Below are 111,060 nucleotides of genomic sequence, written 5' to 3'. Positions count from 1 at the left end.
TCGGTGTAGGTGCTCTTGAGCTTGGACAGGCCGCGGTGCTCCAGGATCTTGGCCGGCAGCGGAAAGTCCTCGGCCAGTTTCTCGAGCACTTCTTCATCGGTGCTGGGCGCGCCGCTGGGCGTTTTCTTCACCACGGGCAGGCCCAGCTTGTTGAAGAAGATGTCGCCGATCTGCTTGGGGCTGCCCAGGTTGAAGGGCTGGCCGGCCAGGTTGTAGGCCTCCTGCTCCAGCGCCATGATGCGGGTGCCCAGCTCGTGGCTCTGCGCCGCCAGCGTGGGCGCGTCGATCAGCACGCCGTTGCGTTCGATGCGATAGAGCGTCTCACTGCTGTCCATCTCCAGCTGGTAGATGAAGCCCAACTGCGCGTTGGCCTGCAGCTGCGGCCACAGGCTGCGGTGCACGTCCAGCGTCAGATCCGAGTCTTCGCAGGCATATTCGGCCGCCTTGGCGATGTCCACCTGCGAAAAAGGAATCTGGTGCGCGCCCTTGCCGCACAGGTCTTCGTAGTCGATGCCGGTGCGGCCCAGGTGGCGCTCTGCCAGGCTGGTGAGGCCGTGCGGCTTGTGCACTTCGAGCACGTAGCTTTGCAGCATGGTGTCGTGTGCGTAGCCCTGCACCTCGATGCCGTGGTTGGCGAACACGTGGCGGTCGTACTTGATGTGCTGGCCCAGCTTCTTCTTGGCTGGGTCTTCCAGCCAGGGCTTGAGGCGCGCGAGCACTTCGTCGATCGGCAGCTGCACGGCCGCATCGGGATAGTTGTGCGCCAGCGGCACGTAGGCCGCCTCGCCGGGCGTCACGCTGAAGGAAATGCCGACGATCTGCGCGACCATTTCGTCCAGCGAGCTGGTTTCGGTGTCGATGGCGGTGAGTTCCGCCGCGTGCAGCTTGTCCAGCCACTTGTCGAACGCTTCCCAGGTCAGCACCGTGTCGTAGACCAGGTTGCTGGCCGGCGCGGCCGCGGCCATCGCGCTCGCATCGATGACACCCGCAGCGCCTTCCATGCCGGGTGGGCAAGGCACCTCGCCCACCAGCTCCGGCGGCGCTTCCTGCGCCTCCAGCGCCTTCACCAGGCTCTTGAAGCCGAAGCGGTCGTAGAACTTCTTGAGCGCATCGACCTGCTGCGGCCCGATGGCGATGCCGTCCAGCGCCGGCAACCCCTCGACGTGACCCGCAAGGTCGCAGTCGGTGCGGATGGTCACCAGGCGGCGCCCCTGCGGCAGCCAGTCCAGCGCCTTGCGCAGGTTCTCGCCGGCAGCGCCCTTGATCTCGGACGCACTGGCGATCAGCGCATCGAGCGAACCGTACTGCAGCAGCCACTTGGCCGCCGTCTTGGGCCCGACCTTCTCCACGCCGGGCACGTTGTCCACGCTGTCGCCCACCAGGGTCTGGTAGTCGACCATCAGGCTGGGCGGCACGCCGAACTCGGCCGTGACGCCCGCCACGTCGCGCTTCTTGCCGTTCATCGTGTCGATGATGGTGATGCGATCGGTCACCAGCTGGCTCAGGTCCTTGTCGCCGCTGGAGACGATGACCTGCATGCCCTGCTCGGCGCCCAGGCGCGCCAGCGTGCCGATGACGTCGTCCGCTTCCACGTCCGGCACATGGAGCACCGGCCAGCCCAAGAGGCGCACCACCTCGTGGATCGGCTCGATCTGGCTTCGCAGGTCGTCCGGCATGGGCGAGCGGTTGGCCTTGTACTGGGGATACCACTCGTCGCGGAAGGTCTTTCCGGGCGCATCAAATATGCAGGCGGCGTAGTCGGCCCGAACCTCCCGGCGCAGCGCCGTCATCATGTTGATCATTCCGCGAATGGCACCGGTCGCGGGGCTGGTGCTGTCGCCCGGCACCGCGCGAAGGTCGGGCATGGCATGGAAGGCGCGGTAGAGGTAGCTCGAACCGTCCACGAGCAGCAGGGTCTTGTTCTCGGTCATCCAGGCATTTTGCCTGCCGGCGCCAGGGCCGTTCGCGGGCGCAAAATGGGCAGCAGGCGGCTTTGGCGCCACCTACAATATCTGCATCATGGCCGCCTCACACTCCTCCTTCTTCCGCAGCGCGCTGCTGTCCATTGCATGCCTTGCCCTTGCCGGCATCGCACAGGCCCAGACCACCGCGCCCGACGCTGCCGCCCCGTCCGCAGCGCCGGCACCGGCCGACGGTCTGAGCCGGGCCGAGAAGCGGGAGGAAGGCCGCCGCAACCAGAAGATCGAGCGCATCCACGTGGACGACGGCGGCGCCAAGGTCGACGAGCTGCGCTATGGCGGGCAGACGCAAAGCATCACCGTCACGCCCAAGAACGCCAACATGCCCCAGTACGAGGTCGTGCCGAACAACAACAACAGCCGCACCGGCCAGCAAGGCGGAGGCGATGCCGGCAGCGGCACCGGCCCCACGCTGTGGAACGTGCTGAAGTTCTGAGCACCGCGTGGCAGTCTTCACCGAAGTCGGGCTGGACGAGGCCCGCGAGTTGATGACGCGCCTGGGCCTGGGTGAGCTGCAAGCGCTCAAGGGCATCGAAGGCGGCATCGAGAACACCAACTACTTCGCCACCACGGACCAGGGCGAGTTCGTGCTGACGCTGTTCGAGCGCCTTCGGGCCGACCAGCTCCCCTACTACCTGTGCCTCATGAAGCACTTGGCGGCCAAGGGCCTGCCGGTGCCGGAGCCCTTTGCCGACCCGGCCATCGCGCCGCCTGACGGCCATGCGCTCGAGATTCCGGCCAATGCGCCTTGCGAGTTCCTGCACACGGTGGCCGGCAAGCCCGCCGCGGTGGTGCATCGCCTGGCGGGCAAGAGCGAGCTGGACCCGGGCGCCGCGCACTGCGCCGAGCTGGGCCGGATGCTGGCCCGCATGCATGTGGCCGGGCGCGACTTTCCGCGCATCCAGCCCAACCTGCGCGGCCTGCACTGGTGGAATGAGACGGCCCCCGTGGTCATGCCCTACCTGGACGAATCGCAGGCGGCGCTGCTGGCCAGCGAACTCGCCTACCAGAACCACGTGGCCGAGTCGGCCGCCTATGCCGCCGTGCCCCGCGGACCGGTGCATGCCGACCTGTTCCGCGACAACGTGATGTTCGCCGTGCGTGAGGATGAAGCAGGCCACCCGCCGCACCTCTCGGGCGTGTTCGACTTCTACTTTGCCGGCACCGACAGCTGGCTCTTCGACCTGGCCGTGTGCCTGAACGACTGGGCCGTCGACCTGCCCACCGGCGTCGACCACCCCGAACGCGCCGCCGCGCTGCTGGAGGCCTACCAGTCGGTGCGCCCGCTCGGCGCGGCCGAGCGCCACCTGCTGCCGGCCATGCTGCGTGCGGCGGCGCTGCGCTTCTGGATCTCCCGCCTGTGGGACTTCCACCTGCCGCGCGAGGCATCGATGCTCAAGCCGCACGATCCGCGGCATTTCGAGCGCGTGCTGCGGCATCGGGCGCGCGCTCTGCAAACGGCCGACATCTATCCGCAAGAGCCTGCCGAGATGGCGGCCTGACATGAAGCTCAACATCGTCCCCGCCCGCAACGGCTCGCTCTGGGTGCGCCAGGGCCTGAAGACTTTCTTCAAGCAGCCGCTGGCCCTCATCTCGCTGTTCTTCTTCTTCATGGCGATGATCTCGATCGCCTCGCAGTTCCCGGTCATCGGCGGCACGCTGGCGCTGGTGCTGCTGCCGACCATGACGCTGGGCCTCATGGTGGCCAGCGCCAACATCGAGGCCGCGCCGGACATGCGCCCGCCCGCCGGCAGCGTGTTCATGGCCGCGCTGCGCGCCGTGCGCCAGGACCTGCGTCCGCTGCTGGTGCTGGGCGCCTTCTACGCGGTGGGCTTCCTGCTGGTGATGGCTGTGTCGGCCCTGGCCGACGGCGGCAAGTTCGCCGGCGTCTACCTGCTGGGCCGCCCGCTCACGCGCGAAGCGGCACAAGAAACCGACTTCCAGGTCGCGCTGTGGATCGCGATGGCGCTGTACCTGCCGCTTTCGCTGGCCTTCTGGCATGCGCCGGCGCTGATGCACTGGCACCGGGTGCCGCCTGCCAAGAGCATCTTCTTCAGCCTGGTGGCCTGCTTTCGCAACATCGGCGCGCTCACCATGTTCGGCATCGTATGGCTGGGCTTTTTCATCGGCGTCGGCATCGTGATCAGCCTGCTCACCGGGCTGATGATGGCCGTGGGCGCCATGGGCGGCGGCGACGCCGGATCGGCCATTGCCAGCGTGCTGATGGTGGGCGGTGCGCTGGTCATGGCCGCCATGTTCTTCTGCTCGATCTGGTTCAGCTTCCGCGACTCGTTCGCGGGCGACTGATCGCCCGAGCCGCTCGCCTCTCAGATCAGATCGGCGTGAGCTTGGCCACGCTCAGGGCGAGCCACTTGACTCCGTGGCGGGTGAACTTGACCTGGGCGCGGGCGTCGTCGCCGGTGCCTTCCAGGGCGAGCACGGTGCCTTCGCCGAACTTGTTGTGGAACACCTGCATGCCTGAACGCAGGCCGTGCGACGGCGCCGCCTTCTGCGGCGGCACGGGCGGGCTGGCGAAGGTGTCGCGGCTGGCGCCGCTACCGTAGCTGCTGCCGTAGCTCCCGCCGCCGCCCTGGCTGCGCGTGCTGCCGTAGCCGCCGCCGTAGCCGAAGGCGGAGGGCGTGAAGCCTTGGTTCTTGGGCGTGAGCCACTTGAGCGCCTCCTCGGGCAGCTCGTCGAAGAAGCGGCTCTTGACGTTGTAGCGGGTCTGGCCGTGCAGCATGCGCGTCTGCGAATGACTCAGGTACAGGCGCTTGCGGGCGCGGGTGATGGCCACATACATCAGGCGGCGCTCTTCCTCCAGGCTTTCGCGGTCGCTCATGGAGTTCTCGTGCGGGAAGATGCCGTCTTCCAGCCCGGTGATGAACACGCAGTCGAACTCCAGGCCCTTGGCAGCATGCACCGTCATGAGCTGCACGGCGTCCTGCCCGGCCTGGGCCTGGTTGTCGCCGGCTTCCAGCGAGGCATGGGTGAGGAAGGCTGCCAGCGGGCTCACCGTTTCGCCGGTGTCGGCGTCCGGTGGCGGCGGCAGGACGTCGTCCAGCACCGGGCGCGAGGTGTCGATGCCCTGGCTGGCCGGCGACTGGCGCAGCTCGTCCAGCGGCAGGGCCACGGCGTCACGGCCGAACCCTTCCTGCGTGACGAAGCTTTCGGCGGCATTCACCAGTTCCTCCAGGTTCTCCACCCTGTCGGCGCCTTCGCGGTCGGCCCGGTAGTGCTCCACCAGGCCGCTGTGCTGCAGCACCAGCTCGATGATCTCGCGCAGCGTGATGCCCTGCGTCTGCTCGCGCAGCACATCCAGCTTGGCGACGAAGGCCGACAGGTTGGCACCGGCCTTGCCGCTGAGGGTGCTGACGGCCGCATGCAGCGAGGTGCCTGCGGCACGCGCCGCATCCTGCAACTGCTCCAGCGTGCGCGCGCCGATGCCGCGCGGCGGGAAGTTGACCACCCGCAGGAAGCTCGTGTCGTCGTCCTTGTTTTCCAAGAGGCGCAGGTAGGCCAGCGCGTGCTTGATCTCGGCCCGCTCGAAGAAGCGCAGGCCGCCATACACGCGGTAGGGCACGCCGGCATTGAAGAGCGCGGTTTCCAGCACGCGGCTCTGGGCGTTGCTGCGGTAGAGCACCGCCATTTCCTTGCGCTCGAAATCGTCGCGCACCAGCTGGCGCATCTCTTCCACCACCCACTGCGCCTCGGCGAAATCGGTGGGCGCCTCGTACACGCGCACCGGCTCGCCGGGCCCCTGGTCGGTGCGCAGGTTCTTGCCCAGGCGCTGGCTGTTGTGGCTGATGAGCTGGTTGGCCGAATCGAGGATGTTGCTGAAGCTGCGGTAGTTCTGCTCCAGCTTGATCTGGTGCTCAACGCTGAACTCACGCACGAAATCGGCCATGTTGCCCACCCGCGCGCCGCGGAAGGCGTAGATGCTCTGGTCGTCGTCGCCCACCGCCAGCACGCTGTTGTCGCCGGGCACGAAGCGGCCTTCCACCGTGTGGCCGGCCAGCATCTTGATCCAGGCGTACTGCAGGCGGTTGGTGTCCTGGAATTCGTCGATCAGGATGTGGCGAAAGCGCCGCTGGTAGTGCTCGCGCACCGCGTCGTTGTCGCGCAGAAGCTCGTAGCTGCGCAGCATGAGTTCGCCGAAGTCGACCACGCCCTCGCGCTGGCATTGCTCTTCGTAGAGCTGGTAGATCTCGATCTTCTTGCGGTCGTCGCTGCTGCGCGCCTCGATGTCGCGCGGGCGCAGGCCGTCTTCCTTGGCGCCGGCGATGAACCACTGGGTCTGCTTGGCCGGAAAGCGCTCTTCGTCGACGTTGAACTGCTTCATCAGCCGCTTGATGGCCGAGAGCTGGTCTTGCGTATCGAGGATCTGGAAGGTGGACGGCAGGCCCGCCAGCTTCCAGTGCGCCCGCAGCAGGCGGTTGCACAGCCCGTGGAAGGTGCCGATCCACATGCCGCGCACGTTCACCGGCAGCAGGGCCGACAGGCGCGTCAGCATTTCCTTGGCCGCCTTGTTGGTGAAGGTGACGGCCAGGATGCCGCCGGGCGAGACCTGGCCGGTCTGCAAAAGCCACGCAATGCGCGTGGTCAACACGCGGGTCTTGCCGGAGCCTGCGCCGGCCAGGATCAGGGCATGCCCCTCGGGCAGCGTCACGGCGGCGCGCTGCTCGGCGTTCAGGTGCTGGAGCAGCGGGGATTGGGCGGCGGCCGCCTCGAAGTCAGTCAACATTGACCGATTGTAGAAAGCGCCGCGTATGGGCTCCATACGAATTCCCATGTCTGCGCCATCCTGGGCGATGGCGTAGAATCAGTCACCGGGCCCAAGTTTCTTGCGCCCGGTTTTTTGTGGCCGAAAACTCCCGAAACCCCTTCTGGAGCAGACACAAGAACCCGGCCGGACCAAGCGCTCATTCGTTCTTCAACGACTCCGGCCGCCGCCGGGCCGCCCCAAGGCGGCTCGGGCCTCCCCCTCGGGGGGTGGCGAAGCACACGCAGTGGCAAGCCGGGGGGCCATATTTTCTGGAGCCTGGTTCATGCAAATCTTCGACTACGACAACATCCTTCTTCTTCCGCGCAAGTGCCGCGTGGAAAGCCGTTCCGAGTGCGACGCCAGCGTCGAGCTGGGCGGCCGCAAGTTCCGCATCCCGGTCGTGCCGGCCAACATGAAGACGGTGGTGGACGAATCCATCTGCGTCTGGCTGGCCAAGAACGGCTACTTCTACGTGATGCACCGCTTCGACATCGACAACGTCAAGTTCGTGAAGGACATGCACGGCCAGGGCGTGTTCGCGTCGATCTCGCTGGGCGTGAAAAAGCCCGACTACGACACCGTCGACCGCCTGGCGGCGCAAGGCCTGGTGCCGGAGTTCATCACCATCGACATCGCCCACGGCCATGCCGACACGGTGAAGAACATGATCGGCTACCTCAAGCAGAAGCTGCCGAAGTCCTTCGTCATTGCCGGCAACGTGGGCACGCCCGAGGCCGTCATCGACCTGGAAAACTGGGGCGCCGATGCCACCAAGGTGGGCATCGGCCCGGGCAAGGTCTGCATCACCCGCCTGAAGACCGGCTTCGGCACCGGCGGCTGGCAGCTGTCGGCGCTCAAGTGGTGCGCCCGCGTGGCCACCAAGCCCATCATTGCCGACGGCGGCATCCGCGACCACGGCGACATCGCCAAGAGCATCCGCTTCGGGGCCTCGATGGTCATGATCGGCTCGCTGTTCGCAGGCCATGAAGAGTCGCCCGGCAAGACCGTGGAAGTGGACGGCCAGCTCTTCAAGGAGTACTACGGCTCGGCCAGCGACTTCAACAAGGGCGAATACAAGCACGTCGAGGGCAAGCGCATCCTCGAGCCGATCAAGGGCAAGCTGGCCGAAACCCTGGTGGAAATGGAGCAGGACGTGCAAAGCTCCATCAGCTACTCGGGTGGCAAGAAGCTGATGGACATCCGCAAGGTCAACTACGTCACCCTGGGCGGTGACAACGCCGGCGAACACCTGCTGATGTGATCGCGGGCGCCGCGCCTGCTCCTGTCGATCAGTCGCGGCGCTGCAGCAGTTCCACCGCCAGTTCGTGCACCCGGTGCGCCGGGTCCGCAAAGGCATCGACGATGCTGAAATGGTCGCGGCCCGGTGCCAGTTTGCACACCGGCACCGCGTCCGGGCCCCACGCCCGGGCGATGGCCTCGTTCTGGCGAATGAACTCGTCGCTCTCCAGCCCACCGGCAACGGCGTAGAGCGTACCCGCTGCGGGTGCAGGCCACATGGCGGGACTGGTTCGCCGTACCTCCTCGGGCGACAGCCGCAGCGATACCTGGAACGACGGCGTGAGGCGCATGGGCTCGAGTTCGAAAAGACCCGAAATGGCCAGCGCATGGCGCACCAGGTGCCGAGGCAGGTCGGGGGCCACCTGCTGCCAGCGGCACGCCAGCAGCATGGCGGCCAGGTGCCCGCCCGCCGAGTGCCCCGCCACCGTGATGCGGCGCGGATCGCCACCGTATGCGGCAATGTTGCGCCATGTCCACTCAAGCGCACGCGCCATCTGCAAGGCAATGTGCGAAATGCCGACGGGCGCAGCATCCGTGCCGGGGCACAGGGCGTAGTTGGGCACCACCACGCACGCCCCGCGCCGGGTGAAGGGCGGTGCAATGAAGGAGTGATCCCGCTTGTCCAGGGCGCGCCAATAGCCGCCATGGACGAAGACCAGCACCGGCGCGCCGTCGCCGCCGCCGCCGCCTTGCGCTGGGAAGATATCCAGCGTCTCGTTCACCCCGCTGCCATAAGGCACATCGATGCTGCAGGGCTGCGTGCGGCGCACCTCGGCCGAAGCTGCCGCCCAGCGCGCGAAATACTCGCCATGCTCCGGCACGCGTGCGCGGTTGTTGTACATGCGCTCCAGCCATTCGGGATCGTCAAGCGGCATCGGTCGAGGCTCCTGGTACGGGGTCGGAAGGCAGCGATCTTGACATGGCGCCGACATACGCCTGCGCCGTTTGGCGTTAGACTTGCTGTCTGATTGATTGCGATGTGGGGGGGTAGCTCAGCTGGGAGAGCGCCGCGTTCGCAATGCGGAGGTCGGGAGTTCGATCCTCCTCCTCTCCACCACAGGTTCAAGGGCTCGGAAAGTCTTCTTTCCGAGCCCTTTTCTTTTGCTGGATCCAAACCAGGCGCCATCGCTGCAAGGCTGGCCGACGCACTCGCCTTGACGAGACCGCCACTACTTCCCTTGCTGCGCAGACGCCGCCGGCCGCGCGGCGCGATCCGGAATGAAGTCGTACTGTCCGGACATGTCGCGCATCCGCGCGCTGATCATCTGAGGCGCGGCGAGCCGATCGACGGCACCCGAGCCGCTCCGGCTTGCCTGCTGTTGCGCTGCCGCATCCGGCGTAGCGCACGGCCGGTCGGAAAGAATGGTCTGGCCCTTCTCGTCCTTGCAGCGGTGGATCTGGGCGCTGGCGGCGAAACTTGCCACGGCCAGGGCGGTGACAAGCACAGAGCGGAAGATGCGCACGGAATGCATGGAATGACCTGTTCGTCTTGCGGAGTCGCAGGCATGGTAGGCCTGACAACCGAGTTCTTGGGCACAAGGAGTTGACTGTAAGTGGCACTTTTTGGCGGTTTCGCCACCTTTGCCACACTCGGTTTCTTGACGTGCGGGCAGAATGCGAACCTTCGATTAACACAGGGCGCAAACCGGCGCTTGTCGAACGCGATGGCGGCCCGATTTCTTCGATCAAACGCCGCGGTCTGAAGAAGTGCAAAAATATGCGCTATAATTTTTGGATTGCCTGAAAACAGCAATGCTTTCAGGGGCTCTTAGCTCAGTTGGTAGAGCAGCGGACTCTTAATCCGTAGGTCGAGTGTTCGAGTCACTCAGGGCCCACCAACATACAAGGCCAGTCTTCTTCGCGGAAGACTGGCCTTTTTCATTGCCTCTCCCGCGACCTGTCCACGCCGCTTGCAGCAATTTGCCGGCCGCATTCCTTCGGCTTAATCCAAGAGAACTCCCGTCAAGAGCAAACGTGGCGCGAAGTCGACACCTTCGGTAACGGCGCCATGACAGTGGGCCTTCGCCGCCTCTGGTGCGCTATCCTTTTGTAAGGTTGCGCGCAACCTCTACCTGTGTGGAGAGACGGTGCTCCTTTCCCAAGGCGGAATTGGCGGAGTAATGCCAAATGTTTCGCGATACAGCCCGGACCGGCGGTTTACGCCCCGGAATCGATCAGCGATGATCCAAGAATCATTTTGTGACGGTTTTTACGACCCCTTGAATGGCTGCTGCTGCAGAACCCCTCGCTAAGGACAACGCGCCCGTTGCATTGCCGGGGCTGGCGCGCGCGCTCATCTCGGCGGGCAAGCTGCAGGCCCGCACGGCCGAGGAAATCTACCAACGCTCGCAAAGCGCGCGCAGCAGTTTCATTGCCGAACTGACGGGAACAGGCGCCGTGTCGCCTGCCGACCTCGCTCATACGCTCTCGAGCGCCTTCGGTGCGCCCCTGCTCGACCTGGATGCGGTCGACCCGCAGCGCCTGCCCAAGGACCTGCTCGACCCCAAGATGTGCCAGGCCTACCGCATCGTGGTCCTGAGCAAGCGCAACAACCGCCTGATCGTGGCCACGGCCGACCCGTCGGACCAGCAGGCGGTCGAAAAGATCAAGTTCGCGTCGCAGATGGGCGTGGACTGGGTCATCGCGGAGTACGACAAGCTTTCGCGCATGATCGAGGCCGCAGCCGTGAGCGCGGCCGAGACCATCGACAGCATCGTCGGCGTCGAGTTCGAGTTCGACGAGACCTCCACCGAAACGCAGGAAAGCACCGACCAGGCCAGCGCCGAAGTCGAAGACGCGCCGGTGGTGCGCTTCCTGCACAAAATGCTGCTCGACGCCTTCAGCATGCGGGCGTCCGACATTCACTTCGAGCCCTACGAGCACAACTACCGGGTGCGCTTCCGGGTCGACGGCGAACTGCGCGAAGTGGCCACGCCGCCGGTGGTCATCAAGGAGAAGCTGGCCTCGCGCATCAAGGTGATCTCGCGGCTGGACATCTCCGAAAAGCGCATTCCGCAAGACGGCCGGATGAAGCTCAAGATCGGGCCGGAACGCGTCATCGATTTCCGGGTGAGCACCTTGCCGACGCTGTTCGGCGAGAAGATCGTGATCCGTATTCTCGACCCCAGCAGCGCACGCCTGGGCATCGACGCCCTCGGCTACGACGCCGTCGAGAAGGAACGGCTGCTGGCCGCCATCGGCCGCCCGTACGGCATGGTGCTGGTCACCGGCCCCACCGGCTCGGGCAAGACGGTGTCGCTCTACACCTGCCTGAACCTGCTCAACAAGCCGGGCGTGAACATCGCCACGGCGGAAGACCCGTCCGAAATCAACCTGCCCGGCGTCAACCAGGTCAACGTCAACGAGAAGGCGGGCCTGACCTTTGCGACCGCGCTGCGGGCCTTCCTGCGCCAGGATCCGGACATCATCATGGTGGGCGAAATCCGCGACCTGGAAACGGCGGACATCTCCATCAAGGCGGCGCAGACGGGCCACCTGGTGCTGTCGACGCTGCACACCAACGATGCGCCCACCACGCTTACGCGCATGCGCAACATGGGCATTGCGCCCTTCAACATCGCATCCAGCGTGATCCTGATCACGGCCCAGCGCCTGGCGCGCCGGCTCTGCACCGTGTGCCGCGAAGTGCACGACGTGCCGCGCCAGGCGCTGCTCGACGCCGGCTTCAAGCCGGCCGAAATCAATGGCACCTGGAAGCCGTATCGCGCGGTGGGCTGCTCGGCCTGCAACGGCGGCTACAAGGGCCGGGTGGGCATCTACCAGGTGATGCCGATCAGCGAAGAGATCCAGAAGATCATTCTGCGCGACGGCAGCGCGCTCGATATCGCCAAGCAGGCCGAGGCCGAAGGCGTGCGGACCCTGCGTCAATCGGGTTTGCAGAAAGTCATGCAGGGCCTGACATCGCTTGAAGAAGTGGTGGCAGTCACCAACGAATAACACGGCGCACCGGAGAAGAACTGATGGCCACCGCAGCAACGCCTCGCATCACGCACAAGGAATTCGTCTTCGAATGGGAAGGCAAGGACCGCAACGGCAAGACCGTTCGCGGCGAAGTCCGTGCCGCCGGCGAGAACCAGGTCATTGCCTCGCTGCGCCGCCAGGGCGTGCTGACGACCAAGATCAAGAAGAAGAAGATGAGCTCGGGCAAGGCGATCAAGCCCAAGGACATCGCCATCTTCACGCGCCAGCTGGCCACGATGATGAAGGCCGGCGTGCCGCTGCTGCAGGCCTTCGACATCGTCGGCCGCGGCAACGCCAACCCGAGCGTGTCCAAGCTGCTCAACGACATCCGCGCGGACGTCGAGACCGGCACCTCGCTGTCCTCGGCCTTCCGCAAGTTCCCGAAGTACTTCGACAGCCTCTACTGCAACCTGGTCGAGGCGGGTGAGGCGGCCGGTATCCTGGAAGAACTGCTCGACCGCCTGGCCACCTACATGGAGAAGACCGAGGCGATCAAGTCCAAGATCAAGTCGGCGCTGATGTATCCCACGTCGGTGATCGTGGTGGCCTTCGTGGTGGTGGCCATCATCATGATCTTCGTGATCCCGGCCTTCAAGCAGGTGTTCACCTCCTTCGGCGCCGACCTGCCCGCGCCCACCCTGTTCGTGATGGGCATGAGCGAGTTCTTCGTGTCCTACTGGTGGCTGATCTTCGGCGTGATCGGCGGCGGCCTGTACTTCTTCTTCCAGGCCTGGAAGCGCAATGAACGCGTGCAGCAGTTCATGGACCGCCTGCTGCTGAAGCTGCCGATCTTCGGCGAACTGGTGGAAAAGTCGTGCATCGCGCGCTGGACGCGCACCCTCTCCACCATGTTCGCGGCCGGCGTGCCGCTGGTCGAAGCGCTCGACTCCGTGGGCGGCGCCTCGGGCAATTCGGTCTACGCGCAAGCCACGACCAAGATCCAGCAGGAAGTCTCGACCGGCACCAGCCTGACGAGCGCCATGACCAACGCCAACATCTTCCCCTCGATGGTGCTGCAGATGACGGCCATCGGCGAAGAATCCGGCTCCATCGACCACATGCTGGGCAAGGCGGCCGAGTTCTACGAACAGGAAGTCGACGACATGGTGGCGGGCCTGTCCAGCCTCATGGAGCCGATCATCATCGTGTTCCTGGGCGTGATCATCGGCGGCATCGTGGTGTCGATGTACCTGCCCATCTTCAAGCTCGGCCAGGTCGTCTGATGCTGGTTTCGCAAGGGTTCGACGCCGCACTGGCCGGCGTCCTGGGTTTGCTCGTGGGCAGCTTTCTGAACGTGGTGGTCTACCGCACGCCGGTCATGATGTACCGGCAGTGGCTGAACGACGCGGTGGGCAACCTGGCCAAGGTCGAAGGAATTCCCTCGCTGTGGAGCCTCGTGTTCGGCCCCAAGGCCGACACGCCGCCGGCCCTGGAGGCGGCAGCGGACGAAGCCGCGAAGTCGCTGGATGCGCTGCCGCCCTTCAACCTGTCGCGGCCGGCCTCGCGCTGCGGGCATTGCGGCGCGCCGATCCGCTTCTATCAGAACGTGCCGGTGCTGAGCTACCTGTTCCTGCGCGGCCGCTGCGCCGCGTGCAAGGCACCGATCAGCGTGCGCTATCCCATCGTGGAACTGGTCACCGGCGCCCTTTTCGCGCTGTGTGCCTGGCGCTTCGGCCTGAGCCTGACGGGCGCGCTGTGGGCCGCCTTCGCGGCCCTGCTCATTTGCCAGTTCCTGATCGACCTGGACACCCAGTACCTGCCCGATTCGATCAACTACGTCCTGCTCTGGCTGGGGCTGATCGGGGCGGCGGCGGGGCTCACGGGCGTGTCGCTGCCATCGGCCGTCTGGGGCGCGGTGTTCGGCTACCTGGGCCTGTGGCTCATCTATCACGCCTATCGGCTGGCCACGGGCAAGGAAGGCATGGGCTATGGCGACTTCAAGCTGCTCGCGGCCATGGGAGCCTGGCTCGGCGCGGACTACCTGATCGCCATCGTGCTGGTGTCTTCGCTGGTGGGGGCGGTGCTCGGCTCGATCATGCTGGTGGCGGGCCGGCTGGCCCACAAGAACATTCCTATTGCCTTCGGTCCCTTCCTGGCCGGCGCGGGGCTCGTCTGCCTGGCGCTGGGGCCCGATACTGTGCGGCAATGGATCCCCTTCGCATTCCCCCTGGGCGCGCTGTCGCTCTGAGCCCTTGTCCATGCGACGCATCGGCCTGACCGGTGGCATCGGCAGCGGCAAGAGCACCGTGGCTGCCATGCTGGTGGCGCAAGGCGCCAGCCTGATCGACACCGACGGCATTGCGCGCGCCCTGGCCGCCCCGGGCGGCGCGGCCATGCCGGCCATTGCCGCCGCGTTCGGCCCCGAACTGGTCGCGCCCGACGGCGGTCTCGATCGGGCACGCATGCGTGAACTGGCCTTCGGCCACCCCGAGACCAAGCGCAAGCTCGAATCCATCCTGCACCCCCTGATCGGCCAGGAGTGCGAACGCCAGGCCCAGGCCGCCACCGGCGCACTGATCGTCTTCGACGTGCCGCTGCTGGTCGAATCCAAGCGCTGGCGCGCCATCGTCGAGCGGGTGCTGGTGGTCGATGCAAGCGAAGAGATTCAATTGCAACGAGTCGTGGCACGCTCCGCATGGACATCCGAGGCCGTGCGGGCCGTCATCGCCCAGCAGGCCAGCAGGCCATTGCGCCGCGCGGCTGCCGATGCGGTGATTTGCAACGAGAATCTGACGCTTGCGCAACTCGAGGACGAGGTGCGTGCCTTGTGGCGCCTGTGGGCCGGAAACGCCAGCGCTGCACCACTGTGAACTATGATGACCTCGACTGGAAACCGAGCCGCGTGATCCTTTACGAGTACCCCTTCAACGAGCGCATCCGGACCTACCTTCGTCTGGAGCACCTGTTCCGCCGCCTGGGCGAACTGGTGCCCGCCGATTCCCCGCTGTCGCACCACTACGCGCTGGTCACGATCTTCGAGATCATGGATGTGACTGCGCGCGCCGACCTCAAGTCCGACATCCTTCGCGATCTTGAGAAGCACAAGACCATCTTCGCGAGTTATCGCGGCAATCCGGCCATCTCGGAAAAGATGCTGGAGCAGGTCATCGGGCAGCTGGAGCGCAACTTCAACACGCTCAACGCCATTCACGGCAAGGCCGGACAGACCTTGACCGAGAGCGAATGGCTGATGAGCATCCGCAGCCGCGCCAACATTCCGGGCGGCACCTGCGAGTTCGATCTGCCGGCCTACTACGCCTGGCAGCACCGACCGGCCGCGGCGCGCCGCGCCGACGTCGAGAAATGGGCCGGCACGCTCGCGCCCATGGCCGAGGCGGTGTACCTGCTGCTCAAGCTGCTGCGCGACGCCGACGTGCCCTACAAGGTCATCGCCACCGGCGGCACCTACCAGCAGACGCTTCCGCAAGGGCGCAGCTTCCAGCTGCTGCGCCTGCGCATCGACCCGGCACTGGGCCTCATTCCGGAGATCAGCGGCAACCGCCTGATGGTGTCGGTGCGGCTGATGCGGCACGAGGCCGACGACCGGCTGCACCAGAGCACCGACGACGCGGCCTTCGAGCTGACGCTCTGCGCCTGAGACACACGCCATGACGGACGAAGGCAGCTTTGCCGCGCGCATCGTGAAATGCCCTGCCTGCGGGCAGGACAGCGTCTACGCCAGCAGCAACCCCTACCGGCCTTTCTGCAGCGCGCGCTGCAAGGGGATCGACCTGGGCGCCTGGGCCAGCGAGGAGTTCACCCTGCCGGCGGAAGCGCCGCCGGACGACGAGCCCTTCGGCGACCCGCGCCTGCAATAGCGCAGGGGCAGCGCGGCCTACGCGGCCAGGCCGCGCTCCTGGGCCATCCACTCAAGCACCGGCATGGCGCCGGGCAGCACCGGGCTCACGTCCAGCGGCAACTGCTGCCAGCACATGGCCTGGCCTTCGCGCATCTCGAATTCGCCAGTCCACTCGTGCACCTTGCACCAGTGCAGGCGCACCAGGGCATGCGGGTAGTCGTGCTCGGTGGTTTTCCAGACCTGGGCGCCACCGATGGTGATGCCCAGCTCTTCGTGCAGTTCGCGCCGCAGCGCTTCTTCCACGGTTTCTCCGGCCTCGATCTTGCCGCCCGGAAACTCCCAGTAGCCCGCGTAGGGCTTGCCTTCCGGCCGGGTGGACAGCAGCAATGCGCCGTCGGCACGAATCAGAATGCCGACCGCGACTTCGGTGTGCTTGCGCGGCTCGCTCATGACGCGGCACGCCCCGCGTAGTCGCGCGCAAACTGGAAGGCGACGCGGCCGCTGCGCGAACCGCGCTCCAGCGCCCACACGAGCGCCTCGGGCCGGGCCGCCTCGACGTCCTGGGCGCTGACGCCGAAGTGCGAGAGCCATTGCCCGACGATCGCCAGGTACTCCGCCTGGGTGAAGGGATAGAAGCTCACCCAGAGGCCGAAGCGCTCGGACAACGAGATCTTCTCCTCGATCACCTCGCCCGGATGCACCTCGCCGTCGTCCGTGTGGGTGTAGGTGAGGTTGTCCTTCATGTACTCCGGCAGCAGGTGGCGCCGGTTGCTGGTGGCGTAGATCAGCACGTTGGGCGTGGAGGCGGCCACCGAGCCGTCCAGGATCGACTTGAGCGCCTTGTAGCCGGCCTCGCCTTCATCGAAGCTGAGGTCGTCGCTGAAGATGATGAACTTCTCGGGGCGCTGCGACACCACCTCGATGATGTCCGGCAGGTCCACCAGTTCGGCCTTGTCCACTTCGATCAAACGCAGGCCCTGCGGCGCATAGGCGTGCAGGCAAGCGCGGATCAGCGACGACTTGCCGGTGCCGCGCGCGCCCGTCAGCAGCACGTTGTTGGCCGGCTTGCCCTGGACGAACTGGCGCGTGTTGCGCTCGATCTTTTCCTTCTGTTGGTCGATTTCCTTGAGGTCGTCCAGCGCCATGGTCGCCACGTGGCGCACCGGCTCCAGCGTGCCGTGGCCCGAGCTGCGGCGGCGGTAGCGCCAGGCGATGGACGCATTCCAGTCGGCCGGCGCGGCCAGCGGCTGCGGCAGGATCGATTCGATGCGGGAGATGAGCTGCTCGGCCCGTTCGATCAGGTGTTCGAATTTCTCGTTCATTGCGCTGGATCAGGAACGGTAATCAGCGTTGATGGAGACGTAGTCGTGGCTCAGGTCGCAGGTCCACACCGTGTCGGCGGCCTCGCCACGGCCCAGCACCACGCGCACCGTGATCTCGCTCTTCTTCATCACGCGCTGGCCGTCTTCTTCCTTATACGCAGGATTGCGGCCGCCCTTGACGGCCACATGCACATCGTCCAGGTACAGGTCGATGCCGGTCTGGTCGAGATCCTTGATGCCGGCATAGCCCACGGCCGCCAGGATGCGGCCCAGGTTCGGGTCGCTGGCGAAGAATGCCGTCTTGACCAGGGGCGAGTGGGCGATGGCGTAGGCCACCTGCCGGCACTCGGCGTCATTGCGGCCGCCTTCGACGCGCACGGTGATGAACTTGGTGGCGCCCTCGCCGTCCCGCACGATGGCCTGCGCCAGCTGCCGGGCCACGTCCTGCATGGCCTGGAGCAGTGCCTGCCCATCGGCCGACTCGAGCGAGGTGATGACGGGATTCGCCGCCTTCTGCGTGGCAATGACCACGAAGGAATCGTTGGTCGACGTATCGCCATCGATGGTCACGCGGTTGAACGATGCGTCAGCCAATTGCCTGGCCAGCGGCTGGACCAGCGCCGGGTCGATGCGCGCGTCGGTCGCCATGAAGCCCAGCATGGTCGCCATGTTGGGCCGGATCATGCCGGCGCCCTTGCTGATGCCGCTGATGGTGACCTCGGCACCGCCGATCTTCACCTTGGCGCTGAACGCCTTGGGAATCGTGTCGGTGGTCATGATGCCTTCGGCCGCACGCGCCCAGTTGTCGGGCCTGGCGTCGGCCAGGGCGGCGGGCAGGCCCGCTTCGATGCGGTCGATGGGCAGCGGCTCCATGATCACGCCGGTGGAGAACGGCAGCACCTCCTCGGGCGCGATCTCCAGCTTGCGGGCCAGGGCGATGCAGGTGGCGCGCGTGCGGGCCAGGCCGTCTTCGCCGGTGCCGGCATTGGCATTGCCGGTATTGATGACCATCGCGCGGATGCCGAAGTTCTTCTGCAGGTGCTCGCGGCAGACCTGCACCGGCGCGGCGCAGAAACGGTTCTGCGTGAACACGCCGCCCACGGCCGCGCCTTCGTCGACCAGCACCACGGTCAGGTCCTTGCGGTTGGCCTTGCGGATGCCGGCTTCGGCAACGCCGATTCGAACGCCCGGCACGGGGAAAAGTGCGGCCGGCTCGGGGGCGGAAAGGTTCACGGGCATCGTCTTACTCCTGGGGAACGTGCGCTGAGGATGATGTCAAGAAAAAAACGCCCGCGTCACCGGAAATCCATCCGGCTGGCGCGGGCGCGTCGGTTCGAAACGGGGGCTGATCTCCTCGAATCAGGTCAGCTTCCCGTGGCACTGCTTGTACTTCTTGCCGCTGCCGCAGGGGCACGGGTCGTTGCGGCCGACGCGCGCAAAGGCCATGGCGCCCGCGGACAGGCCGCCGGTGGCGGCGCGGCGAATGCTCTCTTCGTCCAGGCGGACCTCGGGCTCGCCGGTTTCGGTGGGCGCGGTGTAGGTCACGTTGCTGATGTTCTCGCCGCGCTCTTCCATGGCCTGGGCGGCTTCGTCGAGCTGCTCGCTGGACTGGATGCGCACCGTCATGAGCTGGCGCGTGACTTCGTTCTTCACCGAATCGAGCAGCTGGCCGAACAGCTCGAAGGCCTCGCGCTTGTATTCCTGCTTGGGCTGCTTCTGCGCATAGCCGCGCAGGTGAATGCCCTGGCGCAGATAGTCGAGCGAGGCCAGGTGCTCGCGCCAGTGGGTGTCGATGCTTTGCAGCAGCACCATGCGCTCGAACTGGACGAAGTTGTCCTGGCCGATGAGCTGGACCTTCGCATCGAAGGCCGCGTTGGCCGCAGCCACCACCTTCTCGACCACGTCTTCGTCCGAAACGCTGCTGGCGGCTTCCACTTCCTGCTTGAGCGCCAGATCGATGCCCCAGTCGTTGGCCAGCGTGCGCTGCAGGCCTTCCAGGTCCCACTGCTCCTCCACCGATTCGGGCGGCACGAACTGGCGCACCAGGTCGGTCATGCAGCCTTCGCGCAGCGCGGCGATCTGCGCCGACAGGTCGGCCGCGTCGAGGATGTCGTTGCGCTGCTGGTAGATCACCTTGCGCTGGTCGTTCGACACGTCGTCGTACTCGAGCAGCTGCTTGCGGATGTCGAAGTTGCGCGCCTCGACCTTGCGCTGGGCGCTTTCGATGCTGCGGGTGACAATGCCCGCCTCGATCGCCTCGCCGTCGGGCATCTTCAGGCGGTCCATGATCGCCTTGACGCGGTCGCCCGCGAAGATGCGCATGAGCGGATCGTCCAGGCTCAGGTAGAAGCGCGAGGAACCCTTGTCGCCCTGGCGGCCCGAGCGGCCACGCAGCTGGTTGTCGATGCGGCGCGACTCGTGGCGCTCGGTGGCGATGATGCGCAGGCCGCCCTGGGCGGTGACGAATTCATGCTCCTTGGCCCAGTCGGCGCGCAGGCGCTCGATCTCGGCACGCTTGGCACCTTCGTCCACCGTCTCGTCGTTCTCCAGCGACTCGATGATCTTTTCGACGTTGCCGCCCAGCACGATGTCGGTGCCGCGGCCTGCCATGTTGGTGGCAATGGTGATCATCTTCGGCCGGCCGGCCTGCGCCACGATGTCGGCCTCGCGCGCATGCTGCTTGGCATTGAGCACCTGGTGCGGCAGCCCGGCTTCGGTCAGCAGGCCCGAGATGATCTCGGAGTTCTCGATGGACGAGGTGCCCACCAGCACCGGCTGGCCGCGCTCGAAGCACTCGCGGATGTCGTCGATGGCCGCCTGGTACTTCTCGCGCGTGGTCTTGTAGACGCGGTCGAGCTGGTCGTCGCGCTTGTTGGGCCGGTTGGGGGGAATGAGGACGGTTTCCAGGCCGTAGATTTCCTGGAATTCGTAGGCCTCGGTATCGGCGGTGCCGGTCATGCCGGCCAGCTTGGCGTACAGGCGGAAATAGTTCTGGAAGGTGATGGAGGCCAGGGTCTGGTTCTCGGCCTGGATCTCCACGCCTTCCTTGGCTTCCACGGCCTGGTGCAGGCCGTCGCTCCAGCGGCGGCCGGTCATCAGGCGGCCGGTGAATTCGTCGACGATGATGACCTCGCCCTGCTGCACCACGTAGTGCTGGTCGCGGTGGTACAGGTGCTGGGCACGCAGCGCCGCGTTGAGGTGGTGCATCAGCGTGATGTTGGCCGGGTCGTACAGCGATGCGCCCTCGGGCAGCAGCTGGAACTGGGACAACAGCTGCTCGGCCTTCTCGTGGCCGTCTTCGGTGAGGAAGACCTGGTGGGTCTTCTCGTCGACCGTGAAGTCGCCCGGCTTGGTGATGCCTTCGCCCGTGCGCGGGTCGGCTTCGCCTTCCTGCTTGGTCAGGTGGGGCACCACCTTCTTCATGGCCAGGTACAGGTCGGTGTGGTCTTCGGCCTGGCCGCTGATGATGAGGGGCGTGCGCGCCTCGTCGATCAGGATGGAGTCCACCTCGTCGACGATGGCGTAGTTCAGGCCGCGCTGCACCCGGTCGCCGGTCTCGTAGACCATGTTGTCGCGCAGGTAGTCGAAACCGTACTCGTTGTTGGTGCCGTAGGTGATGTCGGCGGCGTAGGCCTGCTGCTTTTCCTCGCGCGGCATCTGCGGCAGGTTGATGCCCACCGACAGGCCCAGGTAGTTGTACAGGCGCCCCATCCACTGGGCGTCGCGGTTGGCCAGGTAGTCGTTCACCGTGACCACGTGCACGCCCTTGCCGGTGAGCGCATTCAGGTATACCGGCAGCGTGGCCGTCAGGGTCTTGCCCTCGCCCGTGCGCATTTCGGAAATCTTGCCGAAATGCAGCGCCATGCCGCCCAGCAGCTGAACGTCGAAGTGGCGCATCTTCATGATGCGCTTGGAGCCTTCGCGCACCGTGGCAAAGGCTTCGGGCAGCAGGTCGTCCAGCGACTCGCCCTTGGCGATGCGGTCCTTGAACTCCTGGGTCTTGGCTCTCAGCTCGTCCTCGCTCAGCTTCTCGAACTGCGCCTCGAGGTCATTGATGCGCGCCACCGTCTTGCGGTATTGCTTCAGGAGACGGTCGTTGCGACTGCCGAAAATCTGGGTCAGGAAGTTGGTGGCCATGAGTGGAGGTCGGTCCCGCACCTAGACTGTGCATGCGGGCACTTGGACCTGAATTCCTAAAATAGTCGATATCAACACTTGGGCCTGCTCAATTGGGTGCATCTTTGGCAAATGCAAGCCAAGCAAGCTGCCCAGGCCGCCGGAACGCCGGCAAACCATTGATTTTAGCCACCTTGTCTGTCTTCAATTCGACCGTGAACCGGCGCTTCAACCCCCTGACCGTGCTCCAAGCCACGGAGGCCTCGCCCACCCTGGCGGCCCTTGCCGAGCGCGCGCGCGACGCAGCCGAACGGTTGCGTGCCGTCGAGGACCTGATTCCCAGGGATCTGCGTGCGGGCGTGCAGGCCGGCCCCGCCGAAGGCGAGGAGTGGTGCCTGCTGGTGGGCAGCAATGCGGCAGCCGCCAAGCTGCGCCAGATGATTCCCATGCTGCTGGGACGGCTGCGCCTGCGCGGCTGGCACGTGAGCAGCCTGCGCATCAAGGTGCGCTCCCGCCGCTGACCTGGATGCTGCCGCTGCGGCCGAGGTCCCCCACTAGAATTTGCGGCACCTCTCGCCAACCGGAGATGCCGTGCCGACCTCCCCGCTGCTGCGCGCCGTTCTCGCAAGCGCGCTCGCGCTCCTGTTCAGCGCCTGTTCGTCTCTTCCCACCGACGTCGCGCGAACCGAATCCAAGGCGCTGAGCGACACGAGCGACACACGGCTGGGGCAAGGTGTGGGCGAACTGACCAAGGCGCACCCGGGCCAGTCGGGCATTCGGGCGCTTCCGGTGGCCAACGAGGCTTTCGCGGCCCGCATTCTTCTGGCGCGCGGTGCGCAGCGCAGCCTCGACCTGCAGTACTACATCTGGCACCGCGACACCACCGGCCAGCTGCTGTGGGAAGAAGTCTGGCGCGCCGCCGAACGCGGCGTGCGCGTGCGCGTTCTGATCGACGACGCCAACACCGGCGGCCAGGACGAGATGCTGGCCACGCTGGACGCACACCCCAACATCGAGCTGCGCCTGTTCAATCCGTTTGCCAATCGCAGCTTCCGGGCAGGGGACTTCATGCGCGACTTCACGCGGGTGAACCACCGCATGCATAACAAGTCCTTCACCGCCGACAACCAGGTGGCAATCGTGGGCGGCCGCAATATCGGCGACGAGTACTTCGGTGCCAACATGGAAGTGGGCTTCCAGGACCTGGACGTGATGACGGTGGGCCCGGTGGTGCGCGAGGTATCGCAGGAGTTCGATCTTTTCTGGAACAGCGCCTCGGCCTATCCCGGCGCCAGCCTGCTGCCCGCGGCCCCACCCGACGGCGTGGCGCAGCTGCAGGCTTCGTGGGAGGCCAATCGCAACCGCGACGAGGCCCGTGGATACATCGGGGAGACCAGCCGCACGCCGCTGGTCGCGCAGGTGATGCAGGGCCAGCTCGACTTCGAATGGACCCGCGCGCGCGTGCTGCACGACGACCCGGCCAAGGCCCTGCAGCCGGTCGACCGCAAGGACCTGCAGATGCTGCCGCACCTGGAGGCTGCGTTGGGCCGGCCCGACAAGGAACTGGATCTGGTCTCGCCCTACTTCGTGCCGGGCAAGGACGGCACCGCGGGCCTGTCCGCCTTGGCCAAGCGCGGGGTCAAGGTCCGGGTGCTGACCAATTCGCTCGCCGCCACCGACGTCGCACCGGTGCACGCGGGCTACGCCAAGTACCGCAAGGACCTGCTCGAGGCAGGCATCACGCTCTACGAGCTCAAGCCCGGCGCCGCCGTGCCGCCGCCCGACAAGGAAAGCCGGCCGCACGGCCTGCCCGGCAGCGGCTCCACCGGCGGCGGCTCGGCCGCCAGCCTGCATGCGAAGACCTTCGCGGCCGACCGCAAGCGGATCTTCGTGGGCTCGTTCAACCTGGACCCGCGCTCGGCCCAGCTCAATACCGAGATGGGCGTGGTCATCGACAGCCCGAAGCTGGCCGGCCAGTTGTCCAGCCAGCTGGACAGCGCCCTGCCCAACGCCGCGTACCAGGTCCGCCTGACGCCGCAGGGCGACCTGGAATGGATCGAGCGCGAGGCCGGTGGCCGAGAGACGACCTACACCAGCGAGCCGGGCACGGGAGGACTGCGCCGGCTGTGGGTGGACTTCCTGAAGATCCTGCCGATCGAATCGCTGCTCTGACGCAGCGGCAGCGCGCCCCGCCGGTCGTCAGATCGCCAGCGCCTCGGCGCCAGGCACATCGCCCGCCTGCGCGGGCCACAGCGCAAGCCCGCCTGCCAGGCTCCAGGCCTGCGCATGGCCGAGCCGGCGCAGCGCCCGCGCCGCCTGCGCACTGCGGTTGCCGCTGCGGCAGACAAAGACCAGCGGAGTTTCAGCCGGCAGCCGGGTCAATGCCGGCAGGGCGTTGATCAGGGTGGACAGCGGCACCGGCTGCGCGTCGAGCGCGCCGCCGGCCATGCCCATGCGCGACTCGAAGGGCTCGCGCACGTCGACCAGCATCGGCGCCGGCCCGGCAGACATTTGCGCCAGCAGTTCGGTCGACGGCAACTCCACCTGCTCGTCGAAGAGGCTGCATTCGGAGCGCGCACCGCAGGCCAGGGTCTGGTACTCGGTGGGTGCCAACGCCTGCTCGAGCGCGGCCTTTTCCATGGCAAAGGACTCGTCGCTCAATCGACCTTGCAAAACCGCGGCCAGCAGGGGCTGCGCCGCGCATTCGACGCTCAGCGTGGTGGCGAACCGGTTGTCGTAGTCGTGGGCAGGCAACAGCAGCGTGTGCGGCCCCACGGCCTGCTCGAGGGCGCGCAGCGACGCGCCGAACGCCGCAGGCGCGCTCTGCTCGAAGTCGCTTCGACCCAAGGCGCCGGGCATCACGGTGTCGCCGACAAAAGCCAGGCGCAGTTGCTGCAATCCGTCGTGCAGGAGATAGGCGGTCGAGTCCTGGGTGTGGCCCGGCACGGACATCCGCAAGAGGCGATGCCCGCCCAGGTCAAGGGCCTGGACGCCCCTCGGCCAGCCCAGGCCGTCGACGGCGTCGCACTTGCCCAAGGATGCGGGCAGCGCGTCGCGCAGCGCCTGGGCGGAAGAGGCATGGTCGCCATGGCTGTGCGTGTCCAGCACCGCGGCCAGTTCGAGCTGGCGGCAGTGGATCCATTGGGCCAGCCTGTCCGTCAGTTGCGGCAGCGGATCGATCACCACGCAGCGCCGGCTGCTTTCGTCCGCCACGATGTAGCAGCAGGCGCCGTCGACGACGAAGCGGGTGAGCAGCTCGACGGGCCCGTCGGCCCCCTGGACACCCTCGCTCTGGCAGGTGGCACGCAAGGCTTCGCCGCAGCTTTGCAGCCGGGCACAGGCTTCGTCGATGAGCCCGGCGCTGTCGGCCGCGCCGAAGGACAGGCGCACCGCCGATTCGGTCTGCCACGCGGGCAAGCCCATCGCCTCGAGCACGTAGCTGGGCTGCGCACGCGCCGCGCTGCAGGCGGAGCCGCCGCTCATGCGCAGGCCGGCAGCATCGAACAGGTCGAGCAGCATGCGGGCACTCATGCCGGGCACCGAGAAGTTCAGCGTCGTGGGCAGGCTGGATTCGAAGGGCGCGTTGAACACCACGCCGGGAAAGGCATCGCGCAAGGCGGCGGCGAGCCGGTCGCGCTGGGCCTGAAGGCGCTCGGGCGACGCGAACACGCCACCCGCCTCCAGCGCGGACAGCACCGCGCCCAGTGCCGCGATGCCGGCCATGTTCTCGGTGCCTGCGCGCAGTGCGCCCTCCTGCCCTCCCCCCATGAGCAGCGGCGTGAGCGGCGCGCCTTCGCGCACGTAGAGCATGCCGATGCCTTTGGGCGCATACAGCTTGTGGCCGGAGAACGGGGCGTAGTCGATGCGGCGCTCGGCCAGGTGCAGCGGCAGCTTGCCGAGCGCCTGCACGCCGTCGACCAGCCACAGCGCGCCGCTGCCTGCCAGCGCCGCGGCGATGCCGTCCAGGTCGCTGATGACGCCGGTTTCGTTGTTGGCCGCCATGGTGCACACCAGCCCCGCTTCAGGCGCGTGGCGGCTCAGCCAGGCCAGGTCGTGGCGCCCGTCGGCGCCCACCGGAATCGCCTCGATGTGCAATTGCAGGCCGAGCAGCGCGTTCCAGTGCCGAAGCGCTTCGGGCACGGCCTTGTGCTCGGTAGCGCCATAGAGCACGCGGGCGGGAATGGTTTCGCCGGCAATACGGCGCTGGCGCAACGCATGCAGCGCAGACAGCACGGCGGTCTGGATGCCTTCGGTGGCCCCGCTGGTGAACAGCAGTTGGCCGGTCGGTGCGCCCAGCACCCGGCGCGCCGCCGCGCGGACCTCGTCGAGCAGTGCGCGTGCCCTCAGGCCGCTGCCGTGGATGCTGCTCGGGTTGCCGAAGGTGTCGGCCATGACGGACAGCGCGGCCGCACGGGCCTGCGCAAGCACCGGGGTCGTGGCATTCGCGTCGAGATAGATTTCCATACGCGCAATTCTGCGGATGCAGTCGTGGAATCCGGGTGCTAAATTCGACCGGTTGCCACCAAGAATGAGCATCAGATTCCAATAATGACCAAACTATTGAAATTGGATTCCACGGACCGCAAGCTGCTCGCGCTTCTGCAGGAAGATGCCGGCCGCCAGGTGGCCGAGCTGGCCGAGGCGGTCGGCCTGTCCCAGACCCCGTGCTGGCGGCGCGTTCAGCGGCTGAGGGATGCCGGCGTCATCACCCGCAATGTGGCTCTGCTGGACCGCCACAAGGTCAATGTGGGGGTCACCGTGTTTGTTTCCGTGCGCACCAACACACACACGCAAGCCTGGTTCGACCAGTTTCGCGCGACGGTGGAGGCCATTCCGGAAGTCGTCGAGTTCTACCGGATGAGCGGCGACATCGACTACCTGCTGCGCGTCGTGGTGCCGGACATCGGCGCCTACGACAAGGTCTACAAGCGACTGATCGCCGGCACGCAGCTCTTCGACGTTTCTTCGAGCTTCGCCATGGAAGAGCTCAAGTTCACCACCGCCTTGCCGCTGTCGTACATCGATTGATTGAGCAGCCGCCAGGCCCGCCGCCGGCGGGTCAGCCGGGCACGTGCAGCAGCAGGCTCACCAGTTCGGCCTGCCGCGAAGTCGTGGTCTTCTGGAAGATGGCCTTGAGTTGCGTGCGCACCGTCGCCACGGACAGGCCTGCCACCTCCGCGTACTCCTGCAGCGTATCGCCGCGGCACAGGGCGACCGCGAGCGCCCCCTCGGCCCGGCTCAGGCCGTACATCTGGTTCAGCGCATTGGGAGACGGTGCGACGCCCAGGTTGCGCTGGCGTACCGTGACCAGCACGCTGGCCAGGTCGAGATTCCAGGCAGAAGCGCTGCGGTCGAGATCCAGCGGGGCGATGCTGACCATCAGCGCGCCGCCGGGCGCATGTTGCCCCACGAGCCGGCTGCATCCCGAGCGATGGTCCAGCGCATGCCGCACGGCGGCGCTCAGCGCCTCGTCGTCCCGCGGGTCGCATGCCATCAGCCTGGCGTGCCGCAGCCGGAGGATGGAAGCTTCGCGCAGGTGCGCCTCCGCCTTCTCGTTGGCATAGACCAGCTCGCCCAGTGAATTGAGGCCGAAGAGGGCCAGCCCTTGCGACTGCGCGACGTGTTCCCCAGCGGCGGCGGCCATCCGCAGCGCCCGCGTGTCGGCCCATAACTGGGAGGCCCGGCCGAAGTGAGCCACCAGGCGCTCGGCCTCCATCAGCGCATCCGCGGCAAAGGGCTGGTTGCCGACGTCGCGCATGAGCCCCAGCACGAAATCCTGGTTGCCGTCGGTCCAGACCCTGGCGCCAGCCACGTAGCGCGAACCCGCCGGGATGAGGAAATCCTGGAAGAACTCGTCCCGGCTGACCACATCGCTCGAGAAATGCTCATGGCAGGCCAGCACGCTGCCGATGGGCTGCGAATCCAGCAGCTTGCGGCGCGGGTCGATGGCGCCGTAGTAGGCCGCATAGTCTTCGATGCCGTCCGCCAGGCCGGCATGCGAATAGACGTTGAAGCGGGTCGTCATCCGCTGACGGTCCCAAGCCAGGAAATGGAAGGTGTCGGCGCCCACCCTCGCGGCAACCGCCGAGATGGCGCCATGCATCTCGCCCGGATAGAGCGCCGCACGGTAAAGCCCCGCCACGGCGTCTTCATGCACAGGGGACTTCGAATGCGGGGAACTCGTCATCTGATCTGATCCGCAATTAACTTTTAGACACAGTGGACCAAATCATTACTCGTCGGTCAACCGGATCGGTGACGGGCGCAGGCGTTGCGGGTGGTTTGCAGGGAGAATCTGCCCCGAAACCAGGAGCCATGCGATGCAAGAAGCTCAGCGCCTTCAGAAGCCTTGGCCGGCACTGGACTACGCCCAGTGGCGCGACACCTTGCAGACCTTGCACCTGTGGACGCAGATCGTCGGCAAGGTGCGGCTGACCCTGTCGCCCTGGCTCAATCACGGCTGGCAGGTTCCCCTGTACGTCACCGCACGCGGGCTCGGCACCACGGCCATCCATGCGGCCGGCGGCCTGCTCGAGATCGAGTTCGACTTCATCGATCACCGACTTGTGGTGCGCCATTCGCAAGGGCCGGACCGCGGCTTTGCCTTGGAGCCGATGTCCGTCGCCTCTTTCTACCGCCGGTTGATGAACGGACTGCAGGCGGCAGGCTTTGCGGTCGCCATCAACGTGGTGCCCAACGAAGTGCCGGACCCGATCCGCTTTCCCGATGACGAACTGCACGCCTCCTACGACGGCGATGCGGTGCATCGCTTCTGGCGGGCGCTGGTGCAGGTGGACCGCGTCTTCAGGATGTTTCGCACCAGCTTCCTCGGCAAGTGCAGCCCGGTGCATTTCTTCTGGGGCAGCTTCGACCTGGCCGTCACGCGCTTCTCGGGCCGGCCGGCGCCCTTGCACCCGGGCGGCTTCCCAGGCTTGCCGGATCCGGTCACGCGTGAAGCGTATTCGCACGAAGTCAGCAGCGCCGGTTTCTGGCCCGGCAGCGAGGCGCATCCCGAGGCGGCCTTCTTTTCGTACGCCTACCCGACACCGTCCGGATTCGCCCAGGCGGCCGTCCAACCGGGCCAGGCGTTCTGGAGCGAGACGTTCGGCGAGTGGATGCTGCCTTATGAGGCGGTCCGCACGGCGGCGGATCCTGATGCGGCCTTGCTGGCCTTCCTGAACACCACCTACCGGGCGGCCGCCGATCTGGCGGATTGGGATCGCGGCCTCGAATGCGGAATCGGCGCTGCCGGGAAGCCGCGATCAGTGCGCCACGGCTAGCGTTCGAACAAGGAAAAGGCCCGGCCAACGCTGGACGTTGCCGGGCCTTCGAATGGTGCCGCTTGTCGGAATCGAACTGACGACCTTCCGCTTACAAGGCGGGTGCTCTACCAACTGAGCTAAAGCGGCGTAGCCCGGCATTCTATCGGGGTCCCCCGCCGTTCCTCGGGGAGCCCCTCGTTGCTGCCGGTTGAGATGAATTGACTACTTGATACGCTTGAGCGAGGGACGGGCGCCCGCGCCCGAAGGCGGCTTGGGCGGCTCGTCGTCGCCGGCAGGCGACGAAGGCGATGCCGTTTCGGCCCCCAGTTCCACCTCGTCGCCTGTCACCAGGTGAACGATGCGGGACGCATCGGCTTCTGCCGTGCGCGCACCGGCGCCCTTGGCCGGCGAAGGACCCGCGGAAGGCACTGGCGCAGGCGCGTGCCCGGCGCCGCCGGCAGCCGACGGGGCTGGCGCCGGGAAGGCCATGCCCTGCCCGTTCTCGCGTGCGTAGATGGCAATCACCCGACCCACCGGCACGATGATCTCGCGCGCGGTGCCGGCAAAGCGGGCCTTGAACTCGATGAAGTCATTGCCCAGCTTGAGCGAGCTGGTGGCATCGAAGCTGATGTTCAGCACGATCTCGCCGTTCTTCACGTATTCGCGGGGCACCTGCACGCCCTCGTCGACCTGCACGGCGATGTACGGCGTGAAGCCGTTGTCGGTGCACCATTCGTACAAGGCCCGGATGAGGTACGGGCGGGTGGAAGAGGACTCGATCGCGCTGATCATTGGCTCGAAAGTGTGCTGAAAAGTTGCCTGCCGCAACTCTACAGCTTACTTGCGCATCACCTTTTCGGAGGGGGTCAATGCTTCGATGTAGGCAGGGCGTGAAAAAATGCGCTCGGCGTACTTCAGCAGCGGCGCGGCATTCTTGCTCAGGTCGATGCCGTAGTAGTCCAGGCGCCACAGCAGCGGCGCGATGGCCACGTCGAGCATCGAGAAGTTGTCGCCCAGCATGTACTTGTTCTTGAGGAACACGGGGGCCAGCTGCGTCAGGCGGTCGCGGATGTGCGAGCGGGCCTTTTCGAGCGCCTTCTCGTTGCCCTTGGTGGTGCGGTTCTCCAGGGTGGAGACATGCACGAACAGTTCCTTCTCGAAGTTGAGCAGGAACAGGCGAACGCGGGCGCGGTCCACCGGGTCGCCGGGCATCAGCTGCGGGTGCGGGAAGCGCTCGTCGATGTACTCGTTGATGATGTTCGACTCGTACAGGATGAGATCGCGCTCGACCAGGATCGGCACCTGGCCGTACGGGTTCATCACGCTGATGTCTTCGGGCTTGTTGTAGAGATCGACGTCGCGGATCTCGAAATCCATGCCCTTTTCAAACAGCACGAAGCGGCAGCGGTGGGAAAAGGGGCAGGTGGTTCCTGAATAAAGCACCATCATGGCGAGAGACTCCTAAAAATCAAAAAGAGTGGTTTGCCCCCAAGGGCAACCACTCTGCGGGACGAGGGGGCAAAGCCCGCCTCGATCAGCGTTGCTTGGAATTACTTGACGTCTTTCCAATAAGCGGCGTTCAAGCGCCACACGAAAACCAGTGCCAGCGACAGGAATAGCAAGACCCAGACGCCGACCCGGATGCGGGTGTTCTGCGCTGGCTCGGCCATCCACTGCATGTAGTTGACGAGGTCGCCCACGGCCTGGTCGAACTGCATCGGCGTCATGGTACCCGGGGTGACCTGCTCGAAGCCCGACACCACACGCACCTTGTGCCCGTGCTGTTCGATTTCCTTGTAGACCGGGCGGCGCTCGCCTTGCAGTTCCCAGAGGACGTTGGGCATGGCCACGCTCGGGAAGGCCAGATTATCCCATCCCGTGGCCTTGCTCTCGTCGCGGTAGAAAGTGCGCAGGTAGGTGTAGAGGTAATCGGCACCCGTGCCGCCATGGCCGGCGCGCGAGCGGGCCACCAGCGTGAGGTCGGGCGGCACCGTGCCGAACCAGTCCTTGGCTTGGCGGGGATTGATGTTGGCCTGCATGGTTTCGCCCACCTTGTCGGTGGTGAACAGCAGGTTGTCCTTGATCTGCTTTTCGGTGATGCCGATGTCCTGCAGGCGGTTGTAGCGCATGAAGGCGGCCGAATGGCAGTTGAGGCAGTAATTGACGAAAAGCTTGGCGCCGTTTTGCAGCGAGGCCATGTCGGTGGTCTTGTTGGGCGCCTTGTCCCAGGCGATGCCGCCCTCGGCGGCTTGGGCGCCCGCCGCGAAACCCAGGGCGGCAATCAGCGTGAGGATGATCTTTTTCATTCTTGTGTGCTCCCGCTCAATGCGCCGAATAGGTCACGCGGTCGGGTACCGGCTTGAATTCGCCAAGCCGGCTCCACCAGGGCATGAGCAGGAAGAAGCCGAAATAGAACAGGGTGCCGATCTGCGACACACGCTCGCCGGTGGGCGACGGCGGCTGCACACCCAGGTACGCCAGCACGATGAAATCGACGACGAACACGAAGTAGACCCACTTGTGCCAGCTCGGGCGATAGCGGATCGACTTCACCGGGCTGTGGTCCAGCCAGGGCAGGAAGAACAGGATGATGACCGCGCCGCCCATGACCACGACGCCCCAGAACTTGGCGTCGATGGACAGCATGGCGGCCGCCACCACGACCGCGGCGATCACGATCACGGCCTTGACCAGGCCGATGAGGCGCGTCTTCCACACGCCGAACACGGCGCCGGCCACCACGCAGGCGATCAGCGCATACATCATCTCGCTGGTGATGGCACGCAGCATCGAATAGAACGGCGTGAAGTACCACACCGGGGCGATGTGGTTGGGCGTCTTGAGCGAATCGGCCGGGATGAAGTTGTTGTACTCGAGGAAGTAGCCGCCGGCCTCGGGGGCGAAGAAGATCACCGCCGAGAACACCAGCAGGAACACCACCACGCCCAGGATGTCATGCACCGTGTAGTAGGGGTGGAAGGGGATACCGTCGAGCGGGCGGCCCTTGTCGTCGAGCTTGCTCTTGATTTCCACGCCGTCGGGGTTGTTGGAGCCAACTTCGTGCAGCGCGATCAGGTGCGCCACCACCAGGCCCAGCAGCACCAGCGGCACGGCGATGACGTGGAAGCTGAAGAAGCGGTTGAGCGTGGCGTCGCTCACCACGTAGTCGCCGCGGATCAGCAGGGCCAGGTCAGGACCGATGAAGGGAATGGCGGAGAACAGGTTCACGATCACCTGTGCGCCCCAGTACGACATCTGGCCCCAGGGCAGCAGGTAGCCCATGAAGGCTTCGGCCATCAGGCACAGGAAGATGGCGCAGCCGAAGATCCAGACCAGCTCGCGCGGCTTGCGGTAGCTGCCGTAGAGCAGCCCGCGGAACATGTGCAGGTACACCACCACGAAGAAGGCCGAGGCGCCCGTGGAGTGCATGTAGCGGATGAGCCATCCCCACGGGACGTCTCGCATGATGTACTCGACCGATGCGAAGGCCAGCGTCGCGTCGGGCTTGTAGTGCATCACCAGGAAGATGCCGGTGACGATCTGGATGACCAGGACCAGCAGCGCCAGCGAGCCGAAGATGTACCAGAAGTTGAAGTTCTTCGGCGCGTAGTAGTCCGCCATGTGCTCGTTGTAGAGCTTGGACAACGGGAAGCGGTTGTCCACCCAGTTGAGCAGTTTCTGGCTGGCGGCGGCGTTGGGGGAGATTTCCTTGAGTTCTGCCATGTTCTTTTCCTCAGGCGGCCTTCTTGTCATCGCCGATCAGAAGGCGCGTGTCGGAAAGATACATGTGGGGTGGGACCGGCAGGTTGTCGGGCGCGGGCTTGTTCTTGAAGACGCGGCCGGCCAGGTCGAAGGTCGAGCCGTGGCAGGGGCAGAGGAAGCCGCCCTCCCAGTTGTCGGGCAGCGACGGCTGCGGCCCGGTCTGGAACTTGTCGATGGGCGAGCAGCCCAGGTGGGTGCAGATGCCCACCACCACCAGCACGTCGGGCTTGATCGAGCGGTGCTCGTTCTGCGCGTATTTGGGGGTGAATTCGTCTGGATTGCGCTTGGACGCCGGGTCGGCCAGCTGGCCATCGAGCTTGGCAAGTTCTGCGATCTGCTGGGGCGTTCGCTTGAGGATCCACACCGGCTTGCCCCGCCATTCGACGGTGACCTTTTCGCCGGGCTTGAGCCCACTGATGTCCACCTCGACCGGGGCCCCCGCCGCCTTGGCCTTTTCTGAAGGTTCGAAGGTACTCACGAAGGGGACGGCAGTTGCCACGCCGCCCACCACTCCGGCACAGCCGGATGCGATCAACCAAGTCCTTTTGCTGCTGTCGACCCGGGGCTGGCCGACGGTGGTCTCACTCATTTATAGGGTCCTCAATCTTCTTCGTTGGGGTACTTGCAGGCTCAACGAATCATTGTAGCGGAGCGTAAATGGCGAACTCAACGCGAGCAGACCCGAGGTGCGCACCGTGTTGCGCCCAAGCCTCCTCCCTATACTTGGCGCCGTTTTCAACAACAAGCGCGCGGGGAATCAACATGAGCTTCATGAGCGAGTTTCGAGAGTTCGCAGTCAAGGGCAACGTCGTCGACCTGGCCGTCGGCGTGATCATCGGCGGCGCCTTTGGCAAGATCGTCGACTCCCTGGTGGCCGATGTGATCATGCCGATCGTGGGCCTGATCTTCGGCAAGCTGGACTTCTCGAACCTGTACATCGTGCTGGGCACCGTGCCCGCCGGCGTGGCGAACACGCTGGCCGATCTGAAGAAGGCGGGCGTGCCGGTGCTGGCCTACGGCAACTTCATCACCGTGGCGGTCAACTTCGTGATCCTGGCCTTCGTGATCTTCGTGATGGTCAAGCAGATCAACCGCCTGCGCAACACGGCGCCTCCGCCGCCTGCGGCCACGCCGGAAGACATCACGCTGCTGCGCGAGATCCGCGACAGCCTCAAGCGGTCCTGACGAGCGCGCGGGCGACCCGGATCGCCTCGACCAGGCTGGCGGCGTCGGCCCGACCGGTGCCGGCAAGGTCGAATGCGGTACCATGGTCGGGGCTGGTGCGCACCAGCGGCAGCCCGAGCGTGACGTTCACGCCTTTTTCCACGCCGAGGTACTTCACGGGGATCAGGCCCTGGTCGTGGTACATCGCAACCACGACATCGAATTCACCCTTGCGGGCGCGCATGAAGACCGTGTCCGGAGCGTAGGGGCCGCTGGCCACGATGCCCCCGGCTCGCGCGGTCTCGATGGCAGGCGCGATGACGAGCTGTTCTTCCGAGCCGAACAGGCCGCCCTCCCCCGCATGCGGATTGAGCCCCGCCACGGCAATGCGTGGCGCATGGCCCAGCGCCTTCGACAAGGCTTCGTGCGTGATGCGCAAGGTCTGCGCTACACCATCAAAGGTGACGGCTTCGATGGCGGCACGCAGGGACACATGGATGCTCACGAGCACGGTGCGCAACTCGTCATTGGCCAGCATCATGCGCACGGGCACTTCTGCCACCGTGCGTCCAAGATGCCGCGCAGCCTCGCTCTGCAGCAGCTCCGTGTGGCCGGGAAAATCGAAGCCGGCGGCCGACAGCGCCTCCTTGTGCAGGGGCGCGGTGACGATGGCCGCGACGTCGCCAGCCAGTGCGGCCCGTGCCGCCCAGGTCACCGCATCGCCCGCGGCGCGGCCCGCCGCGGCGCTCACCTGTCCAAGCACCACTTCGGGCACCGTGCCGACCACCTGCATGACGGGCACGCTGCCCGGCGGCGCAGACCAGGCCTCGGCCGGATCGTCGATCACCACCGTCGGCCATGCCGGCGCCCCCGGACGGGCCAGGATCGATGCGGCGCGCCGCATGCAGCCCACGTCGCCTGCGACGAAGGTGCCACGCACGAGTTCGGGCGCTTCGCGGAAGGCCTTCACCACGATCTCGGGGCCGATGCCGGCCGGATCGCCCATGGTGATGGCCAGCGGCGCCGGCGCTGCGGAAGCGGTGGTCACGCGGGATTGTCGATGTCGATGAATTCGTGCGCCAGGCCCAGCTGGGCCGCCACATGCGCTGCCACGGCCGGTGCGCCGTAGCGCTCGGTGGCATGGTGCCCGCAGGCGAGGAAGCTCACACCCATCTCGCGCGCGTAGTGCGCCTGCGGCTCCGAGATCTCGCCGGTGATGAAGGCATCGGCACCGGCCGCAATCGCCGCTTCGAAGTAGCCTTGCGCGCCGCCCGTGCACCAGGCCACGTTCTTGATGGGGCGCTGCCCTTCGACCAGGGTCACGGGGCGCTTGAGCACGCGCTCGACGTGAGCCGCGAGCTTCCTGCCATTGGCAAAGGTGGCGCCATCCTCGGGCGCCCCCAGGAAGCCGATTTCCTGGTCGCCGAAACGGCCCGCAGAGCCCGTGTGCGCCACCAGCCCCAGTTGCAGGCCCAACTGCGCGTTGTTGCCCAGCTCGGGGTGCGCATCCAGCGGCAGGTGATAGGCGAACAGGTTGACGTCGTCGCCCAGCAGCAGCCCCAGCCGCTGCCGCATCCAGCCGGTGACCCGGCCGTCCTGGCCGCGCCAGAACAGGCCATGGTGCACGAAGATCGCATCGGCGTCGGCGTGAATGGCCGCCTCGATCAAGGCGCGGCTCGCCGTTACGCCGGAGACGATCTTTCGCACCGCGGTACGGCCTTCGACTTGCAGGCCGTTGGGGCCGTAGTCCTTGAAGCGCTCGGGGGCGAGCAGCAGGTCGAAGGCATGGAGGAGTTCATGGCGCGTCGTGCTCATCGCATCATTTTCACCCCGCCCGCGCCGGCCTGCATCCCCTGCTCGCGCAGGACCCGGCGGCTGAGGGACAATCCGCAGCGTCAACATCCCCATCTCACATGAAGCGTTTCTGGTTGCTCTTTTCCCAGGCCGTCACGGTCGTCCTGGCCGGCTATTTCGTCGTGGCCACCCTGAAGCCGGAGTGGATACACCAGCGGTCCACCAGCCTGGGCGGCGTGGTCTCGGTGCTCGAGGCGCCCGTGGCCGCGCCGCAGCCGCCTGCCGCGGGCAGCCTGAGCGCCGCGGCCAAGCGCGCGGCGCCGGCGGTGGTGAGCATCAACACCAGCAAGGCCGCGCCGCGCCATCCGCGCAGCAACGACCCCTGGTTCCGCTTCTTCTTCGGCGACCAGGACGACCAGCCCCAGGTGGGCCTGGGCAGCGGCGTGATCGTCAGCCCCGAGGGCTACATCCTCACCAACAACCATGTGGTGGAAGGTGCCGACGAGATCGCCGTCACCCTCACCGACGGCCGCCAGGCCCAAGCCAAGGTGATCGGCACCGACCCCGACACCGACCTGGCCGTGCTCAAGATCGACCTGGACAAGCTGCCCGTCATCGTGCTGGGCAACTCCGACACGCTGCAGGTGGGCGACCAGGTGCTGGCCATCGGCAATCCGTTCGGGGTGGGGCAGACGGTCACCAGCGGCATCGTCTCGGCCCTGGGCCGCAACCAGCTGGGCATCAACACCTTCGAGAACTTCATCCAGACCGATGCGGCCATCAACCCCGGCAACTCCGGCGGCGCGCTGGTGGACGTTGGTGGCAACCTCGAAGGCATCAATACCGCGATCTACTCCCGCTCGGGCGGCAGCATGGGCATCGGATTCGCCATTCCGGTGTCCACCGCCAAGCATGTGCTGGAAGACATCGTGAAGGAAGGCAAGGTCACGCGCGGCTGGATCGGCGTGGAACCCAACGACCTCTCCCCCGAGTTGGCCGAGACCTTCGGCGTGAAGGCCAAGAGCGGCGTCATCATCACCGGCGTGCTCCAGAACGGTCCGGCCGCACGCGCCGGCATCCGGCCTGGCGATGTGATCACCAGCGTGGCCGAGAAGAAGATCGAGAACGTGCAGGAGCTGCTGACGGCAGTGGCAGGCCTCAAGCCCGGCAATGCCGCGCGCTTCTCGCTGCAGCGCGGCGGCGACCGGATGGAGCTCGACGTCACCCCGGGCCTGCGGCCCAGGACGCCGGTGCGGCGCGTCCCGGAAAGGGAATAGACAACCGGCCTTAGAGCCAGCCCCGCACCGCGGAACCGGCTTTGCCGGGCCGCAGGTGGGGTCCCCTCCTCGGGAGGTGGCGAACTACACGCAGCGAAGCGGAGTGAAAAGCCGGGAGGACTCAGTTCAAGCGGAATCCGCTTTTTCGGACGCTTCGCCCTCGGCCTCCGGCGACTTCGAGACCTTCACGAAGTACTGGGCCGCGATGATGCCGACCTCGTAGAGCAGGCACATCGGCACCGCCAGGGCGAGTTGCGAGATGACGTCGGGCGGTGTCAGCACGGCCGCGACCACGAAGGCACCCACCACGAAGTAGCCGCGGAAGCTGCGCAGCTTCTCGACCGTGACCATCTCGAAGCGCACCAGCAGCATCACCACGATGGGCACCTGGAAAGCCACCCCGAAGGCGATGTAGAGGGAAAGAATCGATTCCACGTAGGACGCGATGTCCGGCGTGGCCGCCACACTGGCCGGCGTGAAGCGCTGGATGAAGCCGAACATCTTGTCCAGCACGAAGAACTGAACGAAAGCGATGCCGCCGTAGGCCAGCAGGCTGCCGAAAATGATCAGCGGCAGGGCGAATTTCTTCTCGTGGCTGTACAGGCCGGGCGCCACGAACATCCACGCCTGGTACATGAGCCAGGGCAGCGCCAGCAGCACCGCCGCCATCAGCAGCACCTTGAGCGGCACGAAGAAGGGAGAGAACACGCCCACCGCGATCAGCTTGGCATCGGGCGGCATGTGGGCCTTGATGGGAACCGCGATCATGTCGATCAGCCCCGAGGGCCCCGGCCAGATGGCCAGCAGCGCACCGGCCACCGCCAGCCCGTAGATGCAGTACAGCAGGCGGTCGCGCAGCTCCATGAGGTGCGCGACGAAGGGCTGCTCGGTGCCGGCGAGTTCGTCTTCTTTGTTCTTGTCGGATTCAGCCATGGATCGTGGGTGGGCCGGTATCCGGCACGCGTTGGAACGCGAAAAAAGGCGCGACGTGGGCGCCTTGCTAATTGAACTTGTGCGGACGGTAGCGTGCCACCCGTGCCGCGCCGGAAAGCGCCTTGGTGCGCACGCCGTTGCGTGCCTTGTACCACTGGGGCGTGGCCCCCTGCTTCAAGCGCCAGTTCTTGCGCGGGTGCTTGTACTGGGGATAGTCGGGCGGGGTCTCGAGCGGCGTAAAGGGCAGGCTTTCGCCTTCCAGTTGCTGCTTGACCCCTTCGGCCTCGGTGCGGATGCTCTGCTCCACGTCGCGGGCAGCGCCCTCGACCGTGTCCTTCATCTTGCGCAGCTCGTCCAACTCCATCGACCGGTTGACCTCGGCCTTGACGTCGTTGACATAGCGCTGCGCCTTGCCCAGCAGGGTGCCGACGGTCCGCGCGACCCGAGGCAGCTTTTCCGGGCCGATGACGACCAGCGCCACGGCGCCGATCAGTGCCAGCTTGGAAATGCCGAGTTCGAGCACGTGAGCAGCAGCCGGATCAGGACTTCTGACGCGCTTCGACGTCGATGGTCGGCTTGTCGGCGGCGGTGGCCGAGGTCACCTGCGCAGGCGGGGCGGCCGGCGCGTCGGGCGCAGAGCCGTCCTTCATGCCGTCCTTGAAGCCCTTGACGGCGCCGCCCAGGTCGGAGCCCATGTTCTTGAGCTTCTTGGTGCCAAACACCATCACGACGATGAGCAGCACGATCAGCCAGTGCCAGATAGAAAACGAACCCATGGAAAGCTCCTGAAGAATTGCTGCAATTTTAGACGGCCGAAGATGTCATCCCCGTGCCCAAGGGCGGGGGCCGCCCATGACGTGAACATGGAGATGCTGCACTTCCTGGCCGCCTTCCGCACCGGTATTGACCACGACCCGGAATCCGCCTTCCGGGTAGGGACGGCAGCCATTCTCGAGCGCCAGCTGGGGCGCCAGTGTCATGATTTTTCCCATCAGCGCGGAATCCTCCGGCGTCAATTGGGCCATGGAAGGAATGTGGCGCTTGGGCACCAGCATGAAATGCACCGGCGCCCAGGGGGCGATGTCGTGAAAACCGAACAGTTCCTCGTCCTCGTAGACCTTCTTCGAGGGGATCTTGCCTTCGATGATCTTGCAGAAGATGCAGTTCGGGTCAGACGACATTCGTGGGCTCCATGGGTTGGCCGGCGTTCATGCGCACCATCCCCTTGACGATGCGGTAGAGAAACCAGAGCGAAATCAGCGCCCAGGCGATCCAGCCGGGCACATAAAGAAGCAGATAGAGCGGAATAGTTACCACATAGAGCACGCCCGCCCACAGCACCGAGCGGATGCGCCAGCTGAAATGCGAGGCCTGCCACGTGCCGGCCGCGTCGTCGCGCTTGACCAGATCCATGACCAACGCAATCAGCAGCAGGCCGATGGAAACGTAGGCGCCGGGCACCACCGCGGCCACCGCCACGACCAGATGCAGGATGTAGCTGACCCAGCCCCAGGTCTTGAGCGAATCGTCGGCCGGCGCGGGAACGATCTCGTTGGCCATAGTCTTTGCGGCTCCTTCTTCGCGGATCAGTCGTTCGAGGCTTCGCGCGCCTGCGCCTTGCGCAGCGCCTTTTCCTCGATGCCGCTGGTGCCTTCGCGGCGCTCCAGTTCGGCCACCACGTCGGCTGGCGAAAGCCCGTAGTGCGCCAGGGCGATCATGCTGTGAAACCACAGGTCTGCCACTTCGTTGACCACCTTCTGGCGCTCACCGCCATGGTCCGCGTCCTTGGCAGCCATGACCACCTCGGTGGCTTCTTCACCAATCTTTTTCAGGAACGCGTCGGGGCCCTTGTGCAGCAGGCGGGCGACGTAGCTCTTGTCGGGGTCGCCCCCGCGCGCCGGCAGGCGGCTTTCGATCACGGCGGCTAGGCGCGCCAGGGCGTCGGTACTCATCTTCTCTTGGAATTTACTTGTAGATGCTTTCCGGGTCTTTCAAGACCGGTTCGGTCACGACCCATTGGCCATTTTCATATTTGCTGAAGAAGCAGCTGTGACGCCCCGTGTGGCAGGCAATGCCCGGCTCGTGGCCCAGCTGGGTGATCTTGAGCAGCACCACGTCGTTGTCGCAATCGATGCGGATCTCGTGCACCGTCTGCACGTGGCCCGACTCTTCGCCCTTGAACCACAGCTTGCCGCGCGAGCGGCTGAAGTACACCGCGCGGCCCAGTTCGGCCGTCTTGGCCAGGGCCTCGCGGTTCATCCAGGCGAACATCATGACGTCGCCGCTGGACGCTTCCTGCGCGATCACCGGCACCAGGCCGTTCGCGTCCCATTTCACTTCATCGAGCCAAGTCATTGGCCCACCCCCAGTCTTCGCGCACTTCGTGTCGCTTCGCCAACCCCTTCGAGGGGGCCACACCAGCGGCCCGGCAAAGCCGGTTCCGCGGTGCTTCAGGCATTGAGTCGCTGTAGATCATCAACACATCATCGCCGAACAGGGATTCCGCGCGCCGCCATGCAGTCTTTGGCCTGGCCCACGGTGTACTCGCCGTAGTGGAAGATGCTGGCTGCCAGCACCGCATCGGCGCCGCCCTGCTGGACGCCGTCAGCCAGATGGTCGAGATTGCCCACGCCGCCCGAGGCGATGACCGGCACGCTGACGGCATCGCTCACGGCCCGGGTCAGCGCCAGGTCGAAGCCGCTCTTGGTGCCGTCGCGGTCCATGCTGGTGAGCAGGATCTCGCCGGCGCCGCGCCGCGCCATTTCGACGGCCCATTGCACGGCGTCCAGCCCGGTGTTCTTGCGCCCGCCATGGCTGTAGACGTCCCATCCCGGTCCGACCGGCTGGCCGTCGGCGCCAGCGCGCTGCTCGTCCTGCGGCGTGCGGCGCTTGGCGTCGATGGCCACCACGATGCACTGGGCACCGTACTTGGCCGACGCGTCGGAAATCACCTGCGGATCGGCGATGGCGGCGGAATTGAAGCTGGTCTTGTCCGCGCCCGCATTGAGCAGCCGCCGCACGTCGGCCACCGTGCGCACGCCGCCGCCCACGGTGAGTGGAATGAAGACCTGCGAAGCCACCGCTTCGATGATGGGCAGGATCAGATCGCGCCCGTCGCTGGTGGCGGTGATGTCCAGGAAGGTCAGTTCGTCGGCGCCCTGCGCGTTGTAGCGCGCGGCAATCTCGACGGGATCGCCCGCGTCGCGCAGTTCGACGAAGTTGACGCCCTTGACGACGCGGCCGCCCGTGACGTCCAGGCAAGGAATGATTCGCTTGGCAAGCATGATGAGGAAAGAAAGAAACTAGGCCAGAGTCAGCTCTTGCCAACCCTTCCATTGGGCGCCGCCCTGCAGTTGGACCGGTTCGTCGATCCGCGCGGCTTCCACGCACAGCATATGGCGGTAACCATCGTCCGGCATGTCGGCCAGCTTGGCACTCAATTGTGCGCCAGGGTTCCAGACCACGGTTTCGGTGCAGCTCGCGCTCTGTTTGATGGCCAGCGTCGCCCCGGGTTGCACCAGGCGCAGGCCCTGGGCCGGCGACGTGTAGACGCTGTCGAATTCGCCGTCGAAGCGCAAGGCAGGCGCCATCTCCACATGGCGGTCGTCACGCACCGCATCCCAGCGGTTGGCGCCCTGCAAGCCCTCCAGCCGCACGTCGGCGATCTCGTCGACGCGCAGGTAGGTATGCAAGGCCGCGGCAAAGTTCCAGGGCGCCGAGCCGGTGTTGTCGACGGTCAGGGTCACGCGCAGTGTGCGCGGCTGCAGCGCCACCCGCAATTCGGCCCGGAAGGCGTGGGGCCAGAACGCGCGCGTCGCGTCGCCGTCATGCAGCACCAGGGCCAGTTCGCCGGCTGGGGCGTCGCGCTCTTCCAGCTGCCACGGCATGTTGCGCACGAAGCCGTGCTTGGGCAGCGGGCCGCGCTGGTTGAACTGCGGAAAGCAGATGGGCACCCCGCCCCGGATGGCGCTGTGCCCATCCATCATGGCCTGCGGGCTGAGGTAGATTCGCTCGTCGCCGCCGCTGACCCAGGACAGCACTTGCGCGCCGTGCCGAGCCACCACGACGGCGTCGCCTTCGGGCAGTGCGAGTCGAAACGCCGGCAGGCCGCGAAATTCGAGGGTTTGGATGGACATCCCTCGATTCTAGGGAGGCGCCGGACCCGCAATGAATGCGGCCGAACCGTTCCCTCGGGGGTTCGAGCGGCATTGCGGCAGCCGGAAAAATCGCATGAAATGCGATGGCCGCCCGAGAAGGGCGGGCGCGGCAATCGAGAGAAAGAACCAACATTTCAGAGGGGCACATGAGAAAACTTCCACCTGCGCTGTGGATCCTGATCGCCATGGTGATCGGCGTCATCCTGGGACACATGGTCCACGCCAGCTTTCCCGACCCGAAGGCCGCCAGTCAGATTGCCGGCTACATCTCGCTGGTCTCCGACGTGTTCCTGCGCCTGATCAAGATGCTGATCGGGCCGCTGGTGTTCTCCACACTGGTGGTGGGCATCGCGCACATGGGCGACGCCGCTTCGGTGGGCCGGGTGTTCGGCAAGTCGCTGGCCTGGTTCATCACCGCCTCCCTGGTCTCGCTGGTCCTCGGCCTGGTCATGGCCAACCTGCTGCAGCCCGGCGCCAACCTGGGCCTGCCGCTGCCGGACATCGGCACCTCGGCCAACCTGGCCACTTCCAAGTTCACGGTCAAGGATTTCGTCACCCACCTGGTGCCCAAATCCTTCGCCGAGGCCATGGCCAACAACGAGATCCTGCAGATCGTGGTGTTCTCCATGTTCTTCGGCGTGGCGCTGGCCTCGCTGGGGGAGAAGGCCCGCACGCTGATCAACGCCATCGACGAGCTCTCGCACGCCATGCTCAAGATCACCGGCTACGTGATGAAGCTCGCCCCCCTGGCGGTGATGGCCGCCATGGCTGCCACCGTGGCTGTCAACGGCCTGGGCATCCTGCTCAAGTTCGCCGTGTTCATGGGCGACTTCTACATCAGCCTCTTCCTGCTGTGGGGCGTGCTGGTGCTCGCCGGCTTCCTGTTCCTGGGCCGGCGGGTGTTCAAGCTGCTGGTGCTGATCAAGGAGGCCTTCCTGCTGTCCTTCGCCACCGCCAGTTCGGAGGCGGCCTATCCCAAGATCCTCGATGCGCTGGACCGCTTCGGCGTCAAGCGCAAGATCTCCAGCTTCGTGATGCCCATGGGCTATTCGTTCAACCTGGATGGTTCGATGATGTATTGCACCTTTGCCGTGCTCTTCATCGCGCAGGCCTACGACATCCACCTGTCGCTGGGCACCCAGGTCACCATGCTGCTGATCCTGATGCTCACCTCCAAGGGCATGGCGGGCGTACCGCGGGCCTCGCTGGTGGTGATCGCGGCCACGCTGAACCACTTCAACATTCCCGAAGCCGGCCTGCTGCTGATCCTGGGCGTGGACACCTTCCTCGACATGGGGCGCTCGGCCACCAACGCCGTGGGCAACTCCATCGCCACCGCCGTGGTCGCCAAATGGGAGGGCGAACTGATGCCGGAAGCCGATGCGGACGCCAATGCGCGCCAGCTCGACAAGGAAGCCTCGGCATCGCTGGCGCATCCGGCGCAGGGCTGATTCCGAGGGGGAACGAATGAACGCACTGGCGCACTCATTCCGGTCCGCCTGGCTGGGCCGCGCGGCGAGTGCGCTGCTGGCCGCCGTCCTGCAAGCGGGCGTACCCACCGCCCATGCGCAGGACGCGACGCCGCCCACCGTCGCCTCCGCCCCGGTCGAACTGTCCGGCACGCTGGCCAAGGTGCGCGCCAGCGGCACCATCGCGCTGGGCTACCGGCAATCGTCGGTGCCCTTTTCCTTCCTGTCGCCGCGGCAGGAGCCCATCGGCTATTCGGTCGAGCTGTGCAAGGCGCTGGTGTCTTCCATCGAGGATGCCATCAACAGGAGCCTGGCCATACGCTGGGTGCCGGTGACGGCCGCCTCCCGCATCGACGCGGTGGAAGGCGGCCAGATCGACCTGGAGTGCGGCTCGACCACCAACAACCTCGAGCGCCAGAAGCGCGTGGCCTTCTCGCCGACCATCTTCGTCTCGGGCACCCGGCTGATGGTGAAGAAGGGCTCTCCCGTGGCGTCCTTCCGCGACCTCGCCGGCAGGAAGGTGGCGGTCACGGCCGGCACCACCAACGAGAAGGCGCTGCAGGACCTGGACCGCCGCTTCAAGCTCGGCATGCAGATCGTCGTGTCGCCCGAGCATGCACAGTCCTTCGACCTGGTGGCCCGCGGGCAGGCCGACGCCTTCGCCACCGATGATGTGCTGCTGTACGGCCTGATCGCGCAGCGCGGCGCCAAGGCGGACTACGTCGTGCTCGGGGATGACCTGTCGTACGACCCGTACGGCATCGTGTTCCGCAAGAACGATCCGCAGCTGGCCAAGGTGGTGCGCGATGCCTTCCAGATCCTGGCCGAGGACGGCGAGATGGAGCGGCAGTACAAGCGCTGGTTCCTGCGCAAGCTGCCCACCGGCCAGAGCATCGATCTGCCGATGAGCGCGCAGCTCGCCAGCATCATCGAGGCCATGGCGGTCAAGCCGGCCGATTAGGGCAGTTGGCCGCCGCCGGCGCGTTCGGGCCAGGGCTGCGTCAGGCCGCGAGTTCGTCGGCGCGCAGCTGCGCCGCCGCAAAGTCGAGGTCGCCGGTGTAGATGGCGCGGCCGCAGATCACGCCTTCGACGCCGTCTTCCTCGACGGCGCACAGCTTCTCGATATCGGCCATGCCGGCCAGGCCGCCCGAGGCGATGACCGGAATGGTCAGCGCCTGCGCCAGGCGCACCGTGGCGTCGATGTTGATGCCCGAAAGCATGCCATCGCGGCCGATGTCGGTGTAGATGATCGACTCGACACCGTAGTCCTCGAACTTCTTGCCCAGGTCGGCCACCTCGTGGCCGGTGAGCTTGCTCCAGCCGTCGGTGGCCACCTTGCCATCCTTGGCATCCAGGCCCACGATGATGTGGCCGCCGAAGGCGCTGCACGCGTCCTTCAGGAACCCGGGGTTCTTCACCGCGGCGGTGCCGATGATCACGTAGCGCAGGCCGTCGTCGATGTAGCGCTCGATGGTGTCCAGGTCGCGGATGCCGCCACCCAGCTGCACGGGAATGTCGTCACCCACTTCGCGCAGGATGGCCTTGATGGCCGCATGGTTCTGCGGCTTGCCGGCAAAGGCACCGTTCAAGTCGACCAGGTGCAGGCGACGCGCACCGGCGTCCACCCACTTGCGCGCCATGGCCGCCGGGTCTTCGGAGAAGATGGTGGATTGGTCCATGTCGCCCTGCTTGAGGCGAACGCAGCGGCCGTCTTTGAGATCGATTGCGGGAATCAGCAGCATGGCAGGCGAGGAAATAGCTCCCGGTCAGGGGCTCAAGGGTTCCAGTGGAGAAAGTTTCGATAGAGCTGCAACCCGAAGTCCGCACTTTTCTCTGGGTGGAACTGGGTCGCAAAAATGTTATCGCGTGCCACGGCAGCGGTAAAGCGATCACCGTATTCGGCTTCGCCCACACTGTGGCGCGAATCCGTCGGACGCGCATAGAAGCTGTGCACGAAGTAGAACCAGGCCTGGTCGGGCACCTTGTCCCACAGCGCATGCGGCTGGGCCTGGCGCACCTGGTTCCAGCCCATCTGCGGCACCTTGTAGCGGCTGCCGTCGGGCTGCGTGCGGCCTTCGAGCTCGAACTTCATGACCCGTCCGGGAATGAGGCCCAGCCCCGCGGTATCACCCTCCTCGCTGTGGCTGAGCAGCATCTGCATGCCCACGCACACGCCGAACAGCGGCTTGCTGGCGGCGGCTTCGAGCACGGATTCGAGCAGGCCCGACTCGCGCAACTCGCGCATGCAATCGGGGATGGCGCCCTGCCCCGGCAGCACGACACGGGTGCAGTCGCGCACCACCTGTGGATCGGAGGTCACGAAAACCTGGACGCCGACCTCGTCGGCCGCGTGCTGGACGGCCTGGGACACGGAGCGCAGGTTGCCCATGCCGTAATCGACGACCGCAACGGTATTAGCCATGCGTACTGCTGCTAGCGAAGCAAAAGATCAGAGGGAGCCCTTGGTGGAGGGAATGACGCCTGCGGAACGCGGATCGAGTTCCAGCGCGGCGCGCAGGGCGCGCGCAAAGGCCTTGAAAACGGTTTCGCACTGGTGATGCGCATTGACGCCCTTGAGGTTGTCGATGTGCAGCGTGACGAAGGCGTGGTTCACAAAGCCCTGGAAGAACTCGTAGGTGAGCTGGCTGTCGAAGGTTCCGATCATGCCACTGGTGAAGGGCACGTCCATCACCAGGCCCGGACGGCCCGAAAAATCGATGACGACACGCGACAGCGCCTCGTCCAGCGGCACGTAGGCATGTCCGTAGCGGCGGATGCCCTTCTTGTCGCCCACCGCCTTGGCCACGGCCTGGCCCAGGGTGATGCCGACGTCTTCCACCGTGTGGTGGCCGTCGATGTGCAGGTCGCCCTTGCAGTCGATGAACAGGTCGATCAGCCCGTGGCGGGCGATCTGGTCGAGCATGTGGTCGAAGAAGCCGATGCCGGTGGACAGCTGCGCCTTGCCGGTGCCGTCGAGGTTGACGCGTACCTTGATCCTGGTTTCGGCCGTGTTGCGCTCGACCTCGGCCGTGCGCGCGCCGGTGGCGATGCTGGTGACTGCTTCGGGAGCCGTGGGGGTGTTCATAGTGACTGTTCGAGGGCTGCCAGCATCTGCTTGTTCTCTTCGGCCGTTCCGACCGTGAGGCGCAGGCAGTTGGCCAGCAATGGGTGCATTTTAGAAATGTTCTTGACGAGCACGCCGCGCGCCTTCATACCCTCGAAGGCCTTGCCGGCATCGGGAACGCGCACCAGGATCATGTTGGCCTGGCTGGGCCAGCTCTTCACGCCCGGCAGGCGCGCCAGCGCCGTGAAGATCCAGTCGCGCTGTTCGCGGATCTGCCGCGCCTGCTCGGCGAAGACCTGCTCGTGCTCCAGCGCAAACAGCGCGCACTCGCAGTTGAGCACGCTGATGTTGTAAGGCGGGCGCAGCTTGTCCACCTCGGCAATGATCGCTGCCGGCCCCATGAGGTAGCCCAGCCGGGCGCCGGCCAGGCCGAACTTGCTGAGCGTGCGCATGAGCAGAACATGCCCGTGGCGCTCGATCCGGTCGATATAACTGCGCGAGGCAAAGGGCTGGTAGGCCTCGTCGATGACCACCAGGCCGCCCTGCACGCGCTGCGCCTGGATGACGCGCTCGATGACGGCGTCGTCCCACAGGTTGGCCGTGGGATTGTTCGGGTAGGCCAGGTACACGATGGCCGGGCGCTCCTTGGCGATGGCGGCCAGCATGGCGGCCTCGTCGAGCTCGAAGTCGGCCGTGAGCGGCACGCCGACGAACTTCAGGCCCTGCAGCTGTGCGCTCATGGCATACATCACGAAGCCGGGCACAGGCGCCAGGATGCTCGCATCCGGCAGGTCGCAGGCCATGGCCAGGAGCGAGATGAGCTCGTCCGAGCCGTTGCCCAGCATCAGCCCGAAGCCCTCGGGCAGGCCCGCGTACTTGGCCAGGGCGCGTTGCAGGTCCGCCACGCGCTCGCCCGGATAGCGGTTGATGGCGACCGCGCCCAGCCGCTTGCCCAGCTCGGCCTGCAGTTCGGGCGGCAGGCCGAAGGGGTTCTCCATGGCGTCGAGCTTGACCATGCCGCGCGAATCCTGGACGGCGTAGGCATGCATGCCCTGGACGTCGGCGCGGATGCGTTGCAAAGGGGAAGCGGCAATGTCGGCAGTCATGTGTTCGGGAATTTCAGTGGGTGCAGCGGTAGCTGCTTTGCAGCGCGGCCTTCACGACGAGCTGCACGGGCATGTCGGCCTCGTACTGGTCCGCGTTCCGGCTGAGCTCGGCCTGGTAGAGCGAGCGGGCCATGGAGGGCTCCAGGCGCCGGCCGTCGACGCAGAAGATCGGCTTGCGCCCATCGCGAACCGCCGTGTCGCTGGCCTCGCGCAGGCCCTCCATCACGCCCACCAGGTAGTAGTTGGCGTAGGTTTTGCCGTCCTTCTCGTTGGCCTCCAGGACGCGCATCTCGCGGATGCTCATGGCCTGCGCGGCGCCGGCCAATGCAACGAACGCGAGCGCCAGGAAGGCGCGTACCTGCAGGCGCATGGCTACTTGCCCAGCCGCATGCGGGCGGCTTCGGCGTGCGCCTGCAGGCCCTCGCCTTCGGCCAGCGTGACGGCGATGGGGCCCAGCACCTGCGCGCCGGCCTGGCTCACCTCGATCAGGCTGCTGCGCTTCTGGAAGTCGTACACCCCCAGCGGGCTGGAGAAGCGCGCCGTACCGCTGGTGGGCAGCACGTGGTTCGGGCCGGCGCAGTAGTCGCCCAGGCTCTCGCTGGTGAACGCGCCCAGGAAGATCGCGCCGGCGTGGCGCAGCAGCGGCTCCCAGCGGCCCGGCTCGCGGCTGCTCACTTCGAGGTGCTCGGGCGCGATGCGGTTGCTGATCTCGCAGGCCTCTTCCATGCTCTTCGTCTGGATCAGCGCGCCCCGGCCGTTGAGCGAGGCGGCGATGATTTCCGCGCGCGGCATGGTGGGCAGCAGGCGGTCGATCTCGGCCTGCACCTGGTCGATGTAGGCGGCGTCGGGGCACAGCAGGATGCTCTGCGCCAGTTCATCGTGCTCGGCCTGGCTGAACAGGTCCATGGCCACCCACTCGGGCGGCGTGCTGCCGTCAGCCAGCACCAGGATCTCGCTGGGGCCGGCGATCATGTCGATGCCCACGGTGCCGAATACGCGGCGCTTGGCGGCGGCCACGTAGGCGTTGCCGGGGCCGGTGATCTTGTCGACCGCGGGAATGGTCGCGGTGCCGTAGGCCAGCGCGGCCACGGCCTGGGCGCCGCCGACGGTGAAGGCGCGCGTGACGCCAGCCACGTAGGCGGCGGCCAGCACCAGCGGGTTCTTCTCGCCACCGGGCGTGGGCACCACCATGATGATCTCGCCGACGCCGGCCACATGGGCCGGAATGGCGTTCATCAGCACGCTGGACGGATAGGCCGCCTTGCCGCCGGGCACGTAGATGCCCACGCGGTCCAGCGGCGTGACCTTCTGGCCCAGCAGCGTTCCGTCTTCGTCGCGGTAGCTCCAGCTTTCGCCGCTGGCCTTCTTCTGCGCCTCGTGGTAGCTGCGGACGCGGCGCGCGGCCGATTCGAGCGCGCCGCGCTGCGCGGCAGGCAGCGAATCGAAGGCGGCCTTGAGTTCGGCCTTGGTGAGTTCAAGCTCGGCCAGGGACTTCGCGCTCAGCCGGTCGAATCGGGTGGTGTACTCGAGCACCGCCGCGTCGCCGCGCTGCTGCACGTCGGCCAGGATGTCGGCCACCGTCTCCTCGATGGCCGCGTCCGCGTCCGCAGACCAATGCAGCCGCGCCTTGAAATCAGCCTCGAAGCTGGCGGAGGTCGTGGTCAGTCGGACGGGGGCGGCGTTGGTGCTCATTGAATTGGAATAGCGGAAGCGAAGGCGTCGATGATGTGGCGGATGGGCTCGCGCTTGAGCTTGAGCGCCGCCTGGTTCACCACCAGGCGGGCACTGATGTCCATGATGCGCTCCACCTCCACCAAATGGTTGGCGCGCAGCGTGTTGCCGGTGGACACCAGGTCGACGATGGCGTCGGCCAGGCCCGTGAGCGGCGCCAGTTCCATGCTGCCGTAGAGCTTGATCAGGTCCACGTGCACGCCCTTGCTGGCGAAGAACTCGCGCGCCAGCCCCACGTACTTGGTCGCCACCTTGAGGCGGGCGCCCTGGCGCACCGCGTTGGCATAGTCGTAGTCGGCACGCACCGCCACGCTCAGGCGGCAGGCCGCGATCTTCAGGTCCAGCGGCTGGTACAGGCCCTGGTTGCCGTGCTCGAGCAGCACGTCCAGGCCGGTCACACCCAGGTCGGCCCCGCCGTACTGCACGTAGGTGGGCACATCGGAAGCACGCACCAGCACCACGCGCACGTCGGGACGAGTGGTGGCCAGGATGAGCTTGCGCGACTTCTCCGGATCTTCCGTGACCTCGATGCCGGCCGCGGCCAGCAGCGGCATGGTCTCTTCGAAGATGCGGCCCTTCGACAGCGCGAGGGTGATCACGATGCGCCCCCCGTCACACGTTCGATGTCGGCTCCGATGCCGCGCAGCTTGCTTTCCATGCGGTCATATCCGCGGTCCAGGTGGTAGATGCGATCGACCAGGGTCTCGCCCTCGGCCACCAGGCCGGCGATGACCAGGCTGGCCGAGGCACGCAGGTCGGTGGCCATCACGGTGGCGCCCGACAATTGCGTGACGCCCTCGATCACCGCCACCTTGCCGTCGGTCTGGATGTTGGCACCCAGGCGCATCATTTCGTTCACATGCATGAAGCGGTTCTCGAAGATGGTCTCGGTCACCTTCGAGGTGCCTTCGGCAATGACGTTGAGCGCCATGAACTGCGCCTGCATGTCGGTCGGAAAGCCAGGGTATTCCGTGGTGCGGAAGCTCTGGGCCTTCAGCCGGCCGCTGGCGCGCACGCGAATGCCTTCTTCCACGGCATCCACTTCGGCGCCGGCTTCGCGCAGTTTCTCGATCACGGCGTCCAGGTGGTCGGCGCGGCCATGGCGCAGCAGGACGTCGCCGCCGGTGGCGGCCACGGCGCACAGGAAGGTGCCCGCCTCGATGCGGTCGGCCACCACGCGGTGCTCGCAGCCCATCAGGCGATCCACGCCCTGGATGCGGATGCGGCTGGTGCCGTGGCCTTCGATCTTCGCGCCCATGGCGATGAGCATCTCGGCCAGGTCGGTGATCTCGGGCTCCTGGGCAGCGTTTTCGAGCACCGTTTCGCCGTCGGCCAGCGCGGCGGCCATCAGGAAGTTCTCGGTGCCGGTGACCGTGACCATGTCGGTGGTGATCCGCGCGCCGTGCAGCCGCTTGAGGCCGGCCTGCAGCCGGGCCACCATGTAGCCGTGCTCCACGCTGATCTCGGCGCCCATGGCCTGCAGGCCCTTGATGTGCTGGTCCACCGGACGCGAGCCGATGGCGCAGCCGCCGGGCAGCGACACCTTGGCATGGCCGAAGCGCGCAACGAGCGGGCCCAGCGCCAGCACCGAGGCGCGCATGGTCTTCACCAGCTCGTACGGTGCCTCGGGGTTCGTCAGGTCGCGCGCATCCAGGCGCACCGTGCCGTTGTCGTCACGCTCGGCGGTGACGCCCATGTTGCGCACCAGCTTGAGCATGGTGGCCACGTCCTGCAGGCGCGGCACGTTGTGCAGCACCACCGGCTGGTCGGTGAGCAGGGCCGCGCAAAGCTCGGGCAAGGCGGCGTTCTTGGCGCCGGAAACGGGAACTTCGCCGCGGAGCTGGCGCCCGCCGCGAATCAGCAATTTGTCCATCTGCAGTCCAGAAAGTGAGGGCTAGCGCGGTTGGTTGGCCCACTCGGCCGGGGTGAAGGTCTTCATCGACAGGGCATGCACCTCGTCGGTATGCATTTTCTCACCGAGCGTCTTGTAGACCCGCTGATGCCGGGCGATGGGGCGCTTGCCCTCGAATTCGGCCGAGACGATGGTGGCGTACCAATGCCGGCCGTCGCCTTCCAGCGCGATGTGCTCGCAGGCCAGGCCTGCGGCGATGATGGATTTGAGTTCGTCGGCGGTCATGGGGTTAGCCTCGGATTTTGTAGCCGATGCGCAGCAGGTGCACTGCGAGGGCGCTGACTGCGAGCCACGCTCCGCCCACGATGCCCAGGCTCAGCCACGGCGAGGCATCGCTCACGCCGAAGAAGCCGTAGCGGAAGCCGTCGATCATGTAGAAGAACGGATTGAGGTGGCTCACCTTCTGCCAGAACGGCGGCAGTGAATGAATGGAATAGAACACGCCCGACAGGAAGGTCATGGGCATGATCAGGAAGTTCTGGAACACCGCCATCTGGTCGAATTTTTCCGACCACAACCCAGCGATGAGCCCCAGGGTGCCCAGCATGGCCGCCCCCAGGAAGGCGAACACCAGCACCCACAGCGGCTGCGTGAAGCCGGGCACGGCAAAAAACAGGCACACGATGAACACGCCCACGCCCACGGCGATGCCGCGCACGATGGACGAACCCACGTAGGCGAAGAACCAGCCCCAGTGCGACAGCGGCGTGAGCAGCACGAACACCAGGTTGCCCATGATCTTGCTCTGGATGAGCGAGGACGAGCTGTTGGCAAAGGCGTTCTGCAGCACGCTCATCATCACCAGGCCGGGGATGAGGAAGGCCGTGTAGCTGACGCTGCCGTAGACCTTGACGTGGTCTTCCAGCACATGGCCGAAGACCATGAGGTAGAGCACCGCGGTGAGCACCGGCGCGCCCACGGTCTGGAAGCCCACCTTCCAGAAGCGCAAGACTTCCTTGTAGAGCAGCGCACGCCACCCTGTCGCGGTGATCATCATCGCGCCACCTCCAAGGGAGTTTGCTCGCCAGCCATCAGGTCGATGAACACATCTTCCAGGTCGGCCTTGCGCATCTCGACGTCTTCCACCGCCAGGCCGGCCTGCCGGATGGCTGCCAGCAGCTGCTCCACTTCATGCGCGTTCTGCGCCGGCAACTGGACGATGCGGCCGGTGATGCGGGCATTGCGGGCAATTTCCCACGGCAGCTGGCCGTCGGTCTTGAAGCGCAGCACATTGCTTGCTGCCGAGCGCAGCAGTTCGCTGGTGCGGTCCAGCGCGATGACGCGGCCCTGCTTGAGCATGGCGATGCGGTTGCACAATGCCTCGGCCTCTTCCAGGTAGTGGGTGGTGAGCAGCACGGTGCTGCCCTGCTTGTTGAGCTTGGCGACGAACTGCCACAGGGTCTGGCGCAATTCGACGTCGACCCCGGCCGTGGGCTCGTCCAGCACGATCACCGGCGGCTTGTGGACCAGGGCCTGGGCCACCAGCACGCGGCGCTTCATGCCGCCCGAGAGCTGGCGCATGTTGGCGCTGGCCTTGTCGGCCAGGCCCAGGCTGGTGAGCAGCTCGTCGATCCAGTCGTCGTTGTTGCGAATGCCGAAGTAGCCGGACTGGATGCGCAGCGCCTCGCGCACGTTGAAGAACGGGTCGAACACCAGCTCCTGCGGCACCACGCCCAGCTGCCGGCGGGCCTGCGCGAACTGGCCCTGCACATCGAAGCCATTGACCTGCACGGCACCCGAAGTGGGACGCGACAGGCCGGCCAGGATGCTGATCAGCGTGGTCTTGCCCGCGCCGTTGGGCCCCAGCAGGCCGAAGAATTCGCCCTCCTGGATGTCGAAGCTGACGTCGTTCAAGGCCCTCAGGCCCGTCTTGCCTTGGGCCCGCTGCTGGCGCGAGGGGGGATAGGTCTTGGAGACCGACTGGAAGGAGATGGCGGGCATGGGAGCCCGGGATTTTACCGGGGCAGGTATTTCCCTCGCCCGCGCCGGCCGCAGCGCACAGGCTTAGGGAGCCGCCGGGAGCAGCGCTGCCACGCCGTAGAGGGCCCCAAGCTCCCGCAGTCGGGCAGGCAGGCCCTTGACGGCGAAGCCGCGCCCGAGCGCCGTGGCTTCGCGCCGGCATTCGAGCAGCACCGCCAGCGCCGAGGAGTCGAATTGATCCAGCGCGCTGGCGTCCACCACCGTGGACGAGCCGTTGTGGCCGGCAATGCCTTCCTGCAGCATTCGCACGCAGGCGGGCGCCTCTTCGTGGGTCAACCGGGGCGGCAGGACCAGCATCATGGCCGCGCCGATCAGCTCTTGGTGCCGTTGGCCCCGGCCTTGCTGCGCGCTTCGAGGGTGGCGATCAGGCCGTCGATGCCCTTGGCGTTGATTTCCTGCGTGAACTGGCTGCGGTAGGTATCGACCAGCCAGATGCCCATCACGTTCAGGTTGTAGATCTTCCAGCCGCCAGCCTCGCCCGGCGTCTTTTCGAGGCGGTAGTCCAGCTGCACCGGCTCGCCGCTGCCGCGCACCTCCGTGCGCACCAGCACTTCCTTGTCATCGACGGAGCCGCGGAAGGGCTTGACCGTGACTTCCTGGTCGGTCACCTGGTCGAGGGCGCCGGCATAGGTGCGCACCAGCAGCATCTTGAAGCCGTCCTGCAGGCGCTTTTGCTGCTCGGGCGTGGCTTCGCGCCATTTCGGGCCGACCGCCGAGGCGGTCATGCGCTGGAAGTTGACGTTGGGCATGACCTTGGTGTCGACCAGTTGCATGATCTTCTGGATGTCACCGGCCTTGATCGACTTGTCGGTCTTGAGCGACTGCAGCATATCGACCGTCAGGCGCTTGACCAGCGCGTCGGGTGCCTCGTCCGCCGCACGCGCCAGCGGCGCCAGGCCAATGGCCGCGCCCACCAGCAACGCGCCGGCCATGAGCACGCGGGCAAAACCACGGCGTTGGAGAAGAGCGGTCGTTGACTGTTTGTTCATGATGTGAAAGTCCCTTATTCGAAGCATCGCACGATATTCCGGTGCCCATTGGGGTCGCGATCGTGCGTCAGGTTCCCGCGGCGCTGTAGGCGCAAGCCTTGCCGCTAGGGTTCGTCGGGCGGGTTGCCGTCGTAGACGTCGTTGCGCCGGCGCTGCAAATACACGTCGCGCGTGAGGGTGTAGCGGTCCAGCGCGGCGTCGCGCAGCAGGCGATCCACCGGCAGCAGCTGGGCCCGCGCATCGACCAGGCGCATGGCATACAGCGTGTTGCGCACGGGGATGTCGCCCACGTTCGAGATCAGGCCGCCGTAATAATCCACCGGCAGGGCTGCCGTGTCGCGCACCGTGGAAGGCCCGAGGATGGGCAGCACCAGATAGGGGCCGGGGCCGACGCCGTAGCGGCCCAGGGTCTGGCCGAAGTCTTCGCGGTGGCGCTCCAGCCCGGCTTCGGAAGCGACGTCCAGCAGGCCGCCCAAGCCGAAGAAGGTGTTGACGTTCACCCGCATGAAGGTCTGCGCACTGCGCTCGCCGCGCAGCTGCATCACGCTGTTGGCAAAGCTCCAGACGTCCACCAGGTTGTTGAAGAAGTTGGTGACGCCGGTGCGCACCAGCTGCGGCACCGCGGTTTCGTAGGCCACGGCCACCGGGCGCATGACGGCGTTGTCGACCGCGTCGTTGAACCGGGTGACACCGCGGTTCAAGGGCTCCAGCGGATCGACCGGGTTGGCCTGGGGCCCCGTGGCACAGCCGCCCAGGCAGGCGGCAGCGACTGCAGCGGCCACCAGCCGGCGCGCCCGGGTGCTGCGGGCACGGGTCGCCATCGAGCGAATCGAGATGAACGTCATTTCTTGTTGTTGCCCCCCGCAGGTTGGCTGCCTTCGGCGGCCTTGCTGTAGAGGAACTGGCTGATCAGGTTTTCCAGCACCACGGCGGACTGAGTGGCGCTGATGCGGTCGCCCGCCTGCAGATTCTTCTCGTCGGCACCGGCTTCGATGCCGATGTACTGCTCGCCGAGCAGGCCGCTGGTCAGGATCTTCAGGGAGCTGTCCTTGGGGAAACTGTAACGGCTTTGCAATGCCAGCGTTACATCCGCCTGAAAACTCTTGTCGTCGAAAGTGATGGATTCGACACGCCCGACCACCACGCCGGCACTCTTGACCGCCGTCTGGGGCTTCAGGCCGCCGATGTTGTCGAAGCGGGCGGTCACCTTGTAGGTGCTCTGGAAGCTCAGGTTGAGCAGGTTGGCCGACTGCAGCGCGAGAAACAACAAGGCCGCCGCGCCGATCAGCACGAACAAACCCACCCACACATCATTCTTCGAGCGTTGCATTTTCTCGATTCCCTTCAACTCATATGCTGAACATCATGGCTGTGAGCACGAAGTCCAGCCCCAGTACAGCGAGCGACGCCATGACCACCGTGCGCGTCGTGGCGCGCGAAACGCCTTCCGGCGTGGGCTGCGCCTCGTAACCCTGCAGCAGCGCAACGAAGGTGACGGTGAATCCGAACACCAGGCTCTTGATGACGCCATTGCCCACGTCCCGCCACACATCCACCCCGCCCTGCATCTGGCCCCAGAAGGCGCCGGAATCCACGCCCAGCATGACCACGCCGACCACGTAGCCGCCAATGACGCCGACGGCACTGAACACCGCCGCGAGCAAGGGCATGGTGATGACGCCCGCCCAGAAGCGCGGCGCGAGGATGCGCTGAACCGGATCGACCGCCATCATTTCCATGGCGCTCAATTGCTCGCCCGCCTTCATCAGGCCGATCTCGGCCGTGAGCGAGGTGCCGGCGCGGCCCGCGAACAGCAGGGCCGCGACAACCGGACCCAGTTCGCGCACGAGGCTCAGGGCCACCAGCAGCCCCAGCGCATCAGCCGATCCGTAGCGCTGCAGGGTGTAATAGCCCTGCAGGCCCAGTACGAAACCGACGAACAGGCCGGACACCGCGATGATCGCCAACGAATAGTTGCCCAGAAAATGGATCTGGTCGCGCACCAGCGCGAAGCGGCGCAGGCTGCTGCCGGCATGGGCCAGCAGCCGCACGAACAGCTGGGCGCCCCAGCCGATGTCTGCCAGCTTGGAGCGCACGGCAAAGCCGACGTCGGAAGGCCGCCACCAGCTCATTCGCGGCCTCCGCTGGCAGGACCGAAATCGTCCGCGACGCTGACGCCGGGGTAATGGAAATGCACCGGCCCCTCCGACAGCGCATTGACGAACTGATGCACCAGCGGATCGTCGCTCTGGCGCACCTGCGCCGGCGGCCCTTCGGCCGCCACCTTTCCATTGGCCAGGATCACCACATGGTCGGCAATGCCGAAGGTTTCCTCCAGGTCGTGCGAGACCACGATGCTCGTGAGGCCCAGGGAATCGTTCAGGCGGCGAATGAGTTGCGCCGCCGTGCCCAGCGAGATGGGATCGAGGCCGGCAAACGGTTCGTCGTACATCACCAGCTCCGGGTCGAGCGCAATGGCGCGGGCCAGCGCCACCCGGCGGGCCATGCCGCCGGACACTTCGCTGGGCATGAGGTCGCGCGCGCCGCGCAGGCCCACGGCCTCGAGCTTCATCAGCACGATGTCGCGCACCAGCGCCTCGGGCAACTGGGTGTGCTCGCGCAGCGGAAAGGCCACGTTGTCGAACACGCTCATGTCGGTGAACAGCGCACCAAACTGGAACAGCATGCCCATGCGCCTGCGCGCCTGGTAGAGCTGCGCCCGGTCGAGGCCGGCGACGTCCTGGCCGTCGAACAGCACGGATCCGCGCCTGGCGCGAAGCTGCCCGCCGATGAGGCGCAGGGTGGTGGTCTTGCCACCGCCCGAGGCGCCCATGATGGCCGTGACCTTGCCGCGCGGCACCCGGAAGGACACGCCGTCCAGGATGGCGCGCGACTCGTATCCGAAGACGAGATCGCGGAATTCGACGAGTGAGTGGGTGGTGGCCAGATCGGTCATCGTGCAAAAAAGAGAGCCGGGTCTCCCGACAAGGGAATCCCGGCTCTGCGGTCGCGCGATGATAAAGGATGGTGCTTCCGGGCACCTTCCTTCGCAACTCAGCGCGGCAGGTCGCTGTAGCCCATCAGGAATTCGTCCACGGCGCGCGCAGCCTGGCGGCCTTCGCGGATCGCCCAGACCACGAGCGACTGGCCGCGGCGCATGTCGCCGGCGGCAAAGACCTTCGGCACGTTGGTGGCATAGCCGCCGATGAAGTCGACCGATGCCTTGGCGTTGCCGCGGGCATCCTTCTCGACGCCGAAGGCTTCCAGCACCGGCGACACCGGGCTGACGAAGCCCATCGCCAGCAGCACGAGGTCGGCCTTGAGCACCTGCTCGCTGCCCGGCACCTCGATCATCTTGCCGTCCTTCCATTCGACGCGAACGGTCTTCAGGCCGGTGACCTTGCCCTTCTCGCCGATGAACTCCTTGGTCGAGATGGCGAATTCGCGCTCGCAGCCTTCTTCGTGGCTGGAGCTGGTGCGCAGCTTGATCGGCCAGTAGGGCCAGGTCAGCGGGCGGTTTTCCTCTTCGGGCGGCTGGGGCATCAGCTCGAACTGGGTCACGCTCACCGCGCCGTGGCGGTTGCTGGTGCCCACGCAGTCGGAACCGGTGTCGCCACCGCCGATCACGATGACGTGCTTGCCGTCCGCGCGGATCTGACCCTTGACCTTGTCACCGGCGTTGACGCGGTTCTGCTGCGGCAGGAACTCCATGGCGAAATGGATGCCGTCCAGGTCGCGGCCGGGCACGGGCAGGTCGCGCGACTGCTCGGCACCGCCGGTGAGCACCACCGCATCGAATTCCTTCTGCAACTGCTCGGGAGTGACGGTCTCCTTGGCCAGGTTGGTCACCTTGGAGCCCTTGCCCAGCGCATCCTTGGCAGCGCCCACCATGACGCCGGTGCGGAACACCACGCCTTCGGCCTTCATCTGCTCCACGCGGCGGTCGATGTGCGACTTCTCCATCTTGAAGTCGGGGATGCCGTAGCGCAGCAGGCCGCCGATGCGGTCGTTCTTCTCGAACAGGGTCACGTCGTGGCCCACGCGTGCCAGTTGCTGGGCCGCCGCCATGCCGGCCGGGCCGGAGCCCACCACGGCGACCTTCTTGCCGGTCTTGTGCTTGGCCACGCGCGGCGCGACCCAGCCTTCGTCCCAGGCGCGGTCGATGATGGCGTGCTCCAGCGACTTGATGCCCACCGCGTCGTCGTTCACGTTGAGCACGCAGGCTGCCTCGCAGGGCGCGGGGCAGATGCGGCCGGTGAACTCCGGGAAGTTGTTGGTGGAGTCGAGCACGGCGAAGGCGCTCTGCCAGTCGCTGCGATAGACCAGGTCGTTGAAGTCCGGAATGATGTTGTTGACCGGGCAGCCGCTGTTGCAGAACGGCGTGCCGCAGTCCATGCAGCGCGCGCCCTGGATCTTGGCCTGCGCGGCATCGAGGCCGACGACGAATTCCTTGTAGTGCTTGACGCGCTCGTCCACGGGCTTGTAGCCCTCTTCGATGCGCTCATGCTCCATGAAGCCGGTGATCTTTCCCATCGTGAGTCCTTGTATTTCTGCTATGTGCTTCTCGCCGCCTGCGCTCAGACCTTGGCCGGCGCGCGGGTGGCGTGCGGCTCCAGGCCCGCGTGGGCGTTGTTGCCGGCGCTGCTGGCCTCGACTTCGCGGTCGTGCATCTCGGACAGGGCACGCTTGTACTCGTTGGGGAACACCTTCACGAAGCGCGTGCGCGCGGTGGCCCAGTGGTCCAGCAGGTCGCGGGCGCGCTTGCTGCCGGTCCAGCGGTGGTGGTCTTCCAGCAGCTTGCGCAGCAGGGCTTCGTCGGTCTGGCCGCCGTGCCACAGGCCGCGCTTGACGCTGGCCGTCTGCTCGGCCGACGTGAGCACCTTGTCCAGCGACACCATGGCCATGTTGCAGCGGGACGCGAACTCGCCGTCCTCGTCGTAGACGAAGGCCACGCCGCCGCTCATGCCGGCGGCGAAGTTGCGGCCGGTCTTGCCCAGCACCGCAACGGTACCGCCGGTCATGTATTCGCAGCCGTGGTCGCCGGTGCCTTCCACCACCGCGGTGGCACCCGACAGGCGCACCGCGAAGCGCTCGCCCGCCACGCCGCACAGGAAGGCTTCACCCGTGGTGGCACCGTACAGCGCGGTGTTGCCCACGATGATGTTCTTGGCCGCTTCGCCGCGGAAGTCCAGGCTGGGGCGAACCACCACGCGGCCGCCCGACAGGCCCTTGCCGGTGTAGTCGTTCGCGTCGCCGATCAGGTACAGCGTGATGCCGCGCTGCAGGAAGGCGCCGAAGGACTGGCCGCCCGTGCCTTCCAGCTGGATGCGGATGGAATCGTCCGGCAGACCCTGCGGATGCACCTTGGTCAGCGCGCCCGAGAGCATGGCGCCCACCGAGCGGTTGACGTTGCGCGCCACCTCGATGAACTGCACCTTCTCGCCCTTGTCGATGGCGGGGCGCGACTTCTCGATGAGCCGCACGTCCAGGCTCTTTTCCAGGCCGTGGTCCTGCGAGTCGACATGGAAGCGCGGCACGTCGGCCGGCACCTGCGGCTGGGCGAACAGGCGGCTGAAGTCCAGGCCGCGCGCCTTCCAGTGTTCGATGCCCTTGCGCATGTCCAGCAGGTCGGAGCGGCCGATCAGGTCGTCGAACTTGCGCACGCCCAGCTGGGCCATGATCTGGCGCACTTCTTCCGCCACGAAGAAGAAGTAATTCACCACGTGCTCGGGCTTGCCCGAGAACTTCTTGCGCAGCACCGGGTCCTGCGTGGCCACGCCCACCGGGCAGGTGTTCAGGTGGCACTTGCGCATCATGATGCAGCCCTCGACCACCAGCGGCGCGGTGGCGAAGCCGAATTCGTCGGCGCCCAGCAGCGCGCCGATGGCAACGTCGCGGCCGGTCTTCATCTGACCGTCGGCCTGCACGCGGATGCGGCCGCGCAGGCGGTTGAGCACCAGCGTCTGCTGCGTCTCGGCCAGGCCGATTTCCCATGGGCTGCCGGCATGCTTGATCGACGACCAGGGCGATGCGCCCGTGCCGCCGTCATGGCCTGCGATCACCACGTGGTCGCTCTTGCACTTGGCCACGCCCGCGGCGATGGTGCCCACGCCCACTTCGCTCACCAGCTTCACGCTGATGGACGAATGCGGCGCCACGTTCTTCAGGTCGTGGATCAGCTGCGCCAGGTCCTCGATCGAGTAGATGTCGTGGTGCGGCGGCGGGCTGATGAGGCCCACGCCCGGCACCGAGTAGCGCAGGAATCCGATGTAGTTGGACACCTTGCCGCCCGGCAGCTGGCCGCCCTCGCCCGGCTTGGCGCCCTGAGCCATCTTGATCTGGATCTGGTCGGCCGAGGCCAGGTACTCGGCCGTGACGCCGAAGCGGCCCGACGCCACCTGCTTGATGCGCGAGCGCAGCGAGTCGCCGTCCTTCAGCGGCAGGTCGACCTCGACGTTCTCGGCGCCGATCACGCTCTTGAGCGTGTCGCCCTGCTTGATCGGGATGCCCTTGAGCTCGTTGCGGTAGCGCATCGGGTCTTCGCCGCCCTCGCCCGTGTTGCTCTTGCCGCCGATGCGGTTCATGGCAATGGCCAGCGTCGAGTGCGCCTCGGTGCTGATGGAACCCAGCGACATGGCGCCGGTGGCGAAGCGCTTCACGATCTCGGCTGCCGGCTCGACCTCGTCCACCGGGATGGCCTTGGTCGGGTCGAACTTGAACTCGAACAGGCCGCGCAGCGTGAGGTGGCGGCGGCTCTGGTCGTTGATGATCTGCGCGTACTCCTTGTACGTGCTGAAGTTGTTGGCGCGCGTGCTGTGCTGCAGCTTGGCGATGGCGTCGGGCGTCCACATGTGCTCTTCGCCGCGGGTGCGCCAGGCGTATTCGCCGCCGGCGTCCAGCATATTCGACAGCACCGGGTCGTCGCCGAAGGCGGCCTTGTGCATGCGGATGGCTTCCTGCGCGATCTCGAACACGCCGATGCCTTCCACGCGGCTGGCGGTGCCGGTGAAGTACTTGGCCACCGTTTCGCTGTTCAGGCCGATGGCCTCGAACAGCTGGGCGCCGCAGTAGCTCATGTAGGTGGACACGCCCATCTTCGACATGATCTTGGACAGGCCCTTGCCGATCGCCTTCACGTAGTTGTAGATGGCCTTGTCGGCGGAGAGGTCGCCGGGCAGGTCCTCGTGCATGGCGGCCAGGGTTTCCATGGCCAGGTAGGGATGCACGGCTTCGGCGCCGTAGCCGGCCAGCACGCCGAAGTGGTGCACTTCGCGTGCCGAGCCGGTTTCCACCACCAGGCCGGCCGTCGTGCGCAGGCCTTCGCGCACCAGGAACTGGTGCACCGCAGACAGCGCCAGCAGCGCCGGAATGGCCACCTGCGTGGCGCTCACCCCGCGGTCGCTCACCACCAGGATGTTGTGGCCGCCCTTGATGGCGTCCACCGCCTCGGCGCACAGCGAGGCCAGCTTGGCTTCCACGCCTTCGTCACCCCATGCCAGCGGATAGGTGATGTCGAGCGTGTAGCTCTTGAACTTGCCCTGCGTGTACTTGCCGATGTCGCGGATCTTGGCCATGTCGGCGAAGTCCAGGATCGGCTGGCTCAGCTCGAGCCGCATCGGCGGGTTGACCTGGTTGATGTCCAGCAGGTTGGGCTTGGGGCCCACGAAGGACACCAGCGACATCACGATCGCTTCGCGGATCGGGTCGATCGGCGGGTTGGTCACCTGCGCGAACAGCTGCTTGAAGTAGTTGAACAGCGGCTTGTTCTTGCTGGAGAGCACGGCCAGCGGGCTGTCGTTGCCCATCGAGCCGATGCCTTCCTCGCCGGCCTGCGCCATCGGGCTCATCAGGAACTTGATGTCTTCCTGGGTGTAGCCGAAGGCCTGCTGCAGGTCGAGCAGCTTGACATCCGACTGGGGCGCCGGGGCGGCTTCGCCCTGTACGCTGTCGAGCTTGATGCGCAGGTTCTCGATCCACTGCTTGTAGGGCTTGCTGTTGGCCAGCGTCGCCTTGACTTCCTCGTCGTCGATCATGCGGCCCTGTTCCAGGTCGATGAGGAACATCTTGCCGGGCTGCAGGCGCCACTTGCGCACGATCTTCTGCTCTGGCACGGGCAGCACGCCCGATTCGGAGGCCATGATGACCAGGTCGTCGTCGGTCACGCAGTAGCGCGAGGGGCGCAGGCCGTTGCGGTCCAGCGTGGCGCCGATCTGGCGGCCGTCGGTGAACACGATCGAGGCCGGGCCGTCCCAGGGCTCGAGCATGGCGGCGTGGTATTCATAGAACGCGCGGCGGCGCGGATCCATGGTGGCGTGCTGCTCCCAGGGCTCCGGAATCATCATCATCACGGCCTGGCTGATGGGGTAGCCGGCCATCGTCAGCAGCTCGAGGCAGTTGTCGAAGGTGGCGGTGTCGGACTGGCCGGCGAAGCTGATCGGGTACAGCTTGGCCAGGTCGGCGCCCAGCACCGGCGAGCTCATCACGCCTTCGCGCGCCTTCATCCAGTTGTAGTTGCCCTTGACCGTGTTGATTTCGCCGTTGTGGGCGACGTAGCGGTACGGGTGGGCCAGCGGCCACTCGGGGAAGGTGTTGGTCGAGAAGCGCTGGTGCACCAGGCCCAGCGCCGAGACGCAGCGCTTGTCCTGCAGGTCGAGGTAGTAGGTGCCGACCTGGTCGGCCAGCAGCAGACCCTTGTAGACCACCGTGCGGCTCGACATCGAGGGAACGTAGTATTCCTTGCTGTGCTTGAGCTTCAGGCGCTGGATGTTGGCGCTGGCGGTCTTGCGGATGACGTAGAGCTTGCGCTCCAGCGCGTCCTGCACGATCACGTCGGTGCCGCGGCCGATGAAGACCTGGCGCAGGATCGGCTCCTTCTCGCGCACCGTGGGCGACATGGGCATGTCGCGGTTCACCGGCACGTCGCGCCAGCCCAGCAGCACCTGGCCCTCGGCCTTGATCGCGCGCTCCATTTCCTGCTCGCAGGCCAGGCGCGAGGCGTGTTCCTTGGGCAGGAAGATCATGCCCACGCCGTATTCGCCCAGCGGCGGCAGCGCGACGCCCTGCTTGGCCATTTCGTCTCGGTAGAGCGCGTCGGGCAGCTGGATCAGGATGCCGGCGCCGTCGCCCATCAGCTTGTCGGCACCCACGGCGCCGCGATGGTCGAGGTTTTCAAGGATCTTGAGCGCCTGCTGGACGATGTTGTGGCTCTTCTCGCCCTTGATGTGGGCGACGAAGCCGACGCCGCAGGCGTCATGCTCGTCCGCGGCCGAATAGAGGCCGTGTTCTTGAAGGTGTTGGATTTCGGCAGCCGTCGTCATGGCGCACTCCTTGAGGGACAGTTTTTTCGCAGGGATCGCAAGGATATTGCGTTGCACAAACAATGCCAAATACTTTATTAGGGGTCAGATTCCATTTAATTTTTGACTTCTCTTGTCGGAAATTAATTGGGGACACATTAAATGGAGGCGCATCAAGCCCTTTCGACCAGCGCCAGAATGCGCACCAACGCTAGGGGTTTTCGGCCCGCGGGCGACGGCCGGGACGGCCCTTGACCAGGCGCCTGTCCGTGCTCGCCTGCAACGCCTGGACAAAGTCCGCGTCGCCGGCGGCCCAGCCGCGCAAGGTGGAGTCGGTCAGCAGTTGGACGTCGGCCTGCGCGACGCCGGCCCGCACCAGGTCGGAATAGGCCGCTTCGCGCGCGAAGGGCGTGTTGCCCAGCGACCAGTACAGCGCGTGGGGCGTGATGATCCTGTCGGAGCGCAGCCCCGCGTAGTGGCCGTGGCTGGACCACGGGAAATCGCGCGCATCGGCCACCATGCCGGCACGCACCGGGTTCAGGTCGATGTAGGCCATGCAGGCTAGGAAGTACCGGTCCGTCTGGATCAGCGTGGACCGGTAGCGCCCCTCCCACAGCGTGCCGCTGCGGCCATGCCGGTCGTTGAAGTAGCGCACGTACCGGCGCCCCACCGCCTGCATCCACTGCGGAAGGCCGGTGTCCGTGCTCGGCGTGGCGAGCAGGTGGAAGTGGTTGTCCATCAGCACATAGGCGTGCAGCGCCACCTGCAGGCGGGCCGCATGCTCGCCGATGAGCGACAGCAGCATCTCCCGGTCCTGCCGGTCGACGAAGATGTCCTGCCGGTTGTTGCCACGCTGGATCACGTGGTGGGGCTGGCCCGGCAAGGTCAGGCGCGGAAGACGTGCCATGGCGGTGCGGCGTGTGACGCTCAGGCGAGCTTGAAGCGGGTTTCCAGCAGCGGTTCGAGCCCGAACTCGGCCAGCAGTTCGCGCAGCCGCGTGGCTGCGCTGGCTTTGCGGTGGCCGGTGTGGCGGGCGATGATGAGCTCGTTCTTCATGCTGTGCTCCCAGCCGACCAGCTCGGTCACGGTCACCTGGTAGCCGTGCGCCTCCAGGTACAGGCAGCGCAGCACGTTGGTGAGCTGGCTGCCGATTTCCCTCGTGTGCAGCGGGTGGCGCCACAGTTCGGCCAGCGGCGTGCGCGACAGCGACAGGGCCTTGCTCTGGCGCAGGCAGGCCGCCACCTCGGCCTGGCAGCAGGGCACCAGCACCATGAAGCGCGCCTTCTTCGCCAGGCCGAAGGCGATGGCGTCGTCCGTGGCGGTGTCGCAGGCATGCAGCGCGGTCACCACGTCGATGCGCTCGGGCAGCGCCGTGGCGGTGGTCGCCTCGGCCACGCTGAGGTTCAGGAAACTCATGCGCTCGAAACCCAGCCGCGCCGCCAGCTCGCGCGAGCGCGCCACCAGTTCCGGCCGGGTCTCGATGCCGAACACATGCCCCTGGCCGGCGCGCTGCCGGAAGAACAGGTCGAAGATGATGAAGCCGAGATAGGACTTGCCCGCACCGTGGTCGGCCAGGCTGGCATGGGCGCCCTGCTCGGGCAGTTCCAGCAGCAGCTTCTCGATGAACTGGAACAGGTGGTAGACCTGCTTGAGCTTGCGGCGCGAATCCTGGTTGAGCCGCCCTTCGCGCGTGAGGATGTGCAGTTCCTTGAGCAGTTCCACCGACTGCCCGGGCCGCAATTCCTGCAGCACCTCGGCCTGCGACTTTTCCGCCTTGGAAAGCTTGGAGGCTTGGTTCATGCCGATGCTCCGCCGGGCCCGACCTTCAGCGCCGCCCAGCCTTCGGGGCCGAGGCGCTCCAGCGTCGCGATATTGCGCTCGAAGATGTCGGCCGCATCCGGAAAGGCGTCCACCGCCCGGCTCACGCTGTCTTCGCGCAGCAGGTGCAGGATCGGATAGGGCGAGCGGTTGGTCGCGTTGCCGATGTCGCCCTCCTCGCTGCCGGCGAACTGGAAGCGAGGATGGAAGCTGGCCAGCTGCAGCGTGCCCTCGAAACCGGCGCGCGCCATGCGCCGCTCGGCGTGGCCGACGAAATCGTTGAAGTCCAGGAAGTCCGCAAGGGCATGCGGCGCGACCAGCAGCGTGGTGTCTCGCACCGCCGCGTCGTGCGCCACCAGCTGGGCCGCCTCGAACAGCAAGGCATCGAGCAAGCCGGCGTCGTCGGCCAGGTGGTAGACCGCGTAGTGGATCTGTCCCTTGGCATGCACCGCCTTCGCAAAGGGGCAGAGGTTGAGGCCGATCACGGCACGCTCGAGCCAGTGCCGCACATCGGCCAGCACCTGTGCTTCATCCGCGATGCCGTGGGCCATGGATGGGTTGTCGCTGTCGATCATGAGGAACTCGAAGTCCGGGCGCCTGAAGAAGGGGAAACATGAAGATGAAGATACGCCAGCCGCATGGCCGCCAGCATGCCGACCAGCGAGCAAGCGACCGTGGCGACCCAGGTCCACTGCCAGCCGCCGGCGCGCATCGCCAGCCAGGCCACGGCCGGCGGCGCGAAGAATTGTCCCAGCGAGGAAGCTTGCTGCATCAGGCCCACCGTGGTCGATACGGTCGACGAGGACGGCGCCAGCCGCACCGCGAGCATGAACAGTGTGGCCGGCACCATGCCCCCGCCCAGTGAAAACAGGCACACGCAAGCGTAGCGCACCGACGCCGGCAAAGACCACGCGTCGGCGCCATGGCCCCATTGCGCGAAGGCCGCCACGCTGCCCAGCAGCATGACGGCATAGCCCCAGCGCAAGAGGCGCCCCGGCCTCACGCCGGCCTGCAACAGGCGGCCACCCGCCAGGTTGCCCACGATGTTGGTGGCGGCCGCTGCCGAGCTGAGCACGCCCGTCCACCCGGCCGCGATGCCGGCATCCGCATAGATGGCGGGCAGGAAGCCGATCACGGCCATCCACTGCGCCGAATAGACGGCGAATGCCAGGGCCAGCAGGCGCGGGCCGGGTGCACCCAGCGTCAGCGACAGGCGGCCGCGCCAATCGGGCGCACCTCGCTGGCCGCTCGGCCGGCGGGCATCGGCAGGCACGATGAACCAGACCCAGGCTGCCGCCGCAGCAGAGATGGCCGACATCAGCCACCACCACCCGGACCACTCGAACTGCGCGATGAATGGCGGGCCGGCGAGCAGCGCCAGGGCCACGCCCAGCGGCATGTACGCGCCCCACAGGCCCATGGCTGCCTCCTCCGCGGACGGTGGCGCCAGGGTGCGGATCAGGCCCGGACCCGGCATCACGGCCAGCAGGAAACCCACGCCTTCCAGCGCCCGAAAGACCAGGAGCAGCGCCAGCGCGTGCGCCCCGGGCTGAACCAGCGCCCCGGCGGCCCCGGCGAGCGTGACCAGCGCCAGGCCGGCCAGCATGCTCCTGCGCAGCCCGAGCGTGTCGGCCATCAGCCCGACGGCCAGACCCAGCGTCATGCCCGCCACCTGCACCAGCGAAAGAAGGAAGCCCGCTTCGACCAAACCGACGCCCAGGGCATCGCGCAGGGCGGGTATTGCAGGCGCGAGCTTGCCCAGGTGCAACGCGGCGCTGACGCCTGCGGCCATCACCGCGAAGGCGGCCACCGGCACCCGTTCGCGGGCCTGCGAAGCCACGGCGGGATTCAGACGGTCCATGTACGTCCGGTGAGGCGTTCGTGCTCGCGCATCGCGAAGCGGTCCGTCATGCCGGCAATGTAGTCGGCCACCGCGCGGGGCGTGTCTTCCTGCCGCGCGTAGTCCGGCGGCATTTCGTCCGGCTGCGAAAGATAGGCGGCAAACAGCTCGCGCACCACCTGCTGCGCCTGCGTGGTCGTTTGCACCACCCGGGCATGGCGGTAGAGGTTGGCGAAGAGAAAGCGCTTGAGCTCGCTCGATTGCGACCGCATCTGCGGGCTGAAATGCACCAGCCGCTGGCAATGCCGCACGGCGTCGGCATCGGACGGTGCCGCTTCGTCGAGCGCGGCGCGGGTGGCGTCGATGACGTCGTAGACCTGGCTGCTGAGCATGCGGCGGATGGTTTCGTAGAGCAGCCGCCGGCCGGCCAGATCCGGATATTCCGCAACCGCTTCATGGCGGAAACGCTCGAACAGTTCCACCTGCCTCAACTGGTCGATGTCGATCAGGCCGGAGCGCACGCCGTCGTCGATGTCGTGTGCGTTGTAGGCGATCTCGTCGGCCAGGTTGCACAACTGCGCTTCCAGGCTCGGCTGCGTGTTCTCGATGAAGCGGTGCGCCACGCCGCCCGGCTCCGCCGCCTCGATGCGTTCGGCGTTGGCGCGCGAGCAGTGCTTGAGGATGCCTTCGCGCGTCTCGAAGCTGAGGTTGAGCCCGTCGTACTGCGGATAGCGGTGCTCCAGCCGGTCGACCACCCGCAAGCTCTGCAGGTTGTGTTCGAAGCCGCCGTGCCCGGCCATGCAGGCGTTCAGCGTGTCCTGGCCCGCGTGGCCGAAAGGCGTGTGGCCGAGGTCATGGGCCAGCGCAATGGCCTCGACCAGGTCTTCGTTCAACCCGAGCGAACGTGACACGGACCGGCCGAGCTGGGCCACTTCCAGCGAATGCGTCATGCGGGTGCGGAACAGGTCGCCCTCGTGGTTCAGGAAGACCTGGGTCTTGTAGACCAGCCTGCGAAAGGCGGTGGAATGGACGATGCGGTCGCGATCGCGCTGGAAGTCGTCGCGGGTTGGCGCCGGCGGCTCCGGATGGCGCCTGCCGCGCGATGCGGCGGCGTGGCTGGCATAGCGGGCCAGCGTCATTGGGAGCCTGCCCGGATCATTCAGGCCGGCCCGCAGCAAGCGGCCAGCACGTCGCGCACCATGGCATCGGGCGCGCCGCGCACCACCGCCGAGCCTGGCTTGTCCAGCACCACGAAGCGGATCTCGCCGGCCTCCGACTTCTTGTCGACGCGCATGAGTTCCAGGTAGCGCTCAGCCCCCAGGGCCGGGCCGCGCACCGGCAGGCCGGCAGCCTCCACGAGGCGCGTCAGGCGTTCAACGAAAGCGGCATCCACGCCGCCCAGGCGCTGCGACAGATGTGCCGCCATCACCATGCCGCAACCCACCGCCTCGCCGTGCAGCCACTCGCCATAGCCCAGGCCCGACTCGATCGCGTGGCCGAAGGTGTGGCCGAAGTTGAGGATGGCCCGCAGGCCGGACTCGCGCTCGTCCTGGCCCACGACAAGCGCCTTGATCTCGCAGCTGCGGCGCACCGCGTGCGCCAGGGCCGCCGGCTCCCGGGCCGTCAGCGCCTGCAGGTTCTGCTCGATCCAGTCGAGAAAATCCATGTCGTAGATCGGCCCGTACTTGATCACTTCCGCCAGCCCTGCGCTGAGTTCGCGCGGCGGCAGGGTCGTGAGGGTTGCCAGGTCGCACAGCACGCGGTGCGGCTGGTAGAAGGCCCCGATCATGTTCTTGCCCAGCGGGTGGTTGATGGCCGTCTTGCCACCCACGGAAGAATCCACCTGCGCCAGCAGCGTCGTCGGCACCTGCACGAAGGGCACGCCGCGCATATAGCTCGCCGCGGCGAAACCGGTCATGTCGCCCACCACGCCGCCGCCCAGGGCGTACAGAACCGTCTTGCGGTCGCAGCCGTGGCCCAGCAGCGCGTCGAAGACCAGGTTGAGCGTCTGCCAGTTCTTGTGCGCCTCGCCGTCGGGCAGTTCCAGCACATGCACCTGCTCGTGGCGGCCGGCCAGCGCCTCGCGCAGCGCCTTTGCGTAAAGGGGCGCGACGGTGGTGTTGGTGACGATCAGGGCCTGCGCGGCGCGGGGCAATGCGTCCAGCGACTGCGGGTCTTGCAGCAGGCCGCTGCCGATCAGGATGGAATAGCTTCTGTCGCCGAGTTCGATCTCGACACGCTCGTGGGGGGCTGGCACTGGCATAGAGCCCCCGAGTTTAGGCGCTCACCCGGCGCCACGCCGGCCGGGCGCGGTCAACCCTGCTCGTCGGACGACGGGGGAACGGCGATTCCGGCCAGTTCCAACTGCATGACGATCAGGTTGACCAGCATGGCGACCGTGGGGCGCCCGGTCTCGACGATGTCGTGCGCGGTTTCGCGGTAGAGCGGGTCGCGCGCCGCATGCAGTTCGCGCAGGCGCCCGAGCGGATCCTGCACCTGAAGCAAGGGGCGCTTCACGTCATGGCGCAGGCGCCGGAAGAGGTCTTCGGGCGAGGAGCGCAGGTAGATCACATGGAAACCGCGCCGCAGCTGATGCCGGTTGGCCTCGCGCAGGACCGAGCCACCCCCGGTGGACAGCACGCCGTGCGGCGACTGCGCCAGCTCGGCGATGGTCGCCTGCTCCAGGTCCCGGAAGCTCGCCTCGCCTTCGCGCTCGAAATATTCCCGGATGGAGCAGCCGATGCGCTCCTCGATGAGCGTATCGGTGTCCACAAAAGGCCACTGCAGTCGCTGCGACAAGCGTCGCCCGACTGCAGATTTCCCCGATCCGGGGAGGCCGATCAGCGCTACCGCCACGCAGGGGTAGGCACACGCCAGGCGCGCCTCAGCGCGCGGCGTTGCGGTCGGTAATCATCTTCGGGGTGATAAAGACGAGCATTTCGGTCTTGTTGAATGTGCGATTGCGCGTCCGGAACAATGCCCCCACATAGGGCACTTCACCCAGAACCGGGATCCGCGATTCGTCATTCTGTTCGGTGAGCTCGAAGATACCACCGATGACGACCGTGCCGCCGTTCTCCACCAGCACTTCGGTCTGCACGTGCTTGGTGTTGATGGCGAAGCCGGCCAGGGTCTGCTGGCCCACCGTGTCCTTGTTCACGTCCAGGGTCAGGATGATGTTGCCTTCGGGCGTGATCTGCGGCGTGACCTCGAGCTTGAGGTTGGCCTTGCGGAAGGCGATGGAGGTCGCGCCGCTGGACGTCGCCACCTGGTAGGGCAGCTCGGTGCCCTGCTCGATCAGCGCCTTGGTCTGGTCGGCCGTCACCACACGCGGGCTGGACACCACCTTGCCCTTGCCGTCGGCTTCCAGGGCGGAGATTTCCAGGTTCAACAGGCGCGAGAAGCTGGAGTTGAACAGCGAGATCGCGAAGGTGCCGGGCGTGTTGCCGGTGCCGCTCGGGCTGATGGCCGGCAGGCTGACGAAGTTGGAGTTGCTTGCGGTGAAGGTGGCGCTGCCGTTCGAGATGGTGGGCTGCACACCGATCGAATTGTTGTTGTTCACGATGCCGCCGCCCAGGCGCACACCCAGCGACTTGCCGAAGGTGTCCGAGGCCTCGACGATGCGCGCCTCGATCAGCACCTGGCGCACCGGCACGTCCAGCTTCTGGATCAGCTCGGCCACGTCGGCCAGGCGGGACGGAATGTCGGAGACGAACAGCTGGTTGGTACGCGTCTCGGCAATCACGCTGCCGCGCGGGCTCAGGATGCGGGTGTTGTTGCTGCCCGAGCCGCCGCCACCGCCGCCGCCCGCCAGGCCCTGGCCAGTCAGGCCCTGGGCGATGACCGCCGCCTTGGTGTAGTTGAGCTGGAAGGACTGCGTGCGCAGCGGCTCCAGGTTGGCGATGGCTGCCTGGGCTTCGAACTCGCGCTTTTCCTTGGCGTCGATCTCGTCCTTGGGCGCGATCCACAGCACGCTGCCGTTCTTGCGCATGCCCAGGTTCTTGGCCTGCATGATGATGTCCAGCGCCTGGTCCCAGGGCACGTCCTTCAGGCGCAGGGTCAGGGCACCGCTCACCGAGTCGGAGGTCACGATGTTGAAGTTGGTGAAATCGGCGATCACCTGAAGCAGCGAGCGGATCTCGATGTTCTGGAAGTTCAGCGACAGCTTCTCGCCGCTGTAGCCCACGCCCTGCGTCAGCTTGGTCGGATCGACCTTGCGCGGACGCACTTCCACCACGAACTGGTTGTCGCTCTGGTAGGCGCTGTGTTCCCACTCGCCCTTGGGCTCGATCACCATGCGCACGCGGTCGCCCTGCTGCTGGGTGGTGATGGTCTGCACGGGCGTTCCGAAGTCGGCCACGTCCAGGCGGCGGCGCAGGCCTTCGGGCAGGGTGGTCTTGGTGAACTCGACGATCAGGTTCTTGCCCTGGGGACGGATGTCCACGCCCACCTGGTTGTTGGCCAGGTCGACGATCACGCGGCCGGTCTTGTCCGAGCCCAGGCGGAAGTCGATGTCGCGCAGCGGCAGCGAATCGCGGTTGCGGTTCTCGGCAAACTGGGAGGTGGTGGTCTGAACCTGCGCCACGCCGGCCACCTGGCCGAGCGACACCAGCACCGACTTGCCCTGCAATTCGGCCTTGTAGGTGGTCGCATCCCTCAGGTTGAGCACCAGCCGGGTGCGATCACCGGCCTGCACGACGTTGACCGAGCGCAGGTTGCCCTGGTTGATGTCGACGGTGTTGCGGCCGATGCCGTTGCTCACGCCGGGAAAGTCCAGCGCGATGCGCGCCGGCGACTGGATGGCGAAGCCGTTTGGCACGGCGGCCAGCGGCTGGGTCAGGTCGATGCGAACAAGCTCCGTCCCCCCTTGCACCGAACTGGTCACCGATTCGATGGCGTTCTGTGCATAGGCCGCGCAGGTGGCGCCGAGCACGAGGACCGAGGCGCCGATGGCACGCAGCCACGTCGCCATCGCGTTTTTTCTTTGCTTCATTTCTTCGACCTCTCTTGCAACACCAGCGTCGCCGGGCGTTCGATCCATTCACCGGCGGCGTCCTGCACGATTTCACGCAAGCCGAGTTCGGTTTCGGTGATCCGGGTGATCTTTCCGTAGTTCTGTCCGAGGTAGTTGCCCACCTTGACCTGATAGAGCAGCTTGTCCACGCTGATCAGCGCCACCGGCTGGCCGTTGCGGCTCAGGCTGCCGACCATGGCCATGGCATCCAGCGGATAGGCCTCCAGGGCTTCCTTGCGGCGGGTGAGCTCGGGCGCGATCAGCCCGGACATGGCCGGCTGGTTGGTGTCGCGGCGCAGCGCCTGGGTCAGCTTCTGGCTGTTGAAGGGCTCGAAGGCGGCGCCTTCGGTGTAGGCCTGCGGCACGAACTTCTTCGGCTCGGCGATGGGCGGAACGTTGGGGCGCACCTGGGCGCGCTGCTCGTTCATCCACTGCTGGAGTTCTTCGTGCTCGGAGCCGGAGCAGCCGGCCAGCGCCAGAGCCGACAGGCCGAGGCAAGCGGTGGTGCGGGCGAAGCGCATCATTTCTTCGCCCCCTTCTGCGTGGCCGCGCGCTTCTGGGCTGCCTGCTCTTCAGGGTCCAGGTAGCGGAAGGTCTTGGCCGTGGCGTCCATGGTGAGCGCGCCATCCTTGGACGGCACGATCGCCAGGTTGTTGAGCGTCACGATGCGCGAGAGGTTGGCAATGTCGGCAGCGAAGGAGCCCATGTCGTGGTAGCGGCCGGTCACGCGCACGGCGATGGGCAACTCGGCGTAGTAGTCCTTCACCGACACCTGGCCGGGGCGGAACAGTTCGAACTGCAGGCTGCGTCCGAGGCCCGCCTGGTTGATGTCGGAAAGCAGGGCGTCCATTTCCGCCTTGCTGGGCAGCTGCTTTTCCAGCAGGAGCACGTACTGCTGCACCTGCTCGCGCTGCTTCTTGAGCAGATCGAGATTGGCGGCCTGCGCCACCTTCTTCTTGTAGTCCTCGCGCAGCGCGACTTCCTTGGCGCGCGCGGCATCGAGCTCATCGTTCGAGTTGGTGAGCCAGACGAACCACAGCGCCACCAGTACTGCCACCACGATGAGCAGGAACAGGGCGTAGCGCGGCAGCGGCGGCCAGACGGAGGGGTCGTTCGTGTTGAGCCCGCGGAACTGGTCCGCCCAGCGGCGCACGGACGCGCCGACATCGACTCTTTGCGTGGAGCGTTTTTTTGCCATACGCCTTATCCCTTCGCTGCCTGGGCCGGCGCCTTGCCGCCCGGCGCATCCTGCGCTGGCTTGTTCGCGTCCGTCGGCCGCTTCAGGCCGATGCGCATCGTGAAGTTGGCCACCCGGCGCTGGTCGCGCTGGCTCAAGGCCACCGTGGCTGCGGTGATCTCGACCAGTTCGGGCTTGACCAGCCACGGGCTGCTGTTGCCGAGGTTGCGCAGCAGCTCGGACACCCGTTCGTTCGACTGCGCCATGCCTTGCAGGGTCACCGTCTGGTTGTCCTGCTTCATGGTCGTGAGGTACACGCCGTCAGGCAACTGACGCACCAGCTCGTTCATCAGGTGGACCGGCATGTTGCGGTCGCCCTGCAGGTCTTCCACCGCCTGCTGGCGCGCACGCAGCGCGGCAATTTCGGCCTGCAGGGTGGAGATCTCGCGAATCTCCGCCTCGAGCTTGGTGATTTCGGTCTGCAGGAACTGATTGCGCGAATTCTGGTTGGAGATCTGCGCCTCGAACCACACATAGGCGGCGCCGGCAAGGAGGCCGCCGACGAGCGCCGAGGCACCGAGCGCCGCATAGAAATTCTCACGGCGGCGCTTGCGCGCCGCCTCCCGGTGCGGGAGCAGGTTGATGAGGATCACTGCTGGAACCTCCGCATGGCCAGCCCGCACGAGGTGAGGTACGACGGCGCCTCGCGGCGCACCTTCTTCTCACGGATGCCGCCAGCCATTTCCATGCCTTCGAAGGGATTGATCAACGAGCAGGCGAAGGACGTCTGGCGCGTGACGGCGCTCGTCAGGCCGGGCAAGGAGGCCGAGCCGCCCGCCAGCAGCACGTAGTCGACCCGGTTGTAGGGCGTGCTGGTGAAGAAGAACTGGAGCGCGCGGGCAATCTCCTGGGCGATGCTGGCCACGAAAGGCTTGAGCACGCCGGTGCCGTAGTCGTCCGGCAGGTCGCCACTGCGCTTCTTGGTCTCGGCTTCCTCGGCGGAAAAACCGTACTGGCGCACGATCAGCTGCGTAAGCTGCGCGCCGCCGAAGGCCTGGTCGCGCTCGTAGATCAGCTCGTCGTTGCGCAGCACCTGCATGCTGGTCGTGGCGGCGCCCACTTCGAACAGGGCGACCACCGCATCCTGGCCCTGGCCCGGCAACTGCTCGATCAGGCGCGAGGCCGCCAGGCGCGAGGCGAACGATTCCACGTCCAGGATCATGGCCTTGAGGCCTGCTGCTTCCGCCAGGCCCTGGCGGTCCTGCACCTTTTCCTTGCGCGAGGCGGCAATCAGCACTTCGACGTCGCCGGTGGCGTTGTTGGCCGGCCCCATCACGCAGAAGTCCAGGCTCACTTCGTCGAGCGAGAAGGGAATGTACTGATTGGCCTCGGATTCGACCTGGATCTCCAGCTCCGGCTCGCTCAGGCCGCCCGGCAGGATGATCTTCTTGGTGATCACCGCCGAGGGCGGCAGCGCCAGGGCGGCGTGCTTGGTGCGCGTGCCGCTCTTGCGAACGACGCGGCGCACCGCTTCGGCGACCTCGTCGAACTTCTCGACGTTGCCGTCGGTGATCCAGCCGCGCTCCAGCGGCTCGATCGCACAACGCTCGAGCACCAACTTGCCCGACGCGTCGCGCCCGAGTTCGACCAGCTTCACGCTGGACGAACTGACGTCAAGTCCGAGCAGGGGCGCGGATTGACGGCGAAACAGCGAACCAAATGCAGCCAAGTTCGATCCCGGTAAGTTGTAACGATTCGAAAAATATGCGTAAAAATTCCGGCTTCGGCAGATGCTAGTGCAAGCTCCGCACCGCACCAAGCGACAAGGTACGCGCCGGGCAACATTCGTTGTCAAAAGTCGACGTAAAAGTGCGCTGATGCAACTTAGGTCACAATTTGGAGTACTTGGGTCTTAAGCGCCTCTGCGAGGCCTTTGGCGGGGGTCGCGTTTTTATAATGGGCATTGACTTCGCCCGACCTCATGCCCGATAAGAATCGCCCGTCCGGGCGCACCAAGTCTTCCCCTCCCCCTCCTTCGCAACGCCCCTGGTGGCTGACGTGGGCCCTGCGCATTTTGCTGTGGGGCACAGGGCTGGTAGCCGCTGCCGCGCTGTCGGTGCTTTTTGTCATTGCAGTTGCCCTGGCTGTGGCCTATCCGAATCTGCCCGACATTTCGGAGCTGTCGGAATACCGGCCCAAATTGCCTCTGAGGGTATTCTCATCGGAGGGTGTGCTGATCGGAGAATTTGGCGAAGAGCGCCGAAATCTCACGCCCATCGGCACCATTCCCAAGGTCATGAAAGACGCCGTGCTGGCGGCCGAAGACGCCCGCTTCTACGAACACGGCGGCGTCGACTACAAAGGGGTGATGCGGGCGGCCATCGCCAACATGAACCGCGTCAAGAGCCAGGGCGCCTCGACCATCTCGATGCAGGTCGCGCGCAACGTCTACCTGAGTTCCGAGAAAACCTTCACCCGCAAGATCTACGAGATCCTGCTCACCTTCAAGCTCGAGCACCTGCTGACCAAGGACCAGATCCTCGAGATCTATCTCAACCAGATCTACCTGGGCAACCGCGCTTATGGCTTCGCCGCTGCTTCCGAAGCCTATTTCGGCAAGCCGCTGCAGGAAATCACCATCGCCCAGGCCGCCATGCTGGCCGGCCTGCCGAAGGCGCCCGGCGCGAACAACCCGGTCAACAACCCCAGCCGCGCACGCGCGCGCCAGCTGTATGTGATCGATCGCATGGTCGACGCCGGCTTCATCACCGAGCAGCAGGCCGACGAGGCCCGCAAGGAACAGCTGAACCTGCGGGACGGCTCCAACCCCGACCGGCTGCATGCCGAGTACGTGGCCGAAACCGTTCGCCAGCTGATGTTCGCGCAGTACGGCGAAGCCACCTACACCCGGGGCTTGAACGTCTACACCTCGCTCGTCGCCGCCGACCAGTCGGCGGCCTACAAGGCGCTGCGCAAGGGCATCATGGACTACGAGCGCAAGCAGTACTACCGCGGCCCCGAGAAGTTCGTCACCCTGCCGGGCGACCCGGCCGAACTGGACGATGCCGTGGACGACGCGCTGGCCAACCACCCCGACAACGGCGACGTGCTGGCCGCCGTGGTGCTCAAGGCCTCGGCCAAGGAAGTGCAGGCCGTGCGGGCCAACGGCGAGACCATCGTGGTCACCGGCGAAGGCCTGAAGCCGGCGCAGACCGGCCTGTCCGACAAGGCACAACCCAACATCAAGATCCGCCGCGGCGCGGTGATCCGGGTGGCGCGCACACCCAAGGACAGCTGGGAAATCACCCAGCTGCCCGAAGTCGAGGGCGCCTTCGTGGCCATGGACCCGCGCGACGGCGCAGTCAAGGCCATGGTGGGCGGTTTCGATTTCGACAAGAACAAGTTCAACCACGTCACGCAAGCCTGGCGCCAGCCGGGCTCCAGCTTCAAGCCGTTCATCTACTCCGGCGCGCTCGAAAAGGGCTTTACCCCCGCCACGGTGATCAATGACGGACCTCTGTTCTTCGACGCAGGCACCACCGGCGGCCAGCCATGGGAACCCAAGAACTACGGCGGCGGCTTCGACGGCCCCATGCCCATGCGCAAGGCCCTGGCCAAGTCGAAGAACATGGTGTCGATCCGGATCCTCCAGTCCATCGGCACGCACTACGCCCAAGACTGGATCACACGCTTCGGATTCGACCGCGAGAAGCATGCACCCTACCTGCCGATGGCCCTGGGCTCGGGCTCGGTCACGCCGATGCAGATGGCGGTGGGCTATTCGGTGTTCGCCAACGGCGGCTATCGCGTCAACCCCTACCTGATCACGCGGGTGACCGACCACAAGGGCAAGGTCCTGGTCGACAAGCAGCCGCCGCTGCCCAACGAGACCATGCGCGCCATCTCGGCCCGCAACGCCTTCATCATGGACAGCCTGCTGCAGGAAGTCGCGCGTTCCGGCACCGCGGCCAACGCGCAGCGCACGCTCAAGCGGCCCGACCTGTACGGCAAGACCGGCACCACCAACGACTCGCTCGACGCCTGGTTCGCCGGCTTTCAGCCGACCATGACCGCCATCGCCTGGATGGGCTACGACACGCCGCGCAGCCTGGGCGACAAGGAAACCGGCGGCGGCCTGAGCCTGCCGATCTGGATCAACTTCATGCAGACCGCCCTCAAGGGCGTGCCGGTGGCCGAGGTCACACCGCCTTCCAGCGGCGTGGTGAATGTGGGCGGCGAGTGGTACTTCGACGACTATGCGCCGGGCCGCGGCGTGGCTTCGCTGGGCGTGGAAGCGGCTCCAGTAACAAGCTCCGAGCCGTCTGCAACGAGTGGCGGCACGGAAGCGCCGCAGCCGCATCCCGAAGAACGCAACCGGATCCTGGACCTGTTCAGGAACTGAGGATGGCGGCCCGCGCGGCAGGCCTTGACCGCCGCGCCTTCATCATTAGCCGCTACGCGGCGAAGCGCAAGGCCAGCCCGGCCTGGGCCGTGGCCTCGCGGGAGAGCTGCTCGTAGAACTCGGCGCCGGTCTTGGTGTCCCGCCAGGCGCTTCCGTCATGCCGGTAGTGGTAGCCACCCGAGCGCGCCGCGAGCCAGATCTCCTGCAGCGGCTTTTGCAGGTTGATGATCAGCTGGCTGCCGTTGCGGAACGTGATGGTGATCATGCCGCCCACGCGCTGGTTGTCGATGTCCGCATCGGTCTCGTCGTTGATGCGGTCGCACCCGCGCTCGATGGCGGCCAGAAGGGCCTCCGCGCGGTCCATGTACTCGGGGTCGGTCATACAATTTCTTGATGTTGAAAGCCAGCCAAATTCTAGTGAGCGCCATTGGCCTTGCCATGTTCGGGGTCGGCCTCGCGGGCTGCGGGCAGCGCGGGCCTCTGTACCTGCCCACCGATCCGGCGGCGGCCAACCGGGCCACCCTGCCCCAGGTGCTGCTGCCCGGCACTTCGCGCGGCAGTCAAGGCACCGCGCAGCCGCCGGCCCAGGGCGACAAGCCCGCCGGCGAAACGAACGAACAGAACAACAACCCGCCCAACACCAATAGCACCCGATGAGCCAGAACCAACTCCCGCTGCCCGGCCAGCCGCACATTGCCCGCAACGGCGAAACACTCATGGTCGAGCAGATGTCCCTCGAAGCGCTGGCGCGCGAGCACGGCACGCCGCTTTTCGTCTACTCGAAGCAATGGATGCTCGATGCGCTGGCCGCCTACCAGCGCGGCTTCGAAGGCCGCGACGCCCTCATCTGCTATGCCATGAAGGCCAACTCGTCGCTGGGCATCCTGCGGGTCTTCGCGCAGGCGGGCTGCGGCTTCGACATCGTTTCGGGCGGCGAACTCGCGCGGGTCCTGGCCGTGGGTGCCGACCCGGCAAAGATCATCTTCTCCGGTGTCGGCAAGACGCGGGCCGAGATGCGCCAGGCGCTCGCCGCCGGCATCGGCTGCTTCAACGTCGAGAGCGAAGAAGAACTCGATGTGCTGAGCGAGGTGGCTGCGGCCGCAGGCCAGCGCGCGCCGGTCAGCATCCGCATCAATCCCAACGTCGACCCCAAGACGCATCCGTACATTTCGACCGGCCTCAAGGGCAACAAGTTCGGCATTGCGCACGACCGCGCGGTGCAGGCCTATCGCCATGCTGCGTCGCTGCCGGGACTGCGGGTGGTGGGCATCGATTGCCACATCGGTTCCCAGATCACCGAGGCATCGCCCTACATGGACGCGCTGGAGCGCGTGCTGGACCTGGTGCAGGCCATCGAAGCGGCCGGCGTTGCGCTGCATCACATCGACTTCGGCGGCGGCCTGGGCATCGACTACAACGGCGACACCCCGCCGAACGCTGACCAACTGTGGCGCCAGTTGTTCGCGCGCATCGACGCACGCGGCTTCGGCCATCGCAAGTTCATCATCGAACCCGGCCGTTCGCTCGTGGGCAACGCAGGCGTGTGCGTGACCGAGGTGCTCTACACCAAGCCCGGCGAAGCGAAGAACTTCTGCATCGTCGATGCGGCCATGAACGACCTGCCCCGCCCAGCCATGTACCAGGCCTTCCACCGCATCGAGCCCGTGTCCGCGCGCGGTCATGGGCAGGCCAAGGACTATGACGTGGTGGGCCCGGTCTGCGAAAGCGGCGACTGGATCGGACGCGACCGCCTGCTGGACGTGCGCGCCGGCGACCTGCTGGCCGTGCTTTCGGCCGGGGCCTACTGCATGAGCATGGCCAGCAACTACAACACCCGCAACCGCGCCGCCGAAGTACTGGTCAGCGGCAACCGCGCCACGCTGATCCGCCGACGCGAGACGATCGAAGACCAGCTGCGCAACGAACTGGCTGGCGAATAAACCCCTGCCCCGCTATTTCGAGAGCTGGGCTCGTGCCGGTGCGGACGCCGGCCGCGCGGGCACGCGGGGCTTGCGCCATGCATTCCAGGCACGCCATCCGAGCAGCACCGCGATGATGGCCGCGTACACAACGGGTTCGCCGAAGTTGTTCTTGCCCGCGCGCATCCAGAAGAAGTGCAGCAGGCCCAGCCCGGCAATGACATAGACCAGCCGGTGCAGCATCTGCCAGCGCTTGGCGCCCAGGGCCTTGATGGCCCGGTTGAATGATGTGGCCGCCAGCGGCGTGAGCAGCACGAATGCGGAAAAGCCCACCAGGATGAACGGCCGCTTGGCGATGTCCTTGGCGATGTCCGCAAAATCCAGCCCCATGTCGAAGAAGCCGTAGCTCAGCAGGTGCAGGCAGACATAGAAGTACGCGAACAGGCCGAGCATGCGCCGAAAGCGCGCCAGCGCCGGTGTCTTCGTCATCACGCGCAGCGGCGTCACCGCGAGCACGATGCAGATGAAGCGCAAGGTCCAGTCGCCGGACGAGCGGATGAGGTACTCGGCCGGATTGGCGCCCAGGCTGTCGGTGAAGGCCCCCAAGGCCAGCCAGGCAAACGGCAGCAGCGCCAGCAGGAAGACCACCGGCTTGGCGGCCTTGTTCAGGAGCAAGACGTTCATGGAAACCGTACCCGCGCGCGCTCAGTAGAACTTCTTCAGGTTCATGCCCGCGTAGAGCTGGCCGACCTGCGCCTCGTAGCCGTTGAACATGAGCGTCTTGGTGCGCTTGGCGAACAGGCCGCTGCCGTCGCCGATGCGCCGCTCGGTGGCCTGGCTCCAGCGCGGATGGTCCACCTCGGGATTGACGTTGGAATAGAAGCCGTACTCGTTGGCGGCCGCCTTGTTCCAGGCCGTGCCCGGCTCCTTTTCCACGAAGCGGATCTTCACGATCGACTTGGCCGACTTGAAGCCGTACTTCCAGGGCACGACGATGCGCACCGGCGCGCCGTTCTGGTTGGGCAGCACCTCGCCGTACATGCCGAAGGCCAGCAAGGTGAGCGGATGCATGGCTTCGTCCATGCGCAGCCCCTCGGTGTAGGGCCAGTCGAGGATGCGCGAGCCCACGTAGGGCATGGTCTTCGGGTCGGCCAGCGTGACGAACTCGACGTACTTGGCATTGCCCTGCGGCTCGACCTTCTTGATGAGTTCGGCCAGCGAATAGCCCACCCACGGAATCACCATCGACCAGCCTTCGACGCAGCGCAGGCGGTAGATGCGCTCTTCCTGCGCGCTGAGCTTGAGCAGGTCCTCGATGCCGTACTTGCCCGGCTTCTTGACCAGGCCCTCGACCTCGACAGTCCAGGGGCGCGTCTTGAGCGTGTGCGCGTTCTTCACCGGGTCGCCCTTGTCGGTGCCGAACTCGTAGAAGTTGTTGTAGCTCGTCGCGTCCTTGTAGTCGGTGAGCTTTTCCATGGTGTTCGCGCCGGCCACGGAAGAGGCGGCACCGGGCAGCGCAGCGAGCTTTCCCGGCGCCTGAACGCCCGCCAGCGCCTCGCGGCCGGCCCAGCTCGCCAGTGCGGCACCGGCCACGCCGGTGGCCATCAGCTTGAGAAGATCGCGCCGTCCTTCGTAGGCGCTGCGCGGCGTGATCTCGCTGGAGCGCGGATGGACGAAACCCTTGTCGGTGGAATGAATCAGCATCGGTCGCCTTTTCCTGTTGTTGTCCTCAATTTCGGGCCATTCCCGGTTTTGGTTACCCGAGGGCGCAAATGTTCAACAGAAAAGAGGCGAAGGTGCCTACAAGGTGCCGTAACTATGCAGCCCGCTGAGGAACATGTTCACACCCAGGAAGGCAAAGGTGGTCACGGCCAGCCCCGCCAGCGCCCACCAGGCGGCCACCGTGCCGCGCAGGCCCTTGACCAGCCGCATGTGCAGCCAGGCCGCGTAGTTGAGCCACACGATGAGGGCCCAGGTCTCCTTCGGGTCCCAGCTCCAGTAGCCGCCCCAGGCATCGGCCGCCCACAGCGCACCCAGCACCGTGGCGATGGTGAAGAAGGCAAAGCCCACGGCAATGGCCTTGTACATCACGTCATCCAGCACCTGCGGCGCCGGCAGGCGCTGCGCAATGCGCTTGCGCCCGAGCAGGATGCCCGCCGCGATCAGCGCCGAGATGGCCGCATAGACCACCCAGTAGCTGCCGCCCGCCTCCTGCGCACGCTGGCGGAACGCCACCGGCACGAAGCACAGCGCCACGCCCAGCAGCCAGATCGGCGTGAGCTTGTACCAGCGGCTTTCCGCCGCCTGCTGCTTGATGAGGTAGGCGAAGGCCACCATGGCCGCCAGCGCGAAGGTGCCGTAGCCGATGAAGTTGGCCGGCACATGCAGCTTCATCCACCAGCTTTGCAGCGCCGGCACCAGCGGCTGGATCTGGTGGGCGTCGCGCACCAGCGTGTACCAGAGCAGGAAGCCCACGGCCGCGCTCACCACCAGCATCACAAAGGCGCCCAGCGCGCGCGTGCCGTAGTGCGATTCGTAGTACAGGTAGAAGACGGTGGTGATCCAGCAGAACAGCACGAAGACTTCGTACAGGTTGCTCACCGGGATGTGTCCGATGTCCGGCCCCAGCAGGTGGCTTTCGTACCAGCGCACCATGGTGCCGATGAGCGCCAGGCCCACCGCAGTCCAGGCGATGCGCGAGCCGATGGCCTCGAGCGCATCGGATTGCGTGCCGCCGAAGAAGCCCAGCCAGTAGAACACCGTGCTCATGAAGATGAGCACGCTCATCCACAGGATGGCCGACTGGCTCGACAGGAAGTACTTCAGCCAGAACACGCTGTCGGCACGCGCCAGGTCGCCCTGGTAGGAAACGATGCCCAGCAGTGAGGCCGCCGCCACCACCAGCCCCAGCACCGCCAGCGGCCGCCAGAACCAGCCGAGCCAGATGGCCGCCGGCATCGCCGCCACCAGGATCACCTTCTCGTAGATGTCCATCGCCCCGGCATAGCGGGCGAAGGCGAACAGGCCGCCAGCCACCACCAGCAGTGCGAACACCCAGTCGAAGGCGTTGCGGCGCGACAGCCAGCTGTCGTTGAGGGTCAGGGTCGTGGTGGTGGTGGTCGTCGTCATGGCGACTACTCCTTGTGAGTGGGCAGCAGCTTGCCGCGCAGCTGCTCGAATTCGCGGTCGGCGTCCAGGGTCTTGCGGTTGGTCGACATCGCCATGGTGGCGCTGGTCGCGCCCGTGCCGCCCGGCTGCGCGGCGGCCGGCGCCAGCCAGACCCAGAGCCTGCGCTCGCGCACATAGAGCATGGCAAAAATGCCGATGATCAGCAACAGGCAGCCCAGATAGACGATGTTCTTGCCAGGGGCTCGCGCCACCTGGAACACGCTGGCCTGCACCTGGTTGAAATCGGTCAGCATCATGGCCAGCGGAGCCGGATAGAAATAGGCGTCGCTGATCGCCAGCACCGCCTGCGTGAGATAGGCCTGGCTCTTCTCGTCGGCCGGCAGTGGCGCCAGCCCCGCCTGCGCGCGGCTGAGGTTGAGCACCTCGAACAGCACGTCGTTGAGGATGCGCACCAGCACGCTGCCCGCGCGCTCGCGCTCGCCCTCGGGCACGTTGGTCTCCATGAACTCCGCGATGGCCTGCCAGCCGCCGCGACTGGTGGCGTCCTGCCGTGCCCGCTCACTGCCGGCGAACAGCGCCAGCGCACGTGTTGCCGAAGCGCGCAGCTGCTCAGCCAGCTCCGGCCGCTTGCTGTCGGCCACGCGGGCGATGTATTGGTCCACCGCCTTGCGGCGCAGCGCGTCATCGGCCAATGCGGCGCGCATGCGCACAAAGCCGTCCATCGACCCCTGGTCGTCTGCCGGCACGCGCAGGTAGCGGAACGGCTCGCTCGGCTGCTCGCGCACGCCCAGCAGGAACACCGGCTGGCCGTCGCCGGTGTCGACCGGCACCATGTAGTTCTGGAACTCGCGCGCCTGGCCGGCCGCATCGCGCAGCTTGTAGCCGATGCTCGGGCCGATGTTGCGCAGCTCCTTTTCCTGGCTGCTCTTGTGGGCCGCGCCCAGCCGGGACTCGAGCTGCTGGCGCAGGTCGACCTTGCGCACGTCGACCGCGCTGCCGCCCTGCGGCGAGCCGAAGTTCTCGACGTTGATGACGCGCAGCGCGGTGAACTCGAGCGTGAGCGCGTCGCTGCCGTTGGTGATGCGCGCGCTGGAGCCGATCGTGCCCTCGATCTCGAATGGCTTGGCCGCCGCGCCCATGGGCACCGCCTTGAGCTTCACGCTGGAGCCGCCGTCGTCGAAGCTGGACTGGTAGATTTCCACGCCCTTGTAGCTGGCCGGGTGATTCACCTCGATCCGCGCCGGCACCTGCTCGCCGGTTGCTCGATCGTGCAACACCACTTCGCTGGCAAAGAGCTTGGGCATGCCGGTGGAGTAGTAGTCGACGATGAACTTCTTGAGCTCGATGGCAAAGGGCAGATCCTGCAGCAGCACGCCGTCGGACTGGTTGAGAATGGCCACGCTGGAACTCTGCCCCTCGGGCACCAGGATGTTGCCGCGGAAGGTCGGGTTGGCGGGCGAGAGCCGATGCTGCGGCGGCACATCCGCAATCAAGCCGCCGCCCTGGTACACGCTCTTGCCGTTGAACCAGGTCTGCGCGCGCACCACCAGGTCGCCGTCGAGCAGGCCGCCCAGGCACACCAGCACGATGGCGCTGTGCGCTGCGAGGTAGCCCAGCTTGTGCGCGCCGCCGGCACGCGCGGCCACCATCCAGCCCACGGCACAACCTTCGGTGCCTTCAGGCAGCTCGCGCCGTTGCAGCTTGACCTTCCAGCCGCCGCCGGCCAGCAGCTTGCCGATGCGCTGGGCGGCGGCCTCGGGCGCCTCGGATTCCAGCACGGCTTCGGCCCGCTGCCCGAAGGCGCGCAGGCTGCCCGCGCGAATGTCTTCCTTCACCGTGCGCAGCTCGCGCACGATGTGGGGCACGTTGCGCACGATGCAAAGCACCGTGCTCACCACCAGGAACAGCAGGATCAGCAGGAACCACCAGGCGCTGTACACGCTGCCCAGCTGCGCGGCCCGGAACACCTGCGACCAGAAGGGGCCGAACTGGTTGACGTAGTTGGCCGTCGGCTCGCCCTGCTTGAGCACGGTGCCGATGATCGAGGCGATGCAGATGACCGTCAGCAGCGCAATCGCGAAGCGCATCGAGGACAGCAGCTCCACCGCCACGCGCCAGGCGTGGGGGCCGCGATGGACGCGGAGGCCGTGAGTGGAGACCGACATGGCGCGAGGACCGAGGATGAAAGGAACTAGGAAAAGAAAAGGCGGGCCATCCCTGTCGGATCGGCCCGCCTTCTTGGGTTTGTTGTGTGGCGGTTGGTTCACCCGGCATGCGCGCGCCGTGCGCGCATGCATGCAAGCGATATCAGCGCAGGCCGGCGATGTAGTCGGCCACGGCCTTGATCTCGCGGTCGTTGAGCTTGGCGGCCACGCCGTTCATCACCGGGTTGTTCAGGCGCTGGCCGTCGCGGAAGGCCACCATCTGGGCGGTGGTGTAGTCGGCGTGCTGGCCCTGCAGGCGCGGGTACTGGGCGGGCATGCCGGCGCCGTTGGGGCTGTGGCAGCCGGCGCAGGCGGGCACCTGGCGGTCGGCCACGCCGCCGCGGAAGATCTTCTCGCCCAGGGCGACCGTGTCCTTGTCCTTCGCGAAGCCGGGCTTGATCTTCTTGGATCCCACGAAGTAGGCCACGTTGCGCATGTCTTCGTCGCTCAGGGCCGAGGCGAAGGGCTTCATGATCGCGCTCTTGCGCTTGCCCGACTTGAAGTCCTGCAGCTGCTTGAGGATGTACTCGGGATGCTGCTGCGCCAGCTTGGGATTGGCCGCGATGGAGGAGTTGCCGTCGGCGCTGTGGCACGACGCGCAACTCTGGCTGTTGGCCGGCGTCGCGTTCAGGATCGCTTCCCCCTTCGCCAGGTCCGGCTTGGCCAGCTTCGGTGCCGCCGCTGCACCGTCGGCAGGAGCCGGCGCGTCGGAAGCAAAGCTTGCATTGACACTGACGAAAGCGGCGCCTGCCAGGATGGCTGCGCGCAGAAAGTGAAACGACGACTTCATATCGAGGGGTTGGTTTTAGGGCGCAAAACCTTGCGATTCTACAATGGCACTCCCCTAACGATAGCTCAGTAATGACCCCCCCTTCCCGCCCACCGGCCCCGCATGCCAAGGCCAAGGACGACGCAACTGCACAACGCGAGCGGGTGGCCCTGGGCTGGCTGCACACCGCGCATTTCGTGACCAGCGCGCCGCAACTGGAACACCTGCCCGACCTGGGCCTGCCCGAGATCGCCTTCGTCGGCCGCTCCAATGCCGGCAAGTCCACCGCCATCAACACGCTCACCCAGCAAAAGCGCCTGGCCTTCGCCTCCAAGACGCCGGGCCGCACGCAGCACATCAACCTGTTCGGCGTGGGCAAGCAGAACCTCGACGACGCCGTGCTGGCCGACCTCCCCGGCTACGGCTATGCGGCCGTGCCGCGCGAGGCCAAGCTGCGCTGGCAGCGGGTGATGGGCAACTACCTCATGACCCGCCCGAGCCTGCGCGGCGTGGTGCTGATGTGCGATCCGCGCCACGGCATGACCGAGCTCGACGAGATCCTGCTGGACGTGATCCGTCCGCGCGTGGAGCAGGGCCTGAAGTTCCTGGTGCTGCTGACCAAGGCCGACAAGCTCACCCGTTCGGAAGGCGCCAAGGTGCTGTCCATCACGCGACTGCAGGCCGGCGGCGGCGAAGTCAAACTGTTCTCCGCGCCCAATCGCCAGGGCGTGGGCGAGGCCGCCGAGCTGCTCTGGCGCTGGGTGCACCCCGAGGAAGACCCGCAACCCGCGGCTTCAGGAGATCCTGCGGCCGCGTCCTGAACGAGAGACGTCGAGGCCCGCATGATCCAGACCTTCCAGCGCACCCTGCCGCACGGCATCACCCTCAGTTGCCGCGCCGCCGGGCAAGCCGGAAGGCCGCTGATGCTCTTTCTGCACGGCTTTCCGGAAGGCGCATTCATCTGGGACCCGCTTCTGGAGTACTTCGCGCAGCCCGAACATGGCGGCTACCGCTGCGTGGCGCCCAACCTGCGCGGCTTCGAGCAGTCCAGCGCGCCGCCCGAGGTGGATGCGTACCGGGCCCACCTGCTCATCAAGGACATCCTCGAGCTGGCCGCGCTCGAATCACCTAACGGCCGCATCGACACGCTGGTGGCGCATGACTGGGGCGGCGCCTTCGGCTGGGGCCTGGCCAACGCGCAGCCGGCGAAGCTCGATCGCCTGGTCATCATCAACTCGCCCCACCCCGGCACCTTCCTGCGCGAGCTGCGGGACAACCCGGCGCAGCGCGACGCCAGCGCCTACATGACCTTCCTGGCGCGGCCCGATGCCGAACGGCTGCTGGCCGAGAACGACTACCAGCGCCTGTGGCCCTTCTTTGCCGCGCCGCCCGGCGTGCGCCCGTGGCTGACGGAGGCGGTGAAGGCGCAATACCGCGGAGTGTGGGACGCGGGCCTGACCGGCGCCTGCAACCTCTACCGCGTGACGCCCCTCAAGCCCGCAGCGCCGGGCGAGGCGCCACGCACCTTCCCCGATTTGCCGCGCGAGCGCCTGACCGTGGACGTGCCCACGCTGGTGCTCTGGGCCATGGACGACGTGGCGCTGCTGCCGGGCCTGATCGAAGGCCTGGAAGACTACGTGCCGAAGCTGCAGCTCAAGAAGATGCCGGGCGCCACGCACTGGATCGTGCATGAGCAGCCCGAGACAGTGATGCGCGAGATCGAGGCCTTCGCGCGGCCGGCCGCCCGCGCTCAATAGACGGGCGGTTCGCCTTCGGGCCGCGTCTTGAAGCGGCGGTGCACCCAGTAGTACTGCGAGGGCATCGTGCGGATGTAGCCCTCCAGCATCTTGTTCATGTGCGTGGTGTCGGCCACGATGTCGCCGGTCGGGAAGCCGGTCCAGCGCGGCAGCAGTTCGACCTCGTAGCCCCCAGGTGTGATGCGGGTGAGCACCGGCATCACGATGGCGCGGCCCAGCTGCGAGAAGCGCGACAGCGAAGGCACCGTGGCCGCCTGCACCCCGAAGAAGGGCACGAAGATCGACTGGCTCGGGCCGAAGTCCATGTCGGGCAGCAGGTACAGCACCTCTCCCCTGCGCAGCCGGTGCAGCACGGGCTTGACGCCGTCGGTGCGCTCCAGTGCCGTGACGCTGCCGAAGCGCGTGCGGCCCGCGCGCGCCCAGTCGTCGATCATGGGATTGCGCTGGGTGGTGTAGATGGTCATCGACGGCCGCGCCATGTGCATGGTGAGCGTGGTGGCGCCCGCGTCCAGCCCGTAGAAATGCGGTGCAAAGAGAATGATGGCCTGCTCGCCGTTGGCCAGTTCGTCCAGGTCTTCCTTGGCGCCGCGCAGCGTCAGGCGGCTTTCCACCACCTTCCGCGGCGCATGCCAGAGCCAGCTGCGGTCCAGCCACGACTGGGCCACGTAGACGAAGGTCTGGCGCGAGATGCGCTGGCGCTCTTCCTCGGACAGTTCCGGAAAGCACACGCGCAGATTGGCGTCGACCACGTGGCGCCGCGGCCGGGCCAGCGCATGCAGCACATGGCCGAGCCCCGCGCCGACGCCGCGCAGCACCGGCAGCGGCAGGTGCGCAATGGCCTTCATGACGCCGATGGCCAGGCGCGCCGACAGGCTCATTGGCCCACCTCCATCTCGGCGCGCGGCTCCTTGTAGCGCGCGTAATCCCAGACGTACTGCCCGGGCAGCGCGCGGATGAGCTTCTCGATGCCCCGGTTCATGGCGGCCGCCGCTTCCTCCGGCGTGGCCTTCGGGTCGTTCAGCGCGGTGTCGTTCATGGCCTCGAAACGGATCGCGTAGCCCTTGCCGGGCGGCAGGCGCTCGCACGAGGCCAGGAAGACCCGGGCGCCGGTCTGCTGTGCCAGGCGCGGCAGCAGGGTCATGGTGTAGGCCCGCCGCCCCAGGAAGGGCGCCCACACGCCCTGCCCCAGCGGCGGCACCTGGTCAGGCAGGATGCCGGTGTAGCCGCCCGACTTCAGGGCGCGCATCAGGCCGCGCACGCCGGCCGTGTTGGTGGGCAGCATCTTGAGCCCGCGCCGGTTCTCGCGCGAGGCGGCCACCAGCTCCGACATCCAGGCCTTGCGCGCGGGACGGTACAGCGCGGTCATCGGGCCATGGGCGTCGACGAAGCGCTCGCCGATGGCCTGGCCCAGCAGTTCCCAGCTGCCGATGTGCGGGGTGATGAAGATCACGCCCTTCTTGCTGGCCAGCGCGGCTTCGACTTCTTCCGTGCCGCTCCAGCTCACCACATGGGGCAGCACGCTCACGCCGGCCGGCCGGCCCCACAGAAACGGCAATTCGGCCAGGGCAGCACCCGCGGCTGCAATGGCCGGCCGATATTGCGCCGGGGTAATTCCGGCCGATTCGGCATTGGCCTTGAAGCGGCTGCGATAGCCCGAGGACCCCCACCACACCAGCCATCCCAGCGGCGTACCGAGCCGATGCATCAGCGAAAGCGGCACGCGGGCGAGCAGGCGAAACAGGGTGATCATCCAAAAACAACTGGGGACGCAAATAAACCGGATGCGCGCGCTGCTTATTGTGAAAAGGCAAGAGCATCTCCAGCGCGGCTCTTATAGAATGTAAATTGTCGCCGAGTTATGGAACTACTTGCAGGGCGACGTTAAACACCACTGCTAAAGCGTTCGCCAGAACTCCCCCAGGGTCGGCAACGCGCCAATCCAGCTTCTAGCAAAGACGGAGTTTCAGCACATGGCGAACGATTTTCTCTTCACTTCCGAATCTGTTTCCGAAGGCCATCCGGACAAGGTCGCGGACCAGATCTCCGATGCCATCCTCGACGCGATCTTCCAGCAGGACCCGCGCTCGCGCGTGGCCGCCGAGACGCTGACCAACACGGGCCTGGTGGTGCTGGCCGGCGAGATCACCACCAACGCGCACGTCGACTACATCCAGGTGGCTCGCGACACCATCAAGCGCATCGGCTACGACAACACCGACTACGGCATCGACTACAAGGGCTGCGCCGTCATGGTCTGCTACGACAAGCAGTCCAACGACATCGCCCAGGGCGTGGACCACGCGTCGGACGACCACCTCAACACCGGCGCCGGCGACCAGGGCCTGATGTTCGGCTATGCCTGCGACGAGACGCCCGAGCTGATGCCCGCACCCATCTACTACGCGCACCGCCTGGTCGAGCGCCAGGCGCAGCTGCGCAAGGACGGCCGCCTGCCCTTCCTGCGCCCCGACGCCAAGAGCCAGGTGACCATGCGCTATGTGGACGGCAAGCCGCACAGCATCGACACGGTGGTGCTCTCCACCCAGCACAGCCCCGACCAGAGCGAGTCGCCCACCAAGATGAAGGCCAGCTTCAACGAAGCCATCATCGAGGAGATCATCAAGCCGGTGCTGCCCAAGGAGTGGCTCAAGGACACCAAGTACCTGATCAACCCCACCGGCCGCTTCGTCATCGGCGGCCCGCAGGGTGACTGCGGCCTGACGGGCCGCAAGATCATCGTCGACACCTACGGCGGCGCCTGCCCGCACGGTGGTGGCGCCTTCTCGGGCAAGGACCCGTCGAAGGTGGACCGCTCGGCCGCCTATGCCGCCCGCTACGTGGCCAAGAACATCGTGGCCGCAGGCCTGGCGCGCCAGTGCCAGATCCAGGTGGCCTACGCCATCGGCGTGGCACGTCCGATGAACGTCACGGTCTACACCGAAGGCACCGGCGTCATTCCCGACAGCCAGATCGCCGAACTGGTGCAGTCGCACTTCGACCTGCGTCCGAAGGGCATCATCCAGATGCTGGACCTGCTGCGCCCGATCTACAGCAAGACCGCGGCGTACGGCCACTTCGGCCGCGAAGAGCCGGAGTTCAGCTGGGAGAAGACCGACAAGGCGGCTGCGCTGCGCGCGGCTGCGGGCCTGAAGGGCTGACGCACGCGAAGGTCTGTTTTTTTCCTGCAGACCCGCTTCTCAAAGGCGCCCTGCGGGGCGCCTTTTTCATTGTGGTTCCCCGCAAACGGCGAAGGGGACGCTTCAGCGGCCGAGCAGCCGCCTCACTTCCTCATCCCCGGTCTGGTCGAAGTCCCGATACCAAAGGCCCACCGCATGGAACGATTCGGGCACCAGCGGACATATCACCTCGTCGGCCAACGCACCAACCGACGCCAGCGCCTCGCGTGATGCCACCGGCACCGCCACCCCGATGCGCGACGGCGCCTGCATGCGCACCGCCTGCACCGCAGCAGACATGGTGGCACCCGTGGCCAGGCCATCGTCCACCAGCAGCACGGGGCGCCCCTGCAAGGACGGCGCCGGGCGGTTGCCGCGGTAGCTGTGCTCGCGCCGCTGCAGTTCCGCCTGCTCGCGCTGCACGATCTCCTCGAGTACCGACGGCGTGACGGGCCAGTCGCCCGGCTCGGCGCGCACCCGCACGCCGCCGCTGGCGATGGCCCCCATGGCGTATTCCTCCTGGCCCGGATGGCCCAGCTTGCGAACCACCAGCACGTCCAGTGGTGCGCCCAGAAACCGGGCCACCTCCGCCGCCACCGGCACGCCCCCGCGCGGCAGTGCCAGCACGATCAGGTCCTGCCGGCCGCGCCATGCCGACAGCGCCTGTGCCAGGCGCTGGCCTGCCTGCTGCCGGTTGTCGTATCGCATGTGAAGCTGGCTCCGCCGGCGCGGCAGCAGGAAGCGGGCCGCGCCGGAATCAGAAACGATACGCCGCGCCCAGCCCTGCTGTCCAGTTGCGGCCAGGCGCCGGCTCGATATAGCGGCCGTTGCCCTCGTTCACGATGACCGAGCCGATGTACTGCTTGTCGAACAGGTTGTCGATGCGGGCAAAAGCGTTGAATTCCCAGCGCTCCCACTTGAGCAAATAGCCGGCGTACAGCGCCGCGACCGCGTAGCCGGGCGCGCTGACGGTGTTCATGTCGTTGGCCTGGATGCGGGCCACGGCCCGCGTCTCGACACCGGCGCGCCAGCCCTCCGGCGGCACATAGCCGAATGATGCGAAGAAGGCCTGCGGCGCCACGCCGGGTATCTCGTTGCCGGCCGGCACGGTGTTGGCGCCGGTGCAGGGCAGCGGCGCGCAGAACGCGTCGCTGTAGCGCGCACGCAGCCAGGTGTAGGCCAGCTGGGTGCGCCAGTGGCCCGCGGTTTCCTGCTGCCAGGCCAGCTCGAAGCCGTCGCGCTTGGTGCTGGGTGCGTTGCGGAACGTGGAGCGTCCGCCCATGCTGGTGTTGGTGACGATCTCGTCGCTGGTGCGCGTGTGGAACACCGCGGCCGTGAGCAGGCCGCCGGCCAGCCTGGCCTTGGCACCGAACTCCACGCTGTCGTTCACCGAAGGCTGCAGCGCAAAGTTCAGGCCGCTGCCGCCGCCCGGGCGATACGACAGCTCGTTCAGGGTCGGCGTCTCGTAGCCGCGGCCCCAGGTGCCGTAGAAGGACAGATCCCGCGTGGGCGAATAGCGCAAGGCGACCACCGGCAGGGCGCGGCTGTAGTCCGCGGCCCCACTGTCGTCGCCGTTGCCGGGGCGGATGTACTGGTCGCGCGAATCGAAGTCCACCGTGCTGTAGCGAAGGCCGGCCTCCAGGCTCCACTGGTCGGCGATCTGCCACTGGCCCTGCACGTACGGATCGAGGTTGTGCACCTTGTTGATTTCGTCGCGCCGCAGGTTCCCCCGCACGCCGAGGGTCGGGTTGGCCACGGTGCCGGTGTAGTTCTCGTAGCCGCGGCGATGCTCGTCCAGCGTGTCGTAGGCCAGGCCCGTGGACAGCTCGAAGGGTCGGCCGGCCAGCAGGCCGCGCGTGGTCCAGCGCGCGTCGAGGCCGGCGTAGTCGCGGTGCAGGTCGATCACGCCGCCGGCGCTCGACGGCGGCACTTGCACCGCGGGTGGAATCGCCTGGTACTGCACGGTGCTGCGCTCGCCGTCGTACACCAAGAGGCGCAGGTCGTTGCTGGCGTCCAGGCGCTTCTCGTAGATGAGCCCGGCCTGCATCTGGTCGACCGACTTGCGCGTGTTGAACTGCGTGGCAATGGGGGCGCTGCGCGGGTCCTGCGCGTACTGCGCGGGCGTCAGGCCCAGCGGGTCGTCGGCGCGGATGCGCACGCCGTTCATCACCACCGTGAGCTTGCTGTCGTCGCCCAGCGCAATGCCCAGCTTGCCGTTCACGATGTTGCGCTGCGCCGCGCTGTGTTCGCGATAACCGTCGGTTTCAAAATGGCTGCCGCTGAGAAGGTAGTCCACCGATCCGCTCGCGCCGCTCACCTGCGCGCTTTCGCGCCAGGTGCCGTAGCTGCCTGCGGCAATGCCGAAGCCCAGGCGCGGCGGGCCTTCGCCATCCTGCGTGAAGACCTGGATCACGCCGCCCGACGAATTGCCGTACAGCGCAGAGAAAGGCCCGCGCAGCACCTCCACCCGGTCGGTGGAGCCGATGTCGATGTTGGAAGTCTGCCCCTGCCCGTCAGGCATCGTTGCCGGCACGCCGTCCACGTAGATGCGCACGCCGCGCACGCCGAAGGTGGAGCGCGCGCCGAAGCCGCGGATGGACAGCTGCAGGTCCTGCGCGTAGTTCTGCCGGTTCTGGATCTGCAGGCCCGGCACGCTGCCCATGGCCTCGGACAGGTTGACTGCGAGGTTCGAGTTGCGCAGCTGATCGCCGTACACCACGTCGACCGATGCGGGCACCGCCAGCGGAGGCGCCGCGCCTCGCGGCAGTGTCACGGTCAGGGGAGGCAGGCTCGGGGTGGGGGCTTCATCGCCGGTGTCCTGCGCCACCGCGGCGGGCGACGCGGTCAGACAGGGCAGACAGACCAGGAATGCGAGCTGGGACTTCATTGGCGGCGATTCTGGCGCGCGGCGTCATGGCCGTGCCTCGCCGCAAACCCTAGTGCGCCGCGCCGCGCGTTCCTTGGACGGTGCCCGCAGTCACGCGGGGCGAGCACCGAAGGGCCGTACCTGTGCGGGGTCTGGCGGCAGGAATGGAACCGGAATGGGGATGGGGTCGTGGTCCGGTCGCGGAATGGGGATGGGCATGGCGCACTCCTTGTTTCTTGTGCTTGTCGAGTGCCACTGTGCGCGCCTGCCGGTGTGACCGCAGTCGTCCACTGCGCCGTATGGCATTGCACCGGAGGCCCGCACGGATGCCGGAGTGCGCCGACGGCCAATGCCGATGGATGGCGGGCCCGATGTCCTACAGCCATCGGCTTCGCATCTGGGAGGCGGGCGTCACTGCTTCGATTCGTGCGGCGGCACGAGCGAATCGATCGAGATGTCGATCGAACTGGCGCCCACGTGAACAGGGCCGGCCTTCCCGATCAGGTCACCCGGCTGGGAGACGGCGTTGCCGCTGGCGGAGACGCGAGCCTCAAGCGTCACGCTTTGCTGGCTCGACAGGCGGTGCCCGGCGCTCATGGCCAGGCTGTCGTCCAATGTGAAGGCCAAGGGCAGGTCGCGCACCTGGCGGCGCAGCACCGCCAGCGGCATGCGCGAGCCGTCGACGGGGCGCGCGTAGATGAAGACGGTTTCGTCCGGCGCCGGCTTTCGGGGCGCCTTTCCCGACATCACGACACGCCCCGATACGCTCGCGCCGGTGGCGGCCTTCGCTGACAGCGGTGTCTCGCCGCGGGCTTCGGCCAGGTTTGCCGCGATGCGCGCCGCGGTCTGCGACTGCGGCGGCAGCAGGCGATAGAGATGCTCCCAGTGCGCCACGGCCTGCGCCTTGTCGCCCCGCTCCATGGCGACGCTGGCCGCCAGCGCCAGGGCCTTGGGCTGCTCGGGGTCGAGCGCCAGCGCGCGCTCGATCTGCGCCTGCGCGGGGCCCTGCAGGCTGCCGCCGTTGACGCTGGCCAGCACATCGGCATAGTCGGCGCGCAGCGCGGCCTCGTCGGGCACCAGCTCCACCGCCTTGGCATAGGCCGCGGCCGCATCGGCAGGCCGCTCCATCGCCGCGTAGGAGCGGCCGAGCATGTACCAGCCCTCGGCATCGTCGGGCTGCATGCGCAGGCGCTGCGCGAGCTGGTTGACCAGGCCCTCCACCTGGGCGTTGCTCAACTCGTGCCCCATGCCATCCTGGGCCATGGGCCCCACGTCGCCAGAACGCCAGAGGGCCACGGGGTTGCCCAACTGCAGGTACAAGAGGATGGCCGCGCTCGGTATGGCGGCCAGCAGGAGCGAGGCCAGTGCGGGAGATCGCCCCGCGCCCGCGTCCTGCTGCGGTGCATTGGCATCGCCTGAGGGCGAAGCGGCACCATCATCCAGCAGGCGGCGGCCCAGTTCATCCTGCGCGGCATGGCGCAGGCTCGCGTCGAGTGTCCCGCGGCGCAGGTCGCCGTCCAGCTCATGCAGCTGGTCACGATAGACCTCGCCGGGCGGCACGGCATCGGCATCGCGCACCGGCGGCGCGGCGCGCAACAAGGGCTGCAACAGCACCGCCATGCACAACACCACCAACAAGGCAGCGACCAGCCAGAACATCGTCACGGCGCCGGCTCCTTGCCCTCGGCCTGGAGCATCGCCTCCAGCCGCAGGCGTTCGTCAGCCTGCAGGCCGGGCTCCGGCGCGCGGGCATGGCGGCGGCGCATGCCCATCAGCACGCCGACCACAATGACCAGCAGCAGCGCGGGGCCGAACCAGAGCAGCCATGTCAGCGGCTTGAGCGGCGGCTTGTACAGCACGAAGTCGCCGTAGCGCTGCGCGATCCAGTCCTTCACCGCCTGCTCGTCGGCGCCGCCGGCCAGTTGCTGGCGAATCTGGCGGCGCAGGTCGACCGCGAGTTCGGCATTGGAGTCGGCCAGCGTCTGGTTCTGGCACACGACGCAGCGCAACTGCTGCGACAAGGCATGCGCGCGCGCATCGAGTTCCGCATCGCTGGCCGGCGCCGCAGCGGCAAACGAAGCGGCCCACAGCAGCAGTGCGGCCGAAACAAGCCTAGTGCCGCGCATCGACCCGCTCCATTTCCAGTTGGCGCATGAGCGGCAGCACGCGCTTCTCGAGCGCCTCGGCCGTCAACGGGCCAGCCTGCCGAAAGCGCACGATGCCTTCGCCGTCGATCACGAAGGTCTCGGGCACGCCGTACACGCCGAAGTCGATGCCGGTGCGCCCGTCCGGGTCGACCAGCGTCGCGCTGTACGGATTGCCCAGGCGCTGCAGCCAGGCACGCGCGGCCTCGGGCTTGTCCTTGTAGTTGAGCCCCACGACCGGCACCCTGGTCTGCCTGGCAAGGTCCATGATCAGCGGATGCTCGAGCTGGCAGGGGCCGCACCATGAAGCCCAGACGTTGAGCAGCCAGACCTTGCCGCGCAAGTCGCTCGCGCGCACCGTCCGGCCGTCGGCTTCGAGCACAGGCAACTCGAAGGCCGGCGCAGGTTTGCCGACAAGGGCGGAGGGCAGCTCGCGCGGGTCGCGCCGCAGCCCCGCCATCAGCGCCAGACCGATGGCGATGAAAACGGCAAACGGCAGCAGGAAGCGCGTCATGCCCGCAGCTCCTCCTGCGCCACGCCGGCCGAAGGAAGGCGCGCCGCCTTCGACCCGGCAGCGCGGCGGCGAAGGCGATAGCGCCGGTCGCTGGCCGCGAGCAAACCGCCCAGCGCCATCAGGATGCAGCCGGCCCAGATCCAGTCGACAAAGGGCTTGACGTGAAGGCGCAGCGCCCAGCGGTCTTCGCCCAGCGATTCGCCGAGCGCCACGTACAGGTCGCGCGTGAAGCCGCTGTCGATCGCCGCCTCGGTGGTCGGCATCTGCTGGCTGCGGTACATGCGCCGCTCCGGATGCAGCGTGGCCAGCGGGCGCCCGTCACGGCTGGCAACGAGCGTGCCGCGCAGGGCGTCGTAGTTGGGCCCGCCTTCGGACACCACGCCTTCGAAGCGGAAGTCGTAGCCGCCGACTTCCACGCTCTGGCCGGGCTTCATCGGAAGCTCGCGCATGGATTCCTGGCTGCCCGAGAGCGTCGCCCCGGCAATGAACACACCCACGCCGATGTGGGCCCCCAGCATGCCCAGGTACGAAGCGGGCAACTGGCGCAGGGCTTTCCAACGATCGGGCGCATGGCGCAACTGGACGGCCAGGCTGGCGCCCGCGCTGGCCACGCACCAGAAGGACAGCACCAGCCCCAGGCCGACGAGTGCCGACGGATGCCGCAGCACGGCCAGCAGCGCCAGGCCCAGCGCCAGGCTGCCGGCCAGGGACCAGCGCAGCCGTTGCGCGAGCTCGGGCAACGGCTGGTCGCGCCAGCGGGCCAGCGGCGCGGCGCCCATGAGGAAGACGGCAGGCGCCATCAGCGGCACGAAGACCTGTTCGAAATAGGCCGGCCCCACGGAGATCTTTCCGAGCTCCAGCACGTCGACCAGGAGCGGATACAGCGTGCCCAGCAGCACGGTGGCGACCGCCACCGCCAGCAGAACGTTGTTGGCCAGCAGGAAAGTCTCGCGCGAGACGGCGGCAAAGCCGACGCGCCGCGCGAGCTGCGGCGCTCGCACGGCGAACAGCAGCAGGGCCCCGCCGGTCGTCAGCGCCAGCAGCACCAGGATGAAGGTGCCGCGCAGCGGATCGACCGCGAAGGCATGCACCGAGGTCAGCACGCCAGAGCGCACGAGGAAAGTGCCCAGCAGGCTCAGCGAGAAGGTGAACAGCGCCAGCAGCACCGTCCACGCGCGAAAGGCGCCGCGCTTTTCCGTCACGGCCAGCGAATGCATGAGCGCGGTGCCCGCCAGCCAGGGCATGAAGGAGGCGTTCTCCACCGGGTCCCAGAACCACCAGCCGCCCCAGCCCAGCTCGTAGTAGGCCCAGGCGCTGCCTAGCATGATGCCCAGCGTGAGGAAGCACCAGGCGGCAATAGTCCAGGGCCGCGACCAGCGGGCCCATGCTGCATCGAGCCGGCCCGCCAGCAGGGCCGCCACCGCGAAGGAAAAGCTCACCGAGAAGCCCACGTAGCCCATGTAGAGCATGGGTGGGTGAAACACCATGCCAGGGTCCTGGAGCAGCGGATTGAGGTCGCGCCCTTCCATGGCCGGCGGCAGCAGCCGGGTGAAGGGGTTCGACGCAAACAACAGGAAGGCGAGGAAGCCCACGCTGACGATGCCCATGACCGCCAGCACCCGGGCCACCTCCACGCTCGGCAGTTGCCGGCTGAACACCGACACGGCCGCCGACCAAAGCGCCAGCATCAGCGTCCACAGGAGCATCGAACCCTCGTGCGATCCCCACACCGCAGCCATCCGATAAGGCAGCGGCAGGGCGCTGTTGGAATTGGTGGCGACGTAGCGCACGCTGAAGTCGTTATCGACAAAGCACCACGTCAGTGCCGCAAAGGCCAGAAGCACCAGCACGCATTGCAGCCGCGCGGCGGGCTTGGCAACGGCCATCCAGCGCGGCCGGCCTGCCGCGGCGCCCGCCAGCGGCAGCACGGCCTGCACGGCCGCAACCAGCAAGGCGAGGATCAGGCTGAAGTGGCCCAATTCGGCGTTCATCGCGGATCGGCCCCCGCGCCCATCTGCCGGCGCACCTGCTCGGCCTTGTGCAGCGCATCGGCCGCCTCGGGCGGCATGTAGTTCTCGTCGTGCTTGGCCAGTACCTCGGTGGCGACGAAGGTGCCGTCCTCCTGCAGCTTGCCTCGGGCCACCACGCCCTTGCCTTCGCGGAACAGGTCGGGCAGCAGGCCGCGATAGACCACCGGGACAGTGCGCGCCGAATCGGTGACCACGAAGCGGATCGTCATGCCGTCGCCCTCGCGGCGCACCGAGTTGGGCTCCACCAGGCCGCCCAGGCGGAAGCTGCGCGCCACGGGCGCTTCCCTGGCCGCGACCTGGCTCGGGCTGAAGAAGAACACTAGGTTGGAGTTGAAGGCGTTCAGCACCAGCGCCACGGCTGCGCCGCCGCATAGCAGCGCAGCCAGCAGGATGGCAAGACGGCGTTGGCGGCGGGTCATGGGTGCGACTCCCGCGCCTTGCGCGCACGGCGGCGAAGCAGCACCAGCTCCGCACCGATCAACGCGATGGCCGAGGCGAAGGCCGCAGCCACGAAGCTCGCATGGCCGCCGGCGAAGATGTCGGACAGCAGCTTCATGCGCGGCCCTCCACGACTGCGCCGGCCAGGCCGCGCTCGCGCAGGATGCAGCGCACCCGCACCAAGGCCACGGCAATGGCATACATCCAGCAGGCCAGCGCCATCAGCAGCATGCCGGCCAGCATCGTATGGGCCATCGACGGCGCCGCCGTGAGGCTCACCGACGCGCCCTGGTGCAGCGTGTTCCACCAGCGCACCGAGAAATAGATGACCGGCAGGTTCACCGTGCCCACCAGCGCCAGCACGGCGCAGGCGCGCTCGGCCCGCCGCGGCTCGTCGATGGCCGACTCCAGCGCGATGAAGCCCAGGTACAGGAAAAGCAGCAGCAGCTCGGAGGTCAGGCGCGCATCCCACACCCACCAGGTACCCCAGGTCGGCTCCCCCCAAAGGGCGCCGCTGACGAGCGCTATGGCAGTGAACATCGCGCCGGTGGGTGCCAGCGCCGAAGCCATCATGGACGACAGCCGCGTGCGCAGCACCAGCGCCAGCGCGCAGTACATCGCCATCACCAGGTAGATGAACATCGACATCCAGGCGGCGGGCACATGGATGAAGATGATGCGGTAGACCTCGCCCTGCTGGGCATCGGCGGGCGCCACGAAGAACCCGACCCAGAGGCCCGCGAGTGCGAAAAGCGCCGCGGCCGCGAAGAACCACGGCGCCATGCGGCCTGCCAGCGGATAGAAGCGCACCGGCGACGCATAGGCCAGCCAGCGCGACGCTTGGCGCCGCGCCGGCGCCGCGGCCAGCGTGTGTGGCGGTGGAAAGGCTCGGCTCATTCTTGGATCATTCCATCGCGATTCGGAGGCTGGCCGCGGTGGCCAGCGGGCAGAGAAAAAGCGCCAGCGCCAGGCAGGCACCCAGCAGCGACAGTTGCGGCAGCACGCTCATGCCCGCATCCGCCGCGGCCGCGGCGCCGACGCCGAAGATCAGCACCGGCGTGCACAAGGGCAGCACCAGGATGCACAGCAGCACGGCACCGCCGCGCACCCCCAGCGTCAGCGCCGCGCCCACCGCCCCGACCAGGCTGAGCACCGGCGTGCCGATGAGCAGCGACACGGCCAGCAGCAGCGCCGGCGCCGCCGGCAGGCTGTACTGCTGGGCCAGCAGCGGCGTGAGCAGCAGCAGGGGCAGGCCGCTCGTGAGCCAGTGCGCGCAGGTCTTGGCCAGCGCGAGCAGCGCCAGCGGGTGCGGCGAGAGCAGCAGTTGCTCCAGGCTGCCGTCCGCATGCTCCTGCACGAACAGGCGCGACAGCGACAGCATCGATGCGAGCAGCGCCGCCACCCACAGGATGCCGGGCGCCAGGGTGCGCAGTTGCTGCGGCTCGGGGCCGAGGGCCAAGGGAAACAGGCTGCAGACAATGATGAAGAACAGCAGACTCGACAGGGCACTGCCGCGGCGCCGCCAGGCCAAGGACAGGTCGTGCAGCACGATGGCGAGGAAGGCGCGGGCCATGCTTGTCACCCCTGCAGCTGCAGTGTCTGCGAAGCACCCGGCAGCAGCTCGTGCGTGGCCACCACCGCCATGCCGCCTTGGCGCAGATGGTCGGCCAGCTGCGCGAAGAAGCGCTCGCCCGAGGCGGCATCGAGCGAGCTCACCGGCTCGTCCAGCAGCCACAGCGTGCGGCGCAGGAGCGCGAGCCGCGCCAGAGCCACGCGGCGCCGCTGGCCTTGCGAAAGCGTGCGCACCGGCGCCCGGGACGCTGGGTCCAGTCCCATTGCGCGCAAGGCATCGGTCACGCGCGCCGGCGAATCGTCGACCCCGGCCATCCTCGCGGCAAAGCGCAGGTTTTCCGCTGCGCTGAGATCGGCGTCGATGCCATTGGCGTGGCCCAGGTAGGCCACGGCCTGGAGAAACTCCGGCTCGCCGCTGCGCACCGGCTCGCCGCCCCAGCACAGCTCACCCTCATCCGCAGGGAGCAGCCCGCCCAGCACGCGCAACAGGCTGGTCTTGCCGCTGCCGTTGGCGCCCAGCACCTGGAGCAACTGCCCCGCATGCAGCTCGAATCCGACGCCTTCGAACACGCGCCGACCGCCGCGCGAAAAGCTCAACCCCTGGGCACGAAGTGCCGTGTCTGCGGTTGCTGCGCCAGCACTGGCAGGACCCACGCGCTACTGCTCCTTTGCCTTGGCCACGTCGGGCAGGTGGTGGGCGATGCCCTTGTGGCAGTCGATGCAGGTCTTTTCCTTGTTGGCCAGGTAGGTCGAGTGCATCTCGGCCGCGCGCGGGCTTTGCCGGGTGAAGTCCATGGAGCCGTAGTCGTGGCAGTTGCGGCACTCGAGCGAATCGTTGGCCTTGAAGCGCGCCCACTCGTGCTGCGCCAGCTCCAGCCGCTTGTCGAGGAACTTCTCGCGCGTGCTGATGGTGCCGAAGATCTTGCCCCACACCTCCTTCGACGCCTGCATCTTGCGGGCGATCTTGGTGGTCCAGTTGTGCGGAACGTGGCAATCGGAACACTTGGCGCGCACGCCGCTGCGGTTGGTGAAGTGGATGGTGGTCTGCAGCTCCTGGTAGACGTTGTCCCGCATCTCGTGGCAGCCGGTGCAGAAGGTTTCGGTGTTGGTCAGCTCCAGCGCGGTGTTGAAGGCGCCCCAGAACACCACGCCGGCGACGAAGCCGCCCAGCGTCAGGAAGCCCAGGCTGTAGTAGGCACTGGGTCGGGTGATGGTCTTCCAGTAGCGCTTGATGAGGTCGAACATGGCGCCTGTCTGCCTACTTGGACGAACCCATGACGCCGGGCTTGCGCTGCAGCAACTGCTCCACGTCCACGAAGTTGTTGCCCACCAGCGGCTTGGCGTCGGCTTGCGGCACGTGGCACTGCGTGCAGAAATAGCGGCGCGGCGACACATCGGCCAGCACGTTGTTGTCGCGGTCCATGTAGTGTGTGATGCTCACCGGGACGGACTTGGCCGCCTCGGCCGCGGTGCGCGCGTGGCAGAACATGCAGCGGTTGAATTCCTTGTCGACCTGGTAGTTGTCGATGGCATGCGGAATGGTCGGCGGCTGCATCGCGTAGTTGCGCGTGCGGCGCACGTCCTTGTTCTCCGTCGCGTAGAGGATGGGCGGGCTGCTTTCCTTGTCGACCGGCGTTGCACCGCGCATCGAGTCGACCACCGGCGCCGGCGGCGCGCCCTTGGATTGCGCCTGGGCGGCGACACCGGCCAAACCGGCCAGCAGCAGGAAGGCGGCCAGGCGCACCGAGTGCCAAAGTGAGTGCATGAACATGGGCTTTCCTCCTGTCATGTTCAGACCTTCACGATCTTGACCGCGCACTTCTTGAAGTCGGTCTGCAGCGAGATCGGGCAGGTGGCGTCCAGCGTGACCTTGTTGATCAGCTGGCTGGCATCGAACCAGGGCACGAAGACCAGGCCACGCGGCGGCGTGTCGCGCCCGCGCGTCTCGACGCGGGTGCGCATCTTGCCGCGCCGCGACACCACCTCCACCTCCACGCCGCGCCGCACGCCCAGCGCCTTCGCATCTTCCGGGTGCATGAAGCAGACCGCATTGGGGAAGGCCCGGTACAGCTCCGGCACGCGACGCGTCATGGAGCCCGAGTGCCAGTGCTCCAGCACGCGGCCGGTGGCCAGCCACATCGGGTATTCCTTGTCGGGCGACTCGGCCGGCGGCTCGTAGGGCAGCGCGAAGATCACCGCCTTGCCGTCCGGGTTTCCGTAGAACTGGTAGCCCGTGCCGGCCTTCACGTAGGGATCGGTGCCCTCCTTGTAGCGCCAGCGCGTTTCCTTTCCGTCCACCACCGGCCAGCGCAGGCCGCGCACCTCGTGGTACGTGTCGAAGGGCGCCAGGTCATGCCCGTGGCCGCGGCCGAAGCTCGCGTATTCCTCGAACAGGCCCTTCTGGATGTAGAAGCCGAAGGCCTTGGCCTCGGCGTTGGCGTAGTCCCTGTCGACCTCGGCGCTGGAGAACTTGTCCACATTGCCGTTCTTGTAGAGCACCTCGAAGAGCGACTTGCCGCGCAGTTCGGGCTTCTTGGCGATCAGCTCGGCCGGCCACACGTCCTCCACCTTGAAGCGCTTGGAGAACTCCACCAGCTGCCACAGGTCCGATTTCGCCTCCCCGGGGGCATCGACCAGCTGGTGCCAGAACTGCGTGCGGCGCTCGGCGTTGCCGTAGGCGCCTTCCTTTTCCACCCACATGGCGGTGGGCAGGATCAGGTCGGCCGACAGCGCCGTGACAGTGGGGTACACGTCCGACACCACCACGAAGTTGTCCGGGTTGCGGTACCCCGGGTAGCCCTCTTCCATGAGGTTGGCCGCTGCCTGCATGTTGTTGTTGCACTGCACCCAGTAGGCATTGAGCTTGCCGTCCTTGAGCATGCGGTTCTGCAGCACCGCGTGGAAGCCCGGCTTGTCGGGGATGGTGCCCGCGGGCAGCTTCCAGATCTCCTCGGCCTTTTCCCGGTGCTTGGGGTTGGCCACCAGCATGTCGGCCGGCAGCCGATGCGAGAAGGTGCCCACCTCACGCGCGGTGCCGCAGGCCGAGGGTTGGCCGGTGAGCGACATGGGGCTGTTCCCCGGCGTGGCGATCTTTCCCGTGAGCAGGTGCAGGTTGTAGACCATGTTGTTGGCCCACGTGCCCCGCGTGTGCTGGTTGAAACCCATGGTCCACAGCGACATCACCTTGATGTTCGGGTCCGCGTACAGCTCGGCCAGCTTGATCAGCTTGTCCTTGGGGACGCCCGAGAGCTTGCTCACCGAGTCGACGTCGTACTTGGCCACGAAGGCCGCGAACTCCTCGTAGGTGATGGGCTTGGCCGCGCCGGGGTCGGCCGCGTTCTTGGCCGCCTTCTGCAGCGGGTGGTCCGGGCGCAGGCCGTATCCGATGTCGGTCACGCCCTCCTTGAACACCGTGTGCTTGTTGACGAAGTCGCGGTTGACCTTGTTGTTCTTGATGATGTGGTTGGCGATGAAATTCAGGATCGCCAGGTCGGTCTGCGGCTTGAAGATGACCGGCACATCCGCCAGGTCGAAGCTGCGATGCCCGAAGGTGGACAGCACCGCCACCTTCGTCTTCGGATAGCTCAGCCGCCGGTCGGTGATGCGCGTCCACAGGATGGGATGCATCTCCGCCATGTTCGAGCCCCACAGCACGAAGGCGTCGGCATGCTCGAAGTCGTCGTAGCAGCCCATCGGCTCGTCCATGCCGAAAGTGCGCATGAAACCGGCCACCGCCGAGGCCATGCAATGGCGTGCGTTGGGGTCGATGTTGTTGCTGCGAAAGCCCGCCTTCATGAGCTTGACGGCCGCATAGCCTTCCCACACCGTCCACTGGCCCGAGCCGAACATGCCCACCGAGGTGGGCCCCTTGTCCTTCAGCGCCTTCTTGAACTGCTGCTCCATGACGTCGAAGGCCTGGTCCCAGCTCACCGGGGCGAACTCGCCGTCCTTGTCGTACTTGCCGTTCTTCATGCGCAGCAGCGGCTGCGTGAGCCGGTCCTTGCCGTACATGATCTTGGAGAGGAAGTAGCCCTTGACGCAGTTCAGGCCGCGGTTCACCTCGGCCTGCGGGTCGCCCTGGGTGGCCACCACCTTGTTGTCCTTGACGGCCACCGTCACGCCGCAGCCGGTGCCGCAGAAGCGGCACGGCGCCTTCGACCACTTCAGGCGCGTCATGTCGCTGTCGGTGACGAAATTGGCCGCCTCCGCCGGCAGCGTGATGCCGGCCACCGATGCGGTGGCGGCCATGGCGGTCCGCTTAATGAAGTCCCGGCGTGTGCTCATCGTCCAATTCCTCCTGCATCGATGCCATGTCCTCGCAATGCTGGTAGACCAGCGTGGCCGCCAGAACGCCCTGCAGCCTTTGCATGTGCTCGAGGTGGGCCGAGATGGCCCGCGAACTGGGCGCCTCCAGCGTCACCACCAGCTTGCCGGCCGCATTGGTGGCATGCACCTCGGCGCCGGCCATCAACTCGATGGACTGGCGGACCCGGTCGGTCATGTCGGGATTGGCGTGGACGACGACACCGGCGATGTGCCATTCGTCGGGCGACCCCGGCGGCGGGTCGTGTTCGCAAACGCTCGTGTCAAGCATGGCCGTTCCCCCTCGCGCCGGCAGCGCATGGTTTGGTTGCATCGAATTCCCGCACTCCGTTGCACGGGAAAGGGTTGGCTTCTCTTCGGCTTCTAGTGAGATGGCGGGCCACTCACCAGTTGAGTCATCCAGACGACGAATCCGTAGCCGCCCACGAACATGACTGTGAGCACCGGCACCATGACGGCGGTGAGAAAGAGAAAGCTTCGCCACTCCTCCTTCTTGCGCTGAGGATCTGGGGCGAGGCTCCGTTGTTGCTCTTGCATCGTGGGCTTTCAGAGGTGGAGTCAGTAGCACTCGGAAAACTTGGCAAATTAAAGTCAACTACGTTCGGAGTGTCAACGCTCAAACGAGGTAGGGCTGATCCAGATCAAGAAAGAAAAAAACCCGTCTGCCGCAACAAGCGGCAAACGGGCCTTGATCGCTGGCCTGCGCGAGGAGCACCCAGCGTAATTCGAGAGGCGTGCCGAATGGCACGCGCGGTCAGGCCGGCAAGCTCAGAGGTCGAGCTTGTTGACCTTGGTGCCGTCGATGCTCAGGTTGGCCATCAGCCCGGCGTTGCTCAGCGCATAGCCCAGCACCGGCTGGCGCGCGGTCTGCGTGTCGAGCGCGGCCGAGGCGCCCGTCTTGAGCATGGTCACCGAAGCGTCGGCGCCGGCCGTCCAGCCCTTGCTGGCGCGGAACTTGTCGAGTGCGTCCTGCGTCATGAAGAGCACATACACCGCCTTGGAATCGGCGCCGGCCAGCAGGCCGACCGATGCGGCCGTGGTGCTGTAGTAGCCGTCGGTCTTGGTGCCGGTGCGCAGGGCGCCCTGGCCGTACGAACCACCGATGCCCAGGCCGGCAGACACCACCGACGGGAACACCAGCACGCCCTTGGCCTTGCCCACCAGTTCCCGAGAGCCTGGTACCTGCGCATAGAGCTTCGTCATGGCGCTGTCCACCTGCGCATCGATGCTGCTGCGCCGCGACGCCGGATCGCCGCTGCTGCCCGAGGTGGTGGTACATGCTGCTGCGAACACCGCCAGGAGACCGGTTGCCAGAAAGGTACGCTTGTTCAAGGATTGCTCCCAGTAGTTGTTGGGCAGACCATTGTGCACACGCACCCCGGACAGCTCAAGCCACCTTCGAAAATGCGGCGGTGCGGCATTCAGCGGGCCGCACCACCCTGTTCAGCGGGCACTGCCGCAGAAACGGCGTTGGCACACGCCACCGGCTGCACGCTGCAGCGAAGCCGCCGCCCCTCGCGCAGCAGCCGCAGGCCGCGGTGCCGGACCAGGTAGCGCAGGCCGATGGCCGCCGACCCGAGTCCTGCTGCCGCCGCGACGCCCAGCGCCCAGCGCGGCCCGAAGGTGTCGGCCACCCAGCCCACCACCGGCGCGCCCAGCGGCGTGCTGCCCAGCAGGATGGCCAGCAGGATGGCAACCACGCGGCCGCGCAGCGCCGGGTCGGTGGACAGCTGCACCAGGCTGTTGGTGGACGTGGTGAGCGTCTGCGCCGCCACGCCGATGGCGACCAGCGTCATGCCGAAGCCGATCACGTTGGGCATCAGGGCCGCGGCCAGGCATCCCAGGCCGAACACCACCGAGCCGACCATCAGCACGCCGAATCGCGGCTGTGCCCGGCGCGCCGCCATGAGCGCCCCGGTGACCGAGCCGATCGCCATCACCGAAGACAGCAGGCCGTACTGGCCCGGCCCGCCATGGAAGGCGCTCACCGACATGGTGGAGATGAAGATCGGGAAGTTCAGGCCGAAGGTGGACACCAGGAACAGCATGGCCAGCAAGGCGCGCAGGTCGGGCCGCGCCCAGACGTAGCGAAAGCCTTCCATCAGGCTGCCCCGGCGTTCCGCCGCCGTGCCGCCGCGCGCGAACAGCTCGCCCTGGCGCAGGCAGGCCAGCGCCGCCAGCACCGCCAGGAAGGACAGCGCGTTCAGCAGGAAGGCCTCTCCCGGACCTGTTCCCGCGATGACCAGCCCCGCCACAGCCGGGCCCACCATGCGCGCGGCATTGAAGGAGGTGGAGTTGAGCGCGACCGCATTCGAAAGATCGGCCTCGGACACCAGTTCGGCCACGAAGGTCTGGCGCGCCGGCGCGTCGAAGGCCGCCACGCAGCCCAGCAGCAGCGCGAACACATAGACATGCCACAGCTGCGCGGCACCGCTCAGGGTGAGCACCCCCAGCCCGAGCGCCAGCAGCCCCATGGCGGCCTGCGTGGCCATGAGCAGCTTGCGGCGGTTCAACCGGTCGGCCGCCAGGCCGGTGAAGGGCAGCAACGCCAATTGCGGGCCGAACTGCAGCGCCATCACGATGCCCACCGCCGTGGCGTTGTGGTCCGTCAGGTGCGTGAGCACCAGCCAGTCCTGCGCGGTGCGCTGCATCCAGGTGCCCACGTTGGACACCAGCGCGCCAGCCGCCCACAGCCGGTAGTTGCGCACGCGAAGCGATCTGAAGGTGCTCATCGCGTCAGTCCAGCAGGCGCTGCAGCAGCCGCACCGCCGTTGCCAGCTGCTTCTGTTCGGACGCCGAGTAGCGCGACTCGATGGTGTGCTGCAGCCAGTCCTCGCGGGCCGCGCGCACCTGCCGGAACACCTTGCGCGCCAGCGGCGTGAGCGACAGCAGCGTGCGGCGGCCGTCGGCCGGATCGGGCGCGCCCTTGACGTAGCCCGCTTCGATGAGCGAGGCCACCGTGGCCCCCATCGACTGCGGGCGCACGCCTTCGGCCGCGGCCAGCTCGGTGACGCTGGCGGCTTCCTGCCGCTCCAGCCGCAGCAGCACGGAGCGCTGCGACTCCGTCCAGTCGGCGGCGGAAGCCTGCTGCCGCAGGCGGCGGCGCAGCTGGGCGGCCAGCATGCGCAGCTCCACGGCCAGCGCATGGGCGTTGTCGGCTTCGGGGCGGGTGGGTTGGACAGCAGTCGTCATGATAGGAAGGATGACTGTGAAGTTTACCTTCCTATTTGATCCTTTGCCGGCGCTCGGGTATTGGGCACAAGCTCAGAACCAAAACATCGATGGCGCCCTTGGATGATTCCGTAGTTTGCAAATCGAAAACCGTTCGTTCCCTCCGGGCGTTCTCTTTTCTAGAGTGCATGGCTTCAACTCGCCTGGAGCACACCTTGACCACCGCACAACCGAGCACCGCGCACGCCGACGCGGCCTTCGACACCTCCTTCAAGAACCTGCGCGTGCGCCGCCTGGCCGGCCGCATCGGCGCCGAGATCCATGACCTGAAGCTGTCGGGCTCGCTGGACGAGGCCACCTTCTCCGAGCTGTACGCGGCGCTGCTCAAGCACAAGGTGGTGTTCCTGCGCGGCCAGGGCCACCTGGACGATGCCGAGCACCAGGCCTTCGGTGCGCGCTTCGGCAAGACGGTGGCGCACCCCACGGTGCCGGCGCGCGAAGGCACGCGCATCTTCGAGCTGGACGCCTCCAAGGGGGGCGGCCGCGCCGACTCGTGGCACACCGACGTGACCTTCATCGACGCCTTTCCCAAGGTGTCGATCCTGCGCGGCGTGACCATTCCGGCCTACGGCGGCGACACCGTGTGGGCCAGCACCGTGGCGGCCTACGAAGGCCTGCCCGAGGACCTCAAGCGCCTGGCCGAAGGCCTGTGGGCCGTCCACAGCAACGACTACGACTACGCGGCGCAGCGCACCGACATCGATCCCACGCGCCTGGCGCATCACCAAAAGGTGTTCGTCTCCTCCGTGTTCGAGGCCGAGCACCCGGTGGTCCACGTGCACCCCGAGACCGGCGAGCGCGCACTGCTGCTGGGCCATTTCATCAAGCGCATCTCTGGCCTCACGACGGCGGAGTCGGCGCGCATCTTCGAGATCCTGCAGAACCGCGTGATCCGGCTGGAAAACACGGTGCGCTGGAACTGGCGCCAGGACGACGTGGCCATCTGGGACAACCGCGCCACGCAGCACTACGCCATCAACGACTACGGCGACCAGCCGCGCGTGGTGCGCCGCGTCACGGTGGAGGGCGAAGCCGCCGTCTCGGTGGATGGCCGCAGGAGCCGCACCCGCACCCGGCCGGAAGCGGTGAACGACGAGCAGATCCGCCAGGTGATCGCGCAGAGCGCCTGAATCAAGAAGAGGAAGAGCCGACTGCCATGACGACGCAACGCCGCCAGGTCCTCGCCGCCGGTGCCGCCCTGGGCGCCGGCGCCCTGCTGCCCGCTTCGCGCGCCCTCGCCCAGGGCGGCGCGAAGAAGTACGCCGGGGTCACGCTCAACGTGTCGACCTTCAGCGCCGCATATCCAAAATTCCTGCAGCAGGCGCTGCCGGAATTCGAGGCGCTCACCGGCGCCAAGGTGAACTTCGACGCGCCCTCCTTCCCGGTCTACAACCAGCGCGTGGACCTGGAGCTGTCGACCCGGGGCACGGCCTACGACGTGGTGAACGTCACCTTCATCTATTCCAGCCGCTGGATCAACTCGGGCTGGCTCACGCCGCTGGACGACTACATCCGCAACCCCAACCTCACGCCGGCCGACTTCGACCTGAACGACTTCCTGCCCGGCGCCCGCGCACCCGAGACCGGGCGCGACGGCAAGCTCTATGGCGTGCCGTGGACGGCCGAGGCGCTGCTCACCGCCTCGTCGCGCTTCGACCTGGTGCAGGCGGCGGGGCTGGAATTTCCGGACAGCACCGACGATCTCGTGAAGGTGCTGCGCGCGGTGAACAAGAAGGAGCGCGTGGCCGGCTTCGTGGCCGACAACCACTACGGCTGGACCTTCGTGCCCTACCTGCACGCCTTCGGCGGCGACGTGTTCCGCAAGGCCCCCGACGACCTCTTCCCCACGCTGGACACGCCCGAGGCGATTGCCGCCGCCGACTACTACGCCAACCTGCTGCGAGAGTTCGGCCCCGACGGCGCGGTGACCTACACGCCCGACCAGGTCATCACCTCGCTCAAACAGGGCCGCGTGAACTTCACCGACCAGGGGCAGCTGTACCTGGCGCAACTGGGCGATGCGGCCACCAGCAAGACCCTCAAGACGGTGAAGTTCGGCCTGGTGCCCAAGGGGCCGGCGGGGCGCTTTCCCGGCACTGCCGTGCACGGCCTGGGCATTCCGGCCGGCTCCAGGAACAAGGAAGCAGCCTGGGCCTTCATCGCCTGGGCGCTGTCCAAGCAGACCACGCGCAAGGCGGTGCAGGCCGGCTACGGCTCGCCGGCACGCCGCTCGGACCTGGAGGCGCCCGAGTTCCGCGCGCGCCAGACCATCAACGGCACCGACCTGGCCAAGCTGGCGCAGGACTCCATCGAGCTCGCCTCGAAGACCGGGCACATGAAGTACCGCACCGTCTCGGTCTATCCGCAGGTAGATCAGCAGCTCAACAAGGCGATCGAGCTGGTGGCGACCAGGCAGCTGTCGGCCAGGCAGGCCATGCAGCAGGCGCAGGCGCAGTCCATTGCCGAGCTGAAACGCTCAGGGCTCAGCCTGTAGCGAGGGGGCGCGGCGATGTCCCTGCATGCTGCTGCGGCCACCAGCTGGCAGGCCGAGCGCCGGCGCGCCTTTCTCTTCGGCCTGGCGCCATCGCTCGTGGTGCTGCTGGCCATCACGCTGGTGCCCGCCGTGGCGCTGCTGGTGGCCAGCCTCACGCCGCTGAGCCTGACCGATCCGGTGGCCACCTTCCGCTTCGACGACCCGCTGGTGAACTACCGGCACCTGCTGGAAGACACGCGCTTTCTCGGCTCGGTGGTCACGCAGCTCAAGCTCTCGGTGTCCAGCGTGGCGCTGCAGGTGGGCGTGGGCCTGGGCATCGCCCTGCTCCTGCACGGGCCTTCGCGCATCCTGGCGGCCACGCGCGCAGCCTTCCTCATTCCGATGGTGCTGCCGCCCATTGTGGTGGCGCTGATCTGGAAGATCCTCTACACGCCCGACATCAGCCCGCTGCACCGCGCGGCCGAGGCGCTGGGCCTGCCCTTCTCCTCGCTCATCGCCAACCCCGGCACCGCCTTGTGGGCCATCAGCGTGGCCGACACCTGGCAGTGGTTTCCCTTCACCATGCTGATGGTGCTGGCGCAGCTGCAGATGGTGCCGCAAGGCCCTGTCGAGGCCGCGCGCCTGGACGGCGCCAACCGCTGGCAGGTGTTCCGCTTCATCGTGCTGCCGCACCTGCGGCCGGTGCTGGTGGTGTGCGCGCTCTTTCGCCTCATCGACAGCTTCAAGGCCTTTCCGCTGATCTACGTGCTGACCAACGGCGGGCCCGGCACGGTGACCGAGGTCACCAACTACTACGGCTTCGTGCAGGCCTTCAACTTCTCCTTCTGGGGCTACGCCAGCGCCATCGCCATGGTGATCCTGGCGGGCGTGTTCGCGCTGGCCGCCCTGGTGAGCCGACTGGGATGGAACCCTCACCATGAACACCGCTAACCCCCGCTTCGACGACCTGGAGCGCGCGCAGGCGCTGGCCTGGAGTCCGCTCACCACACCGGCTGCCACGGCCGGTGCGGGCATCGACCCGCAGCCCTGGCGCTGGCCGTCGCTGGCGCCTTCCGTGGCCGTTGCGGGCGCTGCGACTGCCGCTGCCGG

The 111,060-nt window shown here is 66.8% G+C and carries 111 protein-coding genes and 3 tRNA genes (1 of these 114 only partly in view); 29 read left to right on the top strand and 85 right to left on the bottom strand.

Annotated features, from left to right (window positions below; all coding sequences use genetic code 11):
* Nucleotides 1–1,931: the 5' portion of a DNA polymerase I gene (polA, locus tag VSO01S_RS01270; RefSeq protein ID WP_068639985.1), read on the bottom strand. The gene continues 862 nt to the left of window position 1, outside the view; the window shows 1,931 of its 2,793 coding nt (coding positions 1–1,931); it begins with the start codon at nt 1,929–1,931; its stop codon lies off the left edge, out of view.
* An 88-nt stretch (nt 1,932–2,019) separates the two neighbouring features.
* Between polA and VSO01S_RS01265 the strand changes: the two genes are divergently transcribed.
* The 3 genes from VSO01S_RS01265 to VSO01S_RS01255 are packed head-to-tail and all read left to right on the top strand — an operon-like array spanning nt 2,020 to nt 4,286.
* Nucleotides 2,020–2,415 carry a hypothetical protein gene (locus VSO01S_RS01265; RefSeq protein ID WP_068640015.1) on the top strand — a complete coding sequence of 132 codons (396 nt, stop codon included), beginning with the start codon at nt 2,020–2,022 and terminating at the stop codon, nt 2,413–2,415.
* 7 nt (nt 2,416–2,422) lie between these two features.
* Nucleotides 2,423–3,481 (top strand): homoserine kinase, encoded by a 1,059-nt coding sequence (locus tag VSO01S_RS01260; RefSeq protein WP_068639984.1) that lies wholly within the window; start codon nt 2,423–2,425, stop codon nt 3,479–3,481.
* 1 nt (nt 3,482) lies between these two features.
* Nucleotides 3,483–4,286 (top strand): BPSS1780 family membrane protein, encoded by an 804-nt coding sequence (locus VSO01S_RS01255; protein WP_068639983.1) that lies wholly within the window; start codon nt 3,483–3,485, stop codon nt 4,284–4,286.
* A 25-nt stretch (nt 4,287–4,311) separates the two neighbouring features.
* On the opposite strand, the gene VSO01S_RS01250 is transcribed toward VSO01S_RS01255, so the two are convergent.
* Nucleotides 4,312–6,720, bottom strand: a complete 2,409-nt coding sequence (locus VSO01S_RS01250) for a UvrD-helicase domain-containing protein (protein ID WP_068639982.1) — start codon at nt 6,718–6,720, stop codon at nt 4,312–4,314.
* 304 nt (nt 6,721–7,024) lie between these two features.
* Between VSO01S_RS01250 and VSO01S_RS01245 the strand changes: the two genes are divergently transcribed.
* Nucleotides 7,025–8,002 carry a GMP reductase gene (locus tag VSO01S_RS01245; RefSeq protein WP_068639981.1) on the top strand — a complete coding sequence of 326 codons (978 nt, stop codon included), beginning with the start codon at nt 7,025–7,027 and terminating at the stop codon, nt 8,000–8,002.
* Between the two features lie 28 nt (nt 8,003–8,030).
* Here VSO01S_RS01245 and VSO01S_RS01240 read toward each other — a convergent pair whose 3' ends face one another.
* Nucleotides 8,031–8,915, bottom strand: coding sequence for an alpha/beta hydrolase (locus VSO01S_RS01240; RefSeq protein ID WP_068639980.1), 885 nt, complete (start codon nt 8,913–8,915; stop codon nt 8,031–8,033).
* 106 nt (nt 8,916–9,021) lie between these two features.
* Here VSO01S_RS01240 and VSO01S_RS01235 point away from each other — a divergent pair.
* Nucleotides 9,022–9,097: transfer RNA gene (locus tag VSO01S_RS01235), tRNA-Ala, on the top strand.
* A 112-nt stretch (nt 9,098–9,209) separates the two neighbouring features.
* Here the strand turns inward: VSO01S_RS01235 and VSO01S_RS01230 are convergent.
* On the bottom strand, nt 9,210–9,512 hold the full coding sequence (locus tag VSO01S_RS01230) for a DUF4124 domain-containing protein (RefSeq protein ID WP_068639979.1): 303 nt from the start codon (nt 9,510–9,512) through the stop codon (nt 9,210–9,212).
* 290 nt (nt 9,513–9,802) lie between these two features.
* Here VSO01S_RS01230 and VSO01S_RS01225 point away from each other — a divergent pair.
* The 7 genes from VSO01S_RS01225 to VSO01S_RS01195 all read left to right on the top strand — a co-directional run bounded on the left by VSO01S_RS01225 (nt 9,803) and on the right by VSO01S_RS01195 (nt 15,839).
* Nucleotides 9,803–9,878 (top strand) — tRNA-Lys (locus VSO01S_RS01225).
* Between the two features lie 385 nt (nt 9,879–10,263).
* Complete coding sequence (gene pilB / locus VSO01S_RS01220) at nt 10,264–11,997, top strand: type IV-A pilus assembly ATPase PilB (RefSeq protein WP_068639978.1); 1,734 nt, start codon at nt 10,264–10,266, stop codon at nt 11,995–11,997.
* A 23-nt stretch (nt 11,998–12,020) separates the two neighbouring features.
* Nucleotides 12,021–13,244, top strand: coding sequence for a type II secretion system F family protein (locus VSO01S_RS01215; RefSeq protein WP_068639977.1), 1,224 nt, complete (start codon nt 12,021–12,023; stop codon nt 13,242–13,244).
* A complete protein-coding gene (locus VSO01S_RS01210) occupies nt 13,244–14,209 on the top strand; it encodes a prepilin peptidase (RefSeq protein ID WP_068639976.1) in 966 nt (321 codons plus the stop codon). Before VSO01S_RS01215 ends, VSO01S_RS01210 begins: the two co-directional genes overlap by 1 nt.
* 10 nt (nt 14,210–14,219) lie before the next feature.
* The gene (gene coaE, locus VSO01S_RS01205) at nt 14,220–14,831 is read left to right on the top strand and encodes a dephospho-CoA kinase (RefSeq protein ID WP_068639975.1); all 612 of its coding nucleotides are present in this window, start codon (nt 14,220–14,222) and stop codon (nt 14,829–14,831) included.
* 32 nt (nt 14,832–14,863) lie between these two features.
* Entirely contained in the window at nt 14,864–15,619 is a 756-nt protein-coding gene (gene zapD / locus VSO01S_RS01200; RefSeq protein ID WP_068640014.1) for a cell division protein ZapD, read from the top strand.
* Between the two features lie 10 nt (nt 15,620–15,629).
* Nucleotides 15,630–15,839, top strand: coding sequence for a DNA gyrase inhibitor YacG (locus VSO01S_RS01195; protein WP_068639974.1), 210 nt, complete (start codon nt 15,630–15,632; stop codon nt 15,837–15,839).
* 17 nt (nt 15,840–15,856) lie between these two features.
* On the opposite strand, the gene VSO01S_RS01190 is transcribed toward VSO01S_RS01195, so the two are convergent.
* The 4 genes from VSO01S_RS01190 to secA all read right to left on the bottom strand — a co-directional run bounded on the left by VSO01S_RS01190 (nt 15,857) and on the right by secA (nt 21,279).
* Nucleotides 15,857–16,270: an NUDIX domain-containing protein gene (locus VSO01S_RS01190; RefSeq protein WP_068639973.1), complete on the bottom strand. Its 414-nt coding sequence runs from the start codon at nt 16,268–16,270 to the stop codon at nt 15,857–15,859.
* A complete protein-coding gene (locus tag VSO01S_RS01185) occupies nt 16,267–17,142 on the bottom strand; it encodes an ATP-binding protein (protein ID WP_068639972.1) in 876 nt (291 codons plus the stop codon). Before VSO01S_RS01185 ends, VSO01S_RS01190 begins: the two co-directional genes overlap by 4 nt.
* A gap of 9 nt (nt 17,143–17,151) precedes the next feature.
* On the bottom strand, nt 17,152–18,381 hold the full coding sequence (gene argJ / locus VSO01S_RS01180) for a bifunctional glutamate N-acetyltransferase/amino-acid acetyltransferase ArgJ (RefSeq protein ID WP_068639971.1): 1,230 nt from the start codon (nt 18,379–18,381) through the stop codon (nt 17,152–17,154).
* Nucleotides 18,382–18,501: 120 nt separating this feature from the next.
* Nucleotides 18,502–21,279: a preprotein translocase subunit SecA gene (gene secA, locus VSO01S_RS01175; protein WP_068639970.1), complete on the bottom strand. Its 2,778-nt coding sequence runs from the start codon at nt 21,277–21,279 to the stop codon at nt 18,502–18,504.
* A gap of 194 nt (nt 21,280–21,473) precedes the next feature.
* Here secA and VSO01S_RS01170 point away from each other — a divergent pair, with 194 nt between their 5' ends.
* Together VSO01S_RS01170 and VSO01S_RS01165 are read left to right on the top strand one after the other, a co-directional pair.
* The gene (locus VSO01S_RS01170; RefSeq protein WP_068640013.1) at nt 21,474–21,779 is read left to right on the top strand and encodes a hypothetical protein; all 306 of its coding nucleotides are present in this window, start codon (nt 21,474–21,476) and stop codon (nt 21,777–21,779) included.
* Between the two features lie 70 nt (nt 21,780–21,849).
* Nucleotides 21,850–23,430, top strand: coding sequence for a phospholipase D family protein (locus tag VSO01S_RS01165; protein WP_068639969.1), 1,581 nt, complete (start codon nt 21,850–21,852; stop codon nt 23,428–23,430).
* 27 nt (nt 23,431–23,457) lie between these two features.
* Here the strand turns inward: VSO01S_RS01165 and VSO01S_RS01160 are convergent, their stop codons facing one another.
* The gene (locus VSO01S_RS01160; protein WP_068639968.1) at nt 23,458–25,722 is read right to left on the bottom strand and encodes an aminotransferase class V-fold PLP-dependent enzyme; all 2,265 of its coding nucleotides are present in this window, start codon (nt 25,720–25,722) and stop codon (nt 23,458–23,460) included.
* Nucleotides 25,723–25,824: 102 nt separating this feature from the next.
* Here VSO01S_RS01160 and VSO01S_RS01155 point away from each other — a divergent pair, with 102 nt between their 5' ends.
* Entirely contained in the window at nt 25,825–26,286 is a 462-nt protein-coding gene (locus tag VSO01S_RS01155) for an Lrp/AsnC family transcriptional regulator (protein ID WP_281179793.1), read from the top strand.
* Between the two features lie 31 nt (nt 26,287–26,317).
* Here the strand turns inward: VSO01S_RS01155 and VSO01S_RS01150 are convergent, their stop codons facing one another.
* A complete protein-coding gene (locus tag VSO01S_RS01150) occupies nt 26,318–27,445 on the bottom strand; it encodes a helix-turn-helix transcriptional regulator (RefSeq protein WP_153305086.1) in 1,128 nt (375 codons plus the stop codon).
* Nucleotides 27,446–27,578: 133 nt separating this feature from the next.
* On the opposite strand from VSO01S_RS01150, the gene VSO01S_RS01145 reads away from it, so the two are divergent.
* Nucleotides 27,579–28,538 carry a DUF5996 family protein gene (locus tag VSO01S_RS01145; RefSeq protein WP_068639965.1) on the top strand — a complete coding sequence of 320 codons (960 nt, stop codon included), beginning with the start codon at nt 27,579–27,581 and terminating at the stop codon, nt 28,536–28,538.
* A gap of 53 nt (nt 28,539–28,591) precedes the next feature.
* Here the strand turns inward: VSO01S_RS01145 and VSO01S_RS01140 are convergent.
* From VSO01S_RS01140 to petA, 6 genes are all read right to left on the bottom strand, one after another.
* Nucleotides 28,592–28,667: transfer RNA gene (locus tag VSO01S_RS01140), tRNA-Thr, on the bottom strand.
* 75 nt (nt 28,668–28,742) lie between these two features.
* A complete protein-coding gene (locus tag VSO01S_RS01135) occupies nt 28,743–29,312 on the bottom strand; it encodes a ClpXP protease specificity-enhancing factor (protein WP_068639964.1) in 570 nt (189 codons plus the stop codon).
* 45 nt (nt 29,313–29,357) lie between these two features.
* Complete coding sequence (locus tag VSO01S_RS01130; RefSeq protein ID WP_007835362.1) at nt 29,358–29,969, bottom strand: glutathione S-transferase N-terminal domain-containing protein; 612 nt, start codon at nt 29,967–29,969, stop codon at nt 29,358–29,360.
* A 101-nt stretch (nt 29,970–30,070) separates the two neighbouring features.
* Nucleotides 30,071–30,826, bottom strand: a complete 756-nt coding sequence (locus VSO01S_RS01125) for a cytochrome c1 (RefSeq protein ID WP_068639963.1) — start codon at nt 30,824–30,826, stop codon at nt 30,071–30,073.
* Nucleotides 30,827–30,842: 16 nt separating this feature from the next.
* Entirely contained in the window at nt 30,843–32,243 is a 1,401-nt protein-coding gene (locus tag VSO01S_RS01120) for a cytochrome b (protein WP_068639962.1), read from the bottom strand.
* A 10-nt stretch (nt 32,244–32,253) separates the two neighbouring features.
* A complete protein-coding gene (gene petA / locus VSO01S_RS01115) occupies nt 32,254–32,871 on the bottom strand; it encodes a ubiquinol-cytochrome c reductase iron-sulfur subunit (RefSeq protein ID WP_068639961.1) in 618 nt (205 codons plus the stop codon).
* Between the two features lie 173 nt (nt 32,872–33,044).
* Between petA and mscL the strand changes: the two genes are divergently transcribed.
* Complete coding sequence (gene mscL / locus VSO01S_RS01110) at nt 33,045–33,467, top strand: large conductance mechanosensitive channel protein MscL (RefSeq protein ID WP_068639960.1); 423 nt, start codon at nt 33,045–33,047, stop codon at nt 33,465–33,467.
* Here the strand turns inward: mscL and pdxA are convergent.
* A complete protein-coding gene (gene pdxA / locus VSO01S_RS01105; protein WP_068639959.1) occupies nt 33,454–34,494 on the bottom strand; it encodes a 4-hydroxythreonine-4-phosphate dehydrogenase PdxA in 1,041 nt (346 codons plus the stop codon). The genes mscL and pdxA overlap by 14 nt on opposite strands.
* A complete protein-coding gene (locus VSO01S_RS01100; protein WP_068639958.1) occupies nt 34,491–35,261 on the bottom strand; it encodes a Nif3-like dinuclear metal center hexameric protein in 771 nt (256 codons plus the stop codon). The genes pdxA and VSO01S_RS01100 overlap by 4 nt, the downstream gene beginning before the upstream one ends.
* A gap of 98 nt (nt 35,262–35,359) precedes the next feature.
* Here VSO01S_RS01100 and VSO01S_RS01095 point away from each other — a divergent pair, with 98 nt between their 5' ends.
* Complete coding sequence (locus tag VSO01S_RS01095) at nt 35,360–36,517, top strand: S1C family serine protease (RefSeq protein ID WP_068639957.1); 1,158 nt, start codon at nt 35,360–35,362, stop codon at nt 36,515–36,517.
* A 126-nt stretch (nt 36,518–36,643) separates the two neighbouring features.
* Here the strand turns inward: VSO01S_RS01095 and tatC are convergent, their stop codons facing one another.
* The 9 genes from tatC to VSO01S_RS01050 form a co-directional block, all read right to left on the bottom strand.
* A complete protein-coding gene (tatC, locus tag VSO01S_RS01090) occupies nt 36,644–37,450 on the bottom strand; it encodes a twin-arginine translocase subunit TatC (protein WP_068639956.1) in 807 nt (268 codons plus the stop codon).
* Nucleotides 37,451–37,517: 67 nt separating this feature from the next.
* Complete coding sequence (tatB, locus tag VSO01S_RS01085; protein WP_068639955.1) at nt 37,518–37,973, bottom strand: Sec-independent protein translocase protein TatB; 456 nt, start codon at nt 37,971–37,973, stop codon at nt 37,518–37,520.
* Nucleotides 37,974–37,989: 16 nt separating this feature from the next.
* Nucleotides 37,990–38,226, bottom strand: coding sequence for a Sec-independent protein translocase subunit TatA (gene tatA, locus VSO01S_RS01080; protein ID WP_068639954.1), 237 nt, complete (start codon nt 38,224–38,226; stop codon nt 37,990–37,992).
* 45 nt (nt 38,227–38,271) lie between these two features.
* Nucleotides 38,272–38,631 (bottom strand): histidine triad nucleotide-binding protein, encoded by a 360-nt coding sequence (locus VSO01S_RS01075; protein ID WP_068639953.1) that lies wholly within the window; start codon nt 38,629–38,631, stop codon nt 38,272–38,274.
* Nucleotides 38,621–39,010: a DUF4870 family protein gene (locus tag VSO01S_RS01070; RefSeq protein ID WP_068639952.1), complete on the bottom strand. Its 390-nt coding sequence runs from the start codon at nt 39,008–39,010 to the stop codon at nt 38,621–38,623. Before VSO01S_RS01070 ends, VSO01S_RS01075 begins: the two co-directional genes overlap by 11 nt.
* Before the next feature lie 26 nt (nt 39,011–39,036).
* Nucleotides 39,037–39,402 carry a phosphoribosyl-ATP diphosphatase gene (locus VSO01S_RS01065; RefSeq protein ID WP_068639951.1) on the bottom strand — a complete coding sequence of 122 codons (366 nt, stop codon included), beginning with the start codon at nt 39,400–39,402 and terminating at the stop codon, nt 39,037–39,039.
* A gap of 13 nt (nt 39,403–39,415) precedes the next feature.
* Nucleotides 39,416–39,805 carry a phosphoribosyl-AMP cyclohydrolase gene (gene hisI, locus VSO01S_RS01060; protein WP_068639950.1) on the bottom strand — a complete coding sequence of 130 codons (390 nt, stop codon included), beginning with the start codon at nt 39,803–39,805 and terminating at the stop codon, nt 39,416–39,418.
* 128 nt (nt 39,806–39,933) lie between these two features.
* Nucleotides 39,934–40,734: an imidazole glycerol phosphate synthase subunit HisF gene (gene hisF / locus VSO01S_RS01055; RefSeq protein ID WP_068639949.1), complete on the bottom strand. Its 801-nt coding sequence runs from the start codon at nt 40,732–40,734 to the stop codon at nt 39,934–39,936.
* 18 nt (nt 40,735–40,752) lie between these two features.
* Nucleotides 40,753–41,586, bottom strand: a complete 834-nt coding sequence (locus tag VSO01S_RS01050; protein ID WP_068639948.1) for a D-hexose-6-phosphate mutarotase — start codon at nt 41,584–41,586, stop codon at nt 40,753–40,755.
* Between the two features lie 167 nt (nt 41,587–41,753).
* Here VSO01S_RS01050 and VSO01S_RS01045 point away from each other — a divergent pair, with 167 nt between their 5' ends.
* The gene (locus VSO01S_RS01045; protein ID WP_068639947.1) at nt 41,754–43,058 is read left to right on the top strand and encodes a dicarboxylate/amino acid:cation symporter; all 1,305 of its coding nucleotides are present in this window, start codon (nt 41,754–41,756) and stop codon (nt 43,056–43,058) included.
* Between the two features lie 16 nt (nt 43,059–43,074).
* A complete protein-coding gene (locus VSO01S_RS01040; protein ID WP_084241605.1) occupies nt 43,075–44,037 on the top strand; it encodes an amino acid ABC transporter substrate-binding protein in 963 nt (320 codons plus the stop codon).
* Between the two features lie 40 nt (nt 44,038–44,077).
* Here the strand turns inward: VSO01S_RS01040 and hisA are convergent, their stop codons facing one another.
* The 31 genes from hisA to VSO01S_RS00885 all read right to left on the bottom strand — a co-directional run bounded on the left by hisA (nt 44,078) and on the right by VSO01S_RS00885 (nt 74,732).
* Nucleotides 44,078–44,818, bottom strand: a complete 741-nt coding sequence (hisA, locus tag VSO01S_RS01035) for a 1-(5-phosphoribosyl)-5-[(5-phosphoribosylamino)methylideneamino]imidazole-4-carboxamide isomerase (protein ID WP_068639946.1) — start codon at nt 44,816–44,818, stop codon at nt 44,078–44,080.
* A gap of 32 nt (nt 44,819–44,850) precedes the next feature.
* Nucleotides 44,851–45,498: an imidazole glycerol phosphate synthase subunit HisH gene (hisH, locus tag VSO01S_RS01030; protein WP_068639945.1), complete on the bottom strand. Its 648-nt coding sequence runs from the start codon at nt 45,496–45,498 to the stop codon at nt 44,851–44,853.
* 27 nt (nt 45,499–45,525) lie between these two features.
* A complete protein-coding gene (gene hisB / locus VSO01S_RS01025; protein ID WP_068639944.1) occupies nt 45,526–46,161 on the bottom strand; it encodes an imidazoleglycerol-phosphate dehydratase HisB in 636 nt (211 codons plus the stop codon).
* A complete protein-coding gene (gene hisC / locus VSO01S_RS01020; RefSeq protein ID WP_068639943.1) occupies nt 46,158–47,246 on the bottom strand; it encodes a histidinol-phosphate transaminase in 1,089 nt (362 codons plus the stop codon). The genes hisB and hisC overlap by 4 nt, the downstream gene beginning before the upstream one ends.
* Nucleotides 47,247–47,259: 13 nt before the next feature.
* Nucleotides 47,260–47,616, bottom strand: a complete 357-nt coding sequence (locus VSO01S_RS01015) for a hypothetical protein (protein ID WP_068639942.1) — start codon at nt 47,614–47,616, stop codon at nt 47,260–47,262.
* Between the two features lie 2 nt (nt 47,617–47,618).
* Entirely contained in the window at nt 47,619–48,938 is a 1,320-nt protein-coding gene (hisD, locus tag VSO01S_RS01010) for a histidinol dehydrogenase (RefSeq protein WP_068639941.1), read from the bottom strand.
* The gene (hisG, locus tag VSO01S_RS01005; RefSeq protein ID WP_068639940.1) at nt 48,935–49,576 is read right to left on the bottom strand and encodes an ATP phosphoribosyltransferase; all 642 of its coding nucleotides are present in this window, start codon (nt 49,574–49,576) and stop codon (nt 48,935–48,937) included. Before hisG ends, hisD begins: the two co-directional genes overlap by 4 nt.
* Complete coding sequence (gene murA, locus VSO01S_RS01000) at nt 49,573–50,850, bottom strand: UDP-N-acetylglucosamine 1-carboxyvinyltransferase (RefSeq protein ID WP_068639939.1); 1,278 nt, start codon at nt 50,848–50,850, stop codon at nt 49,573–49,575. Before murA ends, hisG begins: the two co-directional genes overlap by 4 nt.
* Before the next feature lie 21 nt (nt 50,851–50,871).
* Complete coding sequence (locus tag VSO01S_RS00995) at nt 50,872–51,114, bottom strand: BolA family protein (protein WP_068639938.1); 243 nt, start codon at nt 51,112–51,114, stop codon at nt 50,872–50,874.
* 4 nt (nt 51,115–51,118) lie between these two features.
* On the bottom strand, nt 51,119–51,883 hold the full coding sequence (locus tag VSO01S_RS00990; RefSeq protein WP_068639937.1) for an ABC transporter permease: 765 nt from the start codon (nt 51,881–51,883) through the stop codon (nt 51,119–51,121).
* Nucleotides 51,883–52,830, bottom strand: coding sequence for an ABC transporter ATP-binding protein (locus tag VSO01S_RS00985; protein ID WP_068639936.1), 948 nt, complete (start codon nt 52,828–52,830; stop codon nt 51,883–51,885). Before VSO01S_RS00985 ends, VSO01S_RS00990 begins: the two co-directional genes overlap by 1 nt.
* Nucleotides 52,831–52,893: 63 nt before the next feature.
* The gene (locus VSO01S_RS00980) at nt 52,894–53,166 is read right to left on the bottom strand and encodes an STAS domain-containing protein (RefSeq protein WP_068640011.1); all 273 of its coding nucleotides are present in this window, start codon (nt 53,164–53,166) and stop codon (nt 52,894–52,896) included.
* 14 nt (nt 53,167–53,180) lie between these two features.
* Nucleotides 53,181–53,858, bottom strand: a complete 678-nt coding sequence (locus VSO01S_RS00975) for an MlaC/ttg2D family ABC transporter substrate-binding protein (RefSeq protein ID WP_068639935.1) — start codon at nt 53,856–53,858, stop codon at nt 53,181–53,183.
* Nucleotides 53,859–53,962: 104 nt separating this feature from the next.
* Nucleotides 53,963–54,679 carry an MlaA family lipoprotein gene (locus VSO01S_RS00970; RefSeq protein ID WP_068640010.1) on the bottom strand — a complete coding sequence of 239 codons (717 nt, stop codon included), beginning with the start codon at nt 54,677–54,679 and terminating at the stop codon, nt 53,963–53,965.
* 20 nt (nt 54,680–54,699) lie between these two features.
* Complete coding sequence (mlaD, locus tag VSO01S_RS00965) at nt 54,700–55,188, bottom strand: outer membrane lipid asymmetry maintenance protein MlaD (protein ID WP_068639934.1); 489 nt, start codon at nt 55,186–55,188, stop codon at nt 54,700–54,702.
* A gap of 19 nt (nt 55,189–55,207) precedes the next feature.
* A complete protein-coding gene (gene mlaE, locus VSO01S_RS00960) occupies nt 55,208–55,990 on the bottom strand; it encodes a lipid asymmetry maintenance ABC transporter permease subunit MlaE (protein WP_068639933.1) in 783 nt (260 codons plus the stop codon).
* Nucleotides 55,987–56,814, bottom strand: coding sequence for an ABC transporter ATP-binding protein (locus VSO01S_RS00955; RefSeq protein WP_068639932.1), 828 nt, complete (start codon nt 56,812–56,814; stop codon nt 55,987–55,989). The genes mlaE and VSO01S_RS00955 overlap by 4 nt, the downstream gene beginning before the upstream one ends.
* Nucleotides 56,815–56,912: 98 nt before the next feature.
* The gene (locus VSO01S_RS00950; protein WP_068639931.1) at nt 56,913–58,391 is read right to left on the bottom strand and encodes a glutamate synthase subunit beta; all 1,479 of its coding nucleotides are present in this window, start codon (nt 58,389–58,391) and stop codon (nt 56,913–56,915) included.
* Nucleotides 58,392–58,435: 44 nt separating this feature from the next.
* Nucleotides 58,436–63,175, bottom strand: a complete 4,740-nt coding sequence (locus VSO01S_RS00945) for a glutamate synthase-related protein (protein ID WP_068639930.1) — start codon at nt 63,173–63,175, stop codon at nt 58,436–58,438.
* A gap of 190 nt (nt 63,176–63,365) precedes the next feature.
* A complete protein-coding gene (locus VSO01S_RS00940) occupies nt 63,366–64,061 on the bottom strand; it encodes an REP-associated tyrosine transposase (protein ID WP_068639929.1) in 696 nt (231 codons plus the stop codon).
* A gap of 20 nt (nt 64,062–64,081) precedes the next feature.
* Nucleotides 64,082–64,954, bottom strand: a complete 873-nt coding sequence (locus VSO01S_RS00935) for a class I SAM-dependent methyltransferase (RefSeq protein ID WP_068639928.1) — start codon at nt 64,952–64,954, stop codon at nt 64,082–64,084.
* Nucleotides 64,951–65,547, bottom strand: coding sequence for a DUF1415 domain-containing protein (locus VSO01S_RS00930; RefSeq protein WP_068639927.1), 597 nt, complete (start codon nt 65,545–65,547; stop codon nt 64,951–64,953). The genes VSO01S_RS00935 and VSO01S_RS00930 overlap by 4 nt, the downstream gene beginning before the upstream one ends.
* Nucleotides 65,544–66,833 carry an MFS transporter gene (locus tag VSO01S_RS00925; RefSeq protein ID WP_068639926.1) on the bottom strand — a complete coding sequence of 430 codons (1,290 nt, stop codon included), beginning with the start codon at nt 66,831–66,833 and terminating at the stop codon, nt 65,544–65,546. The genes VSO01S_RS00930 and VSO01S_RS00925 overlap by 4 nt, the downstream gene beginning before the upstream one ends.
* Nucleotides 66,821–67,951, bottom strand: a complete 1,131-nt coding sequence (locus VSO01S_RS00920) for a deoxyguanosinetriphosphate triphosphohydrolase (RefSeq protein WP_068639925.1) — start codon at nt 67,949–67,951, stop codon at nt 66,821–66,823. The genes VSO01S_RS00925 and VSO01S_RS00920 overlap by 13 nt, the downstream gene beginning before the upstream one ends.
* Nucleotides 67,952–67,971: 20 nt before the next feature.
* Nucleotides 67,972–69,075 carry a 3-dehydroquinate synthase gene (gene aroB, locus VSO01S_RS00915; RefSeq protein WP_068639924.1) on the bottom strand — a complete coding sequence of 368 codons (1,104 nt, stop codon included), beginning with the start codon at nt 69,073–69,075 and terminating at the stop codon, nt 67,972–67,974.
* A 50-nt stretch (nt 69,076–69,125) separates the two neighbouring features.
* On the bottom strand, nt 69,126–69,668 hold the full coding sequence (locus tag VSO01S_RS00910; RefSeq protein ID WP_068639923.1) for a shikimate kinase: 543 nt from the start codon (nt 69,666–69,668) through the stop codon (nt 69,126–69,128).
* A 28-nt stretch (nt 69,669–69,696) separates the two neighbouring features.
* A complete protein-coding gene (locus tag VSO01S_RS00905; protein ID WP_068639922.1) occupies nt 69,697–71,805 on the bottom strand; it encodes a type IV pilus secretin PilQ in 2,109 nt (702 codons plus the stop codon).
* Nucleotides 71,802–72,347, bottom strand: a complete 546-nt coding sequence (locus tag VSO01S_RS00900; protein ID WP_068639921.1) for a pilus assembly protein PilP — start codon at nt 72,345–72,347, stop codon at nt 71,802–71,804. The genes VSO01S_RS00905 and VSO01S_RS00900 overlap by 4 nt, the downstream gene beginning before the upstream one ends.
* Entirely contained in the window at nt 72,347–73,024 is a 678-nt protein-coding gene (locus tag VSO01S_RS00895) for a type IV pilus inner membrane component PilO (RefSeq protein ID WP_068639920.1), read from the bottom strand. Before VSO01S_RS00895 ends, VSO01S_RS00900 begins: the two co-directional genes overlap by 1 nt.
* A 5-nt stretch (nt 73,025–73,029) precedes the next feature.
* Entirely contained in the window at nt 73,030–73,656 is a 627-nt protein-coding gene (locus VSO01S_RS00890; RefSeq protein WP_068639919.1) for a PilN domain-containing protein, read from the bottom strand.
* Complete coding sequence (locus VSO01S_RS00885) at nt 73,653–74,732, bottom strand: pilus assembly protein PilM (RefSeq protein ID WP_068639918.1); 1,080 nt, start codon at nt 74,730–74,732, stop codon at nt 73,653–73,655. Before VSO01S_RS00885 ends, VSO01S_RS00890 begins: the two co-directional genes overlap by 4 nt.
* A 252-nt stretch (nt 74,733–74,984) precedes the next feature.
* Here VSO01S_RS00885 and VSO01S_RS00880 point away from each other — a divergent pair, with 252 nt between their 5' ends.
* Complete coding sequence (locus VSO01S_RS00880) at nt 74,985–77,405, top strand: penicillin-binding protein 1A (RefSeq protein ID WP_068640009.1); 2,421 nt, start codon at nt 74,985–74,987, stop codon at nt 77,403–77,405.
* A 52-nt stretch (nt 77,406–77,457) separates the two neighbouring features.
* Here VSO01S_RS00880 and cyaY read toward each other — a convergent pair whose 3' ends face one another.
* Entirely contained in the window at nt 77,458–77,787 is a 330-nt protein-coding gene (gene cyaY, locus VSO01S_RS00875; RefSeq protein WP_068639917.1) for an iron donor protein CyaY, read from the bottom strand.
* A gap of 11 nt (nt 77,788–77,798) precedes the next feature.
* Between cyaY and lptM the strand changes: the two genes are divergently transcribed.
* Together lptM and lysA are read left to right on the top strand one after the other, a co-directional pair.
* Nucleotides 77,799–78,062 carry an LPS translocon maturation chaperone LptM gene (lptM, locus tag VSO01S_RS00870; RefSeq protein ID WP_068639916.1) on the top strand — a complete coding sequence of 88 codons (264 nt, stop codon included), beginning with the start codon at nt 77,799–77,801 and terminating at the stop codon, nt 78,060–78,062.
* On the top strand, nt 78,059–79,345 hold the full coding sequence (gene lysA / locus VSO01S_RS00865) for a diaminopimelate decarboxylase (RefSeq protein ID WP_068639915.1): 1,287 nt from the start codon (nt 78,059–78,061) through the stop codon (nt 79,343–79,345). The genes lptM and lysA overlap by 4 nt, the downstream gene beginning before the upstream one ends.
* A 12-nt stretch (nt 79,346–79,357) precedes the next feature.
* On the opposite strand, the gene msrQ is transcribed toward lysA, so the two are convergent.
* The 5 genes from msrQ to VSO01S_RS00840 form a co-directional block, all read right to left on the bottom strand.
* Nucleotides 79,358–80,008 (bottom strand): protein-methionine-sulfoxide reductase heme-binding subunit MsrQ, encoded by a 651-nt coding sequence (msrQ, locus tag VSO01S_RS00860; protein WP_068639914.1) that lies wholly within the window; start codon nt 80,006–80,008, stop codon nt 79,358–79,360.
* Nucleotides 80,009–80,029: 21 nt separating this feature from the next.
* Complete coding sequence (gene msrP, locus VSO01S_RS00855) at nt 80,030–81,028, bottom strand: protein-methionine-sulfoxide reductase catalytic subunit MsrP (protein WP_068639913.1); 999 nt, start codon at nt 81,026–81,028, stop codon at nt 80,030–80,032.
* A gap of 96 nt (nt 81,029–81,124) precedes the next feature.
* Nucleotides 81,125–82,453: a c-type cytochrome biogenesis protein CcsB gene (ccsB, locus tag VSO01S_RS00850; RefSeq protein ID WP_068639912.1), complete on the bottom strand. Its 1,329-nt coding sequence runs from the start codon at nt 82,451–82,453 to the stop codon at nt 81,125–81,127.
* A 5-nt stretch (nt 82,454–82,458) separates the two neighbouring features.
* Nucleotides 82,459–84,618 (bottom strand): cytochrome c biogenesis protein ResB, encoded by a 2,160-nt coding sequence (locus tag VSO01S_RS00845; protein ID WP_068639911.1) that lies wholly within the window; start codon nt 84,616–84,618, stop codon nt 82,459–82,461.
* Nucleotides 84,619–84,760: 142 nt separating this feature from the next.
* Nucleotides 84,761–85,447 carry a c-type cytochrome gene (locus VSO01S_RS00840; RefSeq protein ID WP_068639910.1) on the bottom strand — a complete coding sequence of 229 codons (687 nt, stop codon included), beginning with the start codon at nt 85,445–85,447 and terminating at the stop codon, nt 84,761–84,763.
* 71 nt (nt 85,448–85,518) lie between these two features.
* On the opposite strand from VSO01S_RS00840, the gene yihA reads away from it, so the two are divergent.
* On the top strand, nt 85,519–86,247 hold the full coding sequence (yihA, locus tag VSO01S_RS00835) for a ribosome biogenesis GTP-binding protein YihA/YsxC (RefSeq protein ID WP_068639909.1): 729 nt from the start codon (nt 85,519–85,521) through the stop codon (nt 86,245–86,247).
* Nucleotides 86,248–86,268: 21 nt separating this feature from the next.
* Nucleotides 86,269–87,183, top strand: coding sequence for an alpha/beta fold hydrolase (locus VSO01S_RS00830; protein ID WP_068639908.1), 915 nt, complete (start codon nt 86,269–86,271; stop codon nt 87,181–87,183).
* Here VSO01S_RS00830 and VSO01S_RS00825 read toward each other — a convergent pair.
* On the bottom strand, nt 87,177–88,061 hold the full coding sequence (locus VSO01S_RS00825; RefSeq protein ID WP_068639907.1) for an LpxL/LpxP family acyltransferase: 885 nt from the start codon (nt 88,059–88,061) through the stop codon (nt 87,177–87,179). The two genes, VSO01S_RS00830 and VSO01S_RS00825, sit on opposite strands and share 7 nt — an antisense overlap.
* Nucleotides 88,058–88,933, bottom strand: coding sequence for a lysophospholipid acyltransferase family protein (locus VSO01S_RS00820; protein ID WP_068639906.1), 876 nt, complete (start codon nt 88,931–88,933; stop codon nt 88,058–88,060). Before VSO01S_RS00820 ends, VSO01S_RS00825 begins: the two co-directional genes overlap by 4 nt.
* Before the next feature lie 220 nt (nt 88,934–89,153).
* Here VSO01S_RS00820 and metK point away from each other — a divergent pair, with 220 nt between their 5' ends.
* A complete protein-coding gene (gene metK, locus VSO01S_RS00815) occupies nt 89,154–90,341 on the top strand; it encodes a methionine adenosyltransferase (protein ID WP_068639905.1) in 1,188 nt (395 codons plus the stop codon).
* A 102-nt stretch (nt 90,342–90,443) separates the two neighbouring features.
* On the opposite strand, the gene VSO01S_RS00810 is transcribed toward metK, so the two are convergent.
* The 19 genes from VSO01S_RS00810 to VSO01S_RS00725 form a co-directional block, all read right to left on the bottom strand.
* Nucleotides 90,444–91,067 (bottom strand): phosphoribosyltransferase, encoded by a 624-nt coding sequence (locus VSO01S_RS00810; RefSeq protein WP_068639904.1) that lies wholly within the window; start codon nt 91,065–91,067, stop codon nt 90,444–90,446.
* Nucleotides 91,068–91,116: 49 nt separating this feature from the next.
* Entirely contained in the window at nt 91,117–93,246 is a 2,130-nt protein-coding gene (locus tag VSO01S_RS00805) for a TonB-dependent receptor family protein (RefSeq protein WP_068639903.1), read from the bottom strand.
* 390 nt (nt 93,247–93,636) lie between these two features.
* On the bottom strand, nt 93,637–94,884 hold the full coding sequence (ccmI, locus tag VSO01S_RS00800) for a c-type cytochrome biogenesis protein CcmI (RefSeq protein WP_084241604.1): 1,248 nt from the start codon (nt 94,882–94,884) through the stop codon (nt 93,637–93,639).
* Between the two features lie 2 nt (nt 94,885–94,886).
* Complete coding sequence (locus tag VSO01S_RS00795; RefSeq protein ID WP_068639901.1) at nt 94,887–95,351, bottom strand: cytochrome c-type biogenesis protein; 465 nt, start codon at nt 95,349–95,351, stop codon at nt 94,887–94,889.
* On the bottom strand, nt 95,338–95,883 hold the full coding sequence (locus VSO01S_RS00790; protein WP_068639900.1) for a DsbE family thiol:disulfide interchange protein: 546 nt from the start codon (nt 95,881–95,883) through the stop codon (nt 95,338–95,340). The genes VSO01S_RS00795 and VSO01S_RS00790 overlap by 14 nt, the downstream gene beginning before the upstream one ends.
* On the bottom strand, nt 95,880–97,874 hold the full coding sequence (locus VSO01S_RS00785; protein ID WP_068639899.1) for a heme lyase CcmF/NrfE family subunit: 1,995 nt from the start codon (nt 97,872–97,874) through the stop codon (nt 95,880–95,882). Before VSO01S_RS00785 ends, VSO01S_RS00790 begins: the two co-directional genes overlap by 4 nt.
* A complete protein-coding gene (ccmE, locus tag VSO01S_RS00780) occupies nt 97,871–98,332 on the bottom strand; it encodes a cytochrome c maturation protein CcmE (protein WP_068639898.1) in 462 nt (153 codons plus the stop codon). The genes VSO01S_RS00785 and ccmE overlap by 4 nt, the downstream gene beginning before the upstream one ends.
* Nucleotides 98,329–98,469 carry a heme exporter protein CcmD gene (gene ccmD / locus VSO01S_RS26960; protein WP_153305085.1) on the bottom strand — a complete coding sequence of 47 codons (141 nt, stop codon included), beginning with the start codon at nt 98,467–98,469 and terminating at the stop codon, nt 98,329–98,331. The genes ccmE and ccmD overlap by 4 nt, the downstream gene beginning before the upstream one ends.
* The gene (gene ccmC, locus VSO01S_RS00775; RefSeq protein ID WP_068639897.1) at nt 98,466–99,248 is read right to left on the bottom strand and encodes a heme ABC transporter permease CcmC; all 783 of its coding nucleotides are present in this window, start codon (nt 99,246–99,248) and stop codon (nt 98,466–98,468) included. Before ccmC ends, ccmD begins: the two co-directional genes overlap by 4 nt.
* Nucleotides 99,249–99,255: 7 nt before the next feature.
* Nucleotides 99,256–99,924 (bottom strand): heme exporter protein CcmB, encoded by a 669-nt coding sequence (gene ccmB / locus VSO01S_RS00770; protein ID WP_068639896.1) that lies wholly within the window; start codon nt 99,922–99,924, stop codon nt 99,256–99,258.
* A gap of 5 nt (nt 99,925–99,929) precedes the next feature.
* Nucleotides 99,930–100,577 carry a cytochrome c biogenesis heme-transporting ATPase CcmA gene (gene ccmA / locus VSO01S_RS00765; protein WP_068639895.1) on the bottom strand — a complete coding sequence of 216 codons (648 nt, stop codon included), beginning with the start codon at nt 100,575–100,577 and terminating at the stop codon, nt 99,930–99,932.
* A gap of 3 nt (nt 100,578–100,580) precedes the next feature.
* Nucleotides 100,581–101,168, bottom strand: a complete 588-nt coding sequence (locus VSO01S_RS00760) for a cytochrome c3 family protein (RefSeq protein ID WP_068639894.1) — start codon at nt 101,166–101,168, stop codon at nt 100,581–100,583.
* Between the two features lie 13 nt (nt 101,169–101,181).
* Nucleotides 101,182–101,694, bottom strand: a complete 513-nt coding sequence (locus tag VSO01S_RS00755) for a nitrate reductase cytochrome c-type subunit (RefSeq protein WP_068639893.1) — start codon at nt 101,692–101,694, stop codon at nt 101,182–101,184.
* 20 nt (nt 101,695–101,714) lie between these two features.
* A complete protein-coding gene (napA, locus tag VSO01S_RS00750; protein ID WP_068639892.1) occupies nt 101,715–104,207 on the bottom strand; it encodes a periplasmic nitrate reductase subunit alpha in 2,493 nt (830 codons plus the stop codon).
* Nucleotides 104,182–104,517 carry a chaperone NapD gene (locus tag VSO01S_RS00745; RefSeq protein WP_068639891.1) on the bottom strand — a complete coding sequence of 112 codons (336 nt, stop codon included), beginning with the start codon at nt 104,515–104,517 and terminating at the stop codon, nt 104,182–104,184. Before VSO01S_RS00745 ends, napA begins: the two co-directional genes overlap by 26 nt.
* 92 nt (nt 104,518–104,609) lie before the next feature.
* Nucleotides 104,610–104,783: a periplasmic nitrate reductase, NapE protein gene (gene napE, locus VSO01S_RS00740; protein ID WP_068639890.1), complete on the bottom strand. Its 174-nt coding sequence runs from the start codon at nt 104,781–104,783 to the stop codon at nt 104,610–104,612.
* Nucleotides 104,784–105,014: 231 nt separating this feature from the next.
* A complete protein-coding gene (locus VSO01S_RS00735) occupies nt 105,015–105,578 on the bottom strand; it encodes a BPSL1445 family SYLF domain-containing lipoprotein (RefSeq protein WP_068640008.1) in 564 nt (187 codons plus the stop codon).
* An 89-nt stretch (nt 105,579–105,667) separates the two neighbouring features.
* The gene (locus VSO01S_RS00730; protein WP_068639889.1) at nt 105,668–106,978 is read right to left on the bottom strand and encodes an MFS transporter; all 1,311 of its coding nucleotides are present in this window, start codon (nt 106,976–106,978) and stop codon (nt 105,668–105,670) included.
* Between the two features lie 4 nt (nt 106,979–106,982).
* Entirely contained in the window at nt 106,983–107,438 is a 456-nt protein-coding gene (locus VSO01S_RS00725) for a MarR family winged helix-turn-helix transcriptional regulator (protein ID WP_068639888.1), read from the bottom strand.
* A gap of 167 nt (nt 107,439–107,605) precedes the next feature.
* Here VSO01S_RS00725 and VSO01S_RS00720 point away from each other — a divergent pair, with 167 nt between their 5' ends.
* From VSO01S_RS00720 to VSO01S_RS00710, 3 genes are read left to right on the top strand one after another with little or no spacing between them, the layout of a single operon-like run.
* A complete protein-coding gene (locus tag VSO01S_RS00720) occupies nt 107,606–108,607 on the top strand; it encodes a TauD/TfdA dioxygenase family protein (RefSeq protein WP_068639887.1) in 1,002 nt (333 codons plus the stop codon).
* A 26-nt stretch (nt 108,608–108,633) separates the two neighbouring features.
* Nucleotides 108,634–109,971: an ABC transporter substrate-binding protein gene (locus VSO01S_RS00715; protein WP_068639886.1), complete on the top strand. Its 1,338-nt coding sequence runs from the start codon at nt 108,634–108,636 to the stop codon at nt 109,969–109,971.
* A 15-nt stretch (nt 109,972–109,986) separates the two neighbouring features.
* Nucleotides 109,987–110,901 (top strand): carbohydrate ABC transporter permease, encoded by a 915-nt coding sequence (locus VSO01S_RS00710; protein ID WP_068639885.1) that lies wholly within the window; start codon nt 109,987–109,989, stop codon nt 110,899–110,901.
* Nucleotides 110,902–111,060 lie beyond the last annotated feature (159 nt).

It is taken from the genome of Variovorax soli NBRC 106424 (assembly GCF_001591385.1).
GTDB classification, from domain to species: domain Bacteria; phylum Pseudomonadota; class Gammaproteobacteria; order Burkholderiales; family Burkholderiaceae_C; genus Variovorax; species Variovorax soli.
The sequence above is the reverse complement of the archived record's forward strand: the minus strand, read 5'-3'. Positions and strand labels throughout refer to the sequence as shown.

Bases quoted from the DNA above. Each gene is read 5' to 3' on its own strand.
- VSO01S_RS01255 (WP_068639983.1), top strand. From the start codon at position 3,483: ATGAAGCTCAACATCGTCCCCGCCCGCAACGGCTCGCTCTGGGTGCGC.
- napE (WP_068639890.1), bottom strand. From the start codon at position 104,783: ATGCAAGAGCAACAACGGAGCCTCGCCCCAGATCCTCAGCGCAAGAAG.
- yihA (WP_068639909.1), top strand. From the start codon at position 85,519: ATGACCCCCCCTTCCCGCCCACCGGCCCCGCATGCCAAGGCCAAGGAC.
- VSO01S_RS00725 (WP_068639888.1), bottom strand. From the start codon at position 107,438: ATGACGACTGCTGTCCAACCCACCCGCCCCGAAGCCGACAACGCCCAT.
- murA (WP_068639939.1), bottom strand. From the start codon at position 50,850: ATGGACAAATTGCTGATTCGCGGCGGGCGCCAGCTCCGCGGCGAAGTT.
- VSO01S_RS01065 (WP_068639951.1), bottom strand. From the start codon at position 39,402: ATGAGTACCGACGCCCTGGCGCGCCTAGCCGCCGTGATCGAAAGCCGC.
- tatC (WP_068639956.1), bottom strand. From the start codon at position 37,450: ATGGCTGAATCCGACAAGAACAAAGAAGACGAACTCGCCGGCACCGAG.
- VSO01S_RS00845 (WP_068639911.1), bottom strand. From the start codon at position 84,618: ATGTCGGTCTCCACTCACGGCCTCCGCGTCCATCGCGGCCCCCACGCC.
- napA (WP_068639892.1), bottom strand. From the start codon at position 104,207: ATGAGCACACGCCGGGACTTCATTAAGCGGACCGCCATGGCCGCCACC.
- hisH (WP_068639945.1), bottom strand. From the start codon at position 45,498: ATGGCTAATACCGTTGCGGTCGTCGATTACGGCATGGGCAACCTGCGC.
- VSO01S_RS00895 (WP_068639920.1), bottom strand. From the start codon at position 73,024: ATGGCAAAAAAACGCTCCACGCAAAGAGTCGATGTCGGCGCGTCCGTG.
- msrQ (WP_068639914.1), bottom strand. From the start codon at position 80,008: ATGAACGTCTTGCTCCTGAACAAGGCCGCCAAGCCGGTGGTCTTCCTG.
- VSO01S_RS01265 (WP_068640015.1), top strand. From the start codon at position 2,020: ATGGCCGCCTCACACTCCTCCTTCTTCCGCAGCGCGCTGCTGTCCATT.
- pilB (WP_068639978.1), top strand. From the start codon at position 10,264: ATGGCTGCTGCTGCAGAACCCCTCGCTAAGGACAACGCGCCCGTTGCA.
- VSO01S_RS01040 (WP_084241605.1), top strand. From the start codon at position 43,075: ATGAACGCACTGGCGCACTCATTCCGGTCCGCCTGGCTGGGCCGCGCG.
- VSO01S_RS01160 (WP_068639968.1), bottom strand. From the start codon at position 25,722: ATGGAAATCTATCTCGACGCGAATGCCACGACCCCGGTGCTTGCGCAG.
- VSO01S_RS00975 (WP_068639935.1), bottom strand. From the start codon at position 53,858: ATGAACAAACAGTCAACGACCGCTCTTCTCCAACGCCGTGGTTTTGCC.
- VSO01S_RS00720 (WP_068639887.1), top strand. From the start codon at position 107,606: ATGGCTTCAACTCGCCTGGAGCACACCTTGACCACCGCACAACCGAGC.
- cyaY (WP_068639917.1), bottom strand. From the start codon at position 77,787: ATGACCGACCCCGAGTACATGGACCGCGCGGAGGCCCTTCTGGCCGCC.
- VSO01S_RS01250 (WP_068639982.1), bottom strand. From the start codon at position 6,720: ATGTTGACTGACTTCGAGGCGGCCGCCGCCCAATCCCCGCTGCTCCAG.
- VSO01S_RS01045 (WP_068639947.1), top strand. From the start codon at position 41,754: ATGAGAAAACTTCCACCTGCGCTGTGGATCCTGATCGCCATGGTGATC.
- ccsB (WP_068639912.1), bottom strand. From the start codon at position 82,453: ATGACGACGACCACCACCACCACGACCCTGACCCTCAACGACAGCTGG.
- VSO01S_RS01100 (WP_068639958.1), bottom strand. From the start codon at position 35,261: ATGAGCACGACGCGCCATGAACTCCTCCATGCCTTCGACCTGCTGCTC.
- VSO01S_RS00760 (WP_068639894.1), bottom strand. From the start codon at position 101,168: ATGTTCGACCTCATCAAGCGCTACTGGAAGACCATCACCCGACCCAGT.
- hisA (WP_068639946.1), bottom strand. From the start codon at position 44,818: ATGCTGCTGATTCCCGCAATCGATCTCAAAGACGGCCGCTGCGTTCGC.
- VSO01S_RS00900 (WP_068639921.1), bottom strand. From the start codon at position 72,347: ATGCGCTTCGCCCGCACCACCGCTTGCCTCGGCCTGTCGGCTCTGGCG.
- VSO01S_RS01015 (WP_068639942.1), bottom strand. From the start codon at position 47,616: ATGCGCCTGCAGGTACGCGCCTTCCTGGCGCTCGCGTTCGTTGCATTG.
- VSO01S_RS00925 (WP_068639926.1), bottom strand. From the start codon at position 66,833: ATGGACCGTCTGAATCCCGCCGTGGCTTCGCAGGCCCGCGAACGGGTG.
- VSO01S_RS00785 (WP_068639899.1), bottom strand. From the start codon at position 97,874: ATGAACGCCGAATTGGGCCACTTCAGCCTGATCCTCGCCTTGCTGGTT.
- VSO01S_RS00990 (WP_068639937.1), bottom strand. From the start codon at position 51,883: ATGATCACCGCGACAGGGTGGCGTGCGCTGCTCTACAAGGAAGTCTTG.
- VSO01S_RS00945 (WP_068639930.1), bottom strand. From the start codon at position 63,175: ATGACGACGGCTGCCGAAATCCAACACCTTCAAGAACACGGCCTCTAT.
- VSO01S_RS01130 (WP_007835362.1), bottom strand. From the start codon at position 29,969: ATGATGGTGCTTTATTCAGGAACCACCTGCCCCTTTTCCCACCGCTGC.
- VSO01S_RS00730 (WP_068639889.1), bottom strand. From the start codon at position 106,978: ATGAGCACCTTCAGATCGCTTCGCGTGCGCAACTACCGGCTGTGGGCG.
- ccmD (WP_153305085.1), bottom strand. From the start codon at position 98,469: ATGAAGCTGCTGTCCGACATCTTCGCCGGCGGCCATGCGAGCTTCGTG.
- VSO01S_RS01230 (WP_068639979.1), bottom strand. From the start codon at position 9,512: ATGCATTCCGTGCGCATCTTCCGCTCTGTGCTTGTCACCGCCCTGGCC.
- VSO01S_RS00980 (WP_068640011.1), bottom strand. From the start codon at position 53,166: ATGCTGGTCCTGCCGCCCCGGTTGACCCACGAAGAGGCGCCCGCCTGC.
- tatA (WP_068639954.1), bottom strand. From the start codon at position 38,226: ATGGGTTCGTTTTCTATCTGGCACTGGCTGATCGTGCTGCTCATCGTC.
- VSO01S_RS01095 (WP_068639957.1), top strand. From the start codon at position 35,360: ATGAAGCGTTTCTGGTTGCTCTTTTCCCAGGCCGTCACGGTCGTCCTG.
- hisI (WP_068639950.1), bottom strand. From the start codon at position 39,805: ATGACTTGGCTCGATGAAGTGAAATGGGACGCGAACGGCCTGGTGCCG.
- VSO01S_RS01145 (WP_068639965.1), top strand. From the start codon at position 27,579: ATGCAAGAAGCTCAGCGCCTTCAGAAGCCTTGGCCGGCACTGGACTAC.
- hisF (WP_068639949.1), bottom strand. From the start codon at position 40,734: ATGCTTGCCAAGCGAATCATTCCTTGCCTGGACGTCACGGGCGGCCGC.
- VSO01S_RS00825 (WP_068639907.1), bottom strand. From the start codon at position 88,061: ATGAGCCTGTCGGCGCGCCTGGCCATCGGCGTCATGAAGGCCATTGCG.
- ccmC (WP_068639897.1), bottom strand. From the start codon at position 99,248: ATGAGCCGAGCCTTTCCACCGCCACACACGCTGGCCGCGGCGCCGGCG.
- VSO01S_RS01075 (WP_068639953.1), bottom strand. From the start codon at position 38,631: ATGTCGTCTGACCCGAACTGCATCTTCTGCAAGATCATCGAAGGCAAG.
- ccmI (WP_084241604.1), bottom strand. From the start codon at position 94,884: ATGTTCTGGCTGGTCGCTGCCTTGTTGGTGGTGTTGTGCATGGCGGTG.
- VSO01S_RS00715 (WP_068639886.1), top strand. From the start codon at position 108,634: ATGACGACGCAACGCCGCCAGGTCCTCGCCGCCGGTGCCGCCCTGGGC.
- VSO01S_RS00840 (WP_068639910.1), bottom strand. From the start codon at position 85,447: ATGAAGTCGTCGTTTCACTTTCTGCGCGCAGCCATCCTGGCAGGCGCC.
- VSO01S_RS00950 (WP_068639931.1), bottom strand. From the start codon at position 58,391: ATGGGAAAGATCACCGGCTTCATGGAGCATGAGCGCATCGAAGAGGGC.
- hisB (WP_068639944.1), bottom strand. From the start codon at position 46,161: ATGAACACCCCCACGGCTCCCGAAGCAGTCACCAGCATCGCCACCGGC.
- VSO01S_RS00755 (WP_068639893.1), bottom strand. From the start codon at position 101,694: ATGTTCATGCACTCACTTTGGCACTCGGTGCGCCTGGCCGCCTTCCTG.
- VSO01S_RS01120 (WP_068639962.1), bottom strand. From the start codon at position 32,243: ATGGCAGAACTCAAGGAAATCTCCCCCAACGCCGCCGCCAGCCAGAAA.
- VSO01S_RS00940 (WP_068639929.1), bottom strand. From the start codon at position 64,061: ATGGCACGTCTTCCGCGCCTGACCTTGCCGGGCCAGCCCCACCACGTG.
- hisD (WP_068639941.1), bottom strand. From the start codon at position 48,938: ATGAGCACCAACGCCGCCCCCGTCCGACTGACCACGACCTCCGCCAGC.
- secA (WP_068639970.1), bottom strand. From the start codon at position 21,279: ATGGCCACCAACTTCCTGACCCAGATTTTCGGCAGTCGCAACGACCGT.
- VSO01S_RS00920 (WP_068639925.1), bottom strand. From the start codon at position 67,951: ATGACGCTGGCCCGCTATGCCAGCCACGCCGCCGCATCGCGCGGCAGG.
- petA (WP_068639961.1), bottom strand. From the start codon at position 32,871: ATGAGTGAGACCACCGTCGGCCAGCCCCGGGTCGACAGCAGCAAAAGG.
- VSO01S_RS00935 (WP_068639928.1), bottom strand. From the start codon at position 64,954: ATGAACCAAGCCTCCAAGCTTTCCAAGGCGGAAAAGTCGCAGGCCGAG.
- hisC (WP_068639943.1), bottom strand. From the start codon at position 47,246: ATGACTGCCGACATTGCCGCTTCCCCTTTGCAACGCATCCGCGCCGAC.
- VSO01S_RS00805 (WP_068639903.1), bottom strand. From the start codon at position 93,246: ATGAAGTCCCAGCTCGCATTCCTGGTCTGTCTGCCCTGTCTGACCGCG.
- VSO01S_RS01150 (WP_153305086.1), bottom strand. From the start codon at position 27,445: ATGACGAGTTCCCCGCATTCGAAGTCCCCTGTGCATGAAGACGCCGTG.
- VSO01S_RS00995 (WP_068639938.1), bottom strand. From the start codon at position 51,114: ATGACCGCCGACGAACTCAAATCCATCATCGCCGCAGGCCTGGCCTGC.
- VSO01S_RS00790 (WP_068639900.1), bottom strand. From the start codon at position 95,883: ATGACGCGCTTCCTGCTGCCGTTTGCCGTTTTCATCGCCATCGGTCTG.
- VSO01S_RS00830 (WP_068639908.1), top strand. From the start codon at position 86,269: ATGATCCAGACCTTCCAGCGCACCCTGCCGCACGGCATCACCCTCAGT.
- VSO01S_RS00880 (WP_068640009.1), top strand. From the start codon at position 74,985: ATGCCCGATAAGAATCGCCCGTCCGGGCGCACCAAGTCTTCCCCTCCC.
- VSO01S_RS01125 (WP_068639963.1), bottom strand. From the start codon at position 30,826: ATGAAAAAGATCATCCTCACGCTGATTGCCGCCCTGGGTTTCGCGGCG.
- VSO01S_RS01195 (WP_068639974.1), top strand. From the start codon at position 15,630: ATGACGGACGAAGGCAGCTTTGCCGCGCGCATCGTGAAATGCCCTGCC.
- VSO01S_RS01245 (WP_068639981.1), top strand. From the start codon at position 7,025: ATGCAAATCTTCGACTACGACAACATCCTTCTTCTTCCGCGCAAGTGC.
- VSO01S_RS01210 (WP_068639976.1), top strand. From the start codon at position 13,244: ATGCTGGTTTCGCAAGGGTTCGACGCCGCACTGGCCGGCGTCCTGGGT.
- VSO01S_RS01135 (WP_068639964.1), bottom strand. From the start codon at position 29,312: ATGATCAGCGCGATCGAGTCCTCTTCCACCCGCCCGTACCTCATCCGG.
- VSO01S_RS01050 (WP_068639948.1), bottom strand. From the start codon at position 41,586: ATGTCCATCCAAACCCTCGAATTTCGCGGCCTGCCGGCGTTTCGACTC.
- mlaE (WP_068639933.1), bottom strand. From the start codon at position 55,990: ATGAGCTGGTGGCGGCCTTCCGACGTCGGCTTTGCCGTGCGCTCCAAG.
- mscL (WP_068639960.1), top strand. From the start codon at position 33,045: ATGAGCTTCATGAGCGAGTTTCGAGAGTTCGCAGTCAAGGGCAACGTC.
- VSO01S_RS00820 (WP_068639906.1), bottom strand. From the start codon at position 88,933: ATGATCACCCTGTTTCGCCTGCTCGCCCGCGTGCCGCTTTCGCTGATG.
- coaE (WP_068639975.1), top strand. From the start codon at position 14,220: ATGCGACGCATCGGCCTGACCGGTGGCATCGGCAGCGGCAAGAGCACC.
- VSO01S_RS00955 (WP_068639932.1), bottom strand. From the start codon at position 56,814: ATGACCGATCTGGCCACCACCCACTCACTCGTCGAATTCCGCGATCTC.
- ccmB (WP_068639896.1), bottom strand. From the start codon at position 99,924: ATGGCCCGCGCCTTCCTCGCCATCGTGCTGCACGACCTGTCCTTGGCC.
- VSO01S_RS00710 (WP_068639885.1), top strand. From the start codon at position 109,987: ATGTCCCTGCATGCTGCTGCGGCCACCAGCTGGCAGGCCGAGCGCCGG.
- VSO01S_RS01185 (WP_068639972.1), bottom strand. From the start codon at position 17,142: ATGAACGAGAAATTCGAACACCTGATCGAACGGGCCGAGCAGCTCATC.
- VSO01S_RS01240 (WP_068639980.1), bottom strand. From the start codon at position 8,915: ATGCCGCTTGACGATCCCGAATGGCTGGAGCGCATGTACAACAACCGC.
- argJ (WP_068639971.1), bottom strand. From the start codon at position 18,381: ATGCCCGTGAACCTTTCCGCCCCCGAGCCGGCCGCACTTTTCCCCGTG.
- VSO01S_RS00745 (WP_068639891.1), bottom strand. From the start codon at position 104,517: ATGCTTGACACGAGCGTTTGCGAACACGACCCGCCGCCGGGGTCGCCC.
- VSO01S_RS00810 (WP_068639904.1), bottom strand. From the start codon at position 91,067: ATGCGATACGACAACCGGCAGCAGGCAGGCCAGCGCCTGGCACAGGCG.
- VSO01S_RS00795 (WP_068639901.1), bottom strand. From the start codon at position 95,351: ATGCGCGGCACTAGGCTTGTTTCGGCCGCACTGCTGCTGTGGGCCGCT.
- VSO01S_RS01070 (WP_068639952.1), bottom strand. From the start codon at position 39,010: ATGGCCAACGAGATCGTTCCCGCGCCGGCCGACGATTCGCTCAAGACC.
- VSO01S_RS00970 (WP_068640010.1), bottom strand. From the start codon at position 54,679: ATGGCGACCCGTGCCCGCAGCACCCGGGCGCGCCGGCTGGTGGCCGCT.
- mlaD (WP_068639934.1), bottom strand. From the start codon at position 55,188: ATGCAACGCTCGAAGAATGATGTGTGGGTGGGTTTGTTCGTGCTGATC.
- VSO01S_RS01190 (WP_068639973.1), bottom strand. From the start codon at position 16,270: ATGAGCGAGCCGCGCAAGCACACCGAAGTCGCGGTCGGCATTCTGATT.
- aroB (WP_068639924.1), bottom strand. From the start codon at position 69,075: ATGCCAGTGCCAGCCCCCCACGAGCGTGTCGAGATCGAACTCGGCGAC.
- metK (WP_068639905.1), top strand. From the start codon at position 89,154: ATGGCGAACGATTTTCTCTTCACTTCCGAATCTGTTTCCGAAGGCCAT.
- msrP (WP_068639913.1), bottom strand. From the start codon at position 81,028: ATGCTGATTCATTCCACCGACAAGGGTTTCGTCCATCCGCGCTCCAGC.
- VSO01S_RS00905 (WP_068639922.1), bottom strand. From the start codon at position 71,805: ATGAAGCAAAGAAAAAACGCGATGGCGACGTGGCTGCGTGCCATCGGC.
- lysA (WP_068639915.1), top strand. From the start codon at position 78,059: ATGAGCCAGAACCAACTCCCGCTGCCCGGCCAGCCGCACATTGCCCGC.
- VSO01S_RS00985 (WP_068639936.1), bottom strand. From the start codon at position 52,830: ATGCCCGCCATCTCCTTCCAGTCGGTCTCCAAGACCTATCCCCCCTCG.
- VSO01S_RS01215 (WP_068639977.1), top strand. From the start codon at position 12,021: ATGGCCACCGCAGCAACGCCTCGCATCACGCACAAGGAATTCGTCTTC.
- lptM (WP_068639916.1), top strand. From the start codon at position 77,799: ATGTTGAAAGCCAGCCAAATTCTAGTGAGCGCCATTGGCCTTGCCATG.
- ccmE (WP_068639898.1), bottom strand. From the start codon at position 98,332: ATGACCCGCCGCCAACGCCGTCTTGCCATCCTGCTGGCTGCGCTGCTA.
- VSO01S_RS00930 (WP_068639927.1), bottom strand. From the start codon at position 65,547: ATGATCGACAGCGACAACCCATCCATGGCCCACGGCATCGCGGATGAA.